At 71.5% G+C, this 115,343-nt stretch carries 88 protein-coding genes, 1 tRNA gene and 7 pseudogenes (1 of these 96 running past the window's edge); 53 read left to right on the forward strand and 43 right to left on the reverse strand.

The genetic code is table 11. From position 1 onward, the window contains the following. The 4 genes from KGS77_RS27720 to KGS77_RS27735 form a co-directional block, all read right to left on the reverse strand. Positions 1 to 244, reverse strand: the beginning of a protein-coding gene (locus KGS77_RS27720; RefSeq protein WP_242585894.1) for a thioredoxin domain-containing protein. 614 nt of this gene lie to the left of the window's left edge; the window shows 244 of its 858 coding nt (coding positions 1-244); its start codon is at positions 242 to 244; the stop codon falls past the left edge of the window. 479 nt (positions 245 to 723) lie between these two features. After that, positions 724 to 1,605 carry a thioredoxin domain-containing protein gene (locus KGS77_RS27725; protein WP_242585895.1) on the reverse strand — a complete coding sequence of 294 codons (882 nt, stop codon included), beginning with the start codon at positions 1,603 to 1,605 and terminating at the stop codon, positions 724 to 726. A gap of 75 nt (positions 1,606 to 1,680) precedes the next feature. Continuing rightward, on the reverse strand, positions 1,681 to 2,337 hold the full coding sequence (locus KGS77_RS27730) for a hypothetical protein (RefSeq protein ID WP_242585896.1): 657 nt from the start codon (positions 2,335 to 2,337) through the stop codon (positions 1,681 to 1,683). Positions 2,338 to 2,439: 102 nt separating this feature from the next. After that, positions 2,440 to 3,789 carry a DUF2252 domain-containing protein gene (locus KGS77_RS27735; protein WP_242585897.1) on the reverse strand — a complete coding sequence of 450 codons (1,350 nt, stop codon included), beginning with the start codon at positions 3,787 to 3,789 and terminating at the stop codon, positions 2,440 to 2,442. Positions 3,790 to 4,013: 224 nt separating this feature from the next. On the opposite strand from KGS77_RS27735, the gene dnaE reads away from it, so the two are divergent. Then, the gene (gene dnaE / locus KGS77_RS27740) at positions 4,014 to 7,556 is read left to right on the forward strand and encodes a DNA polymerase III subunit alpha (protein ID WP_242585898.1); all 3,543 of its coding nucleotides are present in this window, start codon (positions 4,014 to 4,016) and stop codon (positions 7,554 to 7,556) included. Between the two features lie 87 nt (positions 7,557 to 7,643). On the opposite strand, the gene KGS77_RS27745 is transcribed toward dnaE, so the two are convergent. After that, positions 7,644 to 7,820, reverse strand: coding sequence for a hypothetical protein (locus KGS77_RS27745; RefSeq protein WP_242585899.1), 177 nt, complete (start codon positions 7,818 to 7,820; stop codon positions 7,644 to 7,646). Between the two features lie 272 nt (positions 7,821 to 8,092). Here KGS77_RS27745 and KGS77_RS27750 point away from each other — a divergent pair, with 272 nt between their 5' ends. The 4 genes from KGS77_RS27750 to KGS77_RS27765 all read left to right on the forward strand — a co-directional run bounded on the left by KGS77_RS27750 (position 8,093) and on the right by KGS77_RS27765 (position 12,243). After that, positions 8,093 to 9,397: an NYN domain-containing protein gene (locus tag KGS77_RS27750; protein WP_242585900.1), complete on the forward strand. Its 1,305-nt coding sequence runs from the start codon at positions 8,093 to 8,095 to the stop codon at positions 9,395 to 9,397. Positions 9,398 to 9,584: 187 nt separating this feature from the next. Continuing rightward, positions 9,585 to 10,577 carry an ABC transporter ATP-binding protein gene (locus KGS77_RS27755; protein ID WP_242587723.1) on the forward strand — a complete coding sequence of 331 codons (993 nt, stop codon included), beginning with the start codon at positions 9,585 to 9,587 and terminating at the stop codon, positions 10,575 to 10,577. A 113-nt stretch (positions 10,578 to 10,690) separates the two neighbouring features. Continuing rightward, positions 10,691 to 11,437 carry an ABC transporter permease gene (locus KGS77_RS27760; RefSeq protein WP_242587724.1) on the forward strand — a complete coding sequence of 249 codons (747 nt, stop codon included), beginning with the start codon at positions 10,691 to 10,693 and terminating at the stop codon, positions 11,435 to 11,437. Positions 11,438 to 11,505: 68 nt separating this feature from the next. Then, positions 11,506 to 12,243: a DUF2567 domain-containing protein gene (locus KGS77_RS27765; RefSeq protein WP_242585901.1), complete on the forward strand. Its 738-nt coding sequence runs from the start codon at positions 11,506 to 11,508 to the stop codon at positions 12,241 to 12,243. Between the two features lie 1,210 nt (positions 12,244 to 13,453). Here KGS77_RS27765 and ybaK read toward each other — a convergent pair. The 3 genes from ybaK to KGS77_RS27780 all read right to left on the reverse strand — a co-directional run bounded on the left by ybaK (position 13,454) and on the right by KGS77_RS27780 (position 16,681). Beyond that, positions 13,454 to 13,975, reverse strand: coding sequence for a Cys-tRNA(Pro) deacylase (gene ybaK, locus KGS77_RS27770; protein ID WP_242585902.1), 522 nt, complete (start codon positions 13,973 to 13,975; stop codon positions 13,454 to 13,456). A gap of 17 nt (positions 13,976 to 13,992) precedes the next feature. Next, a complete protein-coding gene (locus KGS77_RS27775) occupies positions 13,993 to 14,796 on the reverse strand; it encodes an LON peptidase substrate-binding domain-containing protein (RefSeq protein ID WP_242585903.1) in 804 nt (267 codons plus the stop codon). A gap of 277 nt (positions 14,797 to 15,073) precedes the next feature. Continuing rightward, positions 15,074 to 16,681, reverse strand: a complete 1,608-nt coding sequence (locus KGS77_RS27780; RefSeq protein ID WP_242585904.1) for an oxidoreductase — start codon at positions 16,679 to 16,681, stop codon at positions 15,074 to 15,076. A 326-nt stretch (positions 16,682 to 17,007) separates the two neighbouring features. On the opposite strand from KGS77_RS27780, the gene hisD reads away from it, so the two are divergent. The 9 genes from hisD (at position 17,008) to KGS77_RS27825 (ending at position 24,115) form a co-directional block, all read left to right on the forward strand. Continuing rightward, positions 17,008 to 18,330 carry a histidinol dehydrogenase gene (gene hisD, locus KGS77_RS27785; RefSeq protein ID WP_242585905.1) on the forward strand — a complete coding sequence of 441 codons (1,323 nt, stop codon included), beginning with the start codon at positions 17,008 to 17,010 and terminating at the stop codon, positions 18,328 to 18,330. An 8-nt stretch (positions 18,331 to 18,338) separates the two neighbouring features. Continuing rightward, a complete protein-coding gene (locus tag KGS77_RS27790) occupies positions 18,339 to 19,565 on the forward strand; it encodes a histidinol-phosphate transaminase (protein ID WP_277994274.1) in 1,227 nt (408 codons plus the stop codon). Then, the gene (gene hisB, locus KGS77_RS27795; RefSeq protein WP_242585906.1) at positions 19,562 to 20,155 is read left to right on the forward strand and encodes an imidazoleglycerol-phosphate dehydratase HisB; all 594 of its coding nucleotides are present in this window, start codon (positions 19,562 to 19,564) and stop codon (positions 20,153 to 20,155) included. Before KGS77_RS27790 ends, hisB begins: the two co-directional genes overlap by 4 nt. Further along, positions 20,152 to 20,316 carry a hypothetical protein gene (locus tag KGS77_RS27800; RefSeq protein ID WP_242585907.1) on the forward strand — a complete coding sequence of 55 codons (165 nt, stop codon included), beginning with the start codon at positions 20,152 to 20,154 and terminating at the stop codon, positions 20,314 to 20,316. The genes hisB and KGS77_RS27800 overlap by 4 nt, the downstream gene beginning before the upstream one ends. Beyond that, complete coding sequence (gene hisH / locus KGS77_RS27805; RefSeq protein ID WP_242585908.1) at positions 20,313 to 20,957, forward strand: imidazole glycerol phosphate synthase subunit HisH; 645 nt, start codon at positions 20,313 to 20,315, stop codon at positions 20,955 to 20,957. The genes KGS77_RS27800 and hisH overlap by 4 nt, the downstream gene beginning before the upstream one ends. A 161-nt stretch (positions 20,958 to 21,118) precedes the next feature. After that, positions 21,119 to 21,841, forward strand: a complete 723-nt coding sequence (gene priA / locus KGS77_RS27810; RefSeq protein WP_242585909.1) for a bifunctional 1-(5-phosphoribosyl)-5-((5-phosphoribosylamino)methylideneamino)imidazole-4-carboxamide isomerase/phosphoribosylanthranilate isomerase PriA — start codon at positions 21,119 to 21,121, stop codon at positions 21,839 to 21,841. 75 nt (positions 21,842 to 21,916) lie between these two features. Continuing rightward, positions 21,917 to 22,315, forward strand: a complete 399-nt coding sequence (locus KGS77_RS27815; protein WP_242585910.1) for a RidA family protein — start codon at positions 21,917 to 21,919, stop codon at positions 22,313 to 22,315. A 5-nt stretch (positions 22,316 to 22,320) separates the two neighbouring features. Then, a complete protein-coding gene (gene hisF / locus KGS77_RS27820) occupies positions 22,321 to 23,076 on the forward strand; it encodes an imidazole glycerol phosphate synthase subunit HisF (protein ID WP_242585911.1) in 756 nt (251 codons plus the stop codon). 268 nt (positions 23,077 to 23,344) lie between these two features. Further along, positions 23,345 to 24,115, forward strand: a complete 771-nt coding sequence (locus KGS77_RS27825; RefSeq protein WP_242585912.1) for a LysM peptidoglycan-binding domain-containing M23 family metallopeptidase — start codon at positions 23,345 to 23,347, stop codon at positions 24,113 to 24,115. A gap of 52 nt (positions 24,116 to 24,167) precedes the next feature. Here KGS77_RS27825 and KGS77_RS27830 read toward each other — a convergent pair whose 3' ends face one another. From KGS77_RS27830 to KGS77_RS27840, 3 genes are read right to left on the reverse strand one after another with little or no spacing between them, the layout of a single operon-like run. After that, a complete protein-coding gene (locus KGS77_RS27830; protein ID WP_242585913.1) occupies positions 24,168 to 24,914 on the reverse strand; it encodes a succinate dehydrogenase/fumarate reductase iron-sulfur subunit in 747 nt (248 codons plus the stop codon). Further along, complete coding sequence (locus KGS77_RS27835) at positions 24,911 to 26,914, reverse strand: fumarate reductase/succinate dehydrogenase flavoprotein subunit (protein WP_242585914.1); 2,004 nt, start codon at positions 26,912 to 26,914, stop codon at positions 24,911 to 24,913. Before KGS77_RS27835 ends, KGS77_RS27830 begins: the two co-directional genes overlap by 4 nt. Positions 26,915 to 26,916: 2 nt before the next feature. Continuing rightward, on the reverse strand, positions 26,917 to 27,621 hold the full coding sequence (locus KGS77_RS27840; RefSeq protein ID WP_242585915.1) for a succinate dehydrogenase: 705 nt from the start codon (positions 27,619 to 27,621) through the stop codon (positions 26,917 to 26,919). 96 nt (positions 27,622 to 27,717) lie between these two features. On the opposite strand from KGS77_RS27840, the gene KGS77_RS27845 reads away from it, so the two are divergent. After that, positions 27,718 to 28,602, forward strand: a complete 885-nt coding sequence (locus KGS77_RS27845; protein ID WP_242585916.1) for a LysR substrate-binding domain-containing protein — start codon at positions 27,718 to 27,720, stop codon at positions 28,600 to 28,602. A gap of 333 nt (positions 28,603 to 28,935) precedes the next feature. Here KGS77_RS27845 and KGS77_RS27850 read toward each other — a convergent pair whose 3' ends face one another. Next, on the reverse strand, positions 28,936 to 29,568 hold the full coding sequence (locus KGS77_RS27850) for a TIGR03085 family metal-binding protein (RefSeq protein ID WP_242585917.1): 633 nt from the start codon (positions 29,566 to 29,568) through the stop codon (positions 28,936 to 28,938). Between the two features lie 129 nt (positions 29,569 to 29,697). Next, complete coding sequence (locus KGS77_RS27855; RefSeq protein WP_242585918.1) at positions 29,698 to 29,841, reverse strand: hypothetical protein; 144 nt, start codon at positions 29,839 to 29,841, stop codon at positions 29,698 to 29,700. Positions 29,842 to 30,006: 165 nt separating this feature from the next. On the opposite strand from KGS77_RS27855, the gene hisI reads away from it, so the two are divergent. The 11 genes and pseudogenes from hisI to lgt all read left to right on the forward strand — a co-directional run bounded on the left by hisI (position 30,007) and on the right by lgt (position 40,576). Beyond that, the gene (hisI, locus tag KGS77_RS27860) at positions 30,007 to 30,348 is read left to right on the forward strand and encodes a phosphoribosyl-AMP cyclohydrolase (RefSeq protein ID WP_242587726.1); all 342 of its coding nucleotides are present in this window, start codon (positions 30,007 to 30,009) and stop codon (positions 30,346 to 30,348) included. A gap of 41 nt (positions 30,349 to 30,389) precedes the next feature. Further along, positions 30,390 to 31,912: pseudogene (locus KGS77_RS27865) on the forward strand (anthranilate synthase component I). Between the two features lie 449 nt (positions 31,913 to 32,361). Then, entirely contained in the window at positions 32,362 to 32,985 is a 624-nt protein-coding gene (locus tag KGS77_RS27870; protein ID WP_242587727.1) for a TIGR02234 family membrane protein, read from the forward strand. A 380-nt stretch (positions 32,986 to 33,365) separates the two neighbouring features. After that, positions 33,366 to 33,611 (forward strand): HGxxPAAW family protein, encoded by a 246-nt coding sequence (locus KGS77_RS27875; protein WP_242585919.1) that lies wholly within the window; start codon positions 33,366 to 33,368, stop codon positions 33,609 to 33,611. 283 nt (positions 33,612 to 33,894) lie between these two features. After that, entirely contained in the window at positions 33,895 to 34,344 is a 450-nt protein-coding gene (locus KGS77_RS27880; protein ID WP_242585920.1) for a DUF2752 domain-containing protein, read from the forward strand. 177 nt (positions 34,345 to 34,521) lie between these two features. Beyond that, positions 34,522 to 35,331 carry an indole-3-glycerol phosphate synthase TrpC gene (gene trpC / locus KGS77_RS27885; RefSeq protein ID WP_242585921.1) on the forward strand — a complete coding sequence of 270 codons (810 nt, stop codon included), beginning with the start codon at positions 34,522 to 34,524 and terminating at the stop codon, positions 35,329 to 35,331. An 8-nt stretch (positions 35,332 to 35,339) separates the two neighbouring features. Beyond that, positions 35,340 to 35,573, forward strand: coding sequence for a tryptophan synthase subunit(beta) (locus tag KGS77_RS27890; RefSeq protein WP_242585922.1), 234 nt, complete (start codon positions 35,340 to 35,342; stop codon positions 35,571 to 35,573). Between the two features lie 240 nt (positions 35,574 to 35,813). After that, positions 35,814 to 37,034, forward strand: a pseudogene (trpB, locus tag KGS77_RS27895) (tryptophan synthase subunit beta); the annotation flags it as partial. 80 nt (positions 37,035 to 37,114) lie between these two features. Then, the gene (trpA, locus tag KGS77_RS27900; RefSeq protein ID WP_242585923.1) at positions 37,115 to 37,933 is read left to right on the forward strand and encodes a tryptophan synthase subunit alpha; all 819 of its coding nucleotides are present in this window, start codon (positions 37,115 to 37,117) and stop codon (positions 37,931 to 37,933) included. A 363-nt stretch (positions 37,934 to 38,296) separates the two neighbouring features. Next, positions 38,297 to 39,325, forward strand: a complete 1,029-nt coding sequence (locus KGS77_RS27905) for a thioredoxin domain-containing protein (RefSeq protein ID WP_242585924.1) — start codon at positions 38,297 to 38,299, stop codon at positions 39,323 to 39,325. Between the two features lie 210 nt (positions 39,326 to 39,535). Further along, positions 39,536 to 40,576 carry a prolipoprotein diacylglyceryl transferase gene (gene lgt / locus KGS77_RS27910; protein WP_242585925.1) on the forward strand — a complete coding sequence of 347 codons (1,041 nt, stop codon included), beginning with the start codon at positions 39,536 to 39,538 and terminating at the stop codon, positions 40,574 to 40,576. A gap of 234 nt (positions 40,577 to 40,810) precedes the next feature. On the opposite strand, the gene KGS77_RS27915 is transcribed toward lgt, so the two are convergent. The 7 genes from KGS77_RS27915 to KGS77_RS27945 form a co-directional block, all read right to left on the reverse strand. Beyond that, positions 40,811 to 41,758, reverse strand: coding sequence for a CoA ester lyase (locus KGS77_RS27915; RefSeq protein ID WP_242587728.1), 948 nt, complete (start codon positions 41,756 to 41,758; stop codon positions 40,811 to 40,813). A 113-nt stretch (positions 41,759 to 41,871) separates the two neighbouring features. Next, complete coding sequence (locus KGS77_RS27920) at positions 41,872 to 43,173, reverse strand: CoA transferase (protein ID WP_242585926.1); 1,302 nt, start codon at positions 43,171 to 43,173, stop codon at positions 41,872 to 41,874. Next, on the reverse strand, positions 43,170 to 44,765 hold the full coding sequence (locus KGS77_RS27925; RefSeq protein WP_242585927.1) for an ADP-ribosylglycohydrolase family protein: 1,596 nt from the start codon (positions 44,763 to 44,765) through the stop codon (positions 43,170 to 43,172). Before KGS77_RS27925 ends, KGS77_RS27920 begins: the two co-directional genes overlap by 4 nt. Before the next feature lie 155 nt (positions 44,766 to 44,920). After that, positions 44,921 to 46,027 (reverse strand): ADP-ribosylglycohydrolase family protein, encoded by a 1,107-nt coding sequence (locus tag KGS77_RS27930; RefSeq protein ID WP_242587729.1) that lies wholly within the window; start codon positions 46,025 to 46,027, stop codon positions 44,921 to 44,923. 227 nt (positions 46,028 to 46,254) lie between these two features. Next, complete coding sequence (locus tag KGS77_RS27935) at positions 46,255 to 47,649, reverse strand: ADP-ribosylglycohydrolase family protein (RefSeq protein WP_242587730.1); 1,395 nt, start codon at positions 47,647 to 47,649, stop codon at positions 46,255 to 46,257. 332 nt (positions 47,650 to 47,981) lie between these two features. Next, positions 47,982 to 48,953 carry an ADP-ribosylglycohydrolase family protein gene (locus KGS77_RS27940; protein ID WP_242587731.1) on the reverse strand — a complete coding sequence of 324 codons (972 nt, stop codon included), beginning with the start codon at positions 48,951 to 48,953 and terminating at the stop codon, positions 47,982 to 47,984. A gap of 306 nt (positions 48,954 to 49,259) precedes the next feature. Beyond that, a complete protein-coding gene (locus KGS77_RS27945) occupies positions 49,260 to 50,306 on the reverse strand; it encodes a LacI family DNA-binding transcriptional regulator (RefSeq protein WP_242585928.1) in 1,047 nt (348 codons plus the stop codon). A 415-nt stretch (positions 50,307 to 50,721) separates the two neighbouring features. Between KGS77_RS27945 and KGS77_RS27950 the strand changes: the two are divergent. From KGS77_RS27950 to KGS77_RS27960, 3 genes and pseudogenes are all read left to right on the forward strand, one after another. Next, positions 50,722 to 51,452 (forward strand): annotated as a pseudogene (locus KGS77_RS27950) (VIT1/CCC1 transporter family protein). A 295-nt stretch (positions 51,453 to 51,747) separates the two neighbouring features. After that, on the forward strand, positions 51,748 to 56,517 hold the full coding sequence (gene gltB, locus KGS77_RS27955; RefSeq protein ID WP_242585929.1) for a glutamate synthase large subunit: 4,770 nt from the start codon (positions 51,748 to 51,750) through the stop codon (positions 56,515 to 56,517). Next, the gene (locus KGS77_RS27960) at positions 56,510 to 57,970 is read left to right on the forward strand and encodes a glutamate synthase subunit beta (protein ID WP_242585930.1); all 1,461 of its coding nucleotides are present in this window, start codon (positions 56,510 to 56,512) and stop codon (positions 57,968 to 57,970) included. The genes gltB and KGS77_RS27960 overlap by 8 nt, the downstream gene beginning before the upstream one ends. A gap of 305 nt (positions 57,971 to 58,275) precedes the next feature. Here KGS77_RS27960 and KGS77_RS27965 read toward each other — a convergent pair whose 3' ends face one another. Then, on the reverse strand, positions 58,276 to 58,881 hold the full coding sequence (locus tag KGS77_RS27965) for a hypothetical protein (protein WP_242585931.1): 606 nt from the start codon (positions 58,879 to 58,881) through the stop codon (positions 58,276 to 58,278). Positions 58,882 to 58,947: 66 nt separating this feature from the next. Between KGS77_RS27965 and KGS77_RS27970 the strand changes: the two are divergent. Then, positions 58,948 to 59,673 (forward strand): annotated as a pseudogene (locus tag KGS77_RS27970) (winged helix-turn-helix domain-containing protein); the annotation flags it as partial. A 139-nt stretch (positions 59,674 to 59,812) separates the two neighbouring features. On the opposite strand, the gene KGS77_RS27975 reads toward KGS77_RS27970, so the two are convergent. Further along, a complete protein-coding gene (locus KGS77_RS27975; protein ID WP_242587732.1) occupies positions 59,813 to 60,322 on the reverse strand; it encodes a MarR family transcriptional regulator in 510 nt (169 codons plus the stop codon). Positions 60,323 to 60,477: 155 nt separating this feature from the next. On the opposite strand from KGS77_RS27975, the gene KGS77_RS27980 reads away from it, so the two are divergent. After that, a complete protein-coding gene (locus KGS77_RS27980; RefSeq protein WP_242585932.1) occupies positions 60,478 to 61,197 on the forward strand; it encodes an SDR family oxidoreductase in 720 nt (239 codons plus the stop codon). A 69-nt stretch (positions 61,198 to 61,266) separates the two neighbouring features. Here the strand turns inward: KGS77_RS27980 and KGS77_RS27985 are convergent, their stop codons facing one another. After that, on the reverse strand, positions 61,267 to 62,514 hold the full coding sequence (locus KGS77_RS27985) for an acyl-CoA dehydrogenase family protein (protein WP_242585933.1): 1,248 nt from the start codon (positions 62,512 to 62,514) through the stop codon (positions 61,267 to 61,269). Between the two features lie 20 nt (positions 62,515 to 62,534). Then, positions 62,535 to 63,014 carry a flavin reductase family protein gene (locus KGS77_RS27990; RefSeq protein ID WP_242585934.1) on the reverse strand — a complete coding sequence of 160 codons (480 nt, stop codon included), beginning with the start codon at positions 63,012 to 63,014 and terminating at the stop codon, positions 62,535 to 62,537. Between the two features lie 117 nt (positions 63,015 to 63,131). On the opposite strand from KGS77_RS27990, the gene KGS77_RS27995 reads away from it, so the two are divergent. The 4 genes from KGS77_RS27995 (at position 63,132) to KGS77_RS28010 (ending at position 66,986) form a co-directional block, all read left to right on the forward strand. Continuing rightward, positions 63,132 to 63,905 (forward strand): FCD domain-containing protein, encoded by a 774-nt coding sequence (locus tag KGS77_RS27995; protein WP_242585935.1) that lies wholly within the window; start codon positions 63,132 to 63,134, stop codon positions 63,903 to 63,905. Positions 63,906 to 64,168: 263 nt separating this feature from the next. Continuing rightward, the gene (locus tag KGS77_RS28000) at positions 64,169 to 64,906 is read left to right on the forward strand and encodes an MBL fold metallo-hydrolase (RefSeq protein WP_242585936.1); all 738 of its coding nucleotides are present in this window, start codon (positions 64,169 to 64,171) and stop codon (positions 64,904 to 64,906) included. A 248-nt stretch (positions 64,907 to 65,154) separates the two neighbouring features. Further along, complete coding sequence (locus KGS77_RS28005) at positions 65,155 to 66,243, forward strand: ABC transporter substrate-binding protein (RefSeq protein ID WP_242585937.1); 1,089 nt, start codon at positions 65,155 to 65,157, stop codon at positions 66,241 to 66,243. Between the two features lie 47 nt (positions 66,244 to 66,290). After that, on the forward strand, positions 66,291 to 66,986 hold the full coding sequence (locus tag KGS77_RS28010; RefSeq protein ID WP_242585938.1) for an alpha/beta hydrolase: 696 nt from the start codon (positions 66,291 to 66,293) through the stop codon (positions 66,984 to 66,986). A gap of 91 nt (positions 66,987 to 67,077) precedes the next feature. Here KGS77_RS28010 and KGS77_RS28015 read toward each other — a convergent pair whose 3' ends face one another. After that, positions 67,078 to 67,998, reverse strand: coding sequence for a hypothetical protein (locus KGS77_RS28015; RefSeq protein ID WP_242585939.1), 921 nt, complete (start codon positions 67,996 to 67,998; stop codon positions 67,078 to 67,080). A gap of 267 nt (positions 67,999 to 68,265) precedes the next feature. Here KGS77_RS28015 and KGS77_RS28020 point away from each other — a divergent pair, with 267 nt between their 5' ends. Both KGS77_RS28020 and KGS77_RS28025 read left to right on the forward strand, forming a co-directional pair. Next, on the forward strand, positions 68,266 to 69,081 hold the full coding sequence (locus tag KGS77_RS28020) for a serine protease (RefSeq protein ID WP_242585940.1): 816 nt from the start codon (positions 68,266 to 68,268) through the stop codon (positions 69,079 to 69,081). Between the two features lie 443 nt (positions 69,082 to 69,524). Beyond that, positions 69,525 to 72,599: an endo-alpha-N-acetylgalactosaminidase family protein gene (locus KGS77_RS28025; RefSeq protein ID WP_242587733.1), complete on the forward strand. Its 3,075-nt coding sequence runs from the start codon at positions 69,525 to 69,527 to the stop codon at positions 72,597 to 72,599. Between the two features lie 12 nt (positions 72,600 to 72,611). On the opposite strand, the gene KGS77_RS28030 is transcribed toward KGS77_RS28025, so the two are convergent. Both KGS77_RS28030 and KGS77_RS28035 read right to left on the reverse strand, forming a co-directional pair. Further along, complete coding sequence (locus KGS77_RS28030) at positions 72,612 to 73,016, reverse strand: MerR family transcriptional regulator (RefSeq protein ID WP_242585941.1); 405 nt, start codon at positions 73,014 to 73,016, stop codon at positions 72,612 to 72,614. An 83-nt stretch (positions 73,017 to 73,099) separates the two neighbouring features. After that, a complete protein-coding gene (locus KGS77_RS28035) occupies positions 73,100 to 73,504 on the reverse strand; it encodes a hypothetical protein (RefSeq protein ID WP_242585942.1) in 405 nt (134 codons plus the stop codon). 101 nt (positions 73,505 to 73,605) lie between these two features. On the opposite strand from KGS77_RS28035, the gene pepN reads away from it, so the two are divergent. The 3 genes and pseudogenes from pepN (at position 73,606) to KGS77_RS28050 (ending at position 80,081) form a co-directional block, all read left to right on the forward strand. Next, positions 73,606 to 76,128, forward strand: a complete 2,523-nt coding sequence (pepN, locus tag KGS77_RS28040; protein ID WP_242585943.1) for an aminopeptidase N — start codon at positions 73,606 to 73,608, stop codon at positions 76,126 to 76,128. An 857-nt stretch (positions 76,129 to 76,985) separates the two neighbouring features. Next, positions 76,986 to 78,519 (forward strand): annotated as a pseudogene (locus KGS77_RS28045) (pyridoxal-dependent decarboxylase). Positions 78,520 to 78,629: 110 nt separating this feature from the next. Continuing rightward, complete coding sequence (locus KGS77_RS28050) at positions 78,630 to 80,081, forward strand: SidA/IucD/PvdA family monooxygenase (protein WP_242587734.1); 1,452 nt, start codon at positions 78,630 to 78,632, stop codon at positions 80,079 to 80,081. 116 nt (positions 80,082 to 80,197) lie between these two features. On the opposite strand, the gene KGS77_RS28055 is transcribed toward KGS77_RS28050, so the two are convergent. After that, positions 80,198 to 82,024 carry a 5'-nucleotidase C-terminal domain-containing protein gene (locus KGS77_RS28055; RefSeq protein WP_242585944.1) on the reverse strand — a complete coding sequence of 609 codons (1,827 nt, stop codon included), beginning with the start codon at positions 82,022 to 82,024 and terminating at the stop codon, positions 80,198 to 80,200. A 303-nt stretch (positions 82,025 to 82,327) separates the two neighbouring features. Here KGS77_RS28055 and KGS77_RS28060 point away from each other — a divergent pair. Both KGS77_RS28060 and pyk read left to right on the forward strand, forming a co-directional pair. After that, positions 82,328 to 83,067 (forward strand): annotated as a pseudogene (locus KGS77_RS28060) (SIMPL domain-containing protein). Between the two features lie 231 nt (positions 83,068 to 83,298). Beyond that, positions 83,299 to 84,732 carry a pyruvate kinase gene (gene pyk, locus KGS77_RS28065; protein WP_242585945.1) on the forward strand — a complete coding sequence of 478 codons (1,434 nt, stop codon included), beginning with the start codon at positions 83,299 to 83,301 and terminating at the stop codon, positions 84,730 to 84,732. Between the two features lie 29 nt (positions 84,733 to 84,761). Here the strand turns inward: pyk and KGS77_RS28070 are convergent, their stop codons facing one another. Together KGS77_RS28070 and KGS77_RS28075 are read right to left on the reverse strand one after the other, a co-directional pair. Further along, a complete protein-coding gene (locus KGS77_RS28070; RefSeq protein WP_242585946.1) occupies positions 84,762 to 85,550 on the reverse strand; it encodes a helix-turn-helix domain-containing protein in 789 nt (262 codons plus the stop codon). Between the two features lie 78 nt (positions 85,551 to 85,628). Further along, positions 85,629 to 85,711 (reverse strand) — tRNA-Leu (locus KGS77_RS28075). A gap of 93 nt (positions 85,712 to 85,804) precedes the next feature. On the opposite strand from KGS77_RS28075, the gene KGS77_RS28080 reads away from it, so the two are divergent. Beyond that, positions 85,805 to 86,494: a response regulator gene (locus tag KGS77_RS28080; protein WP_242585947.1), complete on the forward strand. Its 690-nt coding sequence runs from the start codon at positions 85,805 to 85,807 to the stop codon at positions 86,492 to 86,494. A gap of 71 nt (positions 86,495 to 86,565) precedes the next feature. On the opposite strand, the gene KGS77_RS28085 is transcribed toward KGS77_RS28080, so the two are convergent. Further along, positions 86,566 to 86,880, reverse strand: a complete 315-nt coding sequence (locus KGS77_RS28085; protein ID WP_242585948.1) for a DUF1330 domain-containing protein — start codon at positions 86,878 to 86,880, stop codon at positions 86,566 to 86,568. A 97-nt stretch (positions 86,881 to 86,977) separates the two neighbouring features. Here KGS77_RS28085 and KGS77_RS28090 point away from each other — a divergent pair, with 97 nt between their 5' ends. Continuing rightward, positions 86,978 to 87,787 (forward strand): TetR/AcrR family transcriptional regulator, encoded by an 810-nt coding sequence (locus KGS77_RS28090; RefSeq protein WP_347404538.1) that lies wholly within the window; start codon positions 86,978 to 86,980, stop codon positions 87,785 to 87,787. 203 nt (positions 87,788 to 87,990) lie between these two features. Here KGS77_RS28090 and KGS77_RS28095 read toward each other — a convergent pair whose 3' ends face one another. The 7 genes from KGS77_RS28095 to KGS77_RS28125 all read right to left on the reverse strand — a co-directional run bounded on the left by KGS77_RS28095 (position 87,991) and on the right by KGS77_RS28125 (position 97,276). After that, positions 87,991 to 88,710 (reverse strand): ABC transporter ATP-binding protein, encoded by a 720-nt coding sequence (locus tag KGS77_RS28095; RefSeq protein ID WP_242585949.1) that lies wholly within the window; start codon positions 88,708 to 88,710, stop codon positions 87,991 to 87,993. Then, positions 88,707 to 89,606 (reverse strand): ABC transporter ATP-binding protein, encoded by a 900-nt coding sequence (locus KGS77_RS28100; RefSeq protein WP_242585950.1) that lies wholly within the window; start codon positions 89,604 to 89,606, stop codon positions 88,707 to 88,709. Before KGS77_RS28100 ends, KGS77_RS28095 begins: the two co-directional genes overlap by 4 nt. A 79-nt stretch (positions 89,607 to 89,685) precedes the next feature. Further along, positions 89,686 to 91,473: a branched-chain amino acid ABC transporter permease gene (locus tag KGS77_RS28105; RefSeq protein WP_242585951.1), complete on the reverse strand. Its 1,788-nt coding sequence runs from the start codon at positions 91,471 to 91,473 to the stop codon at positions 89,686 to 89,688. 4 nt (positions 91,474 to 91,477) lie between these two features. After that, the gene (locus KGS77_RS28110; RefSeq protein WP_242585952.1) at positions 91,478 to 92,407 is read right to left on the reverse strand and encodes a branched-chain amino acid ABC transporter permease; all 930 of its coding nucleotides are present in this window, start codon (positions 92,405 to 92,407) and stop codon (positions 91,478 to 91,480) included. A 97-nt stretch (positions 92,408 to 92,504) separates the two neighbouring features. Next, the gene (locus tag KGS77_RS28115; protein ID WP_242585953.1) at positions 92,505 to 93,740 is read right to left on the reverse strand and encodes a branched-chain amino acid ABC transporter substrate-binding protein; all 1,236 of its coding nucleotides are present in this window, start codon (positions 93,738 to 93,740) and stop codon (positions 92,505 to 92,507) included. 493 nt (positions 93,741 to 94,233) lie between these two features. Further along, a complete protein-coding gene (locus KGS77_RS28120; protein WP_242585954.1) occupies positions 94,234 to 94,707 on the reverse strand; it encodes a hotdog fold thioesterase in 474 nt (157 codons plus the stop codon). 289 nt (positions 94,708 to 94,996) lie between these two features. After that, on the reverse strand, positions 94,997 to 97,276 hold the full coding sequence (locus KGS77_RS28125; protein WP_242585955.1) for an FdhF/YdeP family oxidoreductase: 2,280 nt from the start codon (positions 97,274 to 97,276) through the stop codon (positions 94,997 to 94,999). A 262-nt stretch (positions 97,277 to 97,538) separates the two neighbouring features. On the opposite strand from KGS77_RS28125, the gene polA reads away from it, so the two are divergent. Next, on the forward strand, positions 97,539 to 100,280 hold the full coding sequence (gene polA, locus KGS77_RS28130; RefSeq protein ID WP_242585956.1) for a DNA polymerase I: 2,742 nt from the start codon (positions 97,539 to 97,541) through the stop codon (positions 100,278 to 100,280). Positions 100,281 to 100,371: 91 nt separating this feature from the next. Here polA and KGS77_RS28135 read toward each other — a convergent pair whose 3' ends face one another. Beyond that, positions 100,372 to 100,824 carry a MarR family transcriptional regulator gene (locus tag KGS77_RS28135; protein WP_242585957.1) on the reverse strand — a complete coding sequence of 151 codons (453 nt, stop codon included), beginning with the start codon at positions 100,822 to 100,824 and terminating at the stop codon, positions 100,372 to 100,374. Between the two features lie 65 nt (positions 100,825 to 100,889). Between KGS77_RS28135 and KGS77_RS28140 the strand changes: the two genes are divergently transcribed. Beyond that, positions 100,890 to 102,086 (forward strand): FAD-dependent monooxygenase, encoded by a 1,197-nt coding sequence (locus tag KGS77_RS28140; protein WP_242585958.1) that lies wholly within the window; start codon positions 100,890 to 100,892, stop codon positions 102,084 to 102,086. 6 nt (positions 102,087 to 102,092) lie between these two features. Here KGS77_RS28140 and KGS77_RS28145 read toward each other — a convergent pair whose 3' ends face one another. Then, positions 102,093 to 103,016: a DUF4184 family protein gene (locus KGS77_RS28145; protein WP_242585959.1), complete on the reverse strand. Its 924-nt coding sequence runs from the start codon at positions 103,014 to 103,016 to the stop codon at positions 102,093 to 102,095. 221 nt (positions 103,017 to 103,237) lie between these two features. On the opposite strand from KGS77_RS28145, the gene KGS77_RS28150 reads away from it, so the two are divergent. The 3 genes and pseudogenes from KGS77_RS28150 (at position 103,238) to KGS77_RS28160 (ending at position 106,541) form a co-directional block, all read left to right on the forward strand. Then, positions 103,238 to 105,136, forward strand: coding sequence for a lytic transglycosylase (locus tag KGS77_RS28150; protein WP_242585960.1), 1,899 nt, complete (start codon positions 103,238 to 103,240; stop codon positions 105,134 to 105,136). A gap of 233 nt (positions 105,137 to 105,369) precedes the next feature. Next, positions 105,370 to 105,503 (forward strand): annotated as a pseudogene (locus tag KGS77_RS28155) (SPW_0924 family protein). 24 nt (positions 105,504 to 105,527) lie between these two features. After that, positions 105,528 to 106,541, forward strand: coding sequence for a DUF3068 domain-containing protein (locus KGS77_RS28160; protein ID WP_242585962.1), 1,014 nt, complete (start codon positions 105,528 to 105,530; stop codon positions 106,539 to 106,541). Positions 106,542 to 106,551: 10 nt separating this feature from the next. Here KGS77_RS28160 and KGS77_RS28165 read toward each other — a convergent pair whose 3' ends face one another. The 3 genes from KGS77_RS28165 to KGS77_RS28175 form a co-directional block, all read right to left on the reverse strand. Next, positions 106,552 to 106,953 carry an ATP-dependent helicase C-terminal domain-containing protein gene (locus tag KGS77_RS28165; protein WP_242585963.1) on the reverse strand — a complete coding sequence of 134 codons (402 nt, stop codon included), beginning with the start codon at positions 106,951 to 106,953 and terminating at the stop codon, positions 106,552 to 106,554. Further along, on the reverse strand, positions 106,932 to 109,421 hold the full coding sequence (locus KGS77_RS28170; RefSeq protein WP_242587736.1) for a helicase-related protein: 2,490 nt from the start codon (positions 109,419 to 109,421) through the stop codon (positions 106,932 to 106,934). Before KGS77_RS28170 ends, KGS77_RS28165 begins: the two co-directional genes overlap by 22 nt. 137 nt (positions 109,422 to 109,558) lie before the next feature. Beyond that, entirely contained in the window at positions 109,559 to 110,452 is an 894-nt protein-coding gene (locus tag KGS77_RS28175) for a class I SAM-dependent methyltransferase (RefSeq protein ID WP_242585964.1), read from the reverse strand. A 380-nt stretch (positions 110,453 to 110,832) separates the two neighbouring features. On the opposite strand from KGS77_RS28175, the gene rpsA reads away from it, so the two are divergent. From rpsA to KGS77_RS28195, 4 genes are all read left to right on the forward strand, one after another. Next, positions 110,833 to 112,347 (forward strand): 30S ribosomal protein S1, encoded by a 1,515-nt coding sequence (gene rpsA, locus KGS77_RS28180; protein WP_242585965.1) that lies wholly within the window; start codon positions 110,833 to 110,835, stop codon positions 112,345 to 112,347. Between the two features lie 429 nt (positions 112,348 to 112,776). Beyond that, positions 112,777 to 113,724, forward strand: a complete 948-nt coding sequence (locus KGS77_RS28185; protein ID WP_242585966.1) for a PAC2 family protein — start codon at positions 112,777 to 112,779, stop codon at positions 113,722 to 113,724. Between the two features lie 56 nt (positions 113,725 to 113,780). Further along, positions 113,781 to 114,371, forward strand: coding sequence for a dephospho-CoA kinase (gene coaE / locus KGS77_RS28190; protein WP_242585967.1), 591 nt, complete (start codon positions 113,781 to 113,783; stop codon positions 114,369 to 114,371). 300 nt (positions 114,372 to 114,671) lie between these two features. Then, positions 114,672 to 115,055, forward strand: a complete 384-nt coding sequence (locus KGS77_RS28195; RefSeq protein WP_242585968.1) for a tetratricopeptide repeat protein — start codon at positions 114,672 to 114,674, stop codon at positions 115,053 to 115,055. Positions 115,056 to 115,343: the final 288 nt, after the last annotated feature.

Below are 115,343 nucleotides of genomic sequence, written 5' to 3' on the forward strand. Positions count from 1 at the left end.
CCTGGGTGTGGGCGGGCCGGACGAGCTTCGCCTCCTTGGCCGCCTCCCAGCCGGTGGGCTCCTTCGGCTTGTTCGCCTTCATGATCCCGAAGGTGACGCCGCCGGCGATGACGAGCACGCCCGCCACGGCCCCCGCCACCAGCAACTGCCGGCGCAGCCGCTCCTTCTTCTTCTGGCGCTCCCGCTCGGCGCGGATGCGCTCGCGGGCCGCCTGCTTGCCGGCCTGGCTGTTGCGGTTGCTCATGAGTGCTCCCCGGTTCATGGCTGGTTCCCGACGGTGGACTGCTGTGGCGCCGTACTTGGGCGGCGGCGAAGGGGGGCCGGGGAGCAGGCGGGCCGCGCCGCCGTAAGGCCAGGGCGAGGACGCCCGCGCGCAGGACCGGCGCCGGTGCCGTCGTGGGCGGCGGGGTGCGCAGGAGCAGGGCGCGGGAGCCGGCGGACAGGGTCACGCACAGCGCGGTGAACAGCGCCGTGTGCAGCGCCGTCGTCGGTGCCCCCCGCCGGGCACCCGTCCCCTCCATGCCGGGGAGTCTCCCATGGGCACGGCGTCACCAGGGGTCAAGATTTGGCATCGGCCGGCCCGCATCCCGCGGGCCGGCCGATGCCGCCGGGCGGCAGCTCAGGGGCCTGGCCCCGGCCCCTGCCCGGCTGTGGTCCGGTTGCCGGGTTGCCGGGTTGCCGGGTTGCCGGGTTGCCGGGTTGTCCGGTCCTCCGGCCGTCCGGTCAGGACTTCATCTGCTCGCCGATCATGGAGGTGAAGGCGTCCGGCGTGGAGGGAGCGGCCTTGCCGCGGTCGGAGTCCGTGCCCACGATCGTGCCGTTCATCTTGACCGTGGGGGTGCTCTGGACCTCCTTGTGCGTGTTGAAGTCCTGGGACATCACCAGCGCCCACTTGTCGTACGTACCGCTCTTGACGGCCTTCTGGAACGCCTGGTTCCCCTTGAGTCCGTCGACCGTGTCCGCGATCTTCAGCAGGTAGCTGTCGTCGGCGAACTTGTCCGGGCCCATCTCGTCGGGGTGGTACTCCTTGGAGTACAGCGCCTCCTTGAACTTCAAGAAAGCGTCGGTGCTCACGTTGAGCGCGGCGCCCATCGCGCTGAGGGCGTTCTTGGAGCCGGTGCCCTTGAGGTTGGCGTCCAGGAAGGTGCCCAGGTGGAAGGACACCTTGTACTTGCCGTCCTTGATGTCCTTCTGGACGGTCCCGCCGACGTTCTGCTCGAAACTGGCACAGCCCGGGCAGCGCGCGTCCTCGAACAGCTCCAGGGTGTTCTTGGCGTCCGCCTTGCCGACGACGATGGTCGTGCCGTTCTCACCGCTGGTGTGGGCGGGCTTGACCAGCTTGGCCTTGGCGGCCTTGACCCAGTTGGCGCTGTCGGCGCCGCCACCCGCCTTGGCGACGGCGGCGGTGTCGGTGTCGGTGCCGTCCGAACCACCGGAGTTGGCGACGACCACACCGATGCCGCCCGCGACGGCGAGGACCGCGACGATCGCACCGCCGACGGTCAGTTGCCGGCGGACCTTGTCCCGCTTGGCCTGCCGCTCGCGCTCGGCGCGCAGCCGCTCGCGGGCTGCCTGCTTGTTGGCCTGGTTGTTGCGGTTGCTCATGACTGTCCTGCTCCTGTGAAGTGAAGTGCCCGGTGTCGAGGAGTCCTGGGTGTGCGGCGAAAGCTGCCGGAACGCTCAGGCAGCGAGCGCCCAGGGCGGTCCACGGCGCACGACACAGTGCACGAGCAGTGGTACGGGCCGCGCGGTGGGCCCGTACCGTACGGGCCGGACGGCCGGCCGCGGGGGAGCCGACGCCGCGGTGACGACCGCCAGGGCGATCATCAGCGGCCGGAAGGCCACGGCGGCCACCGCGCCCAGCAACTGGGCCAGCGCCGCCTCACCCCGCCGCAGCCAGGCCGCGGCGAGCAGCCCGATCAGGACGTGCGCGGCCAGCAGCAGCCAGGTGGTGGCGGGCGTGATGTGCTCGGCGGTCAGCTTCACCAAAGGAGCGCCGACCTCACCGCTGCCGCACAGCAGGTCCACGCCCAAGGAGCGCAGCGGCCCGGCCACCGGCCCGCCCGCCTGCCCGTAACAGGCGTGCTGCCCGAGGCTGAAGACCGTGTCGGCGGCCAGCTCCAGCGGGACGAGCAGGGCGGCGATCCGCCCGAAGCCGCGCTCCCGGCCGGCCAGCGCGTAGGAGATCGCGAAGACGGCGGCCGAGAGGGCGGCGAGGGTGGTCAGCGGCAGCGGCATCCGCGAGAGCAGCACATGGGAGGCGGCGGACAGCGTCACGCACAGCGCCGTGAAAAGCGCCGCGCGCAGTGCCCGCAGATGTGCCGCCGAGATGTCCATTGACGCGAGTGTGCCATGGCGCGGGTCAAGCCGGGCTAAGAAGGGGCCGTAATCTTCCCCACCGCGGCCCGAGGAGGTCCTCGAAGACCGGGAATGCGGCCGTCAAAGACCGGGAATGCGGCCGTTGCGGAAGAGGTCCACGAAGATCTGGTGGTCCGCGCGGGCCCGCGCCCCGTAGGAGTGCGCGAAGTCCACCAGCAGCTCCGCGAAGCCCTCCTCGTCGGCGGCGATGGCCGCGTCGATGGCGCGCTCGGTGGAGAAGGGCACCAGGGAGTGGCCGCTCTCGTCGTCCGCGGCGGAGTGCATCGTGGCCGTCGCCCGGCCCAGGTCCGCGACGACCGCCGCGATCTGCGCCGGGTCGTCCAGGTCCGACCAGTCCAGGTCCACCGCGTACGGCGAGACCTCGGCGACGAGCTGGCCGGCGCCGTCCAGCTCGGTCCAGCCCAGCCACGGGTCGGCGTGGTCCTGGAGAGCGCGCTGGGAGATGACCGTGCGGTGGCCCTCGTGCCGGAAGTACTCACGGATCCGCGCGTCGGTGACGTGCCGCGAGACCGCCGGGACCTGCCCCTGCTTCATGTAGATGACGACATCGTTCTCCAGGGCGTCGCTGTTGCCCTCCAGGAGGATGTTGTACGAGGGCAGGCCCGCCGAGCCGATGCCGATGCCGCGGCGCCCGACCACGTCCTTGACCCGGTAGGAGTCCGGGCGGGCCAGACTGGACTCCGGCAGCGTCTCCAGATAGCCGTCGAAGGCCGCCAGGACCTTGTAGCGGGTCGCGGCGTCCAGCTCGATGGTGCCGCCCCCGGCGGTGAAGCGGCGCTCGAAGTCACGGATCTCGGTCATCGAGTCCAGCAGGCCGAAACGGGTCAGCGAACGGGCGTCGCGCAGCGCGTCCAGGAGGGGCCCGTCGGCGGTGTCCAGCGTGAAGGGCGGCACCTCGTCGTCCTTGGCGCCGGCGGCCAGGACGTGGACGCGCTCCCGGTAGGCGGCGGCGTAGGTCCGTACGAGACCGGTGATCTGCTCGTCACTGAGCGCCTTGGCGTAGCCGATGAGGGCGACCGAGGCGGCGAAGCGCTTGAGGTCCCATGTGAAGGGGCCCACATACGCCTCGTCGAAGTCGTTCACGTTGAAGATCAGCCGGCCGGTCGCGTCCATGTACGTGCCGAAGTTCTCGGCGTGCAGATCGCCGTGGATCCACACCCGGCTGGTCTGCTCGTCCAGGTACGGGCCGCTGGAGTGCTCCCCGCCCGCGGCGCCCTCCTGGAGGTCGCGGTAGAACAGGCAGGCCGTACCGCGGTAGAAGGCGAAGGCGGAGGCGGCCATCTTCCGGAACTTCACGCGGAAGGCCGCCGGGTCGGCGGCGAGCAGCTCTCCGAAAGCGGTGTCGAAGACGGCGAGGATCTCCTCGCCGCGCTGCGCGGCGTCCTGCGCCGGGACGTGCTGGGACGACATCGCGGGGTGCCTCCTGGGGCAGATCAAGGCCGGACCGCCGCCCGGCGGGATCCGGTGGCGGTGAGTGACGTCACTGACAACGGCCGAGGCTACCCATCAGTGCCCGCCCGCCCGGCCACGGGCCCGCGCGAACCGCTCCGCACCGCCTGGCGGTGTCGGTCCCACGCCGTAGACTTCCACACCGTCCCCATAACCGCCGCCCGCCTGTCCGGAGGTCTCCCGCCGTGGCCAAGCCGCCCTTCACGCATCTGCACGTGCACACCCAGTACTCGCTGCTGGACGGTGCCGCGCGGCTGAAGGACATGTTCGACGCGTGCAACGAGATGGGCATGACCCATATCGCCATGACCGACCACGGCAACCTGCACGGGGCGTACGACTTCTTCCACAGCGCGCAGAAGGCCGGGGTCACACCGATCATCGGCATCGAGGCGTACGTCGCGCCCGAGTCGCGGCGCACCAAGCGGAAGATCCAGTGGGGCCAGCCGCACCAGAAGCGGGACGACGTCTCCGGTTCCGGTGGTTACACCCACAAGACGATCTGGGCGGCGAACAAGACGGGCCTGCACAACCTCTTCAAGCTGTCCTCGGACGCGTACAAGGAGGGCTGGCTCCAGAAGTGGCCGCGTATGGACAAGGAGACCATCGCCCAGTGGTCCGAGGGCCTGATCGCCTCCACCGGCTGCCCCTCGGGTGAGCTCCAGACCCGGCTGCGCCTGGGCCAGTACGACGAGGCCCTCAAGGCGGCCTCGGAGTACCAGGACATCTTCGGCAAGGACCGGTACTTCCTGGAGCTGATGGACCACGGCATCGAGATCGAGCGCCGGGTCCGGGACGGCCTGCTGGAGATCGGCAAGAAGCTCGGCATCCCGCCGCTGGTGACCAACGACTCGCACTACACCTACGCACACGAGGCGACCGCCCACGACGCCCTGCTGTGCATCCAGACCGGCAAGAACCTCAGTGACCCCGACCGCTTCAAGTTCGACGGCACCGGCTACTACATCAAGTCCACCGACGAGATGTACGCCATCGACTCCTCGGACGCCTGGCAGGAGGGCTGCCGCAACACCCTCCTGGTCGCCGAGCAGATCGACACCTCCGGCATGTTCGAAAAGCGCGACCTCATGCCGAAGTTCGACATCCCCGAGGGGTACACCGAAGTCACCTGGTTCCAGGAAGAGGTGCGGCGCGGCATGGAGCGCCGCTACCCGGGCGGCGTCCCCGAGGACCGGCAGAAGCAGGCCGAGTACGAAATGGACGTCATCATCCAGATGGGGTTCCCCGGCTACTTCCTCGTGGTCGCCGACTTCATCATGTGGGCCAAGAACAACGGCATCGCGGTCGGCCCCGGCCGTGGCTCCGCGGCCGGTTCGATCGTCGCGTACGCGATGGGCATCACCGACCTCGACCCGATCGAGCACGGGCTGATCTTCGAGCGGTTCCTGAACCCCGAGCGCGTCTCGATGCCCGATGTCGACATCGACTTCGACGAGCGCAGGCGCGTCGAAGTGATCCGGTACGTGACCGAGAAGTACGGCGAGGACAAGGTCGCCATGATCGGCACGTACGGCAAGATCAAGGCGAAGAACGCCATCAAGGACTCCGCGCGCGTCCTGGGCTACCCGTACGCGATGGGTGACCGGATCACCAAGGCCATGCCCGCCGACGTCCTGGGCAAGGGCATCGACCTGGACGGCATCACCAACCCCTCGCACCCCCGCTACAACGAGGCGGGCGAGGTCCGGGCGATGTACGAGAACGAGCCGGACGTGAAGAAGGTCATCGACACCGCCAAGGGTGTCGAGGGCCTGGTGAGGCAGATGGGTGTGCACGCCGCCGGCGTGATCATGTCCAGCGAGCCGATCATCGACCACGCCCCGGTCTGGGTGCGGCACACCGACGGGGTGACCATCACCCAGTGGGACTACCCCCAGTGCGAGTCGCTGGGCCTGCTGAAGATGGACTTCCTGGGCCTGCGCAACCTGACCATCATGGACGACGCCCTGAAGATGGTGAAGGCCAACAAGGGCGTCGACCTGGAGCTGCTGTCCGTACCGCTGGACGACCCCAAGACCTTCGAGCTGCTGTGCCGCGGTGACACCCTGGGCGTCTTCCAGTTCGACGGCGGCCCGATGCGCTCGCTGCTGCGCCAGATGCAGCCCGACAACTTCGAGGACATCTCCGCCGTCTCGGCCCTGTACCGGCCGGGCCCGATGGGCATGAACTCGCACATCAACTACGCGGAGCGCAAGAACGGCCGCCAGGAGATCACCCCGATCCACCCGGAGCTCGAAGAGCCCCTGAAGGAGACCCTCGGCCTGACCTACGGCCTGATCGTCTACCAGGAGCAGGTGCAGAAGGCCGCCCAGATCATCGCCGGGTACTCCCTGGGCGAGGCCGACATCCTGCGCCGCGTCATGGGCAAGAAGAAGCCCGAGGAACTGGCCAAGAACTTCACCATCTTCCAGGCCGGCGCCAAGAAGAACGGCTACTCCGACGAGGCGATCCAGGCCCTGTGGGACGTTCTGGTCCCCTTCGCCGGATACGCCTTCAACAAGGCGCACTCCTCCGCGTACGGACTGGTCACTTATTGGACCGCTTACCTCAAGGCGAACTATCCGGCCGAATACATGTCCGCACTGCTCACCTCTGTGCGGGACGACAAGGACAAGTCGGCGGTCTATCTCAACGAGTGCCGCCGTATGGGCATCAAGGTGCTACCGCCCAACGTCAATGAGTCAGAGGCGAACTTCGCCGCCCAGGGCGACGATGTGATCCTTTTCGGTCTCACCGCGGTCCGTAACGTCGGTCAGAACGTGGTGGATTCGATCATTCGTTGTCGTAAGGCGAAGGGAAAGTACCTCTCCTTCCCCGACTACCTCGACAAGGTCGACGCCGTCGTCTGCAACAAGCGCACCACCGAATCGCTGATCAAGGCGGGCGCGTTCGACGAGATGGGCCACACCCGCAAGGGGCTGATGGCGCACTACGAGTCGATGATCGACAACGTGGTGCAGGTCAAGCGCAAGGAGGCCGAGGGGCAGTTCGACCTCTTCGGCGGCATGGGCGAGGACTCGGCGGACGACGGCCCCGGCTTCGGCCTCGACGTGGAGTTCTCGGACATCGAGTGGGACAAGACCTATCTCCTCGCCCAGGAGCGGGAGATGCTCGGCCTGTACGTCTCCGACCACCCGCTCTTCGGCCTCGAACACGTCCTGTCCGACAAGGCCGACGCCGCGATCTCCCAGCTCACCGGCGGCGACTACTCGGACGGCTCGATCGTCACGATCGGCGGCATCATCTCGGGCCTCCAGCGCAAGATGACCAAGCAGGGCAACGCCTGGGCCATCGCCACCGTCGAGGACCTGGCCGGCTCCATCGACTGCATGTTCTTCCCCGCGACCTACCAGCTCGTCTCGACCCAGCTCGTCGAGGACGCCGTGGTGTTCGTCAAGGGCCGCCTGGACAAGCGCGAGGACGTCCCCCGGCTGGTGGCCATGGAGATGATGGTCCCCGACCTCTCCGAGGCCGGTGCGAACGCCCCCGTGACGATCACCATCCCGGCCCTGAAGGTCACCCCGCCGCTGGTCGAGAAGCTGGGCGAGGTGCTCACCAGCCACCGCGGCTCCACCGAGGTACGGATCAAGCTCCAGGGCACCCGCAAGACCACCGTGCTGCGGCTGGACCGGCACCGGGTCACCCCCGACCCCTCCCTCTTCGGCGACCTGAAGGTGCTGCTGGGCCCGTCCTGCCTGGCGGGCTGAGGCGCAGGCGCACATGCATCGGGGGGCGCACCCGGCACCGGGTGCGCCCCCCAACCGCTGTGCGCCTCGACCGCCGCCCCCGGAACGTCAGTTGTGGCCGAAGCGCCGCTGATGCTTGCGGGCCACGTCCGCCGGGCTGCCCTGGGCCTGCGCCTGGGGCTGGGCCTGCGCCTCCATCGCCGAGCGCTGGGCTTCCTGCTGACCGCGCTCGGCCGCCGCGGTCCGCTGCTGCTGACGACGGTCCGACTTCTTGCTCTTGGCCATGATCGTGCCTCCATAAGGGACCCCTGGTCCGGATCCGCGACCAGAGTTACACGTCGCGCAGATGCTCGCATTTCGGGCAATTACCGTCAGTAATAAGGGCTCTCACGCGCCGCATCCGAAATTCCCGCCGAATCCGCCACGCCGATGATCGAGTTCGGGCAGTTAACCCCCGCGCGGTCGGGCAGACTCGAAGGAAAGCCGAAGGAAACCTCGTGCCACAGGCCGAGCCGGGGGGCGACCGGACTTCAGCACCTCACGAAAGAGGGTGGAACGTGGATCGCTGCGTCGTCCTGGTGGACGCCGGATATTTGCTGGGGGCCGCCGCGAGCCTGCTCGCCGGAGAGCCCACGCGGTCCCGGATCACCGTCGACCACACCGCGCTCATCCAGGGCCTGCGGCAGCGCGCGGAAGCCGACACCGAGCAGCGGCTGCTGCGCATCTACTGGTTCGACGGTGCCCCCGACCGCGTACCGCAGCCCGAACACCGCCGGCTGCGCGTCATGCCCCGGGTCACCGTCCGGCTCGGTGCCCTGACCCGCAGCGACGGCCGCTGGGCGCAGAAGGGCGTGGACGCGGCCATGCACGCGGAGTTGACCGAGCTGGCCCGTAACCGCGCCTGTTCGGACATCGTGCTGGTGACCGGCGACGGCGATCTGCTGCCCGGCCTGATGTCGGCGAAGGAACACGGCGTCGCCGTCCACCTGTGGGCGGTCCAGGCCGCGGACGGCGACTACAACCAGTCCGAGGACCTGGTCGCCGAGGCCGACGAGCGGCGGGTCCTGGACCGGGCGTGGATCACCCGCGCCGTGCGGCTCAAGGAACTGGGCGGCCCCTGCGCGCCGCCGCCCGCACCGCGGCCCGAGATCGCCGCGATCCTCTCCGCCCCCCTGCCGGAGTCCGCGGTCGCCGCTGCCGCAGCCGCCGCCGCTGCCGCCGGACAGGACGGCGGCGAGCGCAACCACAACCGCAACGGCTCCAACGTCGGCGCCCGGCCGGCGGCCTCCTCCGAAGGCACCGCCCGGGACGGCGGCGAACAGGGCCCCACCGCCGGCAAGGGACTCTCGGCGGTCCCCACCCCCAAGGACCTCGCCGGCCTCGGCCGGGGCCCGGGAGGCCCCGCCGCCCCTGCTTCCCCCGCCGCCTCGCCGACCCCCAACGCCACCCTGCGCTGGTCCTCCGACAAAGGCTGGATCGAACGCGGCGCCCCCGTGGGCGAACCCCCCGAAACGGCCTCCCTGCCGACGCTCGCCCAGCTCACCAGCGCCGAGCAGCGGTGGGCCGACCGGGAAGAGGACATCACCGCCGTCAGCGGCGACCCCTTCGAGGTCGGCCAGGTCTTCGCCCGCCGCTGGACCGATCGCCTCTCCGACACCTCCCACCTCCAGCAGATCTCCACGGAGTACCCCCGCATCCCGCACCGCATCGACGGCGAACTGCTCCGCTACGCGGCCCGCTTCGGCCTGCTGGCCCACAAGGACGACCAGATCGACGAACACGACCGCTACGCGATCCGGGCCGGCTTCTGGCGCGAGGTCGACCTGCGCACCGCCGCGGAACACGCCCCGGCGGGCGACTGATCACGGCACCCCGCCGTCGCGGTACGTTGCGTGCCGGTGCCCCGCTCGTGGGCGAGGCGCTGGGGTGCTGGGGTGCGGGTGCCCCGTTGGTGGGTGGTGACCACCCGCGCCCCACCCACGGGCCCGGGGAACGCGTGGGCGGCCGGTGCGCGTACCCTCGTAGCTCGTGAGGACGGGCGCAAAACAGGTGGACCACGGCGAGCAGGTGTGCGTCGTGCGGGACCTGGTCAAGACGTATCCCGCGGTGCGCGGACGCCGGGGAACTGCGGCGGCGCCGGCCGTACGGGCCAGCGACGGGATCAGCCTGGACGTACGGCGCGGAGAGATCTTCGGGCTGCTCGGCCCCAACGGTGCCGGCAAGTCGACCCTGGTGCGCCAGCTCACCGGACTGCTGCGGCCGGATTCCGGCAGCGTGACCGTACTGGGACACGACATCGTGCGTCACCCGGACCGCGCGGCACGGCTGCTCGGCTACCTGGGGCAGGAGTCGACCGCCCTGGACGAGATGACGGTCTCGCTGGCCGTGGAGACCACCGGCCGGCTGCGTGGCCTCACCGCGGCCCAGGCCCGCGCGGAGCGGGACGCCGTCGTGGACGAGCTGGGCCTGGCGGACATCGCGGGACGCCCGCTGAAGAAGCTCTCCGGCGGCCAGCGCCGACTGGCCTGCTTCGCGGGGGTGCTGGTCGGCGAGCGCCCGCTGCTGGTCCTGGACGAGCCGACGACCGGCATGGACCCGGTGGCCCGCCGCGCGGTATGGGCCGCCGTGGACCGGCGCAGGGCCGAGCGCGGCACCACCGTGGTGCTGGTGACGCACAACGTCATCGAGGCGGAGAGCGTGCTGGACCGGGTCGCCGTCGTCGACCGCGGCCGGGTCATCGCCTGCGACACGCCGGGGGGTCTGAAGGCGCTCGTCGGCGAGGAAGTGCGGCTGGAACTGGTGTGGCGGGACCGTGCCCCGCTGGACGTGCCCGAGGTGGCGGCCCTGGGCGAGTCGGCGCGGGCGGCCGGCCGCCGCTGGACGCTGCGGCTGCCGCCGCAGCAGGCACGCGAAGCGGTGGCCGCGGTGACGGCCGGCCCCGCCTTCGCCGCGCTGGACGACTTCACGCTCGCCACGCCCAGCCTGGAAGATGTGTATCTCGCGCTCGGGGGCCGTACGGAGGAAGGCTTGGTGAAGGCGTGAGTGTGGTTCCCGTGGAGGCGGTGACCCAGGCCGGGGCCCAGGCTGCGGCGCAGGCCGGGTCGCAGACCGGCGCCGGTACGCCCCCGGCGCGGCCCGGCGAGGAGGCCGCGCCCCTGGCCCCGAGGGCCCGGCTGCTGCCCGCCCTCGGAGCCGTCTACCGCGCGCAGCTCTCCCGGGCCCGGGTCGCCCGGATCCCGCTGCTGTTCGTCGCGACGTTCCAGTCCATCGGGATCATGGTGCTGATGCGCGGCGTCGTCGACGGCGGCGACGAGGCGCGGGCCGTGGTGTCCGGGTCGAGCGTGCTGGTCGTGGCGTTCGTGGCGCTGAACCTGCTGGCGCAGTACTTCGGGCAGCTCAGAGCGGGCGGTGGACTGGACCACTACGCGACGCTGCCGGTGCCGCCCGCCGCGGTGGTGCTCGGCGCGGCGGGCGCGTACGCGTCCTTCACCGCGCCCGGCACGGTCGTCACGGCCGTCACCGGCTGTGTGCTCTTCCAGCTCCCGATGGCGAACCTGTGGGTGCTGGTGGCCGTCGTGCCGCTGGCGGGCGCCGCGCTGGCCGGGCTCGGTGCCGCGCTGGGACTGCTGGCTCCCCGGCAGGAGCTGGCCACGCTCTGCGGGCAACTGGGCATGTCGGCGGCGCTGCTGCTCGGTGTGCTCCCGGCGGGCCGGCTGCCCGCGCTCATCGGCTACGCCCGTGATCTGCTGCCGTCCACGTACGGGGTGGAGGCGCTGGCCCGCAGCTTCGACGCGCGGCCCGAGTGGATGGCGATCGGGGCGGATCTGGGTGTGTGTGCGGCGGTGGGCGTGCTGTCGCTGGCCGTGGCGACGTGGGCGTACCGGCGGGCGGCGGTCCGGTGACGGGGGCGGACGGCCCGAACCGGCGTCCTGATGCCGGTCGCGCGACGTCAACCTGGCACGATGACGGGGTGACCGCACCACAGACGCCCCGCAATCAGCCGCCCGAACGATCGTACGACCCTTGGTCCGCGCCCGCCGTCGACGAGGAGAACGCGCCCGTGTCCGGTGAGCCGAACGGCGCGCCCGCCGACGCGCGCCCCCGGGACGATCTGGGACACGACCTGCGCGAGGCAGCGGTGATCGCGTTCCTGGTGGCGGCCTCCGGTGTGCTGCTCGGCGTGCTGTGGGCCTGGCTGGCGCCGCACATCCCGCTGTTCCGGCAGGGCAAGGACATCTACCTGAAGAACACCGAGGGGGAGGAGGCCATCGGCGCGGACGGCACGTTCGTCCTGCTGGCCCTCGGCCTCGGTGTGCTGAGCGCGACGGTGGTCTTCCTCGTCCGCAGGCGCGGCGGCATCCCGCTGGTCGTGGCGCTGGCGGCCGGCGGCCTGCTGGCCTCGGTGGTGGCCTGGCGGACGGGGCTGTGGCTGGGGCCGTCCGAAGACGTCGGCGCCCGCGCCCTCAAGGCCGGCGAGGGTGTGCCGTTCGACGGCCCGCTGCGGCTCCAGGCCAAGGGGGCGCTACTCGCCTGGCCCCTCGCGGCGATGCTGACCCAGCTCGCGCTGACGGGCCTGTTCGGACCGCGTGACCCGGACCCGTACCGCGACCCGATGGTCCCGGACTGGTCGGGCGGACACCAGCAGCACCCGACGCCACAGCAGCACCCGGAACACTCGCAGCCGCCGCCGTCGTCATCGACGGACTGACCGAACGGTCGAATGCCGGCCCGCTGCCGGGGTACACCTGGCAGGCCGGGGCGGGCGCCGGTTCGGTCGGCTGGCCGTACGGTGCCGGGAGTGCCCGGCGGATGTCCTGCGGTCAGCGGGGCGGTGCTGGTCCGGTTGCGGGCGATCTCCCGGGACCGGAACCGAGCCGGGCAGGTGGGCCGAACCGGTCCGGGAGTCCGGCCGGAACCGGGTTGGCCGGGCGGACCCCCGCAGCATCCGGCGCCGCGGCAGCATCCGGAATGCTCGCAGCCGCCGCCGTCATCATCGACGGACTGACCGGACGACCGGACTTCGGCCCTCTGCCGCGCTCACCCAGCCGGACGGGACCTGGGCGGTCGGGCGGATCCGCGCAGCATTCGGTGCCATGGCAGCATCCGGAACGCTCGCAGCAGCAGCGGCCGTCGTCGGCGGACTGACCGAACGGTCGAGTGCCGGCCTGCTGCCGGGCGCACCTGGCAGGGCCGGGGCGGGCCGGGTGGTCCCGGCCAGGGCCGTCCGCACTGCCGGATGCCTGGCCGGCGTGGTCGGGGGCCGGTTCGGCCGGCCGTACGTACGGTGCCGGGAGTGCTTGGTGGATGTCCTGCGGTCAGCGGGGCGGTGCCGGTCCGGCTGCGGGCGATCTCCCGGGACCGGACCGGGCCGGGCCGGACCGAGCGGGGCAGGCGGCTCGAACCGGTCTGGGCAGCCGTCCCGAACCGGTCCGGGAGTCCGGCCGGAACCCGGCCGGTCCGGGCGAGTTCCGGCGCTCGGACCGGTCGGGCCGACGCGTTCGTGCACACCTGCCACGGCCCGTCATGCGCCGGGTCGGCGGCCCCCGTTCTCAGGGCCCCGTCAGGGGCCCCTAACGCCGGCGTCAGGCGGGACGGCGGCCGTGGTTGGCCCGGCCCTTCTTGATGCGCCACTTCCGCTTGCGGGTTCTCTTCGACATGGCGTACCTCCCCCAAGGGTCCTAGCGGAGGCGGTGGACGCCGTAAAGGCTTCGCGCGCCACCGGGAGGCAGGCGGGCGGATGCGGACGCCAAGAGGGCAGGCGTCGGCACGAGCGCCGAGGGAGGACCGGCGCGAACGCCGACAGGGCGCCCGCGTGGACGCCCACCAGGCCATGGCAGGGCACAGGCCGGGCGCCCGGCACACCCCGGCGAACCCGGGCGCCGACGTACCGTCGCCGGGCCCCGGCGGCGGCGCGGCGGTCAGTGGCGGGCGATCGGGGCGAGGACGGCGCCGGTGAGGGCCGCCAGGTCCGCCGGGGAGAGTTCGACCTCCAGGCCGCGGCGGCCCGCCGAGACGCAGACCGTCTCCAGGTCGCGGGCCGAGGCGTCCAGGACCGTACGCAGCCGCTTGCGCTGGCCGAGCGGGGAGATTCCGCCGCGTACGTATCCGGTGCTGCGCTCCGCCGCCGCGGGGTCGGCCATCGCGGCGCGTTTGCCGCCCACGGCTGCGGCCAGTGCCTTGAGGTCCAGGCTTCCGGAGACGGGGACGACGGCGACGGTCAGTGTGCCGTCGACGTCCGCGAGCAGGGTCTTGAACACCTGGTCGGGGGAGACGCCGAGCGCCTGCGCGGCTTCCTCGCCGTACGAGGGGGCGGCCGGGTCGTGCTCGTAGGCGTGCACCGTGAAGGGGACGCCCGCGTCGGCCAGCGCCACCGTCGCGGGGGTGCCGCCGGCGCCGGGGGACTGCTGCTTCTTGGACTTCTTCGGCTTGGCCTTGGACACCGGGAGAGCGCCTCGCGTCAGTTGGGGCTGGTCGGCTGCCGGGTCAGGTCCACGGCCGGCAGCGACGGGAGCTTACCGATCACCGCGGCCTCCTGGCGAAGGAGTTTCAGCTCCTCGGTCAGCCGGCTGGCGGTGTCCGGCGCCTGGAGCAGCCGCTGCTTGGCGGGCACGTCCAGGACGGCCGCGGCGGCGACCAGGTAGGACAGGACGGACGGTTCGTCGGGCAGGTCCTGTCCGCCGGACAGGGTCCGCTCGTTGGCCCAGGCCAGGCGCTTCTGGTAGGTGCGGAAGGCGCGCAGGACGCCGGAGGCGAGCGCGCCGGCGCCCTCACCCTGGATCTCCTCCAGCGCCTCCACCTCGCCCACCAGGTACGGGCCGGAGGCATCCACCGACAGCAGCCGGAAGCGGGTGGTGCCGGTGGCCAGGACCTCGTATCCGGGGCCCTGGGCGCCGGGGCCGGCCGCCGTCCCGAAGCCGCCGCCCGTCGCGGGGCCGCTGCCGTCCTTGGTGCTCTTCTCGCGGATCGTCGCCGCGTCCGCCACGCACCCCACGGTGTGGAAGGCGCGCATCGGGTCGGGGCCGAAGCCCGCGGTGGGACCCTCGGCGGGCCGTACGGTTCCGTCCGGCAGGCCCGGCGCGGTGGGGGCCACCTCGCGGCCGTCGCGGATGGCGACCACGCCGAAGCGGCGTTCGTCCTCGGGCAGCGCGAGCAGATCGCGCATCATCGCCCGGTACCGCGCCTCGAAGATGTTCAGCGGGAGTACGAGTCCCGGGAACAGCACCGAGTTCAGGGGGAAGAGCGGTAGGCGCAGGGAGGTCACAGGCCGTAAGCCTAATGGGCGGTGCGCGGGACGGGACTCATGGGCCGGTGCCCGGACGGGGCGGGAGGAAGCGGGTGGCTGCGGAGGGCGCCGGGGGGCGCACCGAACGGCGCGCCGACGGGCGCGCGCCCCGCGCCCTTGTTGGCGTCGTGGCACGCGGCACGTGGCCCCGCCATCCGGCACGCGGCCCCCGCCACCCGGCACGCGCACCTGGCGCATCTGCCCGCGCGCATCAATCAGGACGCGCCCCCGCGGTTCTTCCAAGCACCCTCCGCCCCTACTGGCGCCGCAGCAGCCGGGACGCGCCCGCCGCCACGGTCGTCGCCAGCACCCAGCCCGCCAGGATCATGATCGCCGCGACCCACTGCGCGGCGCCCCCCGGCTTCCAGGAAGTCTCCTGGTGGAGGTCGATCACCGGCAGCAGCAGGTCCAGCACGTACAGGTACGGGTTCCAGGGCTGGGCCTCGCCGGCATTGACGGCCCGGGGCGGCGACTGGGAGAAGTAGACCGTGCCGAGCGCCCATAAGACGGCCATCCACACCGCCGCCCGCCCCGGCCGGTAGCCGTACGCCACCGTCCAGTCCTGGAGGATGCCCCACGCCTTGGCCGCCAGCGGCAGCGTCTCGCGGCGGCGGCGCTGCTTGGCCAGCAGCGCCTCCCGGGCGTCGGAGTCCTCGCCACTGCGGCGCATCGAGGCGGCCAGCATCTCGTACGGCTCGGGCGCGTACTCCGGGGTGGCCGCGGCCACCCATTCCAGACGCCGGGCCAGCGGGAAGTGCCCGCGCGGTATCAGCGTCTCGTAGGAGAAACCCGCCATCCACAGCCCGCCCAGGCCCGGCCAGCTCGCCGCCTTGTCGACCAGGTTGACCACCCGCGCGCCGGAGAGGATCACCCGGCCCTGCTGCGGGCGCTCGCACAGGAAGCGCAGCTCGGGGGTCTGGATGCGGCGCAGCGACAGTTCCTGGTCGCCCTCCATGAGGAAGCGGGCCTGTTCCAGGTCCACGGCGTCCCCGAACCGCCCGTCGTCCAGCCGCATCCCGCCCTCGCACTCGAAGCGCTGCATGCGCGTCCCGCGGGTGGGGGTGTGCCCGATCCCGTACGGGGGCGTGCCGGCGCCGACCGTGGAGAACGGGGAACTGGCCAGGCCCGCGGCCGTCAGGTACAGGGTGCGCTCGACCGTGAGCTGCGGGGCGTTGAGCGCTCTGCGCCCGTAGGGATTGCTCAGCCGGCTGCCGCGCAGGCTCAGCGAGACGCCGACCGTCGCGCCGCGCAGCGACACCTCTCCGTAGGACTCCAGCATCTCGGCCTGGAGGTCCTGGGCTACGGTCAGGCCGTCGGCCATGACCGACCGGCCCTGGCGGTCCTTGTGCACCACCGTCTGGTTGAGCAGCAGGTCCGTGCCTATGTGGGCGTCGGTGAGCCGGATGCCGGACCGTACGACGCAGCGCGGCAGGTGCAGGTCGCCTTCGGTGTGCAGCCGGGCCGCCTCCAGCCGGGGGACGGCGCAGCCGACGATCCGCAGGGTCGTGAAGCGGCTCTCCGGCAGCAGCACCTCCTTCTCGAAGCGGCAGTCGCGCAGCTCCACGAACGGCTTGACCGTGCCGCCCGCCAGGTCCAGGGTGTCGGTGATGTACGCGCCGGTGAGCTTGAGCGCGGAGACCCGTCCGGGCTGTGCGGGCGGGCTCTCCAGGAGCAGTAAGGCCACCACCCGGGCGCGTACGCTGCGCTCCGGGCCCCACGGGTACCGGCCGTGCGGATCGTCCCTGGCCGCGTCGCCGCTGTGCAGCCGGCAGGTGCTGCCGTTGCGGAACGCCTGCCACATGCTCCACTCCGCCGAGGTCAGCCCCAGTGCGGCCGGCGCGTCACCGGCGTCCGGGGTGGTCACCGCCGTCTCCCCCCTCTTCTCACCGTGGCCGTCCTCTTCTCACCTCTGCCGCCCCTCTTCACCACCGCATCCCCTCTTCCTGATGGCGTCCCCCTTGCCCCGCCGCGCTCCCGAGCCCCCGCCGCGTCTCCCTTGCCCCGCCGCGTCCCCCTCTCACCGTGGCACCCCTTCACCCCGCCGTTCCCGTCCCGTACGCCCATTCCGTACGCCTGTACGGTTCTCTATTCCCACTGCGTGACATCTTGAACACGAAACGTGACGTCGGTCGTGTATCACGACCTGATACTGGCGACGGGCCGCCGCGCCGGGTCTGAGACACTGGAGGGGTGATCTCCCGAATCGACCTGCGCGGTGACGCCCTCCCCGAGGGTGCCGCCCTGCGTGACCTGCTGCCCCGTGCCGAGTTCGACGTGGAAGCCGCCCTGGAGAAGGTGCGGCCCATCTGCGAGGACGTACGCCATCGCGGCACCGCGGCGCTGATCGATTACGCGCGGCGGTTCGACGGCGTCGAGATCGAACGGATCCGGGTGCCCGCCGAGGCGCTCACCCGAGCCCTCGAAGAGCTGGACCCCGCGGTGCGGGCCGCCCTGGAGGAGTCGATCCGCCGGGCCCGCATCGTCCACCGCGAGCAGCGCCGCAAGGACACCACCACCAAGGTCGTCCCCGGCGGCACGGTCACCGAGCGCTGGGTCCCCGTCGAGCGCGTCGGCCTGTACGTACCCGGCGGCCTGGCCGTCTACCCGTCCTCCGTGGTCATGAACGTCGTCCCGGCGCAGGAGGCCGGCGTCGAGGCCGTCGCCGTCACCTCCCCGCCGCAGGCGGAGTTCGGCGGCCTGCCGCACCCCACGATCCTGGCCGCCTGCGCCCTGCTGGGCGTGGACGAGGTGTACGCGGCCGGCGGCGCCCAGGCGATCGCCATGTTCGCCTACGGCACGGACGAGTGCCGGCCGGTCAACCTGGTCACCGGCCCCGGCAACATCTTCGTCGCCTCCGCCAAGCGCCTCCTGAAGGGCCGCATCGGCATCGACGCCGAGGCCGGGCCGACCGAGATCGCCGTCCTGGCGGACGCCACCGCCGACCCGGCGCACGTCGCCGCCGACCTGATCAGCCAGGCCGAGCACGACACCCTGGCCGCGGCCGTCCTGGTCACCGACTCCGCCGAGCTGGCCGCCGCCGTCGAGGCCGAGCTGAAGACCCAGGTGCGGGCCACCAAGCACGTCGAGCGGATCACCGCCGCGCTGGCCGGCCGGCAGTCCGCGATCGTGCTGGTCGACGGCATGGACGCGGGCCTGAAGGTCGTCAACGCCTACGGCGCCGAGCACCTGGAGATCCAGACCGCCGACGCCACCGCCGTCGCGGCCCGGGTCCGTAACGCCGGCGCGGTCTTCGTCGGCCCGTACGCGCCGGTCTCCCTCGGCGACTACTGCGCGGGCTCCAACCACGTCCTGCCCACCGGCGGTTGCGCCTGCCACTCCTCGGGCCTGTCCGTCCAGTCCTTCCTGCGCGGCATCCACGTCGTGGACTACAGCCGCGACGCGCTGGCCGAGGTCGCCCACCACGTGGTGACCCTCGCCGAGGCCGAGGACCTCCCCGCCCACGGCGCGGCGCTGAAGGCCAGGTTCGACTGGAAGGTCCCGCAGAGCAAGTGAGCAGGCACGTGACCGGTACCACTTCCGGACCTGGTACCTCTTCCGGACCCAGCACTCCCTCCGGACCCGACACCCCCTCCGGAGCCGGTACCTCCCCCGACCGGGGCACCGCCCCCGGCCCTGCCCCCTGGGACACACTTCCCATACGCGACGAGCTGCGCGGCAAGTCCCCCTACGGCGCGCCCCAGCTCGACGTCCCCGTACAGCTCAACACCAACGAGAACCCCTACCCGCTGCCCGAGCCGCTGGTCCGGCGGATCGCCGAGCGCGTCACCGAGGCCGCCCGCGGACTGAACCGCTACCCGGACCGGGACGCGGTCGAGCTGCGCACCGCGCTCGCCGCCTACCTGACGCGTACGGCGGGCCACGAGGTCGGCCCCGAGCACGTCTGGGCCGCCAACGGCTCCAACGAGGTCATCCAGCAGGTGCTGCAGACCTTCGGCGGGCCGGGCCGCAGCGCCATCGGCTTCGAGCCGTCGTACTCGATGCACGCCCTGATCTCGCGCGGTACCGGCACCGGCTGGATCTCCGGCCCGCGCAAGGACGACTTCACCATCGACGTCGAGGCGGCCGTGGCGGCCATCGCCGAACACCGGCCCGAGGTGGTCTTCGTCTGCTCGCCCAACAACCCCACCGGCACCGCCGTCGAGGCCGGCACCGTCCTCGCGCTCTACGAGGCCGCCCAGGCCGCCAGGGCCGAGCACGGCGGCGCGATGGTCCTCGTGGACGAGGCGTACGGCGAGTTCAGCCACCGCCCCTCGCTGCTGCCGCTGCTGGCCGGCCGCCGCAACCTGATCGTCTCCCGCACCATGTCCAAGGCGTTCGGCGCGGCCGGGCTGCGGCTGGGCTACCTGGCCGCCGACCCCGCCGTGGTCGACGCCGTCCAGCTCGTACGGCTCCCGTACCACCTCTCGTCCGTCACCCAGGCCACCGCGCTGGCCGCCCTGGAACACACCGACACGCTCCTGAAGTACGTCGAGCAGCTCAAGGAGGAACGCGACCGGCTGGTCACCGAGCTGCGCGCCCTGGGCCTGGAGGTCACCGACTCCGACGCCAACTTCGTGCAGTTCGGCAGGTTCAAGGACGCGCACGCCGCCTGGCAGGCGATCCTGGACCACGGCGTGCTGGTCCGTGACAACGGCGTGCCGGGCCGGCTGCGGGTCACCGCGGGCACCCCGGCCGAGAACGACGCGTTCCTCGACGCGGTTCGCGCAGTGATGAAGGAGAATCGATGACCCGCGTTGGGCGCGTGGAGCGCACCACGAAGGAGACGTCGGTGCTGGTCGAGATCGATCTCGACGGCACCGGTCAGGTGGACGTGTCGACCGGTGTCGGCTTCTACGACCACATGCTCGACCAGCTCGGCCGCCACGGCCTGTTCGACCTGAAGGTCAAGACCGACGGCGACCTGCACATCGACACCCACCACACCATCGAGGACACCGCCCTCGCGCTCGGCGCCGCCTTCCGGCAGGCCCTGGGCGACAAGGTCGGCATCTACCGCTTCGGGAACTGCACGGTCCCGCTGGACGAGTCCCTGGCGCAGGTGACCGTGGACCTCTCCGGGCGCCCGTACCTGGTCCACACCGAGCCCGAGAACATGGCGCCGATGATCGGTACGTACGACACGACCATGACCCGGCACATCCTGGAGTCCTTCGTGGCGCAGGCCCAGATCGCACTGCACGTCCACGTCCCCTACGGCCGCAACGCCCACCACATCGTGGAGTGCCAGTTCAAGGCGCTCGCGCGGGCCCTGCGGTACGCGAGCGAGCGCGATCCGCGCGCCGCCGGAATCCTCCCTTCCACGAAGGGCGCACTGTGAACGGTCTGTCCACCGTCTTCATCCTCGTCGGTCTCTTCCTGCTCGGCGGGGTCATCTCCTTCTGGAAGCAGGGCATGCCCAAGAGCGTGATCACCCTGCTGGGCATCGGCTCCGCCATGTGCCTGGTGGCGGGCATCCTGCGGCTGGAGGTCTGGAATTGAGCACGCCCGCCAAGAAGGTCGTGGTCTTCGACTACGGCTTCGGCAACGTACGCTCCGCCGAGCGCGCCCTGGCCCACGTCGGCGCGGACGTGGAGATCACCGGTGACTACGACCGGGCCATGAACGCCGACGGGCTGCTGGTCCCCGGCGTCGGCGCGTTCGCCGCCTGCATGCAGGGGCTGCGCGCGGCCCGCGGCGACTGGGTCGTGGGCCGCCGGCTCTCCGGCGGCCGGCCCGTCATGGGCATCTGCGTGGGCATGCAGATCCTCTTCTCACGCGGCATCGAGCACGGCGAGGAGACCGAGGGCCTGGACGAGTGGCCCGGCACGGTCGGCCCGCTGAAGGCCGACGTCGTCCCGCACATGGGCTGGAACACCGTCGAAGCGGCGCAGGACTCGCGGCTCTTCGCGGGCCTGGACGCCGCCACCCGCTACTACTTCGTGCACTCCTACGCGGTGCACGACTGGGAGCTGGAAATCGGCAACCCCAACATCCGCGCGCCGAAGGTCACCTGGGCCACCCACGGCGAGCGGTTCGTGGCCGCCGTCGAGAACGGTCCGCTGTGGGCCACCCAGTTCCACCCCGAGAAGTCCGGCGACGCCGGTGCCCAGTTGCTGACCAACTGGCTCGACAGCCTCTGAGCCCCACCGGCGGCTTCCACGGAGGTCCCCCGCGGACCTCCGTACAGGATTCCCGTACAGGATTCGCGTACGGGACGCCCGTACAGGACCGTCGTGCAGGACTCCTGTGCAGGACCGCCGGCCCCCTTGGATCGATTCCTCCGAACGGAAGATCTGACCTGATGACCAAGCTCGAACTCCTTCCCGCCGTAGACGTCCGCGACGGCCAGGCCGTCCGTCTGGTGCACGGCGAGTCCGGCTCCGAGACCTCCTACGGCGACCCCCTCCAGGCCGCGCTGGCCTGGCAGCGGGCGGGCGCCGAATGGCTGCATCTGGTCGACCTGGACGCGGCCTTCGGCACCGGCGACAACCGGGCCGTGATCGCCGAGGTCGCCGGCTCCATGGACATCAAGGTCGAACTCTCCGGCGGCATCCGCGACGACGACACCCTGGCCGCCGCGCTCGCCACCGGCTGCCACCGCGTCAACCTGGGCACCGCCGCCCTGGAGACCCCCGAGTGGGTCGCCAAGGTCATCGCCGAGCACGGCGAGAAGATCGCGGTCGGCCTGGACGTACGGGGCACGACCCTGCGCGGTCGTGGCTGGACCCGCGACGGCGGCGACCTCTATGAGACGCTCGCACGGCTGGACTCCGAGGGCTGCGCCCGTTATGTCGTCACCGACATCAACAAGGACGGTACGCTCCAGGGGCCCAACCTCGAACTGCTCAGGAACGTGTGCGCCGTCACCGACAAGCCCGTCGTGGCCTCCGGTGGCGTCTCCTCCCTGGACGACCTGCGGGCCATCGCGAGCCTGGTGCCGGACGGCGTCGAGGGCGCCATCGTCGGCAAGGCCCTGTACGCCAGGGCGTTCACGCTGGAAGAGGCCCTGGCAGTCGTCTCCTGAAGTGACCGATCGCGAACGACCCGTCCGCCACGTCTGAAACGCCCCGTCCGCCCCGTCTGAAGGGACCACCCCGTCATGACCATCGAGCGCGCGCAGTCCACCAGTCCCTGGGAAGAGACCATCGGATTCGCACGCGCCGTGGCGGCCGGCGACCGGGTGCTGGTCGCCGGGACCATGCCGCTGGTCGACGGGGTGCTGTACGGCGAGGGCGACCCGTACGAACAGACCAAGGTCGCCTTCGCGGGCGCCCTGGCGGCACTGGAGCCCTTCGGCCTGGGCGCCGGCTCCGTCGTGCGGACGCGGATGTACCTCACCCACGCCCGCGACGTGGACGAGGTCGCCCGCGCCCACAAGGAACTCTTCGACGCCGTACGCCCCGTCGCCACGCTCGTCGTGGTCTCCGGCTTCGTGGATTCCCGCGTGCTGGTCGAAGTAGAACTAGAAGCCTTCCAAGACCCCTCCCGAGGAGCCTGACGCACATGACCCTGGCGGTCCGAGTCATCCCCTGCCTGGACGTGGACAACGGCCGGGTCGTCAAGGGCGTGAACTTCCAGAACCTCCGCGACGCGGGCGACCCCGTCGAAATGGCCAAGATCTACGGCGAGGAGGGCGCCGACGAGCTGACGTTCCTGGACATCACCGCCTCCTCCGGCGACCGCGAGACGACGTACGACGTCGTGCGGCGCACCGCCGAGCAGGTCTTCATCCCGCTCACGGTCGGCGGCGGCGTACGCACCCCCGAGGACGTCGACAAGCTCCTGCGCGCCGGGGCCGACAAGGTCGGCGTCAACACCGCCGCCATCGCCCGCCCCGACCTGATCCGCGAGATCGCCGAACGCTTCGGCCGGCAGGTCCTGGTCCTCTCGGTGGACGCCCGCCGCACCGCGACCGGCTCCTTCGAGGTCACCACCCACGGAGGACGCCGCGGCACCGGCATCGACGCCGTGGAATGGGCCCACCGCGCCGCCGAACTCGGCGCCGGCGAGATCCTCCTGAACTCCATGGACGCCGACGGCACCAAGGACGGCTACGACACCGAGATGATCGCCGCCGTCCGCCGGCACGTCACCGTCCCGGTCATCGCCAGCGGCGGCGCCGGCCGCCTCGCCGACTTCGCCCCCGCCGTCGCCGCCGGCGCCGACGCCGTCCTGGCCGCCTCCGTCTTCCACTTCGGCGACCTGCGCATCGGCGAGGTCAAGGAGACATTGAGGGAAGCCGGCCACCCGGTGCGATGACCTGGGCGCCGTCGGCACTTCGGCCGAGACGCCGACGTTCACTCGTACGGGGAAAACCGGCTAGCGCGGCCGGTCGGGTGGAGGGGGCGTTGCGGTCGCGTGACGGGAAGGAAACGTGAGCGGGACTGCGAAGGGAACGGCCCCGGGCATGTAAGGGGCCTATAGGGACAGTCGCTGTTCGATTCCCCTGTGGTGCTTGTGTTCATGGTCGGGGTCTCTCTACCGTGCTCGCGTTCGGTTCCCGGACGCCCACGGAAGGAAACCTCACATGGTGTTCTCCCCGACAGGCCGCCACCGAGCTCCCCGCCGCCGTGGTGGCGCGGGCCGATTACTCACCCGCGCCTCGACCGCCGTCGCCACCCTCGCGCTGCCGGTCGTGGGCGCCTCGGCCGCCTCCGCGCTGGGCGGCGGCGGGACGTACACGGTGGCTCCCGGTGACAGCCTCTCCGGTATCGCCGCCAAGCAGGGAGTCAAAGGGGGCTGGGCCGCCCTCTACGAGCGGAACCGGTCCGTGGTCGGCGGCGACCCGGATCTCATCAAGGTCGGCGTCAAACTGAAGCTCGGCGGCAAGGCCGCCGCACCGGGACAGCGCGCGGCGCGTACGGCCGAGCGGCCCTCGGTGCACAGGGCCGACGCCGGATGGACCGCCGTCCGGCCGGTCAGCGGCGGCTCGCTCACCGCCGGGTTCGGGGCGAGCGGAGGCCGCTGGGCCCACGGGCACACCGGGCAGGACTTCGCCGTACCCGTCGGTACACCCGTCCGGGCCGCCCGGGGCGGCACCGTCGTCAAGGCGGGCTGGGGCGGCGCGTTCGGCTACGAGATCGTCATCCGGCACCACCGCGGTTCGTACACGCACTACGCGCATCTGTCGCAGATCAGGGTGGGGGAGGGGCAGGCGGTCGCGACGGGTGAGCGCGTCGGCCGGTCCGGCGCCACCGGCAATGTCACCGGACCGCATCTGCACTTCGAGGTCCGCTCGACCCCGTACTACGGGTCGGCGGTGAACCCGATGGCCTGGCTGCGCAGGCACGGGGCGTAAGGGACCGGGGAACCGGGACCGGGGGACCGGGACCGGGGACCGTTTTCGGACGTCATCGTCTGCCCTTGCGGGCCGCCCGCACGAACTCGCGGTTCATCCTGGTGATGCTGAACAGCGGGATGCCCTTGGGGCAGGCGGTGGCACACTCGCCGGCGAGCGTACAGCCGCCGAAGCCCTCCTCGTCCATCCGCGCCACCATGTCCAGCACCCGGCTCGCCCGCTCCGGCGCGCCCTGCGGCAGTACGTTGAGGTGGTTGACCTTCGCCGAGGTGAACAGCATCGCCGAGCCGTTGGGACAGGCCGCCACGCAGGCGCCGCAGCCGATGCACTCGGCGTGTTCGAAGGCCGCGTCGGCGGCCGGCTTGGGCACGGCGGTGGCGTGGGCCTCGGGCGCGGAGCCGGTGGGGGCGGTGATGTAGCCGCCCGAGCCGATGATCCGGTCGAAGGCGGAGCGGTCCACGACCAGGTCCCGCACGACGGGGAAGGCCGCGGCGCGCCACGGTTCGACGTCGATCGTCTCGCCGTCCCGGAAGGACCTCATGTGCAACTGGCAACTGGTGGTACGTTCCGGGCCGTGCGGCTCGCCGTTGATGACCAGGCTGCACGCGCCGCAGATGCCCTCGCGGCAGTCGTGGTCGAAGGCGATGGGGTCCTCGCCCTTGAGGATCAGCTCCTCGTTGAGGGTGTCCAGCATCTCCAGGAAGGACATGTCGGGGGCGACGCCGTCCACGTCGTACGTGGTCATGGCGCCGTCGGCGCCGGCGTCGCGCTGCCGCCAGACGCGCAGGGTGAGCTTCATGCGTAGCTCCGTCGGGTGGGGTGGACGTACTCGAAAACCAGGTCTTCCCTGTGCAGGACGGGCGGGCGGCCGGGGCCGGTGAACTCCCAGGCCGCGGCGTAGCAGAACTCCTCGTCGCGGCGCGCCGCCTCGCCGTCCGGGGTCTGCGACTCCTCGCGGAAGTGGCCGCCGCAGGACTCCGCCCGGTGCAGCGCGTCCAGGCACATCAGCTCGGCGAGCTCCAGGTAGTCCACGATGCGGTTGGCCTTCTCCAGCGACTGGTTGAGTTCCTCACCGGTCCCGGGGACCTTGACGCGGCGCCAGAACTCGGCGCGCAACTGCGGGATGCGGTCCAGCGCCTTGCGCAGCCCCTCTTCCGTACGGGCCATGCCGCACCACTCCCACATCAGGTCGCCCAGCTCGCGGTGGAAGGAGTCCGGGGTGCGGTCGCCGTCGATGGACAGCAGCCGCGCCAGCCGCTCACGGGTCTCACTCAGGGCGGCGACGGCGGCCGGGTGGCCGGCGTCCACCTCCTCGCCGTGCGGGGTGCGGGCGAGGTAGTCGTTCAAGGTGGGCGGCAGTACGAAGTAGCCGTCGGCCAGGCCCTGCATCAGCGCGGACGCGCCGAGCCGGTTGGCGCCGTGGTCGGAGAAATTGGCCTCACCGATCGCGAACAGGCCAGGAATGGTCGTCTGGAGGTCGTAGTCGACCCATAGGCCGCCCATCGTGTAGTGCACGGCGGGGTAGATCCGCATCGGCACCTCGTACGGGTTCTCCGCGGTGATCCGCTCGTACATCTCGAAGAGGTTGCCGTACTTCTCCTGGACCGTCTTACGGCCCATACGGGCGATGGCGTCGGCGAAGTCCAGGTAGACGCCCTGGCCGCCGGGGCCGACGCCGCGTCCCTCGTCACACACGTTCTTGGCGGCGCGGGAGGCGATGTCGCGCGGGACGAGATTGCCGAAGGAGGGGTAGATCCGCTCCAGGTAGTAGTCGCGCTCCTCCTCGGGGATCTCCTTCGGCGGCCGGGCGTCACCGGGCGCCCTGGGCACCCAGATACGGCCGTCGTTGCGCAGCGACTCGCTCATCAGCGTCAGCTTGGACTGGTGGTCACCGGTGCGCGGGATGCAGGTGGGGTGGATCTGGGTGAAGCAGGGGTTGGCGAAGTACGCGCCGCGCCGGTGGGCGCGCCAGATCGCGGTGGCGTTGGAGTTCATGGCGTTGGTCGACAGGTGGAAGACATTGCCGTAACCGCCGGTCGCCAGCACGACGGCGTCCGCGAAGTACGGGGTGATCTCACCGGTGATCAGGTCCCGGGCCACGATCCCGCGCGCCCGTCCCCCGACGACGATCAGGTCGAGCATCTCCGTACGCGGATGCATCTCCACGGCCCCGGCGGCGATCTGCCGGGAGAGCGCCTGGTAGGCGCCGAGCAGCAGTTGCTGGCCGGTCTGGCCACGGGCGTAGAAGGTACGGGAGACCTGGACGCCGCCGAAGGAGCGGGTGTCCAGCAGGCCGCCGTACTCACGGGCGAACGGCACGCCCTGCGCCACGCACTGGTCGATGATCTCCACCGAGACCTGGGCCAGGCGGTGCACATTGGATTCGCGGGCGCGGAAGTCGCCGCCCTTGACGGTGTCGTAGAAGAGGCGGTGCACCGAGTCGCCGTCGTTGCGGTAGTTCTTGGCGGCGTTGATGCCGCCCTGCGCGGCGATGGAGTGGGCGCGGCGCGGCGAGTCCTGGTAGCAGAACTGGAGGACGCGGTAGCCCTGTTCGGCCAGGGTGGCGCCGGCCGCGCCGCCCGCCAGCCCGGTCCCGACGACGATCACGGTGTGTTTGCGGCGGTTGGCCGGGTTGACCAGCTTGGCATCGAAGCGGCGCCGGTCCCAGCGCTGGGCCACCGGCCCGTCCGGCGCCTTGGTGTCGGCGACCGGGTCTCCGGTGGTGTAGGCGGTGTAGGGAGTAAAGGGGGCGAAGGGGGTGCGGTCGGCGTGGTCGGCGTGGTCGGTGTGATGGGTCATGGTCAGCTCACTGCTCCGGTCATGACGGCCACCGGTACGGCGACGAAGCCCGCCGTCAGTACCAGCGCCAGGAGGTTGGCCAGGGCTTTCAGCGCGCGGTCGCGTGCCGCGCTGCCTGCGCCCAGCGTCTGCGCGGCGCTCCAGAACCCGTGCCGTACGTGCAGGCCCAAGGCGAGCATCGCCACGATGTAGACCACGTCGCCGTACCAGGTGGAGAAGGTCGCGATGAGGTTCTCGTACGGGTGACCGGCCTGGGCGCGGGGATTGACCGTCAGCGTCGTCAGGTCCAGGACGTGCCAGACGATGAACAGGCCGAGGATGATCCCGCCCCAGCGCATGGTGCGGGTGGCGTAGCTGGTGCGCAGGCGCCGGTGCGCGTACGGCCGCGGGCGTGCGGCGATGTCCCGGCGGCTGAGCTGGTAGGCGGCCACGCCGTGGACGAGGACTGCCGAGAGCAGCACCAGCCGGGCGAGCCACAGGAACCACTCATGGCGCAGGAACGGTTCGCCGATGGTGCGCAGCCAGTGGGCGTAGCCGTTGAACTCCTCCGGGCCGAAGAAGATCTTGAGATTGGCGAGCATATGGACGACCAGGTACAGCAGCATCACGACGCCGCTGACGGCCATCGCGGTCTTCTTGCCGACGGTCGAGCGCCACAGGATCCCCGCGAACGAGGGCTGTCGTTCCGTCCTTGTGTCCAGTGCCATGGGTCCCGACGTTAGGGACCGTCGGCGGCATCAGTCCAAGACATCGTGCGGCTCAACTCCATAGGCAACGCCTATCGAGTGTCTATGATCGGGCCCATGCAGCTCCAGCAGCTCCGCTACTTCGCCGCCGTCGCCGACACCCGCCACTTCACCCGGGCGGCCGAGCGCGAACACGTCGCACAGCCCTCCCTGTCCCAGCAGATCCGCGCGCTGGAACGGGAGTTGGGCGCCGAACTCTTCCACCGGGCGCGCGGTCACATCACCCTCACCGACGCCGGGCAGACCCTGCTCCCGCTGGCCCGCCGCATCCTCGCCGACACCGACACCGCCCGCCGTGAGGTCCAGGAGGTCGCCGGTCTGCGGCGCGGACGGCTGCGCCTGGGTGCGCCGCCCAGCCTGTGCGCCAGCCTCGTACCGGACGTTCTAAGTACCTTTCACGCCACCTACCCGGGCGTGGAACTCCTCGTCCACGAAAGCGGTTCGCAGGATCTCGTACGCGTCCTGGCGGATGGCGCGCTGGACCTCGCCCTGGTCATCACCCCGCTGCCGGTGCAGGCGCCGGCCCTGACGACCTCCGAGATCCTGCGCGAGGACCTGGTCGTGGTCTCCGCGCCCGACCGCCCGGCTCCGGTGAAGGCGGGCCGCCGCATCCGCGTGGAGGATCTGCGCGGGTGCCCGCTGGCGATGTTCCGGCGCGGCTACGACCTGCGGGAGTTCACCACGGCGGCCTGCCGCGCGGCCGGCTTCGAGCCGGTCTTCGCCGTCGAGGGCGGCGAGATGGACGCGGTGCTGGGATTCGTCAGGGCCGGGCTGGGCGTCGCCGTCGTCCCCAGCATGGTCGCCGGGCGCTCCGGCCTGCGCGTCACCCGGTTCGCCACCCCCGGCATGCACCGGGTGATCTCCGTGGCGCACCGGGGCGACGTCTCCCCGCCGCGCGCCGCCCGCGAGTTGCAGCGCATCCTGCGAGAACATCTGCGGTAGGCGACGGTGCGGGCGGTATTGCCGGTATTGCCGGTATTGCCGGTATGGGTGGTAGGTAATGGTTCAGGTGATAGGGGGACGAGGGCCGGCGGGCGTCCGGGTGACGGTGAATCAAGGCGCCGTCGAGCCTGTATGATCGTCGGCGTAACTCCGGTTCGCAGCAGCCGGGGTCACGCGTCTGTGGTCCAAGGAAAGACGTCCGCCAACCGGCGGGAGATGCAGGTGCAAGGCCTGCCGGGCGCTCCACTTCGAAGGTCCCCGTACAGCTCGTGTACGGGGACCTTCGCTTTCCGGTACGTCCTACCGGCCCGCACGCCCTTTCCGGCGGCGCGCCTACAGACCGAGCTTGGCCTCCAGCAGCCTGGCGACGGCGTCCTTGTCACCGTCCAGCTCCACATTCGCCGCGGACTGGCGGCCGAACGCGAACAGGAGCAGCTCGCCCGGCTCACCCGTGACCGTCACCACGGGCGTACCACGGCGGGCCACCGCCGTCTGCCCGTCGGGCCGCCGCAGCACCAGCCCCACCGGCGACTTCCGCCCCAGGACCCTGGCCATCCGTTCGAGCCGTGCCCACAGGGCGTCCGAGAAGACGGGGTCCAGCTCGCGCGGGGTCCAGGCCGGCTGCGCCCGGCGTACGTCCTCGGAGTGGACGTAGAACTCCACGGTGTTGGACGCCTCGTCGATCTGCTTGAGGGAGAACGGGGACAGCCGCGGCGGGCCCGTCCTGATCAGGCCGATCAGCTCCTCGTACGGCTTGGCGGCGAACTCGGCCTGTACCCGCTCCAGCCGGGAGGCCAGCGGTTTGACGAGGATGCCGCCGGCCGCGTCCGCGCGCCGCTCGCGCACCACCGTGTGCGCGGCCAGTTCCCGGGTGGTCCAGTTCTCGCACAGGGTGGGCGCATCGGGCCCGGCGCCCTCCAACAGGTCGGCGAGGAGGAGACGTTCGCGCTTGGCATGGGTCGACATGCGCTCCAGCCTACGACCGGGGACCGGCACGTGCCACGGCGCCGCGCGGTGCCCGCACAACGGCCGTAAACGATCGCAAAGGCGCCGTCGGCGGCGCCGCAGACGGCCGCCAGCGGGTGCAGACGGCCGTCAGAGGCGCAGCAGCAGGATGACGACCACCACGAGCGCCACCAGGAACACCACGGCCAGCAGGACCGTCGCGACCTTCGCGGTACGGTCCAGATCGGGCGGTGGCGGGAGCGGCGGCGGGGGCGCGCCCTGCTGGTGGTCCATGGAGGCAGGATGCCGCACGGCACAATGGGGCGCATGAGCACCCGCGAATCCCGGCCGGGCCCGGACCCCGCCGGTCTGAGCCCGGACCCCACCGCTCCGGGACCGGACACCACCGCCCAAGGTCCGGACGTCACCGCCCAAGGTCCGGCCACCACCGCCTCCGGCCTGGACCCCGCCGTCGCCGCCCGCCTCAAGCGCGCCCCCGACGGCCTGATCCCCGCCATCGCCCAGCAGTACGACACCGGCGAGGTCCTGATGCTCGGGTGGATGGACGACGAGGCGCTGCACCGCACCCTCACCACCGGCCGCTGCACCTACTGGAGCCGCAGCCGTCAGGAGTACTGGGTCAAGGGGGACACTTCCGGCCACGTTCAGCATGTGAAATCCGTGGCCCTGGACTGCGACGCCGACACCGTCCTGGTCAAGGTCGACCAGGTGGGCGCCGCCTGCCACACCGGCACCCGTACCTGCTTCGACACCGACGTGCTGCTCACGGACGCGTCGTAGGGGAACCCCTGAGCCCCGGACGGCGGCTAGGATCCGCTGCCATGACCACGGGAACCGCCGGCACGGCCACGCCTGACCTGGAGAACTTCCGTACGCTCGCCAAGGACCGCCGGGTCGTCCCCGTCACCCGGCGCCTCCTGGCCGACGGTGACACCCCGGTAGGGCTCTACCGCAAGCTCGCGGCCGAACGCCCCGGCACCTTCCTCCTGGAATCGGCCGAGAACGGCCGCACCTGGTCCCGGTATTCGTTCATCGGCGTACGCTGCGCCGCCACCTTGACCGCACGCGACGGGCAGGCGCACTGGCTGGGCACCCCGCCCGTGGGAGTGCCCACCGACGGCGACCCCCTCCAGGCGCTGCGCGCCACCGTCGAGATGCTGCACACCCCGCGCGACCTGATCGAGGACGAGGGCCTGCCGCCCTTCACCGGCGGCATGGTCGGCTACCTCGGCTACGACATCGTGCGCAGGCTGGAGAAGATCGGCGACAGCGGCACGGACGACCTCGGGCTGCCCGAGCTGACCATGCTGCTCACCTCCGACCTGGCCGTACTGGACCACTGGAACGGCACGGTCCTGCTGATCGCCAACGCCATCAACCACGACGCCCTGGACTCGGGCGTGGACGAGGCGTACGCGGACGCCGTGGCCCGGCTGGACGCGATGGCCTACGACCTGGCCCGCCCGGCACCCGCCGGCGCCGCCGCGCTGCCCCCTTCCGAACTGCCCGAATACACCGTGAAATGGGGCGGCGCCGCTTACCAGGAGGCCGTGGAGGACATCAAGGAGCGCATCCGCGCGGGCGAGGCGTTCCAGGTGGTGCCCTCCCAGCGCTTCGAAACCCCCTGCACGGCCTCGGCGTTGGACGTCTACCGCGTCCTGCGGGCCACCAACCCCAGCCCGTACATGTACCTCTTCCGCTTCGAGGGCGGGATCGACGTCGTCGGCTCCAGTCCCGAGGCGCTGGTCAAGGTCGAGGGCGGGCGTGCGATGGTGCACCCCATCGCCGGCACCCGCCCGCGCGGCGCCACCGTCCGCGAGGACCGGGCCCTGGCGGACGAACTGCTGGCCGACCCCAAGGAACGCGCCGAGCACCTGATGCTGGTCGACCTGGGCCGCAACGACCTGGGACGGGTCTGTGCGCCCGGCAGCGTCGAGGTCGTGGACTTCATGTCGGTCGAGCGCTACAGCCATGTCATGCACATCGTCTCCACGGTGACCGGCCGGCTCGCCCCGGGCCGTACCGCCTTCGACGTGCTGACCGCCTGCTTCCCGGCCGGCACCCTCTCCGGAGCGCCCAAGCCGCGGGCGATGCAGATCATCGAGGAGCTGGAGCCGTCCCGACGCGGTCTGTACGGCGGCTGCGTGGGCTATCTGGACTTCGCCGGGGACTCCGACACGGCCATCGCGATCCGTACGGCGCTGCTGCGGGACGGCACCGCGTACGTCCAGGCGGGCGCGGGGTCGTCGCGGACTCCGACCCGGTGGCCGAGGACACCGAGTGCCGCAACAAGGCTGCGGCGGTGCTGCGGGCCGTGGCCACGGCCAACAGGCTGGGACGGTAGCGGCGGGTTGGTGTGAAGGCCCCCGGTGCGCTGTGCCGACGCGCTTTCGAGATGGTGGTGGCGACGGTGGCGGCTTCGGGGCGGGACGGCCCGTGGGCGGCGGGGCGCCGGGCCATGCCCGTGGTCCGGGGCTGTCGTCCGGGTCCGTGCGCCGGAGCCCGGCGCGCTCGCGCCCGGTGCGTCGGACGTGCCACACGCCGGCGCCCGGGGCGCCACACGCCGGGGCCCGACGCCTCACGCGCGCCGGGAGACGGTCACCGTACGCCGGGGCCCGCACGCACCGGGCGCCGGAGCCCGAGGACACCCCGCACGCCGGGGTACGGCCGGGCGTGCGCCATAGTGGAGGTGTGAGTGCCCTACCCCAGTCCCGTACCGCCGCCGCGTCCGCGACCGCCGCGTCCGGACCCGCCGCATCGGCATCCCCCGCGTCGGCGTCCGCAGGCGAGAGCGTGAGCCCCGGCCCGAGCCGGGAGAAGGGCGCGCCGCGCAGCGCGCGCCGCAGCCTCGCGCTCGCGCTGCTGTGCGGCGCGGCGGGCGCCGCCGTGGTGCTGCTGGCCTCCGGCCGTACCTGGGCCGAGGCCACCGCGCGGGTCGTGCAGGGCGCGCTGCCGCAGACCGCCTCCGGCCAGGACGTCACGGGCGTGCCCGGTGCGCTGGCCGTCGTCGGGCTCGCCGCCCTGGTCGCCGTCTTCGCCGTACGCCGGGCCGGCCGGATCGCGGTCGCGGCCCTGCTGACCCTCAGCGGCCTGGGCATCGTGATCGCCGCCTTCCTCGGCGCCTCGGACACCGCGGCACTGAAGGAGAAGGCCGCCACCGTGACCGGCCTGACCGGCGCGGACGTGGAGAACGTCAGCCACACCGCGTGGCCGTGGGTGGCGGTGGCCGGCGGCCTCCTGCTGCTGCTCGCCGGGCTGCTGGCGCTGGCGTACGGACGGCACTGGCCGGCCATGTCCGGACGCTACGAGCGCCCCTCCGGCGGCTCCCGCAGCCCGCGCCGAGCCGCGGCGGCCGACCCGGAGCGGCCGGAGGAGATCTGGAAGTCGCTGGACCGGGGCGAGGACCCGACCCGGTAGGACCTGCGGGTTCTCAGGTTTCGTGTCGGACGCTCAGTCTCAGAGCTGATGCCGAACCGCCGTCGGATGCGACACCCATCGCAAGACAGCCCAGGTCAGGGACCGGCGGCCCGAAGCCGCCCGGCGCGGACGGTCGGGCACAGGACGTGGAAGCGGGAATCCAGCGTCCGGCACGTCGTGAGATGGCGGGCGAAGCCGCAGGTCATGAAGGCGGCATCCGATACGGGCGGCGAGGACCTGCCGGACCCCGACAGGCCCCGGCCGGCCCCGGCGGACCCCGGCAGGACCCGGTAGCGGGGTTGCCCCGGGCATCGGGGACAATGGACGTCGAGGTATCACCGCGCCCCGACTCTGGCGCGACAGATCAGCGAGGAGCACTCATGTCGAGCAGTGGCCACGGACACACCCCTGCCGCCTGGACCGGCGTCATCATCTCGTTCATCGGCTTCTGCATCGCCGGTGCCTGCACCGTGCTGGCGAACGTGACCGGCTTCTGGGCCGGCATGGTCGTGATCGGCGTGGGCGCCGTGGCGGGCGGCGTGATGCACCTCATGGGCATGGGCCAGGCGCCCAAGCGGTCGGCCCAGAGCAGCCCCCGGGCGCAGGCCCAGCCGCAGCAGAGCTGAGCCCCGGAGCCGAAGCCGGGACCGGCATCCTGAGTCATGGCCCGGGCAGGCTCCGCGGCCGGGGTTCCGGGCCGCCGGAGGCGTCGGGACCGTCTGATCCGCCGGGTCGGTCAGCTCTGCCGGGACCGTCGGATCAGCCGGTGCGGTCAGGTCCGGCGGGCCGGTCGGCTTCGGCGGGCGGAGACCGGCAGGGGCCAGGGCGCGGCTCGCCGGCCGCCTGTACGCACCCCGTACGGCGGCCGGCAAGCCGCGCCCTCGCGCGTACGGAGGCATGATCGGCACCGTGAGCGAACCCGCGGCCCGGACGAGTGCGGCCGGGGGCACGGCCCGGGCCGGACGGATCCGCCGCCTGGCCGGTCCCCTGACCGCCCTGGTGGCCGGCGTCGCCGCCTTCGCCTGTGTCGGCGCCGTCGACCCGGCCGAGCCCGGCCACTACCCGGTCTGCCCGCTGCTCCACCTCACCGGCCTGTACTGCCCTGCCTGTGGCGGACTGCGCAGCGCCCACGCCGTCGCGCACGGCGACCCGGCCGCGGCCCTGGGCGCCAACGCCCTGGCGGTGGCCGGCTACGCGGCCGGCGCGCTCCTGTGGGCGCTGTGGTGCGTACGGGCGGCGCGGGGAGTGCGGTGGTCCGGGCCGCGACCACGGGCGGTGCACTGGTGGGCCCTGGGAGCGCTGACGGCCGCCTTCACCGTCGTACGGAATCTGCCCTTCGGGTCCGGCCTGGTGCCGTGACGGCCGGATTCCGCCCTCGCCGGCCGCCGGAGGCCCGGTGAATGTCCAGGTCGTGGGACTGACGTCAACCGGATGTGAGACCTTTGCCCCTCGCCGGATACCATCGGAGAGCCTGACGGGACGGACCCCGCCTCTAAGGCACTGTCACCCTCCACCGCCAAGAAGGAGGCCGCTCGCGTGAGTGTGCTCGACGAGATCATCGAGGGAGTCCGCGCCGACCTTGCCGAGCGGCAGGCGCGTGTGAGCCTCGACGAGCTCAAGGAACGGGCCCTCAAGGCGCGCCAGGCCAAGGACGGGGTCGCGGCCCTCAAGGGCGACAGTGTCACGGTGATCTGCGAGGTCAAGCGCTCCAGCCCCTCCAAGGGCGCGCTGGCCGCCATCGCCGATCCGGCCGGTCTCGCCGCCGACTACGAGGCGGGCGGTGCCGCGGTCATCTCCGTCCTCACCGAGCAGCGCAAGTTCGGCGGTTCGCTGGCCGACCTGGAGGCCGTACGGGCCAAGGTCGACATCCCCGTACTGCGCAAGGACTTCATCGTCACCGCCTACCAGCTCTGGGAGGCGCGGGCCCACGGAGCCGACCTGGCGCTGCTGATCGTCGCCGCGCTGGAGCAGGAGGCGCTGGTCTCGCTCATCGAGCGGGCCCACTCCATCGGGCTGACGCCGCTGGTCGAGGTGCACGACGAGGAAGAGGTCGCACGGGCCGTCGACGCCGGAGCCAAGATCATCGGGGTCAACGCCCGGAACCTGAAGACTCTTGAGGTGGACCGCGGGAACTTCGCGCGGATCGCACCCGAGATCCCCGACCACATCGTGAAGGTCGCCGAGTCGGGCGTGCGCGGGCCGCACGACCTGATCGCGTACGCCAACGACGGCGCGGACGCCGTCCTGGTGGGCGAGTCGCTGGTCACGGGCAAGGACCCCAGGACCGCCGTCGCCGACCTGGTCGCCGCCGGCTCCCACCCCGCCATCCGCCACGGACGGGGCTGAGCCACCCGATGACCACCGCCCGCCTCCACCGCCCCGGCCCGGGCCGACGCCCGGGGCCGGTCGGCGTGCTGCGCGCGGCGCAGGCCGCGGGCGATGTGCACGCGGCGCTGGGGCGGGGCTGCCGGCCGCGTGGCTGCCGGGCGCCCGCGCGGCGGGTGCACGGGCGGCGGGTCAGGTATCACATCGGTGCCGAACCGGGACAGATCAACGGCCGTCGATGGCGTGGCCACACCGCGCTGTAGCTGTTCGTTGCCGGGTGGTGCCCCTTTCGCATGCTTTTGCGAGCCTCTGCGTCCTGCGGGGAACGCCACGGACCTCAAGGTCCGTGGGCGTCCGCGCGGGTGCGCCCATCCGTCTCGTGGTGCCCATGAGCACCGGCCGCGGCAGGTGACCGACGCCGCGGCCCCGTGCACGGGCCATGCACACCGTGATGCCCACACACAAATGTGCGGGGCGAGAGCCCCGATATAGGAGTACGTCGGATGTCTTCTGACTTCTTCGTTCCGGACCCGGAAGGCCGAGTCCCCAGCGCCGAGGGCTACTTCGGCGCGTTCGGCGGCAAGTTCATCCCCGAGGCGCTGGTCGCCGCGGTGGACGAGGTCGCCGCCGAGTACGAGAAGGCCAAGGCGGACCCCGCCTTCGCGGCCGAGCTGAACGACCTGATGGTCAACTACACCGGTCGGCCCAGCGCCCTGACCGAGGTGCCCCGGTTCGCCGAACACGCCGGTGGCGCCCGGGTGTTCCTCAAGCGCGAGGACCTCAACCACACCGGCTCGCACAAGATCAACAACGTGCTGGGCCAGGCGCTGCTCACCAAGCGCATGGGCAAGACCCGGGTCATCGCGGAGACCGGCGCCGGCCAGCACGGCGTGGCCACCGCGACCGCCTGCGCCCTCTTCGGCCTGGAATGCACCATCTACATGGGCGAGGTCGACACCGAGCGCCAGGCCCTGAACGTCGCCCGCATGCGGATGCTCGGCGCCGAGGTCATCGCCGTGAAATCCGGCAGCCGCACCCTGAAGGACGCCATCAACGAGGCGTTCCGCGACTGGGTCGCCAACGTGGACCGCACCCACTACCTCTTCGGTACGGTCGCCGGCCCGCACCCCTTCCCGGCCCTGGTCCGCGACTTCCACCGGGTCATCGGCGTCGAGGCACGCCGGCAGATCCTGGAGCGCACCGGCCGGCTGCCGGACGCCGCCGTGGCCTGCGTCGGCGGCGGCTCCAACGCCATCGGCCTCTTCCACGCCTTCATCCCGGACAGCGACGTACGGCTGGTCGGCTGCGAGCCGGGCGGGCACGGGGTGAGCACCGGCGAGCACGCGGCCACCCTCTCCGCGGGCACCCCGGGCATCCTGCACGGCTCCCGCTCCTACGTGCTCCAGGACGAGGACGGCCAGATCACCGAGCCGTACTCGATCTCGGCGGGGCTGGACTACCCGGGCATCGGCCCCGAGCACTCCTACCTCAAGGACGTCGGCCGCGCCGAATACCGGGCGGTCACCGACGACGACGCGATGCGGGCGCTGCGGCTGCTCTCGCAGACCGAGGGCATCATCCCGGCGATCGAGAGCGCACACGCCCTCGCGGGCGCCCTGGAGATCGGCCGCGAGCTGGGGCGGGACGGGCTGCTGCTGGTCAACCTCTCCGGGCGCGGCGACAAGGACATGGACACCGCCGCCCGCTACTTCGGGCTGTACGACAACGCCCACGACACCGACAGCGACGGTGACGGCGCCACCGGCGCCGCCCACGACGACACGACCACCCGGGGGAGAAGTAAATGGCAGGCAAGGTGGAGTTGCTCGGTTCCGTCCTGGCGGCGGCCAAGGCCGAGAACCGGGCCGCACTCGTCGGCTATCTGCCGGCCGGCTTCCCGTCCGTGGACGGCGGCGTACGGGCCCTGACGGCGATGCTGGAGGGCGGCTGCGACATCGTCGAGGTCGGCCTTCCGCACAGCGACCCGGTCCTGGACGGCCCGGTGATCCAGACCGCCGACGACATCGCGCTGCGCGGCGGAGTGAAGATCGTCGACGTGATCGGTACGGTCCGCGAGGTGCACGCCGCGACCGGCGCGCCGGTGCTGTGCATGACGTACTGGAACCCCGTCGACCGCTACGGCGTCGAGCGGTTCGCTGCCGACCTCGCCGAGGCCGGCGGCGCGGGCTGCATCCTGCCCGACCTGCCGGTCGAGGAGTCCGAGGTGTGGTGCAAGGCCGCCGAACAGCACGGCCTGGCCACGGTGTTCGTGGTCGCGCCGAGCAGCCGGGACGAGCGGCTGGCCAAGATCACCGCGGCCGGCAGCGGCTTCGTCTACGCCGCCTCGCTGATGGGCGTCACCGGTACCCGCGAGTCGGTCGGCCGGGAGGCGCAGGACCTGGTACGGCGCACCCGCGCGGTCACCGAACTGCCGGTGTGCGTCGGGCTCGGCGTCTCCACGCCCGGCCAGGCGGCCGAGGTGGCTCAGTTCGCGGACGGGGTCATCGTCGGCTCGGCCTTCGTCAAGCGGCTGCTCGCCGCGCCGGACGACCTTCAGGCGGGGCTCGCGGGCGTCCGCGAACTCGCGGGAGAGCTGGCCGAGGGCGTACGCAAGCGCGCATGACAGGACGACGGACCTGACGGGTGCGACGGGTCTCATGGGCCTGATGGGCGCGCCGGGCTTGACGGGTGCGCCGGGCATGACGGGCGTACCGGGCCTGATCAGCGCTTCGGGTCTGACGGACCCGATGGGTCCGGTGGATCTGCTGGGCCTGATGGATGTGCTGGGCCGGGCGGGGTTGCCGGGCCGGACGGGTGTGACACCGTGCGGTCGGGCTCGGTCCGGGGCGTTCCGGGTACGGACCGTCCCGGACCGGCCCCGGGCCGCTCCGTGAGGCCGATGCCCGTACGGGACCGCGTCATCCGTTAGGGCGAACCGTGGGGCGGAGGGGTGCGAACGCGCCCCTCCGCTTCGTTGTCCAGGGGCGTGAGCGAGAACAATCCACAGGCCCGGAACAATCCAGGGGCGGACGGCCCGGGGGCCAAGAGCCCAGGCCCGACCAGCAGTGCCCGCGAGCGGCTGCAGGCCCAGCGAGAAAAGGAGAAGGCGCGCGCACGGCGCGGACGGCAGATGAAGGTCGCCGCCGCCGTGGCCGCGGTGCTGGTGGTGGCCGGCGGCGTCGCCGTGTGGGCGACGCAAGGGGGCGAGGACTCCGGCAGCGGAGAAGTGGTGGCCGCGCCGAAGGGCACCGAGGGCGGCGACAAGCCCATCGTCCCGGTCGGCGCACAGGACGCCCCCTCCACCCTCACCGTGTGGGAGGACTTCCGCTGTCCCGCCTGCGGCCAGTTCGAGAACGGTTTCCGCGCCACCATCCGCGAGCTGGAGGACGCCGGCCAGCTCAAGAGCGACTACCACCTCGCGACGATCATCGACGGCAACATGGGCGGCAGGGGCTCGCTCACCGCCGGCAACGCGGCACTGTGCGCGCAGGACGCGGGCAGGTTCCGCGACTACCACGACGTGCTGTACAAGAACCAGCCGCCGGAGCAGAGCGACGGCTTCGCCGACAAGAAGCACCTGATCGAACTCGCCGGAAAGGTCGACGGACTCGTCGGCGAGAAGTTCACCCGGTGCGTCAACGACGGTACCTACAACGACTTCGTACGGAAGTCCAACGACGCGTTCGCCGCCTCCGGCCACCGCGGCACCCCGACCGTCCTCCTCAACGGCAAGAACCTCGCGGACGAGGGCGACCAGTTCACCCCGGACGCATTCAAGAAGATGGTCCAGGACACCGCCAAGGGCAAAAAGGCGGCCAAGCAGACGGGAGAAGGGCCGGAGAAGGAGCCGGGCAAGACACCGGGCAAAGAACCCGGCAAGGACAAGGAAGTCGAGAAGGCTTCCGGCGAGGACGACGGCAAGGGGACCGGCGGCCGGACCGGGAAGGCGCCGGGCGAGGAGGTCGACAGGGCAGTCGGCGGCGCGAAGACCGGACAGGCCGGTCAGGCCGGGTAGCTCCGGCAGACCGGGCACGCCGCGTACGCCGGACAGACCGGGGAAGAGGCCGGCCGGCGGATGGCGGCGCACCCGGGGGCACAAGCCGGGCGGACCGGTCCGCCGCCGCGGTGACCGGGGGAAACGTGGCGCGGATGTGAGGGTCGTTACGGAGCCGTTGCCGGGTGGGTTGTCGTCGCGCCCGCCCGGCGCGGTAGCGTCGTCCCTGCCATGGACCTCGCATTCATTCCCAGCCCCTCGACCGGTGTCGTGCACCTCGGCCCGATCCCGCTGCGCGGCTACGCTTTCTGCATCATCATCGGCGTCTTCGTCGGCGTCTGGCTCGGCAACAAGCGCTGGATCCAGCGCGGCGGCCGGTCCGGGACCGTCGCCGACATCGCCGTGTGGGCCGTGCCCTTCGGGCTCGTCGGCGGTCGCCTCTACCACGTCATCACGTCCTACGAACCGTACTTCGGTGAGGGCGGCCACCCCATCAACGCCCTGAAGGTGTGGGAAGGCGGCCTCGGTATCTGGGGCGCGGTCGCGCTCGGTGCCGTCGGTGCCTGGATCGGCTGCCGTCGGCGCGGCATCCCGCTCCCGGCGTACGCGGACGCGCTGGCACCCGGCCTCGCGCTGGGCCAGGCGATCGGCCGTTGGGGCAACTGGTTCAACCAGGAGCTGTACGGGCGCGCGACCGACCTGCCCTGGGCGCTGAAGATCAGCGACGACCCGGCCATCGGGCGCGTCGGCGGCACCTACCACCCGACCTTCCTGTACGAGTCGCTGTGGTGCATCGGCGTCGCGGTCCTGGTCATCTGGGCGGACAAGCGCTTCAAGCTCGGCCATGGACGGGCCTTCGCGCTGTACGTGGCCTCGTACTGCGCGGGCCGCGCCTGGATCGAGTACATGCGGGTGGACGAGGCCCACCACATCCTGGGGCTGCGCCTCAACGTGTGGACCGCGATCATCGTCTTCATCCTGGCCGTCGTCTACATGGTCGTCTCCGCGGCGAAGGTCCCGGGCCGCGAGGAGATCGTCGAGCCGGGCGCCCAGGAACAGGACGCCGACGAGAACACCACCGAGGACACCCCTGCTGACGCGCCGGTCGGCACCAAGGGCAACCCGAAGCCGGCGGGCAGCGGTAGCACCGGGAAGGCCGCGAAACCCGCGGGCGGCAGCACCAAGGGCGCCCCGAAGTCCGTCGGCAGCGGCGAGGACACGGCCAAGGACAAGGCGAAGCCGGCCGGTAGCGGCGGCACCCAGAAGCCCTGACGTGTCCGCCGCACCGTAGGAACCGGCGACGGACCTGTTCGCGCGACACCGCCACCGAGGCCGCGGTCCCGAAGGGGACCGCGGCCTTCGTGCTGTGCGGTCCTTCGCGCTGGGTGATTCCTTGTGTTGCGCGTCTTTCATGCGATGCGGTCCTTGAACTCAGGGATTTTTGTGCCGTGCGGCCTCGGGCGAAGCGGAGCGGGACAGACCGGGGAGCGGCGGAGTCAGGGGCCGTCATGGGCAGCGGTCCCGGTGGCGGTGGGCCAGGGCCAGTACGCGACGGGCGCCCGCGACCACGGCCGCGTCGACGAAGCGTCCGTCGGGCAGGGACAGCGCACCCGCGTCCGCACCCGCCGCCCGTACCGTCTCCTCGGCTGCCGCTATCTCTTCCGGCGTGGGCAGATAAGCCCGTTCGATGACCGGCAGTTGACGGGGATGTATCGCCGCCCGGCCCAGGAACCCCAGGGCGCGGCCTCGCGCGCAGGAAAGCGCCAGGCCCGCGGTGTCGCGCACGTGGGGATAGACCGACTGCGCTGGAGGCGCCAGGCCCGCGGCGCACGCGGCGACGACGGCCCGGCCCCGCGCCCAGCACAGACCGGCGTCGTCGCGTACCCCCAACTCGGCACGGAGATCGGCCTCGCCCAGGGCGATGCCGCACACAGCGGGATGCGCGAGGGCGATGGCGAAGGCGTTCTCCACCCCTAGCGCGGATTCCAGCAGGGCGTACAAGCAGGGCACCCGGCGAGGACCACCACCCTCGCCCGTGGCCTCACTCCCCGGCCCGCCGCCGGCCGGCTGTGGACGTACGGGGCGAGCCGTATCGGCGGCCCAGGCCGCGACCCGTACGACATCGGCCGGCCCCTTCACCTTGGGGAGCCGCAGTCCCGCCAGGCCGGGGAGCGGAGCCAGGGTACGTACCTCGGTCTCGGCGAGCGGACCGTCCAGGGCGTTGATGCGTACGTGGACAGGGACCGGGCCGACGGCGGCATCGCTGAGGAGCTCGGCCGTGGCACGCAGGGCGTAGCGCTTACGGCCCGGCGCGACCGCGTCCTCCAGATCGATCAGCACCACATCGGCGCCGGAACCGAGCGCCTTGGTGACCGTCTTTGGACGGTCACCGGGCACATACAGCCAGGTGAGAGGCGCCGCCGTGACAGCAGTCGGGACCGAGGACGCGACCACGGCGGCGTTCACGGAAGCGGAGGCGGGGGCGGCCGGGAAGGCAGGGGCCGGCGCCGGCGGGGTGCCGGCGGGCGGCGCGGGAGCGGTGACGGACGGCGGTGGAACAGCGGTGTTCACAGGGCACCTTCTTCGCGCAGGGCGGCGATCTCCGTTGCGGTGAGTCCGATGGCGGCCAGGACCTCGTCCGTGTCGGCACCGTGCGGCCGGCCGGCCCACCTGATGGCACCGGGGGTTCCGGAGAGACGAAAGAGCACGTTCTGCATACGGACCGTCCCCAGCTCCTCGTCGGGAATCCCGGTGATGGTTCCCAGGGCCCGGTACTGCTCGTCCTCCATCACATCGCGGATGTCCTGGACGGGCGCGACCGCTGCCTCGGCTTTCTCGAACGCGGCCATCACCTCGGCCCGCCCGTGCCGGGCTATCCAGCCGCCGACCGCGGCATCCAGCTCATCGGCGTGCCGGGCGCGCCCCGCGCCGGTGGCGAACCAAGGCTGTTCGAGGAACTCCGGCCGGCCCACCAGCCGCATGACGCGTTCGGCCACGGACTGCGCGGAGGCCGAGACGGCCAGCCACGAGCCGTCGGCGGTGCGGTAGAGGTTGCGCGGCGCGTTGCCGGGGGTCCGGTTGCCCGTACGAGGCTGGACGTACCCGAGCTGGTCGTACCAAATGGGCTGCGCGCCGAGTACCGTCAGCATCGGCTCGATGATCGCCAGGTCCACCACCTGGCCGACGCCGGTGGTATCACGCCCGCGCAGGGCCGCCATGACCGCGTAGGAGGTGGTCAGCGCGGCGATGGAATCGGCGAGGCCGAAGGGCGGCAGGACCGGCGGGCCGTCCGGTTCGCCGGTGATCGCAGCGAAGCCGCTCATCGCCTCGGCGAGGGTGCCGAAGCCGGGGCGGCGTGCGTACGGGCCGGACTGACCGAACGCGGTGACGCGGGCCAGCACCAGCCGGGGATTGACGGCGCGCAGCTCCGTCCAGCCCAGGCCCCACTTCTCCAAGGTGCCGGGCCGGAAGTTCTCGATCACCACGTCCGAACGCGCGGCGAGGCGCAGCAGCACGTCACGGCCGCCCGGTGTGGACAGGTTCAGGGCGATGGTCTTCTTGTTCCGCCCGAGCAGCTTCCACCACAGGCCGACGCCGTCCTTGGCGGGGCCGTGTCCACGAGCGGGATCGGGCCGGTCCGGATGCTCGACCTTGATCACTTCGGCGCCGAAGTCACCGAGCATGGTGGCGGCCAGCGGCCCCGCGAAGAGCGTGGCGAGATCGAGAACGCGTAACCCCTGGAGCGGACCGGGCCCGGCTTCAGGCCCGGCTTCGGGCCCGGCACCGGGACGGGAGCCGGGGCCGGCGGCAGAGCCGGGAACGGGCTCGGGTCCGGTCTCCGGTTCGGGAGAAAGAGGGGGAACTGTCATGGCCGGTGTACCTCCTGCCGGTCGGTGTCGGTACGGGTGTGGGTGTGGGTGTCGGTACGGGGGCGGGTGCGGGCATCAGGGGGCGCCGGCTGGGCGACGAGGGCGGCCGTGCGCTCCGCGAGGACGTCGAAACCGATGCCGTCCAGGCCGCCGACGGAAGTGGCCAGACGATTGCGCAGCGGCGTGGTCCAGCGGCCGGGCAGGGCGGACGGGGCGCCGGCCAGGAGACCGGTGAGTGATCCGGCCGTCGCGCCGTTGGAATCGGTGTCCCAGCCGCCGGAGACGACACGGCAGATGGCACCGGCGAAGTCGCCGTCGGCGTGGGTGAGGGCGGCGGCGAGCAGCGCGGCGTTCGGCACGACGTGCACCCAGTGGTGGTGCCCGTAGACGGTGTGCAGGCGGTCCACCACACGCGCGAAGCCGGTGGGGGAGCCGGTCGGTTCCTCCTGCGCCGTCCGGATGCCGAACCGGACGGCGTGGGCGAGCCGGGCCCGTGGCGGAACGACGGCGAGCCCTGCCCGCAGACAGCCGTGGACGTCCGAACTCCCGCCGCCTGCCTCCGCGATGGCGGCAGCGGCGAACATCGCCCCGTACACACCGTTGGCGGTGTGGGTGAGCACGGCGTCCCGCCACGCCTCCTCCGCCGCGGCGCCCGGGTCACCCGGGTTGGTCCAGCCGAAGACGTCCGCGCGGATCAGCGCACCGATCCACTCCCGGTAGGGGTTGCGGTGCCGTGCGGTGAGCGGGGGCTCGAACCCGTCCAGCAGATTGCGGTACGCGACGCGCTCGGCGGTGAACGTACGGCCCGCCGGGAGCTGTGCCAGCCACAACCGGGCGACATCGGCGGTGCCGAAGCCATGACCGTGCCGCTGGAGGAGAAGCAGCCCCAGCAGCGGATAGTTGAGGTCGTCGTCCTCGGGCATCCCGTCGATGTTCTCGGCGAGCGAGGTGAGACGGCTGCGCCGGTTCCAGGGGTACCGGGCGGCGACGGCGGGGTCCAGCCCGGCCCCGGTGAACCAGGTGCGCAACGGCCAGTTGCCGGTGGCGCGTGCGAGGGCACGGATTCCCGCGAGCGGCAGCTTCTCCACCGGCTTGCCGAGCAGGCACCCGGCGGCCCGCCCCAGCCAGGCCGCTTCCAGCCGCTCCCGGGTCGCAGCACCGGCCAAGGGAACGGAGGTTGACGGGTCGGCGGTCGACAGCGCGGCGGTCGTCGGTGCAGTGGCTGGAGATGGAGTGACTGGGGGTGGGCTGACTGGAGACGGGGTGGTGGGAGGTGGGGCGGTCGTAGGCGCGGCGTTCAGGGGCCCGGCGGGTGGGTGTGTGGGCGAGGGCCAGGCCGGGCAGGCGGCCTTGATCGCGTCCAGGCCGGTCGGCTCGGCCGCCGCCAACGGTGAGGGAATGGCAGCCAGTTCGTCCAGCAGCCGTTCGGCCAGGGCGCGCAGGGGCAAATCCGCGGGACCGGGGGAGGCACCGGCCCGGGCGGGAGCCGGTCCACCGCCCGCCGCCAGCCAGCGGCGCTCGATCACCGTGGCGTCCCGCCCGTCCTCGGCGGCCTGCCGCAGCTCGTGCCCGAGCAGGTCCTCGGGCTGCACCCAGGTGAGCCGTAGGGGTGTGGACGTGCGGTCCCGGGCTTCCACGTCGGGGGGCGGCCCGGCAGCGGCCGACGGCCGGGGACCGGAACCGGGTGGAGGGACGGGCGTGAAACCGGGCGGAGGGACGGGCGTGAAACCGGGCGGAGGAGGACGCATCAGGCACCCGCAATCATCGTGAAGGCACGCTCATGGGCGTCACGGCGCTGCCGGTCCCGGGCGAAGACCTCTCGGCTGACCGCGGCGAGGGCCACGGCCGGGGCCCTCAGGTCCAGTCTGCTGGCGCGGGAGACCTCCTCGCTCCACTCCGCGGGGACCGCCCGCGCGCCCTGAAGAGCACCGACGAGCGCACCGCACATCGTGGCGATGGAGTCGCAGTCGCGCCCGTAGTTGACCGCTCCCAGGACCGTACGGCGGAAGTCGCCGCCACCGACGAGCAGCATGCCCAGAGCGATCGGCAACTCCTCGATGGAGTGGAGCCGCGAGGGCCGCCGGGCGCCCAGGGAGGGCTGACGATAAGCGGGTCCGACCGTGTCGAAGGGCGCCACGGCCTCGCGCAGCGGCCCGAGCGCGGCCTCGAAGTCCGCATACCGGGCCGCGGTGTCGCAGACCGCCTCAATGGCGGCGCGGGTGCCGTCCTTGGCGAGTAAGAGCGCGGCCTCGACCACGGAGGCGGGGCAGGCGCCCGGCTCGCAGGCCGCGGCGACCGCCGCCGCGAAGACACCGGCGGCCTCCCGCCCGTACGAGGACTGGTGCGCGCCCGCGACGTCCAGCGCCTCCGCGTAAGCCCCGGCCGGGTGACCGGCGTTGACCAGGCCGACCGGTGCCATGTACATGGCGGCACCGCAGTTGACGACATTGCCGACGCCCGCCTCGCGCGGATCGGCATGTCCGTAGTGCAGCCGGGTCACGATCCACTTCTCGGCGAGGAAGACACGCTGGAGCAGCAGCGCTTCGGCCTCCAGCTCCGGGATCCAGCGCGGGGTGCCGATGAGGTCGGGCACGAGGTGCTCGGCGACGGCGTACGCGTCGAGGTGGTCGCGGACCTTCTCGTAGACCCGCACCAGCGCATGGGTCATGAGGGTGTCGTCCGTGACGTGTCCGTCGCCCTTGTGGTACGGCGCGATGGGCCGGGCCGTGCGCCAGTCCTCGTGATACGGACCGACGATGCCCTGGACGCGGTGACCGTACCGTTCCACGATCTGTTCCGGGCTCCAGCCCTCGACCGGGCCGCCGAGCGCGTCCCCGACCGCGGCTCCCACCAGGCAGCCGGCCGCGCGGTCTTCAAGAGTCGGCGGTACGGACGACCGGACCCGGGCCGGTCGTCGGGTCCCGGCCGTCGGCGTGGCGGCGGCACCGGCCACCGAAGGCTGCGCACCGGCCACCGCAGGCGGCGCACCGCCGTCATCCACCGGACAGGGAGGGGGAGCCGGGTGCCCTGGTGGTGCCGAGTGGGTCCGAGGTGCCGGTTGGGTGGAGCGGTGCGGGTGTGTCATGGGGAGGTCAACTCCTCCGTCGAAGGGCTCCGGTCCCCTCGTGGCGACGCGGAGCGAAGCGGCGAGCGGACCGGAGAGGCGTGCGGGGCGGACGGTTCCGTACGGGCGAGCAGGGCGGCCAGCTCCACGAGATCGGTGCCGGCCAGCCGGGGCAGTGCGCAGCCGGACAGCGTGCGGCAGGCGGCACGCCAGGTGCCGGGAATGCCGGCGGTTCCGCCGATCGCGCCGGTCAGCGCACCGGCCAGGGCGGGCGCGGAGTCCGCGACGCGGGAGAGACACGCGGCGGCCGGCACCGCCTCGGCCACCTGTCCACCACCCGCGACCGCCAGGGCGAGCGCCACGGGAACGGTCTCGGCCGCGGCGATGCCATAGCTGTAGACGTGGTCCACGATCCCGTGCTCCAACGCCGGTACCAGGGCGAAGGCATTGCCGGGACGACCGGGCCGGTCGGCGGCCACCTCACGGGCGAGACGTACGGCGTGCAGCGTATTGCGACGGATCTCCGTCCCCTCCGGTAGCTGGTTCAGGGCCACCGACGCACACTCCTCGGCGTCCGCGCCATCAAGGGCCGCGGCGACCGCCGCCGCCATCGCACGGGCTCCGTGCACACCGTCGCCGTCCTGGGTGTACCGGGCGTCGAACTCCGCCAACTCCGCGGCGGCAAGCGGCTGTCCGAGGTGGACGACGGCCAGGACACAGGCGCGTACGCAGGCCGCGTCGTCGAAGAAGTGCGGGTTGTCATGGCCGGTGGCGGGCGGGCGCAACCCGGCGGCGAGGTTGCCCAGCCCGGCCCGTACGGAAATCCGGGCCCGCAGCGGCAGCACCGCGGATTCCACCTCGGGCGCCCGCTCGGCCGCCGCGGCCACCTCGCTCGCCAGCGCGTTCCACGCCAGGTCGATCGCCGCGCGCATCCCGCGGTCCCGGCCGGGACCGCCCGACGGCGCGCCCGCCGCCGTCAGGACGGCCTCGGCGGCGAAGGCGGCCCACTCGGCGTCGTCCGAGGGCCCCAGACGCAGCGGTTCCGGCGGCTGGTTGAGGGCGATGGGCACGGGTAGCGTCGTCGTCGCGTTCTGCTCGGCGAAGGTGTCCAGCTCGCGAGTCAGCCGACGGGTCCACTCCGGCATCCGCGCCGCCCGATGACGTGCCGCGGGCCACCCCGCCGCGTCCCCCGCGGCCAGCCCGAGCAGCAGCCCCTCGATACGCCGCCGCTTCCCTTCCCTGCCCGCCTCTGCTTTCGCTTCCGCCTTCGCCTCACCGACCGTCCCCGCCTCCGCCTCACCGACCGTCCTCGTACCTCCTGCTACCGAAGCGGTCGTGTCCCCCGCTCCACTCACCCGGCACGCAGCTCCCGCACCCCCTTCCACCCCCGCTTCCTCGCCCTCATCCACCACATCTGCCGCACCCGCCGCGTCGCCCCGGTCCACCGGAATCCCTGCGTCTGCCGGAGTCCCCGCATCCGTCGATGTCCCCGCATGCGTCGCGGCCTCTGAACCCGTCGGGGTCTCTGAACCTGTCGGCGTTCCCGCAACTGCCAGAGTCCGTGCTCCCGTTGGAGGCCCGGCGCCGGTCGCGCTCACCGCACCTCGTCGCTTCGCCTGGGCTCGTACCGGCTCGGCTGCAGCGGTACCCAAAGCGTTCGCGGGCCCGCCGACCGCGCCGTCACCCGACCGAGAGATCCGCGCGACGGCCGGACGCGGTGTTGCAGTGGGGGAGTGGTCGCAGGTCATGTGGCGGTCGCCTCCTCCAGGCATGGAGTGAGGAGGTCCGCGATGTCCAGAACGTGGTGACCCGCCATCGCCGGCAGGCAGCTCCCGCGGACGGGACCGATGAGGCGGGACCAGTCCTCCGGGACGCAACGGGCGCCGCCGAGCGCGCCCGCGAGGGCCCCGGCGACCGCCGCCGTGGTGTCGGCGTCGCGGCCCATGTTGACCGCCGTCAGTACCGAGGCGGCGAAGTCGCCGGAGGCCGCGGCGAACGCGCCGAAGGCCAGACCGACCGCTTCGGGGGCCAGATCGGTCCACGGATAGCCGCCGACGACGACGGCGGAGCGCACGGCCCGCTCGGTGCCGAGCTGGGTGATACCGGGGTCCAGACGGGAACGCTGGGCCGCGGCGACCGCGCGGCGCAGGGAACGGGCGGTCCAGGAGTCCTCGGGGACCACGGAGAGGGCCGCGGCGATCACGGCGTCGGTCGAGCCGGCGACCATGGCGGTGGCCACTCCGGCCGCCACCGCCCGGCCGCCGTAGATCCCCTCGCCTTCATGGCTGACCGTACCGTCGATGGAGACCAGCCTGGCGGCCTCGGCGGGCCGGCCGGCGGCGTAGACACCGAAGGGAGCGGCGCGCATGGCCAGGCCGTCGCTCCATGCGTGCCGGTGCTGGGCGGAGATGGGTGCGGCCAGTCCACGGCGCAGGTTCTCCAGCGTGCCGCGCTCGCTGAACCCCGCGCCGCGAAAGGGACCTTCGTCCAGATCGGCGATCCATTGGTGCCAGGCCGCCTCGACGTGCGCGACGGTGAGCGCCGAGCCGTGTTCGGCCAGGACGAGGCCGGAGAAGATGGCGTACTCGGTGTCATCCGTGCCGACCGGGTCCTCGTCCACGAACCCTTCGATACGGCCCCAGCGCCGGCGGATCTGGGACGGCTTCATGTTCTCGGCGGGGGCGCCCAGCGCGTCCCCGACGGCGAGCCCGAGCATCGCCCCGCGCGACCGCTCCCGCAGGCCGCAGGTGTCTTGGGGCAGGGACGGCACGGTACGCAGCCGGGTGCGGGGCGGAGGCGGAGGGACAGGGAAGGGCTGGGGCGGTGGTGGGGCGTGCAGTGCGCTGCTCATGGCGTGCCGTTCTGTCGTGCGGGTGCGGGTGCGGGTGTTACGAGTGGAGGTGCGGACGTAAGCGTGGGAATGAGCGCGACGGTGGTTGCGGCTGCGGCTGCGGCTGCGGTTCGGGTGTGGATGCGGATGCGGAAGGGAGCCGTAGGACGGAGGGAGGGGAGGGGGCCGCGCTCACGGAGCGGCGCCGGCCGGGGCGGAAGAGGCCCGTATCACCAGGCGCGGAGCCACCGTCTCGCGGCGGGCGGGTGCCCTGGGCCCCTCGGCGGGTTCCCGAAGGCGGTCCAGGAGCATGCGCGCCGCGATCCGCCCGCGTTCGGCCGAGCCGAGGTCCACACTTGTCAGAGGCGGCCAGCCGGCCCGCGCCAGGACGGTGTCGTCCATCCCGACGACCGCCACATCGTCCGGTATGGACAGGCCCCGGGTGTGCAGCGCCTGACAAGCACCGAGCGCCAGTTGGTCGTTGGCGCAGAAGACGGCGTCGAGGCCGGTACGGCGGTCCAGCAGGTGGTGCACGGCCGCCGAACCCGCCTCGATGGTGAACTGCGTGGTCTCCACCAGAGCAGGGTCGAGCCCGAGGCCGCAGGAGGCCAGACCGGTGCGGTAGCCCAGGGCGCGGTTGCGGCCGGGCACCGTGTCCGCGGGACCGTTGACGAAGGCGATGCGCCGCCGCCCGCTCTCCACCAGATGACGTACGGCCGCCTCGGCGCCCCTGGCGGAGTCGGCGCGGACGCTGTCCACCGGCCCGCGGCCCGCGGGGTCGTCCGGCAGCGAGCCGATGACCACGACGGGCCGGGCCGCGGTGGCCAGCGCGTCCAGATGCCGGGGCGTGATGCGGATCGGGCACAGGATCAGCCCGTCGCTCGTACGGTCCGCCAGGCTGCGCAGCACGGCCAGTTCGTCCGCCACGACCGCGTCGGTGGAGTGCAGGAGGAGCCGGTACCCCTCGGCTCTGGTGGCGGCCTGTATCTCACGGACCATCGAGACGTAGACCGGGTTGCCGATGTCCTGCATGGCGAAGGTGAGCTGCATCGAGCGGCCTCCCTTGAGCGAGCGGGCCACCGCGTTGGCGACATAGCCCAGTTCGGCCGCCGCCTTCTCCACCCGGCTGACCGTATCGGGCCTGGCCGCCCGGCCGTTGAGTACCCGGGAGACCGAGGCGATGGAGACCCCGGCCCGCTCGGCGATCGTCTCCACGGTGGGAGATTCGTTCGTCGTCATGCTTCTCACCCCTCTACGCGCACACGGACCCACACCGCCCGTGCCGCGTCATTCCGCGCTGCGCCATTCCGTGCTGTGTCATCCGTGCCGTGCCGCGCCGGTCCTGACGCCCAGCGTCCGGTCCGTCCGCAGCCGCTGCCGAAGCTCCTGCTGAAAACGTTTACAGGATGCGGGAGTTGAACCCCTGACCACACTGCGGTTTCCCGCACTTTTGCTTACGGTTTTCCGCAGTGCGCGAGGGTGTGATCGGGATCTCAGCCCGCCCGTCGCGATAAAACCGCAGGTCAGCGTGGTAAGTACGGCCTTCCTTGCTAGCGGCGGAGGGTAATTCGCGCATAGATTCGCGTCGTTGGAGGGGGAAGCGCCGCCATCGGCCCACACCTCGTTGAAGGGAGAAGGTCCCTATATGTCCGTCATGGAAGTCATGGACGCCTCGGCGCCGACACATGTCGCCCACCGCGACAACCACACCCACCGCGACGTGAACGGTGGCTGGCTGCGCCCCGCGGTCTTCGGCGCCATGGACGGACTGGTCTCGAACCTCGCCCTGATGACGGGCGTCGCCGGCGGCTCCGTATCGCAGCAGACGATCATCATCACCGGCCTCGCGGGCCTGGCCGCCGGCGCCTTCTCCATGGCCGCCGGCGAGTACACCTCCGTCGCCTCCCAGCGCGAGCTGGTCCTCGCCGAGCTGGACGTCGAGCGGGCCGAGCTGCGCAAGCACCCCAAGGACGAGCTGGAGGAGCTGGCGGCGCTGTACGAGTCCCGCGGGTGGAGCCCGCGCTCGCCCGCGAGGTGGCCAAGCAGCTCTCCAAGGACCCCGAGCAGGCCCTGGAGATCCACGCCCGCGAGGAGCTGGGCATCGACCCGTCCGATCTGCCCTCGCCCACGGTCGCCGCCGTCTCCTCCTTCGGCTCCTTCGCGCTGGGTGCCCTGCTGCCCGTACTGCCGTACCTCCTGGGTGCCTCGGCCCTGTGGCCCGCGGTGCTGCTGGCCCTGCTCGGACTTTTCGCGTGCGGGGCGGTCGTGGCCCGCGTAACGGCACGCTCGTGGTGGTTCAGCGGACTGCGTCAGCTCGTACTGGGCGGAGCAGCGGCCGGTGTGACGTACGCCCTGGGGGCCTTGTTCGGAACCGCCGTAGGGTGAGACCCTGCGCATCCATGCATGTGACCGCATAGTTAACGCCTAATTCACGGTTTCGCCCCGCCAGGAGTTGGGCATAAGGCCGAGGCGTTGCGGGCAATGTCGCCCCTGAAGCGCAGCGCTTTCGGAGCGATCCCTCCGTCCGCGTCCTTGATCCACTGCTATCGCGGTGTCCGCATGCTGGAAGGCGCTATCCGCTTTCCGAGAAGCAGGTCATCCTGTAACCTGCACGAAATTTCGCAGAGGGCCAACGTCGTCCCTCGGCACAGCACATGCCACGACGACGTTGGGAGAGCCGATGCGTTTCGCGTCCACGCACTCCGCGACCACCGGCAGCGCCAGCGCCGCATGGTCGCCCATGGACGGGCGCCCCGCCGAGCAGGGGATGTACGACCCGCGCAACGAGCACGACGCCTGCGGTGTCGGCTTTGTGGCAACCCTTACGGGCGAGGCCGACCATGCGCTGGTCGAGCAGGCCCTCACCGTCCTGCGGAATCTTGAGCACCGCGGCGCGACCGGCTCCGAACCGGACTCCGGAGACGGCGCCGGCATCCTTCTCCAGGTCCCCGACGCCTTCCTGCGGGAGAGCGTCACCTTCGGCCTGCCCGAGGCCGGCGCGTACGCCGTCGGTATCGCCTTCCTCCCCGCCGACGCCCACGAAGCCGCCGCCGCCGTCTCGCGAATCGAGACGATCGCGTCCGAAGAAGGACTGGACGTGCTGGGGTGGCGCGTCGTCCCGGTCGCCCCCGAGCTCCTGGGCAGCGGCGCCCGCGCCACCATGCCGGCCTTCTCCCAGCTCTTCGTCGCCGACAAGGGCGCTGCGGAAGCAGGCGGTACGGAAGCAGGCGCTGCGGAAGCAGGCGGTACGGAAACCAGCAGTGCAGGCGCGGACACCGCCCGCCCGCCCAAGGCCACCGGCCTGGCCCTGGACCGCAAGGCGTTCGTACTGCGCAAGCGCGCCGAGCGCGAGGCCGGGGTCTACTTCCCCTCGCTGTCCGCCCGCACGATCGTCTACAAGGGCATGCTGACCACCGGCCAGCTCGAACCCTTCTTCCCCGACCTCTCCGACCGCCGCTTCGCCACCGCCATCGCGCTGGTCCACTCCCGGTTCTCCACCAACACCTTCCCGAGCTGGCCGCTCGCCCACCCGTACCGCTTCGTCGCCCACAACGGTGAGATCAACACGGTCAAGGGCAACCGCAACTGGATGCGCGCCCGCGAGTCGCAGCTCGCCTCCCCGCTTTTCGCCGGTACCGCCACCGGAAGCACCGGCACCCGAACCGGTGCCGCAACCGACGCCCCGACCGACGCCCCGACCGACCACAGCGGCTTGGAGCGCCTCTTCCCGGTCTGCACCCCCGACGCCTCCGACTCCGCCTCCTTCGACGAGGTCCTGGAACTGCTCCACCTCGGAGGCCGCTCCCTGCCGCACGCCGTCTTGATGATGGTCCCGGAGGCGTGGGAGAACTCCACCTCCATGGACCCGGCCCGCCGCGCCTTCTACCAGTACCACTCCACGATGATGGAGCCCTGGGACGGCCCGGCCTGTGTCACCTTCACCGACGGCACCCAGGTCGGCGCGGTCCTGGACCGCAACGGCCTGCGCCCGGGCCGCTACTGGGTCACCGACGACGGCCTGGTCGTGCTCTCCTCCGAGGTCGGTGTCCTGGACATCGACCCCGCCAAGGTCGTCCGCAAGGGCCGCCTCCAGCCCGGCCGGATGTTCCTCGTGGACACCGCCGAGCACCGCATCATCGAGGACGACGAGATCAAGGCGCGGCTCGCCGCCGAGCACCCGTACGAGGAGTGGCTGGAAGCCGGCCTGATCGACCTCGCGGACCTGCCCGAGCGCGAGCACATCGTGCACACCCACGCCTCGGTCACCCGCCGCCAGCAGACCTTCGGCTACACCGAGGAAGAGCTGCGCGTCATCCTCGCCCCGATGGCCAAGACCGGCGCCGAGCCCATCGGCTCCATGGGTACGGACTCCCCGATCGCGGCCCTCTCCGAGCGCCCCCGGCTGCTGTTCGACTACTTCACTCAGCTCTTCGCGCAGGTCACCAACCCGCCGCTGGACGCGATCCGGGAGGAACTGGTCACCTCCCTGATCTCCTCCCTCGGCCCGCAGGGCAACCTGCTGGAGCCCACCGCGGCCTCCTGCCGCAGTGTCACCCTGCCCTTCCCGGTGATCGACAACGACGAGCTGGCCAAGCTCATCCACATCAACGCCGACGGTGACATGCCGGGCATGAAGGCCGTGACCCTCTCCGGCCTCTACCGGGTCTCCGGGGGCGGCGGCGCGCTGGCCGCCCGTATCGCCGAGATCTGCGCCGAGGCCGACGCCGCCATAGAAGACGGCGCCCGCCTGATCGTGCTGTCCGACCGCCACTCCGACGCCGAGCACGCGCCGATCCCCTCCCTGCTGCTGACCGCCGCCGTCCACCACCACCTCATCCGTACGAAGCAGCGCACGCAGGTCGGCCTGCTCGTGGAGGCCGGTGACGTACGCGAGGTGCACCACGTCGCGCTGCTCATCGGGTACGGCGCCGCGGCCGTCAACCCCTACCTGGCGATGGAGTCGGTGGAGGACCTGGTCCGGGCCGGCACCTTCCTCCCGGCCGGCACCGAGCCCGAGGCCGCCATCAAGAACCTGATCAAGGCGCTCGGCAAGGGCGTGCTGAAGGTCATGTCCAAGATGGGCATCTCCACCGTCGCCTCCTACCGGGGCGCACAGGTCTTCGAGGCCGTCGGCCTGGACCCCGAGTTCGTGGACGCGTACTTCCACGGCACCGCCACCAAGATCGGCGGGGTCGGTCTCGACGTCATCGCCGAGGAGGTCGCGGCCCGGCACGCCAAGGCGTACCCGGCCACCGGCATCGCCGCCACCCACCGCGCCCTGGACATCGGCGGTGAGTACCAGTGGCGCCGCGAGGGCGAACCCCACCTGTTCGACCCGGACACCGTCTTCCGTCTTCAGCACTCCACCCGCTCGCGCCGCTACGACATCTTCAAGCAGTACACCGAACGGGTGAATGAGCAGTCGGAGCGTCTGATGACGCTGCGCGGCCTGTTCAGCTTCAAATCCGACCGGCCCGCGGTCCCCCTGGAGGAGGTCGAGCCGGCGAGCGAGATCGTCAAGCGCTTCTCCACCGGCGCGATGTCCTACGGGTCCATCTCCCGCGAGGCCCATGAGACCCTCGCCATCGCCATGAACCAGTTGGGCGGCAAGTCCAACACCGGTGAGGGCGGCGAGGACCCGGACCGCCTGTACGACCCGGCGCGCCGTTCCGCCATCAAGCAGGTCGCCTCCGGCCGTTTCGGCGTCACCAGCGAATACCTGGTCAACGCGGACGACATCCAGATCAAGATGGCGCAGGGCGCCAAGCCCGGCGAGGGCGGCCAGCTCCCCGGCCACAAGGTCTACCCCTGGGTCGCCAGGACCCGGCACTCCACTCCGGGCGTCGGCCTGATCTCCCCGCCGCCGCACCACGACATCTACTCCATCGAGGACCTCGCCCAGCTCATCCACGACCTGAAGAACGCCAACCCCCGGGCGCGCATCCACGTCAAGCTGGTCTCCGAGGTCGGTGTCGGCACCGTCGCCGCCGGCGTCTCCAAGGCCCACGCGGACGTCGTCCTGATCTCCGGCCACGACGGCGGCACCGGCGCCTCCCCGCTGACCTCTTTGAAGCACGCCGGCGGCCCCTGGGAGCTGGGCCTGGCCGAGACCCAGCAGACGCTGCTGCTCAACGGCCTGCGCGACCGCATCGTCGTACAGACCGACGGGCAGCTCAAGACCGGCCGTGACGTGATCATCGCCGCTCTCCTGGGCGCCGAGGAGTACGGCTTCGCCACCGCCCCGCTCGTCGTCTCCGGCTGCGTCATGATGCGCGTCTGCCACCTGGACACCTGCCCGGTCGGCATCGCCACCCAGAACCCGACGCTGCGCGAACGTTTCAGCGGCAAGGCCGAGTACATCGTCAACTTCTTCGAGTTCATCGCCCAAGAGGTCCGCGAACTCCTGGCCCAGCTCGGTTTCCGTACGCTGGACGAGGCCATCGGCCACGCCGAGCTGCTGAACACCGAGAAGGCCGTCAGCCACTGGAAGGCGCAGGGACTGGACCTCGCCCCGCTGCTGCACGTCCCCGAGCTGCCCGAAGGCGCCGTACGCCACCAGGTCACCGTCCAGGACCACGGCCTGGAGAAGGCGCTGGACAACGAGCTGATCAAGCTCGCCGCCGACGCGCTGTCCGCCGAGAGCGCCGAGGCCGCGCAGCCCGTACGCGCCCAGGTCGCCATCCGGAACATCAACCGGACCGTCGGCACGATGCTCGGCCACGAGGTGACCAAGAAGTTCGGCGGCGCCGGACTGCCCGAGGACACCATCGACATCACCTTCACCGGCTCGGCCGGCCAGTCCTTCGGCGCGTTCCTGCCGCGCGGCATCACCCTGCGCCTGGAGGGCGACGCCAACGACTACGTCGCCAAGGGCCTCTCGGGCGGCCGGGTGATCGTCCGCCCGGACCGCGCCGCCGACCACCTGGCCGAGTACTCCACCATCGCCGGCAACACCCTGGCCTACGGAGCCACCGGCGGTGAACTGTTCCTGCGCGGCCGGGTCGGCGAGCGGTTCTGCGTACGCAACTCCGGCGCGACCGTCGTCTCCGAAGGCGTCGGTGACCACGGCTGCGAGTACATGACCGGCGGCCACGCCGTGGTCCTGGGTGAGACGGGCCGTAACTTCGCTGCCGGCATGTCCGGCGGCGTCGCGTACGTCATCGACCTGGACAAGGACAACGTCAACCCGGAGCTGACCGGCGCGGTCGGCCCCCTGGAGGACACCGACAAGCGGTGGCTGCACGACGTGGTGCGCCGCCACCAGGAGGAGACCGGCTCCACCGTCGCCGCCAGGCTCCTCGACGACTGGGACGCCTCCGCCGCCCGCTTCAGCAAGGTGCTTCCAGCCACCTACAAGGCCGTGCTCGCCGCCAAGGACGCCGCCGAGCGAGCCGGGCTCTCCGAGTCCGAGACCCACGAGAAGATGATGGAGGCGGCGACCCATGGCTGACCCGAAGGGCTTTTTGACCACCGACCGCGAGGTCGCCCGGATGCGCCCCGTCAGCGAGCGGGTCCGGGACTGGAACGAGGTGTACGTCCCCGGCTCCCTGCTGCCGGTCATCAGCAAGCAGGCCGGCCGCTGCATGGACTGCGGCATCCCCTTCTGCCACAACGGCTGTCCGCTGGGCAACCTCATCCCCGAGTGGAACGACTACGCCTACCGGGAGGACTGGCGGGCCGCCAGTGAGCGGCTGCACGCCACCAACAACTTCCCCGAATTCACCGGCCGGCTGTGCCCCGCGCCCTGCGAGTCCGCGTGTGTGCTGGGCATCAACCAGCCGCCGGTGACCATCAAGAACGTCGAGGTCACCATCGTCGACAAGGCGTGGGACAGCGGTGACATCACCCCGCAGCCGCCCGAGCGGCTCAGCGGCAAGACCGTCGCCGTCATCGGGTCCGGCCCGGCGGGCCTGGCCGCCGCCCAGCAGCTCACCCGCGCCGGCCACACCGTTGCCGTCTACGAGCGCGCCGACCGCATCGGCGGGCTGCTGCGCTACGGCATCCCCGAGTTCAAGATGGAGAAGCGGCACATCAACCGCCGTATCGAGCAGATGCGTGCGGAGGGCACCAAGTTCCGTACGGAGGTGGAGATCGGCCTCGACATCGACGCCGCCAAGCTGCGCAAGCGCTATGACGCGGTGGTCATCGCGGCCGGCGCCACCACCTCCCGCGACCTGAAGGTCCCCGGGCGCGAGCTGAACGGCATCCACTTCGCGATGGAGTACCTGCCGCTGGCCAACAAGGTGCAGGAGGGCGACCTGACGGTCTCCCCGATCACCGCCGAGGGCAAGCACGTCGTGGTCATCGGCGGCGGTGACACCGGCGCGGACTGTGTCGGCACCGCCCACCGCCAGGGCGCGGCCTCCGTCACCCAACTGGAGATCATGCCCCGGCCCGGCGAGGAGCGCTCGCCCGCCCAGCCCTGGCCGACCTTCCCGATGCTCTACAAGGTCACCTCGGCCCACGAGGAGGGCGGTGAGCGCGTCTACTCCGTCTCCACCACCCACTTCGAGGGCGACGAGGACGGCAACGTCCAGTGGCTGCACCTGGTCGAGGTGGAGTTCACCGACGGCAAGCTGACGCCCAAGCCCGGCACGGAACGCCGTATCCCCGCCCAACTGGTCACGTTGGCCATGGGTTTCACCGGCACCGACCAGGAGAACGGGCTGGTCGCCCAGTTCGGGCTGGAGCTGGACGCACGCGGCAACATCGCCCGGGACGCGGACTTCGCCACCAACGTCCCCGGCGTGTACGTGGCCGGTGACGCCGGACGCGGGCAGTCCCTGATCGTGTGGGCCATCGCCGAGGGCCGCTCCGCCGCCCGTGGCGTGGACCGCTATCTGACGGGAGCCAGCGCCCTGCCCGCGCCGATCAAGCCGACGGACCGCGCACTGACGGTGTAACCAGCCGTACGCCCCGGTCCTGCGCCCTGCTGTGCGCCCCGCCGCGTGACCGGCGGCGCACTCTCCACGGCGCGCGCGGTCCGCGTACGGCCCCCGTACGGCGCGCGCCCCCCCCAGATGTCCCGTACAGCGTCGTGCGGAACAACCGCGGCGCCTGTCCCCTCCCCCGACCGGAGGGCAGGCGCCGCACTCGTTCCCCCTCATTCCGGCCGTGTCGTCGGCACGGCGGAACTCCTTCGGACGGCCGAGGTCATGGGCGCGCTTCCTGAGGCCATGAACACGTCCCAAGCCTCCTTCAAGCCCCCTCAAGCGTTCTCAAGCGGACTCAAGCCCCCTCCGGCCCCCGACTGCTGTACGGGAAACCGGCGCCCCAGCTTCCGCGCCAGCTCCCGCGCGGTGGCCGGTACGGCCAGGGGCACCGGCGCGGAACTGGACCGGAAGTCGTGGACCGGCGGGCACCACGTGGAGACGCCGAGCCGGCGGTCCCCCAGCGGCAGCACCCACCGCGGGTCGGCGTGCACCCGCAGCACCTGCGCCTCGATCTCGGTCCACGCGCCGTCCGGTGTCGTCCGCGCGCCGCCCCCGCGCGCCTCCAACTGCACCGGGCAGTCCACCACCCGCGGCGGTCGCACCAGTTCGGACGGCTCGGTCCACGGCGCCTCCGCGCACCGGTGGCGCGCACCGTACGCACTGTCCTCACCCGCCGCCTCGGCTGCCGGCAGGCTGATCACCACATCCGGCCGCACCGCGAGATTGCGCGCGGTGCGCCCGCGCGCGGGCATCGTCGCGTGGATGACCGGCCCCTGTTCCCAGCGGACGCGCAGGACGGCGACCTCATACGTCCCGTCCTCATTCTCCGTGGACAGCAGGGCCTTCACGGCCCATCTGCCCTTCCCCGGCACGGATTCCATGCTTAGAGGATAGAAGCCAGATACTTCGGCGCTCACCGAAGGGTTATGAGACGTTACTCTCTGTGCATGAACCGACGGGACGCTTATCTAGAAAGCATCGCGGACACCCCGGACCTCGCCGCCCTGGCGGGCCTGCTCGCCGACCGCACGCGCGCGGCCATCTGCATGGCCCTGCTGGACGGAGGCGCCTGGACGGCAGGCGAACTCGCCGAATACGCCGCGGTCGCGCCCTCCACCACCACCGAACACCTCAACCTCCTGGTCTCCTCCGGACTGCTCACCGAGGAGCGCCAGGGGCGGCGGCGCTATGTTCGCCTGGCCGGGCCGGACACCGCGGAGGCCCTGGAAAACCTCGCGGGCCTGGCCCCCTACCGCCCGGTTCCCATCCGCTCTTTGGCCGAGGCCAACCACCGCCGGGCGCTGCACCACGCCCGCACCTGCTACGACCACATCGCCGGAGCGCTGGGCGTCGGCATCGCCCGGGCCATGACCGAACGGGCCCTGCTGGCCGACGAGTACGGCCTGGTCCTGACCCACGCCGGCGCGGCCTGGCTCGCCGACCTCGGCATCCAGGACGCGGGCCCGTCCGACGCCTACCGTGCGCACGTACGCACCTGCCTGGACTGGACGGCACGCCGCCAGCACCTCTCGGGAGCGGTGGGCGCCGCGCTGTACCGGCACGCCCTGGGGGAGGGCTGGATCGTCAAGGCCGGCGCCACCCGCATCCTGACCGTCACGGCGGCGGGGCGGGTCGCCTTCAGGCGCCACCTGGGCCTGGGTGACGCGGCCCTGGAGCCCTCCAGCGGCCCGCTCATCGCCCCGCCACCCACTCCGGCCCCGGCTGCCCTTCCCGTCACCGGCCGTCTCATGACTTCACCCACCGAACTGGCGGACCGAACAGCGGGCCCGGCCCCGGCCGTCACCGTCCCGGTCAGTCAAGTTCCCCCACATGTGTGATCCGGTCGTCACCGAGCCGCTCCTGTACGTCCAGCAGCAGCACCCGCAGCAGCCCGGCGAGCTGACGCTGCTCCTCACCCGTCAGGCCGCCGATCAGCTCCGCCTCCCGGTGCAGCACCTGGTCGACCGTCGTCTCGACCAGTTCGTGCCCCGCGGCGGTCAGTGCGACCAGGACCGTACGGGAGCGGCCCGCTGCGGGCCGGCGCGTGACCAGACCTGCTCGTTCGGCGCGCGCCACCCGCTGTGAGACCGCACCGGCCGTCACCAGCGAGCGCCGCCCGAGCTCGCGAGTGCTCAGGGTGTAAGGCTCCCCGGCCCGGCGCAGCACGCTCAGCAGGTCCAAGGTGGCGGTGTCGACCCCGGCACGGGCCAGCACCCGGCGGCGGTCGTCCCCCAAGAGCTTGGCCAACTGCCAGATCGGCGTCACGATGCCGACGGAGGAGACGGGCGTGCCAGGGCGCTCGCGCTCCCATGCGTCGGCGATCTCCTGGACGGGGTAGCGGCGCGAGCCGTCCGTACTGCCGGCGCCGGCCCCGTCTTCAGCGTCCTGTTCGATGTCGCCCCTTGCCACGAGCCCTCCCGGCAGTGTTATGTTCAGGTCTAAATTTAGACCTGAACGACGAGTTCGGAGCCCACCTTATGGCACGCAACATCCTGGTCACCGGCGGCGCCACCGGTATCGGCCGCGCCGTCGCACAGCACTTCGCCGAGCAGGGAGAGGACGTCACCATCACAGGACGCCGCCGCGCCCCCCTGGAGCGGACGGCCCAGGAAACCGGCGTCCGCGCCGTGGTCTGCGACCACACCGACCCAGCAGCCCTGACCTGCCTGCTGGCGGAACTGCCCGCGCGGATCGATGTCCTTGTCAACAACGCCGGCGGCAACACCGACTTCGACGCCGACGACGGTACGGATCTGGCTTCCTACGCGCGGCGCTTCAAAGCCAACCTCGACGCGAACCTGCTCACCGCCGCGCTCACCACCACAGCCGTGGAGGACCGGCTCGCGGCCGGCGGCGCGGTCGTCCACATCGGCTCGATCGCCGCGGACCAGGGATCCGGCGCCTACGGTGCGGCCAAGGCCGGACTCGCCGCATGGAACGCCGGCCTGGCGGACGCACTCGGACCACGCGACATCACCGCCAACGTCGTCTCGCCCGGCTACATCGCGGACACCGAGTTCTTCCGGGACAAGCTCCGTGCCGAGCGGCGCGAATGGCTTGTGGCGGCTACCGCCGTGGGGCGGGCGGGCCGGCCGCGGGACGTCGCGGGCGCGGTGGCGTTCTTGGCCTCACCGGCGGCCCGGCACGTCACGGGGCAGGTGCTGAACGTCAACGGAGGGGCGTACAAGAGCCGTTGACGTCGACATCGATGTGACGGGGGAGAGCGCCCGGCCAAGGGGCCGCCGTCCGGCGGCCCCGGGCGCGGGTCACACGTACGGGGTGATCCGCTCCTCGACCCCGAGCAGCACCTTCCCGTAGATCTCCATGCCCACCGCGGGCCTGGACGCCGCGTGCCGGCCCGCCACGCTCGCATCCCGCCAGATCCGCTGGAGCGTGTTGGCGTCCGCGAAGGTTCCGGCGCCGTGCACATCGGCCAGGGTGCTGAGGGCCGACAGGAGGTTCTCGATGGCGTGCCCGGTGTCGGCGCGCACTCGTGCCCTGGTCAGCAGATCGAGGTCCACGCCCCGCGCCGCGGCCGTGTCGAGGTCGGTGGCGGCCCGGTGCACGTGCAAATGGGCGGTGTCGATCTTCATGGCGGCCTCGGCGACCTGTATCTGCACGCCGACCGAGTCCGCCTGGGTCTCGTAGTACGTGTACGACATCGGTTTGGTCGCCGCCTTCTCGGTGACGAGCTTCAGCGCGGCGCGCCCGAGCCCGAGCTGAGGACCTGCGAGCCCCACGGCCAGCAACGGGGCGAACGCGGTGCGGAACAGTCCGCTCGGACCGTGGTCGGCGGGAACGTCACCCTCGATGGCGCCCGGCACGGACATCACCCGGTGCTCGGGTACGAAGACGTCCTCGGCGATCAGGCAGTTGCTGGCGGTGCCGCGCATGCCGGCGACGAACCAGGTGTCCTCCAGCGACAGTTCGGAGCATGGCGCCAGGACCATCGCCTGATCGGCCACCTCGCCGTTCTCATCGGTGATCGGCATGCCGAGGACGGCCCACGAGGAATGCGAGGAGCCCGAGTTGTAGTACCAGCGGCCGGTCATCCGCCAGCCGCCCTCGACCCTGCGGCTGGTGGCGGTCGGACTGAACACTCCGGTGACCCGCGCCTCGGGGTCGTCGCCGAAGACCTCTTCCTGCGCCTGCTCGGGGAAGAGGGCGGCCAGCCAGTTGCACGTGTTGATGACGGCGGCCACCCAGCCCGTCGAGCCGTCGCCCTCGGCCAGTGCGGCCGTCACGTCGATCAGGGTGCGTACGTCGCTCTCGTAACCGCCGAAGCGCCGCGGCACGGTCAGCTTGAACAGCCCGGCCCGCGTCAGCGCGTCGATCACTTCGTCGGTCACCCGCCGGTCCGCCTCGATCCGGGCGGCGTGCTCGCGCAGCAGCGGCTGCAGCGCCTGCGCCCGGGCCACGAGTTCCTCCCGGGCCGGGGCGGGGCTGGAAGCCGAAGCCGAGAAGGGGGCAGCCGGCCCGGCGGACGGCGCGGGACGGGAAGGCGTGGTGGTCATACGGGTCTCCTGACTGAAGCTCAGCGGGCGAACGTGGAGTGGGTGCCGAAGGTGCGGTGGCTGTAGACGAGGGGAGCGGCCCGGACCGTACGGACGTGTACGACCTCGCCGAGGAGCAGCAGGTGGTCGCCGCCCTCGACCGCCGAGCGGAGCCGGCACACCAGCCAGCCCGGCGCGCCGGTCAGCCGCGGCAGCCCGTGGTCGTAGCGCCAGGGCACCTTGGACGCGGCGAAGCGGTCGGGCACCCGGCGGGCGAAGGTCCTGGCCAGCTCGTCCTGGCCGTGGGCCAGCATGTTCACCCCGAACCGCCCGGTCGTAAGGATGCGCCCGAGGACGCCGGAGGAACGGTCCAGCGCCACCGACACCATCGCGGGGCGCAGTGACAGAGAGGCGAAGGCGCTCACCGTGACCCCGTAAGGGATCTCGTCCTCGGCCGCCGTCACGATCGTCACCGGGGCGCAGACCCCGGCCATCGCCTCACGGAAGTCCTGCTCCGTCATCAAGCCCCCTTAAATCACTATGATGATTATGGTGATCATGCATGCGGTTTACGAAAGCCGTCAAGAGGTGCGAGGGTATTCGGCATAATCAATTCAGCCGGGCGCCGAGGAGACACCGTGGGAACCGCAGACCACCGCACGGGCGGGCACGACGCACATCACGTACGCGACGGAGCAGAACCCCCCGCCCTGCGCCGCGACGACTGGGAACGCCCCACCTCCCCCTCACGCGCCGAAACCGCCGCCGACCGCATCGCCGACCGCATCGCCCGCACCCGGCCGGGCGCCCGCCTGGGCACCAAGGAGGAACTGCGCGCCGAGTGCGGCGTATCCGTCGGCACGTTCAACGAGGCGCTGCGCCTCCTCCAGACCCGCGGCCTGGTCACCGTGCGGCCCGGCCCCGGCGGGGGACTCTTCGCGGCCCAGCCGCCCCCCGCCGCACGCCTGGACGCCTGGGCCCGGTCCCTGGACGAGCGGCACCCCGAGGAGGCCCTGCGCATCCGCGACGCCCTGGATCCCCTGCTGGTCGAGGACGCCCTGTGGCACGCGTCCCCGGCCGACATCGCCGAGTTGCGACGTCACGTGGCAGCCCTGGACCAGGCGGCCGGCGCCGCCGACCCGGTCGCCTTCGCCCGCGCCGACCGGCTGCTGCGCACCCACCTCGCCGCCCTCAGCCCCAGCACACTGCTGCGTTCGCTGTACGAGGGCCTGCTGGCGGCCGTCGAACGCGCCGAATCCGCAAGCACCCCCGAAACCCACGTCCTCCGTGCCCGGTACGACCGCCTCGCCGCCCTCGTCGACGCCCTCGACGCCCGTGACCGCGACCGGGCCCTGCGCCTGGCCGCCGCTCCCGCCGGCACATCGGGAAGGGGAGCGGCTCCGGCTTCTTGATATGCGGGTCAGCGCACCCGAAGTCGTCCCGGAGAGCGGTGGCTTGTGCGGAGGACGCCGACCGGCGCGACCCGATGTCCCGGCGACCGGTGACCGGCGACCGGTGCCTGACGACCGGTGACCGGTGACCGGCGGCTCCTGAGCCGTACCGTCGTGGGCCCTTCGTGCCTTTCAATCCGTCGGCCCCACTTTCGCCGTCCGCTCAATTCGCCCGCAGCGCACAGGTGGTGGCCGACGAGTGATCGGCGGCTAGCGTCCGGGACATGAACGGACCCGCACAGATCACCGACTCCATCTGGCACCTCCCCTTCCCCGTCGGCCACGTCTACCTCGCCCGCCTCGCCGACGGCGGCTTCGCCGTGGTCGACGCCGGTGTCCCCGGATCGGCCCAGGCGATCCTCGATGCGCTCAAGCGCCTGGGCGGACAGCCGGGCGAGCTGCGGCAGATCGTGCTGACCCACTCCCACATCGACCACATGGGGTCGGCCGCCGACCTCGTGGCGGCCACCGGCGCACAGGTCCTGGCGGGCGCGCCGGACGCCCCGTACATCCAGGGGACGGCCCCCGAACCGCCGCCGGTGCACACTGCGGCGGAAGGCCCCCTGCACGCCCGCATCCTGGCGGGCCTGGCGGGCGCCGGCATGCCGCCGCTGCGGCACACGGCCGTGGACACGGCGCTGCGCGACGGTGACACGCTCGACGGCTGGACCGAGCCCGTCCACGTCCTGCACGTCCCGGGCCACACACCGGGAGGCATCGCCCTCCATCTGCCGGCCGGCAAGGTCCTCTTCCCCGGCGACCTCATCGCCAGGGCCGGGGACCGTGTCGTCCTAGGACCCTTCAACGTCGACCGGACGCAAGCCATCGCCTCCTTCCGCCGCCTGGCCCGCCTGGTCGCCGAGGCGGGGGTGGAGACGGTCTGCGTCCCGCACGGCGAACCGATCCTGCGGGGCGCCCGCGAGCTGCTGGCGGCGGCCACGCCGGAGACCGACTGGCTGTGAGGCGTCAGGGGCGGACAGCGGAAGTGGCGCACCTGACGTGTCAGGGGACGGACAGGGGAAGTGGCGCTCCTTACCCGTCCGGCGCGTCGTACGGATCACAGTGCCGACCGCCCCCCAACCCGCCTCAACTTAGGTTAGCCTCACCTTGCCTGATGTGCGGGAAGGGGCGAGCGCAGCGCGATGTCCCGCCGCCGGGCGCGGCCGATCAGATCTGTCCCGAAGGATCTGTCCTAAGAGAGCGAGGCACCATGACCGCAACCGTGACCGTTCCCCGCCGCGCGGCGGACAGCGGGACCTTACGGCAGCGCGACGGGGCCGCCGGCAGTGGCCCGGCCCGCCGGAGCGTGCTGGCCGCAGGCGGCGCACTGGGAGCGGGAGCGCTGCTGACGGCGTGCGGAAACGGTGGCGGCCCAGGTACGGACGGCTCCTCCGGAGCGGCGGCCGGAAGCTGGAGTTTCCGGGACGACCGCGGCAAGAAGGTCACGGCCGGCGTACGCCCCAGACGCATCGTCGGTTACATCGCCTCCGTGGCCGCGCTGCACGACTTCGGCGTCGGATGCACCGGCTACTTCGGGCCCGCCACCTACCCCAACGGCAGGCCGACGCCGCAGGCCGGCACCCTCGACCTCGGCGGGCTGACGGCCGTCGGCAGCAACCACAGCGACTTCAGCATCGAGAAGTACGCCGCACTGCGCCCCGAGTTGCTGGTCAGCAACATGAACCAGCCGCCCCTTTTGTGGATGGTGCCGCAGGAAGGCGCGGAGAAGATCCTGGGGCTGGCGCCCAGCGTCGGCATCACCACCGCCCGCACCTCACTGCTGACGGCCATCGAGCGCTACGCGGCGCTCGCCGCGTCCTTGGGGGCCGACCTCAAGGACGAACGGGTCACCGGCGCCAAGGCCCGCTTCGAACGGGCGGCGCGGCGGCTGCGCGCGGCGGCCGGGGCCAAGAAGGGACTGAAGGTCCTGGCGGTCGCGGCACAGCCGGACACGATCTCCGCCGGCGTGCCCACCTCCTTCGCCGACGTCCGTTACTACAGCGAGCTGGGGGTGGAGTTCGTCGTGCCGCGCAAGCCCGGCCGTGACGGGTTCTGGGAGAACCGGAGCTGGGAGAACGCCGACCTCTACGACGCCGATGTGATCTTCCTCGACCAGCGCCCCAACAACGTGCCGATGGACGAACTGGCCAGGAGCAAACCCACCTGGAGCCGACTCCCGGCGGTCAAAGCCGGACAGGTCGTCGCCTGGAACAACGAGGCCCAGTACAGCTACGCGGGCTACGCCCCACTCCTCGAACGCCTGGCCGACGCGGTGGAGCGAGCGCATAAAGTGACCTGAGGCGACCTGGGACCGATGTCGCGGAAGGGCCACAGAAAGGCACCACCTTGCAGTTGCACACCCACGAATGGGGGACCGGCGACCGGATCGCGGTGCTGATCCACGGCATCATGTCGGACCACCGCACCTGGTGGCGGGTCGGCCCGGCACTCGCCGAGCGGGGCTATCGCGTGATAGCCGTCGACCTACGGGGCCACGGCCGCAGCCCGCGGGGGGAGTACGGCGACCAGATCTTCGCCGACGACCTCATAGACACCCTGCCCCAAGGTGTGGAGGTGGCGATAGGGCACTCACTGGGCGGCATGGCGCTGTCCTTGGCGGTGGAGCGGCTGCGGCCCGCGCGGGCGGTGTACTACGACCCGGCGTGGACGCTGGGCAATCGCCAACGGCCCGTGGACCCCGCGATGTTCGCCCAGCTCAAGCGGGTGACCCGGCAGGTGATCAAGACGTTCAACCCGCGCTGGGACGACGTCGACGTGGACCTCGAACTGGAGACCGTCGACCTGTGGGATGTAGAGACCGCGTACGCGCTGTCCGGTGACCAACTCAAGGACCGTACCCCCGCGAAGCCGGTCGTACCCTCCCTCGTGCAGGTGGCGGGCGAGGGATTCCTCTTCGATGCGGAAGCCGTGAAGGCGCTGGCCGACCGGGGCTTCGAGGTCCGTACGGTCCAGGGAGCCGGACACACCATCCACCGTGACGACTTCGAGGCGTTCATGGAGTCGCTGCACGGATGGATCTGAGCACGCCCCGACGCGTACGCGCTTCACCCTCGCCTCCGCCGCACACCTCGATGCGTTAGATGCGCACCGGAACGCCTCTCGCGCGGCGCCGTCAGGTGTCACAGTCCAATACGGTGCGGCACAGGCCGCAGCGGGCCCGCAGCCGGCCGCGTACCGGCACGCGGATGCGCTGGTGGCAGGTCGGGCATGGGAAGGACACCCGCAGCGGCGCGCGGCCCTCGAAGGCGTAGCCGTCGTCCGGCGTGGCGGGGGCGGCGAGCGGATCGCGGCGGGGGCTGAGCGCCGCCCGCCGGTCCCTGGCGTAGCGGCGGCGGCCGGCCCAGCCCGCGGCGGCCAGCGGCGGCTGCTGCTCGTCCCGGCGGGCCCGGGCCAGGCCCGCCCGGTAGGCATCGTACGCCTGCGGGCTGGTGAACCACGGCGCGGGGTCCTCGCCGAAGAACAGCGCCCGCTTGGCCAGGACGTAGCCGAACTCCTCCGGTGTGAGGTAGCCGAGCTTCTGGGAGAACGGGCCGTTCTCCCGGTAGGCGTCAAGGAGCAGCCAGCCCGCACCCAGATAGGTGGTGGCGGTGTCGGTGAGGATCTCGTTGTCGCGGGTGCCGGGGAAGGACAGCTCCAGGCGGTGCAGGTAGACGTGCATGACCTCATGGGCGAGGGCGGCGCCGATGTCCTTGCGGTGGTTCTTGAAGCGCGCGTTGAGCTCGATGAAGTACTCGGGTCCGGCGGCGAGTTCGACGTTGGCCGCGTGCCGCATGTCGCGGAAGGCGACGATCATACGGGCGTCCGGCAGCCGCAGGTGCCGGACCATCGCGCGGGCCACCCGCTGCACGCCCAGATGCAGGTCCTCCTCGTCGCCGAAGGCGACCTCGGCGGGCAGCACGCTGGCGGGGAAGGTGGCCACCGTGTCGTAGGACAGCCGCTTGAACAGGGCGGTGACGGCCGAGCGCACGGTCTCCAGGTGAGGGAATCCGTGCACGATCTCACTGCCGGGTCCGCCCGGCCCGCCCGCTGTCACCCGACCACTGTACGGGCGGGCGGGATCATCCGGTACGGGGCGCACCGAGCCGTGGAATTACGGAAGTTGGCCGTACGTACACCCTTGTCACGCTGATCCGCCCCTCACATAATCCAAGGGCGCTTTGCGGGCTCCTACCCAGTGGGTCCGGACGCCTCGCGGCGTGCTGCCGTCTGCCGACGGCCTTCCACCGAGGGGTGCCTCCGGGATACGCGCTTGGCATGAGCCCGTCATCTCCAAGCGAAACCCCCCGCGAAAGGAAGCCCGTTGAAGAGCTACCTCAAGCACCTGAAGAGAGCCACGGCGGTCGGCGCCGTCACTCTGGCGGCCCTGAGCCTCCAGCCCCTGTCAGCCGGCGCGGCACCGGCCGCCGAACCAGGAACCAGCAGCAGCCCCGGCCCCTCGGTCGTCGGCGGCACCCGGGCCGCCCAGGGCGAATTCCCCTTCATGGTCCGCCTGTCCATGGGCTGCGGCGGAGCTCTCTACAGCAGCACCATCGTGCTGACCGCCGCCCACTGCGTCGACGGCAGCGGCCCCAACACCTCCATAACCGCCACCGCCGGAGTCGTGGACCTCCAGAACCCCAAGGCGGTCAAGGTCAGGTCGACCGAGGTCCTCCAGGCCCCCGGCTACAACGGCAAGGGCAAGGACTGGGCGCTGATCAAGCTCGCCAAGCCCGTCAAACTGCCGACGCTGAAGATCGCCCAGAGCGCCCAGTACAACAACGGCACCTTCGACATCGCGGGCTGGGGCGCCGCCAGGGAAGGCGGCAGCCAGCAGCGCTACCTGCTCAAGGCCAAGGTGCCCTTCGTCGACGACGCCACCTGCCTGCGGGCGTACGGCGACGATCTGACCCCCGGCGAGGAGATCTGCGCCGGCAAGATGAGCACCGGCGGCGTCGACACCTGCCAGGGCGACTCCGGCGGCCCGATGTTCCGCAAGGACGACGGCGGTCAGTGGATCCAGGTCGGCATCGTGAGCTGGGGCGAGGGCTGCGCCCGCCCCGGGAAGCCCGGCGTCTACACCGAGGTGAGCACGTTCGCGGCGGACATCAAGGCCGCTGCCTCCCGCCTCGGGGGCTGAGGGACTCGAGGGGCTGAGGGGCCAAGTGGCCGGGCCGGGCGGCGCACGCCGCGTACGGCCCGGCCCGTACCCCCAGCAGAAACATCACTGAAGCAGCCATACGCACCACGCACACTATGCGCACCAACCGCACCACCAGCACGGCCCGGCGCCGGGCCCCGACCCCGGCACCGGGCCGCTGCCCTCCCGCGACCGCGGCGGGCCCGATGCCCCGAGGCCGTGATCCCCGCGAAGCTCACTGAACAGCGCCTGCCCCCGTCGCCCGGGGACCGGGCGCGAAGGAGACGGCGCGCGTGAACGAACCGACGGACACCCGGCGCGGCCCCAGCCGCCGCACGCTGCTCGCCGCCACCGCGCTCGCCGGCCCGGCCCAGGCACTCGCGTACGGCGCCGGAGCCACCACCGCCCGGGCCGCGACGGCCCGAACCGCGACCACCCGGGCCATGGCGCACGGCGGGCACGACGGCACTCCCCACGGCGGCACGGTCACCCTGACCTCGGCCGAACTGGCGGTCCGCGTCGAGGCCGCCTTCCCGAGCGTCATCTCCTACACCGGCCGGGGCAGCGGCGCGCTCCTCCACGGCTGCCACCAGACGGTCACCGAGGTCCTCATCGACGGGACCGCCCACACCCCGAAGGTCACCTCCCAGACCGACCCGCGAGCGGCCCGGATCTCCTACACCCTCGCCTTCGACGGCGGTACCGAGATCGGCGTGGAGATCGCGGTCACCGGATGGCGCGTGGACTGGCGGGTCACCCGGATCACCGACACCCCCGCGCTGCGCGTGGGCACCCTGCAGATTCCCGGGCTCGCCCTGCTGGGCGTACGCAGCGACCAGCCCGCCGCCACCCTGCTGGCCGCCCGGATCGACCTCGACAAGTCCAGGAACGGTGACACCCTGATCGAGGTCACCGCGGACACCCCTGTGGACGCCGCGCCCATCGGGTGCGCGTACGCCGTGGTCGCCACCGGCGAACTGGCGGGCGCCATCGAGACCAACACCGTCCAGGACCGGCCCGCACCCGGCACGGCCTGGGAGAACGGGCGGCTGTGGCGGCGTACGCTCGGACACGGGAGCCACGTCGTCGCGCAACTGGCCCCCGGGCAGTGGACGCACCGCGCGGCCACCGCGCCGGTGGACGCCACCGAGCCGCTGCCGTACGCGACGGTGATCATCACCGGGGACCGCAACGGTGACGGGACGGCCGACTGGCAGGACGCGGCGATCGCGCTGCGCGACATCATGGTCGATCCGCCGGGCGCCGACGAGCAGCACCTGCGGGTCGTCGCCCACATCCCGTTCAATTTCGCCAGCCAGGCCACCAATCCGTTCCTCGCCACACTGGACGATGTCAAGCGGATCGCGCTGGCGACGGACGGGCTGCGGCAGTTCACCCTGCTGAAGGGGTATCAATCCGAGGGGCACGATTCCGCGCATCCCGATTACGGCGGCCATTACAACGAGCGGGCCGGCGGACTGGCCGACCTGAACACCCTGCTGCGCGCCGGAAAGAAATGGAACAGCGACTTCGCCGTACACGTCAACACCACCGAGTCCTATCCCGTCGCCCACGCCTTCTCCGAGACGCTGGTCGACAAGAACGACGAGCAGTGGGACTGGCTGGACCAGTCCTACCGCATCGACCCCCGCCGTGACCTGGTCTCCGGCGACATCGTCCGGCGCTTTTGGCAACTGCGCGAGGAGACCGATCCCGCGCTGAACATGCTCTACATCGACGTCTTCCGCGAATCCGGCTGGAATTCCGACCGCCTCCAGCGCCATCTGCGTGACATGGGCTGGCAGATCACCACCGAATGGGGCCACGGACTGGAGCGCTCCGCCCTGTGGGCGCACTGGGCGAACGAGACGGACTACGGCGGGGACGGGTCGCGCGGCATCAATTCCCGGCTGATCCGCTTCGTACGCAACCATCAAAAGGACGTCTTCGCGAACAAATGGCCCACGCTGCTGGGCGCGGCCCGGATGGGAAACTTCGAGGGCTGGGTCGGCAAAACCGACTGGAACGCGTTCTATGCGATCGTCTGGAACGACGCGCTGCCCGCCAAATACCTCCAGGCGTACCCGATCCGGACCTGGAACGAGCACGAGATCACCTTCGAGGGGCCGACGCGGACCGTCGTCTCGGACGCGGACGGCACCCGCCGCATCACCACCGACGGACGCCTGGTCTACGACGACGGAACGTACCTGCTGCCCTGGGAGCCGCGCCGCGCCACCGACCCGGACAAGCTCTACCACTACAACCCCGGCGGCGGCACCACCACATGGACCCTGCCCCGCGGCTGGGCCGGGACCAGAGCCGTGTACGCCTACCGGCTCACCGACCAGGGACGGGCCGGGGAGCGACGGCTGCCGGTCCGCGGCGGCAAGATCACCGTCACGGCCGAGGCGGGCCGGCCGTACGTGCTCCACCGGCACCCGGCTCCCGCCCAGGGCGATCCGGGCTGGGGCGAGGGCACACCCCTGGCCGACCCCGGCTTCCACTCCGGGACCCTGGCCGCCTGGCAGGTCGGCGCCACGGGAACCGCTGCGGACACGGATGACCACCCCTTCGCCCCCGCACGACCGGAAACGGCCGCCCAGGTCGAACGCAACGCGCTGGGTGACTACGAACTGGTGATCGGCGCGGGCGGCGCGACCGCCGTCACCCAGCGCCTGACCCGCCTGGCCCCCGGCCCGTACGCGGCCTCGGTCCAGGTGGAGGTCGGCAGGAGCGCGGAGGAGCGGCGCCGGGCATCGCTGGAGGTCCGTACGCACGACGGCATCACCGCCGCCAACTGGACCGATACCTCCACCGCGGTCAACCACGTCGCCGCCGACCGCAAACACGGCACCCGTTTCCAGCGGATGTTCACCCACTTCACCGTCCCGGAAGGCGGCGGCCCCATCACCCTCACCCTCAAAGCCGCCGCGGGCCGGGCCCGGGTCCGCTTCGACAACGTACGGGTCGTCGCGGCCCCCCGTACCGACCCCGGCGACGCGCTCGTCCTGGAGGACTTCGAACACGTCCCCCAGGGATGGGGCGTCTTCGTCAAGGGCGACGCGGGCGGCGTCACCGATCCGAGGACCCACATCGCCCAGAAACACGCCCCCTTCACCCAGCGCGGCTGGAACGGCAAGGCCGTCGACGACGTGATCGACGAGCCGCGCGGGCCCGGCGGCGGCCAGTCACTGAAGTCACGCGGCGAGAACCGGGGCCTGGTTTACCGGACCGTGCCGCACACCGTCCGCTTCACCGCCGGACACCGCTACCGGGTCACCTTCCGGTACGAGAACGAGAAGGCCGGCCAGTACGCCTGGATCACGGCCGTCGACGAGCCGCTGCCGCGCGAACTGACCCGTACGCCGCTGCCCGTCGCCACCACGCCGACCACCCACACGTACGTCTTCACGGCCCCGGCGACCGGCGAGGCATGGGTGGGCCTGCGCAAGACCGGCGACGACGGCAAGGCGGAATGCGTCCTGGACTCCTTCGAGGTACGCCGCATCCCGTGAACCAGCCGTGCGTCAGGCGGCCTCCGAGGCCACCGGCGCACCCGCGGAATCCCGCCGCCCACCGTCACGCACCGCGTCCAAGTAGGCGGCGATCGCGTCCCTGTCGCGGATCAGGCTCTCGACGCGCGCGGCGATACGGTCGTGCTCCCGCTCCAGCGTGGCCAGCATCTCCGGTGTCGCGTCGGGGAAATGGATCGACCGCGGCTCATCGAGACACGGCAGGATCTGCTTGATGATCCTGGTCGGCAGCCCGGCGTCGAGCAGGCCCCTGATCTGCAGGACCCGGTCCACCAGGGACTCGTCGTACACGCGGTAGCCGTTCGCGCAGCGGCCCACGACGATCAGCCCCTGCTCCTCGTAATACCGCAGCAGCCGCCGCGACGTTCCCGTCCGCTCCGACAATTCCCCGATCCGCATGTGCCCGCCCTCGCGTCCCGTTCCTGGGCCCTCACCTCAACGTGATGGCCGCAGCATACGTACGCCCGCACAGCTCACCGGCATCACGGGTTCACGTGATTGATCAGCAGAACGAACCCCACCAGGACCGCCGCCAGAACAGCCAGGCCCACCAGCACACAGCCGCAGCCCCGGAACGTCTCCCGTATCGCCTTGCGCGCCTCGGCCCGCCGCTCGGCGTGCAGCGGGGTACGGACCGGACGCAGGGCACGCCACAGGGCGCGCGTGGCCCAGTACGGGCTGCCGACCACGTAAAACAGGCACAACACCAGGTAATAGAGCAGTTCGAGGACCTGCGCCGCGGTGCCCACCACGGCCAGAACCGGCAGCAACAGCAGGACCACGCCCACCGACTTCCCGGCGGTCCAGGCATCCCAGCTCGGCTTCTTGACGGGCGACCCGGGCAGCTTGCGACGGGTGGCCGCGGGGGAGGTGTCTGTCCTGCTCACGCCAGGGACGCTAACAGGCCGACCGGCCACGGCCGGCACCGGGACCAGGACCGCGCCATTCTCGCGTGCGCACTGTCAGTGCCATACGGCAGCATGAACCCATGCCCGCACTGCAGCGCGACGAGGCGCAGACCCGAGCCCGACTCATCGACGTCCAGCGTTACGAGATCCACCTCGATCTCACCCACGGCGACGAGCAGTTCGCCTCCAGCACCGTCATCCACTTCCGGGCCCGCGCCGCAGGCGACACCTTCGTCGAGATCCGGCCCGCCGCACTCCACTCCGCCACCCTCGACGGCCGGCCCCTGGATCCCGCCTCCCTCGACGAGAACCACCTCCCCCTCACCGGCCTCACCGAAGGCACCCACGAACTGCGCATCGAAGCCACCATGCGCTACTCCCGCACCGGCGAAGGCATGCACCGCTTCACCGACCCCGCCGACGGCGAGACCTACACCTACACCCAGCTCTTCATGGAAGACGTCCAGCGCGTCTTCGCCGCCTTCGACCAGCCCGACCTCAAAGCCGTCTTCGAGCTGACCGTCACCGCCCCGCCCCAATGGACCGTCCTCGGCAACGGCATCGCCACCCGCACCGGCGAAGGCCACTGGCAGCTCGCCGCCACCCCCCGCATCAGCACCTACCTCGTCGCCGTCGCCGCCGGCCCCTGGCACTCCGTACGCACCGAACACGCCGGCCTGCCCTTCGGCATCCACTGCCGCCGCTCCCTGGCCCCCCACCTGGACGCCGACGCCGAAGAAATCCTCGACATCACCCGGCGCTGCTACGACCGCTACCACGAGATCTTCGACGAGCCCTACCCCTTCGACTCCTACGACCAGGCATTCGTCCCCGAATTCAACGCCGGCGCCATGGAAAACCCCGGCCTGGTCACCTTCCGCGACGAATTCGTCTACCGCTCCGCCGTCACCGACACCGAACGCCAGAACCGCGGCATGGTCATCGCCCACGAGATGGCCCACATGTGGTTCGGCGACCTCGTCACCCTCCAGTGGTGGGACGACATCTGGCTCAACGAATCCTTCGCCGAATACATGGGCTACCAGGTCCTGGCCGAATCCACCCGCTTCACCGACACCTGGACCGAATTCGCCGTCGCCACCAAGGGCTGGGGCTACGACGCCGACCAGCGCCCCTCCACCCACCCCGTCGCCCCCGCCCCCCAAGACGTCCCCGACACCGCCTCCGCGATGCTCAACTTCGACGGCATCTCCTACGCCAAGGGCGCCTCCGCACTACGCCAACTCGTCGCCTGGATGGGCGAAAAGGACTTCCTGGCCGGCATCAACAACCACTTCGCCCGCCACCGCTTCGGCAACGCCACCCTCGCCGACTTCATCGACTCCCTCGCCCGCGCCACCGACCGCGACGTCCACGCCTGGGCCCAGACCTGGCTGCGCACCACCGGAGTCGACACCCTCACCCCCACCGTCACCACCACCCACGACGGCGCCTGGACCCTGCACATCGACCAGGACGGCACCCGCCCCCACCACCTCACCGTCGGCCTCTACGACCACGACCCCACCACCCCCGGCCGTCTCGTCCCCCGCGACAGCCTCCCCTGGGACCTCCCCGGCCACAACGACCCCACCACCCCCGGCCGCCGCCCCGACCTCGTCCTCCTCAACGACGGCGACCTCACCTACGCCAAGGTCCGCCTGGACCCCACATCCTGGGAAACCGTCCAGAACTCCCTCTCCGGCCTCCCCACCCCCCTCAACCGCGCCGTCGTATGGAACGCCGCCCGCGACATGGTCCGCGACGGCGAACTCCCCGGCACCGCCTACCTGGACGCCGCCCGCACCCACCTCCCCCACGAGACCGACACCGCCATCGTCTCCGGCGTACTGACCTTCGCCCGCACCCAGATCGCCGACCGCTACCTCCCCACCACCGACCGCCCCGCCGCCCTGGCCACCATCACCGCCATCTGCCGCGACATCCTGCGCCGCACCGAAGGCTCCGAAAACGGCGACGGCCACGGCCTGCGCCTGACCGCCGTACGCAGCTTCATCGACAGCGCCACCACCCCCGAAGGCATCCAGGACTGGCTCGACGGCGGCAGCGTCCCCGGCGGCCCCCTCCTGGACCCCGAACTCCGCTGGCGCATCCTCGGCCGCCTGGCCGTCCTGGGCGCCACCACCCCCCAAGCGATCGACGCGGAACTCGCCCGCGACCCCAGCGCCACCGGCCAGGAAGGCGCCGCCCGCTGCCGCGCGGCCCTGCCCGACCCCGCCGCGAAGGCCGCCGCCTGGGACGCCATGTTCACCACCGACGACCGCGCCGCCCTGTCCAACTACCTCTTCACCGCCACCGCCACCGGCTTCTGGGCCCCCGAACAACTCGACCTCCTGCGCCCCTACGTCGCCCGCTACTTCCCCGCCGCGGTCGCCCTCGCCGCCCGCCGCGGCCCCGCCCTCGCCGAAGCGGTGGGTCGTTACGCCTTTCCGGCCCCCTTCGTGGAGCCGTCGACCATCCACCTCGCCGAGGCGTGCCTTCGCGAGGCGCAACCGATTCCCGCCCTCCGCCGCAAGCTGATGGATCAACTCGCGGACCTTCGCCGAGCGGTTGGTCCCTTGCGGGCAGCCGATTCGGGGTGACCGTTCGCCGTGGGGTTACCCCGGCGGCGGTCTTCCCCCCTTCCCCCGGTGCGGGGTGCGGGTTTCGCCTTCGGCGGGAGGGTTTGGTGGGGTGGGCGCTTTGCGCTTGCTGGGTGGTGGGTGGCGGGGTCGGGCCTGCGGGGGTGCATGCCAAAACTGCTTCGCTTTACGCTCCGCTGCGCTCCGCCTTTGCTCTTACATAAGCCTTTGGAAGCAAAGCTTTGGCATACACCCCCTCCGGCCCGCCCCCTCCCGTCCGTAGCGCGCCCACCCCTTGGGGGAGGGTTGGTAGGTGACCCGCCGTGCGGGTCGGTACCCGGGGCGGCTCCTGGTGGCAAAAAGCACAGGGCGGGCGTACGGGGAGGTCGTGCCCCGGAGGGGGCACGCAACAGCGGCCGTATGGGCCGGGTCTTGGGGCCGGTTGGAAAGGACTGGCCGGCGGCTCGGGGACGGCCGGGCGTGGGCGTATCGGGGACTCCCCGCAGGGCCGTGTGCAAGACGCACGCTTCCTTTCACGGCGTACCCGACACGCACACGGCCCGAGGAGTGGCCCCGGTGCGACCGCGCCCCACCCCACCCACCGACCGCACCGGGCCCAAGACCAAACAACCCGCACATGACCGACAAGGAAGCGCCGCAGGCATCGCGCCACACACAGCAACCACCCACAACGAACCGCCGCCCACAAGCGCCACCACCGCCACAGGCGAAAACCGCCGCACCGTCACGGACGGAAACGAGCGGAAAACGTACCACGTACGGGTGGTCTATCCGTCACCCATTGGATATCGCGCGCTCACCGCCAGTAGCTTCAGGGCGGCCCATCGTCCCGACGTCCGTACAAGAAGGGCACACCCATGCCTGCGCCCCCCACCGACCCCAGCGGCGAGGGCGCCCCCGCCCTCGCCGGCGGCGTGCAGGGGGCGCGTGCGCTGCGGCCACTGGTTGACACCGTGCTGGACGCGCTCACCGCCGGCGCCGCGCACCGGGGCGGACGGCCTCTGCCGGCCGGCGGCCCCGGCGCCGTGACCGAAGCGGTACGGGCGGCCTGCGCGCCCGTACTGCAAGAGACCGGCACCGGACCACACGCGGCACTGCGTACGCTGGTCACCGCCCTCGCCGCCGGCGCCGCCGACCCCGCGGACCCCCACTGCGCCGCCCACCTGCACTGCCCGCCCCTGGCCCTGGCCACCGCCGCGGACCTGGCGGCCGGTGCCCTCAATCCCTCGATGGACTCCTGGGACCAGGCCCCTGCCGCCTCGGCGCTCGAAGCCCTCACCACCCGTGAACTCGCCGCGCAGATCTACCCGCAACGGCCCGACGCCGACGCGCTGGTCACCACCGGCGGCACCGAGTCCAACCAGCTCGCCCTCCTCCTGGCCCGCGAGCACGCCCGCGTCCACCACCCCCGGGAGCGCCGCGACAGCACCGCGCACCGCGACAGCACCGCGCACCGCGACAGCACCGCCGCGTCACGACGCCGCCCCCCTCCAGATCGTCTGCGGCGCCAACGCCCACCACAGCATCCACCGCGCCGCCTGGCTCCTCGGCCTGCCGGAGCCGGTCACCCTGCCCACCCCGGACGGCGTCCTGGACCCCCGTGCCCTCCACGCCGCCCTCGCCGGCCGCGCCGGCGACAGTGGGCCCCCTCGGCTCCGTCTGGTCGTGGCCACCGCCGGCACCACCGACCGCGGCGTCATCGACCCGCTGCAGGCCCTCGCCGACGTCGCCGAGGAACACGGCGCCCGCTTCCACGTCGACGCCGCCTACGGGGGGCCATTGCTTTTCAGCGACCGGCACAGAGGCAAACTACGCGGGCTGGAGCGGGCCCACACCGTCGGCCTGGACCTGCACAAACTCGGCTGGCAGCCGGTCGCCGCAGGACTGCTGGCGGTTCCCGACGGCAGACCCGACGGCGCCGCACTGGCGGCGCTGAGCCACCGCGCGGATTACCTCAACGCCGACGACGACACCGAGGCCGGCCTCCCCGACCTGCTGGGCCGCTCACTGCGTACGAGCCGGCGCCCCGACATCCTCAAGGTCGCCGTCACCCTCAAGGCCCTCGGCCGCCGCGGTCTCGCCGACCTCATGGACCGCACCATAGCCGCCGCCCACACCCTCGCCGACCTCATCGAGGCGCATCCCTCCTACGAACTGCACTCCCGCCCCACGATCAGCACCGTCCTCTTCCGCCCCAACCGATCAAACGGCGTCGGCGACTCCACCGTCGCCGCCGTCCGCCGGCGTCTCCTGTACGGCGGCCATGCCGTCCTGGGGCGCGCCGCCACCCCCACCGGCCTGTGGCTCAAAGCCACCCTCCTCAACCCGTACACCCAGCCCGGTGACCTCCGATCGCTTCTGAAACTCGTGGAAGGCAACCTCCCTCGATGAGCAGCGCCACCCCCCAGCCCCACGGCACTCCCCAGCCCCACGGCACTCCCCAGCCCCACGGCATCCCCCAGCCCAAGAACACCACCCGCTCCGACGCGGTCAAACTCCACATGCCCGCCCCCCGGACCGCTCCGGCCGCGGCGCCCGCCTCCGCCCCCGCCCCCGACGAGCCGCTGGACCTGGCGGGCATCGGCATCGGCCCCTTCAACCTCTCCCTGGCCGCCCTCGCCCAGCCCCTCACCCAACTGCGGACCGCCTTCTACGAGCAGCGCGCCGCCTTCCACTGGCACCCCGGTCTCCTCATCGAGGGCACCACCCTCCAAGTGCCCTTCCTCGCCGACCTGGTGACCCTCGCCGACCCCGCCAGCCCCTGGACCTTCCTGAACTACCTCAAGCACCGCGAGCGGCTCTTCCCCTTCTACTTCGCCGAACGCTTCCACATCCACCGCGCCGAGTACGACGCGTACTGCCGCTGGGTCAGCGAGAACCTCGCCGGCCTGCACTTCGGCCACCAGGTCGACTCCGTACGCTGGAACCCCGAGCGCACGGTCTTCGAGGTCGACTTCACCCAGCTCGACCGCGACGGCGAAGCCGAAGCCCTGGGGCGCGCCTACGCCCGCAACCTGGTCCTGGGCGTGGGCACCACCCCTTACGTCCCCGAGCCGCTACGGCCCCTGGCCGCCGCGCCCGCCGTCCCGGTCATCCACTCCGCCGACTACCTCCAGCACCGCGAACGCCTGCTGGCCGCCGAGCACGTCACCGTCGTCGGCTCCGGGCAGTCCGGCGCGGAGGTCTTCCTCGACCTGCTGCGCTCCCGCCCGGCCGGCCGGGAGCGGATCCACTGGCTCACCCGTACCAAGGCGATCGCGCCCATGGAGTACTCAAAGCTCGGCCTGGAGCACTTCACCCCCGACTACACCCACTACTTCCACAGCCTCCCCGAATCCGTACGCAACGAGCTCCTCCCCGGGCAGTGGCAGCTCTACAAAGGCGTCGACCAGGGGACCATCGCCGCCATCCACGACGAGCTCTACCGCCGCACCCTGGACGGCGGCTGGCCCGACGCCGTACTGACCCCCGGCGTCATCGTCCGCACCGCGGGCCGGGTCGGCACCACCAAGGTCGAACTGCACATCGAGCACCCCCACCAGGCCGCCCGCAGCCGGATGATCACCGACGCCGTCGTCCTGGCCACCGGCTACCGGGAACGCAGCCTGGACACCCTGACCGCAGCCCTGGACCCCTACATGCGCCGCGACTCCTGCGAACGCCCCCGCGTCGAGGAGGACCACCGCCTGGTGCTGGACCCCAGCGTCACCGGCTCCGTCTACGTCCAGAACGCCGAACGCCACACCCACGGCGTCGGCTCGCCCGACCTGGGACTCGCCGCCTGGCGCAGCGCCGTCATCCTCAACTCCCTCCTCGGCACCACCGCCTACTCCCTGCCCACCCGCACCGCCTTCACCACCTTCGGACTGCGCCCGATCCCGGCCGGTCCGAGCGGCCGGCCCGCCGCACAGCACCCCGCCGGCACCACCCACATCACCCGCATCCAGGCATGACCGCGGCCCGCCCCCGGCCCGGCCGCACAGGTGAGAGCGGCCGGACCACGGCGGGCGGGCCGCATCCACAGTCCTCTTTGCACAAACCCCTTCGGGTGGGCGGGCCCTTGAGCGGGTCAGAACACCGGGGTGCCCTCCCGGGTCAGCTTCCAGGTCGTCTCCGCGAAACGCGCCCCGTCGATCTCACCCGTCTCCTTCACCCAGCCGATGATGAGATTGCGGATCTCCTCGGACGTCGACCACACCTGGCGCGCCGCCGGGACATGCGGGAAATTGCCGCCGCCGCTCGCCCGGTAGTTGTTCACCGCCAGGACGAAACGCGCGTCGTCCGCCACCGGCTTGCCGCCGAACGTCAGCCGGGAAATGCGCTGCCCCACCGGCCGGGCGATATCGATCTCGTACGACACCCCGCTCACCGCGTCGTAGTTGTAATCCGGTACGCCCTCCGCATTCGTCAGCTTCGCCGGATCGACCGGCTGCCCGGGCGCCGTACGCGCGTAATACCGCGCCGAGTACTCCAGATAGTCCTTGAGCTGAGCGCCGGTGATGATCCGGGCCTCCAGCGTGTTGTCGAACGGATACAGCGCGGCCATCGAGCGAATGGTCACCGCGCCGGCCGGCACCGCCGCCGTACGCGAGAAACACGACGCCTGCGACAGCACCGGCAGCGCCGCGTGCTCCGTGCCGGCCAGTGCCTTGCGCACCACCTCCGCCTGCACATACGCGATGAAATCCAGGATGGGCGTGTCCTTGTACGGCGCCTCGGCCGCCGTCATCGCCGACTTCGAGGTACCGATGACCTGATTGACGTAGGCCACGACCTTCTTGTGCTCATCACGCAGCAGCCCGGTGATCTTCGGGTCCTCCGCGGCCGAAGCGGAATTCAGCACCCGGGAGGAGACCGACTCCACCTGCCACCGGCCCTTGCCCCACACCAGCGCGAAGTCGAACAGCGTCAGCCGCTGCCCCCACTTCAGCGGCTCCGACAGGACGACCTCCCGGCCCGTCTGCGCATTCTTCACCCGGCGCTCGGGAATCTCCACATGCGCGTGCCCGACCAGAATCGCGTCGATTCCCGCAACCCGCTCCGCCACCAGAGCCGCCGCGTTCTCCACGTACGGCAACTGGTCCCCGTACGACGAGGTGCCGCTCGCCCCCGAATGCGCGGCGACGACCACCACATCCGCGCCCATCGACCGCAGCCGGGGCACCCACTTCGCGGCCTGCTCCTCCAGCCCCGGGAAAGCGAGCTTGCCCTGCACATGGGCCTTGTCCCAGATCGCGATACCCGGATTCGTCAGTCCCAGTACCGCCACCTTCACCTCCCGCCCGTGCGGCGTACACAGCCGCTTGATGACGTACGGGGCGAAGGCCGGCCGCAGGGTCCTGGCGTCCACCGCGTTCGCGCCCAGCAGCGGGAAACGGCACTGCCGCTCGAACTTCCGCAGAACCGGAATTCCGTAGTTGAACTCGTGGTTCCCCAGCGCCGCCGCGTCATAGCCGATCGCGTTCATCGCCTGCGCCATCGGATGGACCGGGCCGCCCGCTTTCGTGATCGGGTCCACCTTGGCGTAGTAGTACGCCAACTGAGTGCCCTGGATCGTGTCGCCCGCGTCGATCAGCAGGGTGTTCCGCCGGCCCTTTTCCTCACGGATCCGGGAAACCAGGGTCGATATCTTCGCCAGCCCGACGTCGTTGTGGTCCTTGTCGTCGAATTCCGCGTCGGTCGCGTAGTCCCAGTTGAAGACATTGCCGTGCAGGTCCGTGGTGCCCATCACGGTGAAGGTGTAGCGCCTGCCCCGGTGGTGGTGACCGTGTCCGTGGCCCCCCGGGCGTCCGCCCCCGTCGTGCGCCTCGGCGGCGCCCGCCCCCGCGCCGACGAGCGCCATACCGGCACCCGTGGCCATGGAGCCTCCCAGGAACTTCCTACGGTCGAGCGGCATTACATCTCCCTCACAAGGACAGCACAACACGCGTCACAACGCGCGTAGATTCTGGCGCAGCCGTCCCCCGCGCGACAGCCCCGGCAGGTTGCGATCAGATGACCTCTTGCTGTCGAAGCGGGGAAAACCGCCTGGCCAACGTGCTGGAGCCGCTACCGATACCGCCACCGGTACGTTCCCGGGCCCCGCGCCGAAACCACCCCCGGACAGCCGGCGCACCCGCTGACAAGCCCGCGCCCCGCGTGCCAGGCTGCCTCCGCGTACGGTCACCGCCCGCGCCCCGAACCGTCCAGGAGCCGCCCGATGCCCGAGAACCAGCTCCCCGGTACCGCTTCCTCCCCTGCCACCGCCACCGGCGCCGTCCCTTACGGCACGCCCGACACCCCCGCCTCGCCGTCCGCGGCGAGGCGCGCATCGAAGCCGACCCCGAACTGGCCCGGATCGGCATCACCGTCAGCGCCCGCGGCACGGACCGCAAAGCCGCCCTGCACGACCTCACCCGCCGCAACGACCAGATCCTCACCCTGGTCAAGGCCCACGGCGAAGCCCTGGAGAAGCTGGAGACCGGCGCCTTCACCCTCACCCCAGAACTCACCGAACGAGGCCGCCACGAGCGCGTACGCGCCTACCACGGACGCATCCACCTCACCGTCACCTTCACCGACTTCGCAGCTCTGGGCGAACTCACCACCCGCCTCGCCGACCTCGACCTCACCCGCGTCGACGGCCCCTGGTGGTCGCTGCGCCCCGACTCGCCCGTCCACCGGGCCGCCCGTCAGCAGGCCGTACGGGAAGCGGTGCAGCGCGCCCGCGAATACGCCGAAGCCCTCGGCGCACGCCTGGACTCCCTGGTCGAACTCTCCGACCTCGGAGCCGAGGGCGCCATGTACAAGGCCGAGTTCGGCGCGGGGCGCTCCCGGGCCGGGTACGCCTTCCAGGATGCCGCCGAGACCGGCCCCGTCCTCCTGGACCTCGAACCCGAACGCCAGGAAGTCGTCGCACAGGTCGTCGCGCGCTTCACCATGACGCCTCCCGCGCTGTGAACCCGTACGCCACGGTGAATCCCTCCCATGCCGTGAATCCGCGGCGCGGGAGGAAGGAAGAGAAGGGGGAAGGGAGAAGGGAGAGGAGGCGGAAGCGTGAAGAAATATTTCTGCTCATAGGAGCGGCCGTCCGCGCATTCAATTGGTTGTCAAGAGCCTTTCACGCAACGGCCGTTGGGCAGTCACTTCCCCACAGTTCCCTACCAGTGGGTAAGTCATAGGCTCGAAGACATGCGCCGAGCAAAGATCGTCTGCACTCTGGGCCCCGCCACCGACTCGTACGAGCAGATCAAGGCACTCCTCGAAGCCGGAATGGACATCGCCCGCTTCAACCTCAGCCACGGCACCTACGCCGACCACGAGGCGCGGTACCAGCGGGTCCGCAAGGCATCGGAGGAAACCGGCCGCAGCGTCGGCGTCCTCGCCGACCTTCAAGGCCCGAAGATCCGACTCGGCCGGTTCCGCGAAGGCCCCGTACTCCTCGAACGCGACGACACCTTCACCATCACCGTCGAACCCGGCGCGGAAGGCGACCGCCACCTGTGCGGCACCACCTATGAGGGGCTCGCCGACGACGTCACCACCGGCGAGCGCATCCTGGTGGACGACGGCAAGGTCACCCTCGAAGTCACCGCCGTCGACGGCCCCAGGGTGCACACCAAGGTCGTCGAGGGCGGCATGGTCTCCGACCACAAGGGCCTCAACCTCCCCGGCGTCGCCGTCTCCGTACCGGCACTGTCCGAAAAGGACCGGGACGACCTGCGCTGGGCGCTGCGCACCGGCGCCGACATCATCGCGCTGTCCTTCGTCCGCAGCGGCCGGGACGCGGCCGACGTCCACCGGATCATGCGCGAGGAGGGCTGTACGCTGCCCGTCATCGCCAAGGTCGAGAAGCCGCAGGCCGTCGACAACATCGACGACATCGTGGCCGCGTTCGACGGCATCATGGTCGCGCGCGGCGACCTCGGCGTCGAAATGCCCCTGGAAACGGTCCCGATGGTGCAGAAGCGCGCGATCAAACTCGCCAAGCGCAATGCCAAACCGGTCATCGTCGCCACACAAATGCTCGACTCGATGATCGAAAGCTCCCGGCCCACCCGCGCCGAAGCCTCCGACGTCGCCAACGCCGTCATCGACGGCACCGACGCGGTCATGCTCTCCGGCGAGACCAGCGTCGGCAAATACCCCGCCGAGACGGTCCGCACGATGAGCCGCATCGTCGAGGCCGCCGAAGAAGACATCCTCGCCAAAGGACTCTCCCCGCTCACCGAAGTCAACAAGCCCCGCACCCAGGCCGGCGCGGTGGCCCGCGCCGCCGCCGAGATGGGCGACTTCCTCGGCGCCAAGTTCCTGGTCGCCTTCACCCGGTCCGGCGACACCGTCCGCCGCCTCTCCCGCTACCGCTCGCCCATCCCCCTGCTCGCCTTCACCCCCGACCCGGCCACCCGCTCCCAGCTCAACCTGACCTGGGGCGTGGAGACCTTCCTCGGGCCGATGGTCGACTCCACGGACGAGATGGTGGCCCAGGTCGACGAGGAACTGCTGCGCATCGGCCGCTGCCGCGAGGGCGACCTCGTCATCATCACCGCCGGCTCCCCGCCCGGCGTCGCCGGCTCCACCAACCTCGTCCGCGTCCACCACATCGGCGACGCCCGGCGCGGCTGATCCGCAGGACCGGCGCTACATCACGGTGGTCAGTACTTCGGCCCGATGTGTACGTCCATGAGCGCCACAGAAGCCCTCCTGGCCACCGAGATCGACTTCGCGTCCCGGGACTGCCGGGTGTTCTTCCACTCGACGCCCAGCTTGTCGAGGGTGTCCGTGTAGAGCTTGAGGATGTCGGTGGAGGTGTTGGTGAAGATGTAGCGCGGGTACTCGTACCGCTTCCGGACACCGCCCACCGTACGGACGGTCCAGTTCGTGATCCGGCAGCCGTCGGAGTGGATGAGCCCGCGGACGAATTCCCACGGATACGCCTCCACGATCTTCTGCTGCCAGGGTTCCAGGGCGATGAGCCGCTCATGCTTCTTGCCGGGGCCGTGCTGGGGGAACATGCACCACAGGTGCTTGGAGTAGATCTTCACGTTGCGGCAGCCCGTCCTGCGGAGCCGGCACACGGAGTTGTCCGGGAAGACCGCCCGCATCGCGGCTTCGCAGGCGTCCATGAGCCCTGGCCAGGTCTCGGTGCAGGTGATCATGAGGCTGGGGACGCGGTGCCGGGAGTACTGGATGATGTGGCCGTCGCCGAGGTAGAGGGCCAAGAGGTAGGAGTACGCGGCTTGGTCGAGCTCACCGCCGTGGCAGCGAGGGCAGTTCGGGCTGCCCCGGCCGGGACACGCCCCGCGTTTCGCCCGGTCCATGTGCAGCCAGTAGCCGATGGTTCCCGGTGGGACGTCCAGAGCGCGAGCGACGTCCGTGTTTCTGGAGCCGGACCGGAGGAGGATGAGAGCCTTCTGTCGCACTTCGGTGCCATGCATTCGCATGCGGTAACTCTGCGTGATGAGTCGGCCCCGTAGAGCGAGAAAAGCGGAAGTTCACAAGAACGTGAGCTTCCGCTTCGGTGCCGGGTGCGGGATTCGAACCCGCAAGCCCTTTCGGGCAGATGTGTTTGAGACATCCGTGTATGCCATTCCACCAACCCGGCCGGGGTGGGCTGCCAGCAGCATACCGTGTGCGTGTTGAACGCTGCCGCTAGGTAGGCTGCAAGGGCACCACCTGCCTGTAACGAGGGAGTCCCGTGAGCGCCGCCGAGCCCGAGCAGCACGTCGCCGAAGACGATCAGTCGCACGTCCCGCCGCTGACCACGCGCGTCGTGATCGCCGAGGACGAGGCCCTCATCCGTCTCGATCTCAAAGAGATGCTGGAGGAGGAGGGCTACACCGTCGTCGGTGAGGCCGGAGACGGTCAGAAGGCGGTCGAGCTGGCGCGTGAGCACCGTCCGGATCTGGTGATCCTGGACGTCAAGATGCCGGTCCTGGACGGGATCTCGGCCGCCGAGCAGATCGCCCAGGAGAGCATCGCGCCCGTTCTGATGCTCACCGCCTTCTCGCAGCGCGAGCTGGTGGAGCGGGCGCGGGACGCGGGCGCCATGGCGTACCTCGTCAAGCCGTTCTCCAAGAGCGACGTGGTGCCGGCCATCGAGATGGCGGTGAGCCGGTTCACGGAGCTGAAGACGCTGGAGAAGGAGGTCGCCGACCTCACCCAGCGCCTGGAGACCCGCAAGCTGGTGGACCGGGCCAAGAGCATCCTGCAGACCCAGTACGGGCTGACCGAGCCGGCTGCCTTCCGCTGGATCCAGAAGACCTCCATGGACCGCCGGCTGTCCATGCAGCAGGTCGCCGAGGCGGTCATCGAGGACGCCGAGGAGAAGAAGCAGCAGAAGGAGAAGCAGGACAGGCAGGATAAGCAGGGCAAGTCGGGTGGTTAGCTCACGCGGTGAGTGATGGCAGGCCGCCGCGTCGAAGGGGGTAACCTCGGTCGGCGGCCCGCCTGTTCTGGTTATGCGGGTATTTCTTCTGCTTCTTCTGTTCCCTCGGCGAAGAGCAGCCGCAGGTTCATCGCCCCCTGGCGGGCTGCCTTCGCCTTCCCGTACTCGGCGCTGGAGTACCACTGCCGCAGTCGGTCCATGTCCGGGAATTCCACGACGGTCGCGACCCGGGACGGCGGCCATTCCCCCTCCGCCGCCTCCGGCACGGAGCCCTGGATGAGGTAGCGACCGCCGTAGAGGCGGATCGACGGTTCCGCGAGCGCCCGGTAGGCGTGGGCCGCCTTCTCGTCCAGGACCTCGGCTTCGACGATCACATAAGCAGGCATGGGAGCTTCTCCTCGGATGGCGAGCGGTGTGTAGTCAGGACACGGCGTGTAGTTTTTGCGTCGGTGGATACTAGCGCAGCACTGTAGAGTGCCAAGCGTGGCAGTGACGACGCAGCAGGGGATGAGCCGGCGGGAGCGGCTGCGCGCCGAGGCGACGCGGGAGATCACCGCGATCGCGCTGGAGCAGATGGCGGCGGACGGTCCCGGGGCGATCTCGCTGCGGGGGATCGCCCGTGAGATGGGTATGACCCCACGGGCCATCTACGGCTACTTCGCCACCCGCGACGAGTTGATCACCGCCCTGGCCGACGACATCGCTTCGTCGCTCGCCGACACTCTGGAGGCTGCCCGGGACGCCGCTGCGGTGACCGACCCGCGGCGCCGACTGCTGGCCTGGGGGCTGGCCCTGCGGGAGTGGGCCCTGGCCAACCCCGAAGGCTTCCGGCTCGTCTACGGTGATCCGGTCCCCGGCTATCAGCCGCCCGCCGGTGACGGCCCGGCGGAACGGGCCGCGCGCCGGATCTGTGGTGGGCTCAACCGGCTGGTGGCCGAGGTCGCGTCCACGGCCGGCCCCGGCGCGTACGCCCCGGCAGCAGGTGCGGAGGCGGACAGCGTAAAGGCGGGCGAGGCGGAGGCGGAGGCGGACGGAGCGGAGGCGGACGAGGCGGAGGCGGACGGTTTCGGCTGGTCGGACTTTCCCGAGGAGTACCTGGCCAAGGTACGGGCCGAGGTGCCGGATCTGTCGCCTGCCGTGGTCGCGCTCGCGCTGCGGGCCTGGGGGCGGATGCACGGCCTGGTGACGCTTGAAATCCACGGGCATTTGGGAGCTGTGACCCGCGACCCGGCCGCTCTCTACCGGGCCGAGATGCTCGATCTCATCAGGTCTGTGGGCGGCTCGTCCTGCTGACCGCCGTGCCCCGGCCACGGCTGATCGTGTACCGGCGGGCGCTGTAGAGGCACCGTACGGCGCGAGCCCAACGCCCGTACGCTGCAATCCGCTCGCCCGTACACCGCAGTCGCCCGCCCGCCCGCCCGCCCGCCCGCCCGGACGGCGCCGCCAGGAGCGTCCGGACGGGGGATCGGGCGTTGCGTGCGGGTGTCCGTGCGGTGTCAGTCCTCGCCGAGGTAGGCCTTGCGCACGGACTCGTCGTGCAGCAGTTGCTCGCCCGTGCCGGACAGGGCGATCCGGCCGATTTCCATGACGTGGCCGTGGTCGGCCAGTGACAGTGCGGCCTGGGCGTTCTGTTCGACGAGCAGGATGGTGGTGCCCTGGGTCCGGAGTTCGCGGATCGTGTCCATGATCTTCTGCATCATGATGGGTGACAGGCCCATGGAGGGTTCGTCGAGCATGAGCAGTTTCGGGCGGGACATCAGCGCGCGGCCCATGGCGAGCATCTGCTGTTCGCCGCCGGAGAGGGTGCCGGCTGACTGTTTGCTGCGTTCGCCCAGGATGGGGAAGAGTTCGTAGACGCGCCGTATGTCCTCTTCGATGCCTGCGCTGTCCTTGCGGAGGAACGCGCCGAGCTGGAGGTTCTCGGCGATGGTCAGCCGGGGGAAGATGCGGCGGCCTTCGGGGGAGTGGGCCAGGCCGCGTTCGACGATCTTGTGGGCGGGGACGCCGTTGAGCGGCTCGCCGTCGAAGAGGATCTTTCCGGCGAGGGGTTTGAGGAGGCCGGAGAGGGTCCTCAAGGTGGTGGTCTTGCCGGCTCCGTTCGTCCCGATGAGGGTGACGACCTGACCGGGTTCCACGGAGAACGAGATGCCCTTGACGGCTTCGATCTTGCCGTAGGCGACGCGCAGGTCCTCGATCTCCAGCAGGGCGGTGGTCATCGGGAGTCCTCCTCCTGGTCCGGCCGGCGGGGCGGTTGCGGCCGGTGCGGCTGTTCCCGGTGTTCTTCCGTCTGCTCCTGCGCGGCCTGCGCTGCCCGGGTCTGCGCGGCCAGGGCCTGTGCCTCCGCCGCGCGGACCTCGGCCGCTTCGTCCATGCCGGGCGCGTCCTCGAAGGGCGTACCGAGGTAGGCGGCGATGACCCGTTCGTCGGCCTGTACGACTTCGGAGGTGCCTTCCACCAGCTTCTGGCCCTGGACGAGGACGGCGACGCGGTCGCAGAGGTTGAAGATGAAGCGCATGTCGTGCTCGATGACCAGGACGGCGGTGCCTTTCTCGCGGATGGCCAGGACCAGGGTCTGGGTGGCGCGGGTCTCCTGCGGGTTCATGCCGGCGGTGGGTTCGTCCAGCAGGAGCAGGCCGGGTTCGCTGGCCAGGGCGCGGGCGATCTCCAGTTTGCGCTGTTCGCCGTAGGGGAGGTTGCGGGCGAGGTGGTCGCTCTTGTCGGCGAGTCCGGTGAATTCCAGGAGTTCCATGGCGCGGGCGGCACTGGCGCGTTCGGCTCTGCGGAAGCCGGGGCCGCGCAGCAGTGCGGACCACAGGCCCTCTTTGGTGCGGGTGTGGCGGCCGACGAGGACGTTTTCCAGGACGGTCATGTTGGCGAAGAGGCGGATGTTCTGGAAGGTGCGGGCGACGCCGGCCTTGGTGACGAGGTGGGGCCGGCGGGAGAGGCGGACGCCTTTGTAGCGGACGGTCCCTTCGGTGGGGACGTACAGGCCGGTGAGGCAGTTGAAGAAGGTGGTCTTTCCGGCGCCGTTGGGGCCGATGAGGCCGACGATCTCCCCGCTGTTGACGGTCAGGTCGACTCCGCGTACGGCGGTGAGCCCGCCGAAGCGCATGGTGACGCCGCTGGCGTCGAGGACGGGGGCCGGGTCGTCGGCGCCGGTGGTGGTGGGGTGCTGGCAGGTGTCATGGTGCTCACGCCTCCGCCTTGGTGGCGCCGGTGGTTCCTTCGGTGAGTCCTTGCCGGGGCACGTCGAGCTGGCCGGTTTCGTGGAATTCGAGCTGGCGGCGCCGGTTGGCGATGATGCCTTCGGGGCGGAAGCGCATCAGCAGGATGAGGGTGACGCCGAAGGCGAAGAGTTCGTATTCCTTGAGGAAGCCGAGTTTTTCGGGGATGAGGTAGAGGAGGGTGGCGCCGAGGAGGGGGCCGGCGACGGTTCCCATGCCGCCGAGGACGACGGCGGCCAGCAGGAACGCGGAGTTCGGTGGTGCGGCGCCGGCGAATTGGTAGGGATTGGGGACGACGTTGTAGGTGACGTGGGCGCTGACGGTGCCGGCCAGGCCGGCGAGGGAGGCGCCGAGGGCGAAGGCGATGAGTTTGACGCGGAAGCCGTTGATGCCCATGGCGGTGGCGGCGGTCTCGTCCTCGCGGATGGCGATCCAGGAGCGGCCGATGCGGGAGTTGGCGGCGCGGGTGAAGACCAGGATGACCAGCGCCGTGAACAGCAGCATCAGGAAGAAGTAGTTGGCGAACCGGCCCAGGGTCAGGGAGCCGATCTGGTGGGAATCGCCGAGGTTGAAACCGAAGATCTCCAGGTCGGGGATGCTGGGGATGCCGTTGGGGCCGTTGGTGAGGTTGGGTCCGGAGGAGCCGTCCATGTTGTTGACGGCGATACGGAAGATCTCGCCGAAGCCCAGGGTGACGATGGCGAGGTAGTCGCCGCGCAGCCGCAGGGTGGGGGCGCCGATGAGCACGCCGAACAGGAGTGAGGCGGCCATGCCGGTCAGTACGGCCGCCCAGAAGGGGAACTGTACGCCGGAGAAGCGGGAGAACTCGGAGCCGGAGATCAGGGCGGCGGCGTAGGCGCCGACGCCGAGGAAGGCGACGTATCCCAGGTCCAGGAGGCCGGTGAGGCCGACGACGATGTTCAGGCCGAGGGCGACGGTGCCGAAGATGAGGATGTTGACACCGAGGTTGGCGTTGTGGTCGTTGCTCTGGGTGAAGGGGAAGGCCACCGCGGCGAGGAAGGCCATGGTGGTGGCGAACGCTTTGTGGTGGGCGGTGAGTTCGGCGAACCGGTCCAGGAGGCCGGCGGTGTACAGGGACCAGGATCCGAAGAGGGCCAGGATCAGGAAGCCGACGAACAGTTCGCTGTCGTCGTTGTCGATGCCGATGCCGTAGGTGAAGACGACCAGGCCGAAGGCGGTGGCCAGGGTGATGGCCAGCCGCTGCGCCCAGGGCGGCAGGGGGTGGGCCGGCGGGGGCTGTTCGGGTTTGGCGAGGTAGCCGCGTACGGCGTGTCCTCGTACGGCGTCGGCGGGGCGGGGCAGGGCCAGGGCGCCCACGAGCGGCAGGGCCGAGGCGAGCGCCGCCAGGTAGCCGCCGGGTTCGAGGTTGGCCAGGCCGCCGAGTTCGACGCTGATGGCGATGACGGTGTACCAGGGGACGGCGAAGCCGGCGAGGGCGGCCAGGAGTACGGGTGCGGTGGCGCCGGCGGGGTTGAGCCGGTGCAGTCCGCGGACGTTCCACAGGCCCAGGGCGAACAGGAGGGTCAGGAGGCCGGCGGCGAGCGTCAGGGTCTGGAGGCCGGCGGGGTATCCGTAGACGGTGAGGTCGCCGGAGAAGGCCGGGGTCCAGGTCCAGGCCAGGAAGGTGGAGGCGATGGTGGCCAGGGCGCCGGCGGTGATCAGGGCGCGGGCGGTGGCAGCGGGGAGCGGTATGGGGCCGGGAGTGGGGCCGGTGGGGTTGTTGTCGGTGGTCATGGTGTCACGCCCTGTCCGAGACGCGTTCGCCGAGCAGGCCCTGTGGCCGCAGCAGCAGGACGAGGATGAGCAGGACGAAGGCCCAGACGGTGGACCAGGCCTGGCCGCCGAACTGCTGCATGCCGGGGATGTCGGCGATGTAGGCGGTGGCGAGGGCTTCGGCGAGGCCCAGGACGACTCCTCCGATCATGGCTCCGTAGATGTTGCCGATGCCGCCCAGGACGGCGGCGGTGAAGGCTTTGAGGCCGGCCTGGAAGCCCATGTCGTATTTGACGGTGCCGATCTTGAGTCCCCAGGCGACGCCGGCCACGGCCGCGAAGAGCCCGCCGATGGCGAACGCGATCATGATGATGCGATTGGTGTCGATGCCCATCAGCTTGGCGGTGTCCGGGTCCTGCGCGGTGGCCTGCATGGCGCGGCCGGTGCGGGAGAGGCGGACGAAGAAGGCCAGTGCGGCCATGCTCAGGGGCGCGGCGATGATCAGGAAGATGTCGCCGGTCTGGATGGTGATGGAGCCCAGGTGGTACGGCCCGCCCGGTATCTGGGGGAAGACCCGGTCGTTCTTGGCGTCGGGGTACCAGTTGAAGACGGCCTGCTGGAGGGCCAGGGAGAGGCCGATGGCGGTGATGAGGGGGGCCAGACGTGGTGCGCCGCGCAGCGGCCGGTAGGCGAAGCGTTCGGCTCCTACGGCGATGAGGATGGCGACCAGGGCGCCGCCCAGGAGCATGAGGGGCAGGGCTATCCCCATGGATATGCCGTCGGGCAGGGCGAGGTAGACCGTGAGCGCGCCGAAGCCGCCGGTCATGAAGATCTCGCCGTGGGCGAAGTTGATGAGCTGGACGATGCCGTACACCATTGTGTAGCCGATGGCGATCAGACCGTACAACGAACCGAGGAAGAGCCCGTTGGCCAGTTGTTGCGGCAGGGTGTGCACCGCACGGCCTCCATGTGGGTGGGTGCGAGTAGGGGACGCCGGGCCGCGCGGCGGCGTGGGTGGTGGCCGCGCGGCCCTGGAGCGGTGACGCGCGGGGTCAGCCGGCGTTGTAGGTGCCGGTCTTGATGGCGACCCACTTGCCGTTCTTGACCTGGTAGGCGGTCAGTTTCTTGTTGGTGGTGTCCCCGTACCGGTCGAACGAGACATGGCCGGCGATGCCTTCGAAGTCGCTCTTCTGTACGGCGGCGACCAGCTTGGCGCGGGCGTCGTCGGGGAGTTTGCCGTTGTTGGCGTCCATGACGGCCTTGACGGCCTTGATGATGGCGGTGGCCGCGTCGTAGGAGTAGCCGCCGTAGGTGGCGTAGTCGCCGGGGTACTTGGCGGACTTGTACTTCTCGATGAAGTCCTTGGCGGCGGGGAGGGTGTCGACGGGGACGCCGACGGAGGTGGCGAGGTCCCCTTCGGCGGCCTTGCCGGCGGTCTTGATGTAGGTCGGGGTGAACATGCCGTCGCCGCCGAACAGCGGGATGTTCGCGCCGGTTCCCTTGAGCTGCTTGGTGATGATCTGCGACTCGTCGTACTGGCCGCCGTAGTAGAGGAGGTCGGCCCCGGAGTTCTTGACCTTGGTGACGAGGGTGGAGAAGTCCTTGTCACCGGTGTTGACGTGGTCCTCGCCGACTATCTTGCCGCCGTTCTTGACGAAGTTCTGCTTGAAGATGGTGGCCAGCCCCGCGCCGTAGGCCTGCTTGTCGTCGACGACGAAGAGCTTCTTCTTCTTGAGTGTCCTGGTGGCGTACTCGGCCGCGAATCCGCCCTGGACGGCGTCGGTGGTGGCGGTGCGGAAGTACGTCTTGTACGCGCGCACCTTCTTGCCGGTGGTCCACTCCTTGCCCTGGGTCAGGGCGGGGTTGGTGTTGGAGGGGGAGATCTCCACCAGGTTGGCGGTGGCGAAGACCTGCTGCATCGACTGGGCCACGCCGGAGTTCAGGGGGCCGACGACGCCGAGGACCTTGTCGTCGCCGACCAGGGCGGTGGCGTTCTGCTGGCCGGTGGCGGGCAGCGCCTTGTCGTCCAGCGCCTTGACCTTGAAGGTGACGCCGGGGACGGTGTTGTTCTTGTTGGCGTCGTCCACGGCGATTTGGACGCCGTACTGGAGCCCCAGGCCGGTGGCGGAGTTCTGGCCGGTGAGCGGGGCGTCGACGCCGATGACGACGGTCTTCTTCTCGCCGCCGCCGTCGTTCTTCCCGTTGTTGTCGCGGGAGCCGCACGCGGAGAGTGTGAGGGCGCCTGCGGTGACCGCGGTGGTGAGTATGAGCAAGGAACGGTGACGCACGATCAGTCCTTTCCCTGGCGCGGCCACTGCTGGCGCAGGGCCGTTACGCGCGCCGGGCTGTACATGTGGTACAGGAGCCGTGCCCGCAGCGCGCCCGGCGGCGCGGTGACTGGCGGTGACTCTAGAGGTGTGCCGCACCCACCGGCAGAGTCGCTGGCCAGGATGTGACGCTCTTGTTATGACCCGCGATGAGCGTTTCGCCCTTTCGGTCATTACCGCCGGGCCCGAACGCGAGGCGGAGGGTGAACTCGCACTTCTGGCACGGGTTTTGGGGCGACGGAGCCGGAGGGTGTCCGCATATCGGAGGGGGTGGGCGGGGTGCTCCGGTGACGGGCGGTGGGTGAGGGGCTCAAGAGGCGCGGCGACCGGCGCGTTCATCACGCAGCGTCATGACGGTACGCGGACGGCCCCGGGCCGGAGCGGAGTCCGGACGGGGCCGTCGGGGTGTCGTTCAGATGCGGGGGCGGTGGGCCGGCGCACCCCGCAGGAACGTTCAGGCGCTGGGGGCGGGCGTCTCGCCGTCACGGATCATGCACGTCAGACGGGCGCTGCACACCCGCCGGTCCTGCTCGTCGGTGATGACGATCTCGTACGTGGCCGTGGAGCGCCCGCGGTGGACGGGGGTGGCGACGCCGGTGACCAGGCCGGAGCGCACCCCGCGGTGGTGGGTGCAGTTCAGGTCCACGCCGACGGCCAGCCTGCCGGGACCGCCGTGCAGCATCGCGCCGACCGAGCCGAGGGTCTCGGCGAGCACCGCGGAGGCGCCGCCGTGCAGCAGCCCGTACGGCTGGGTGTTGCCCTCCACCGGCATCGTCCCCACCACGCGGTCGGGCGAGGCTTCCACGACCTGCACGCTCATGCGCGTACCGAGATGCCCGGCGGAAAACAGCGAGGGCAGGTCCAGGCCGAGCCCGGCCCACTGGTCGATGATCTCCTGCGGAAACGTGGTCGCGCTCTGTTCACCCATGTCCTGCGGCTCCGTTCGCTGGCCGTGGACCGTCACCGGTACTGGCGGTGCGGCCGTGATGGTTCGGTCGTGGTGGTGCGGTCGTGGTGGTGCGGTCCTGATGGTTCGGTCCTGATGGTGGAGATGGTGGTGTTCCTATCAGGCGCCTGAGCAAGCGCTCGGTCCGGGGCGGATATTCCGGCCCGCCCGGCGGTTTCGATAGGCGGCGCAGGCACCGGGCGCGGGCACGCCGGGGCGCGCGCCGGTGCGGGGCGTCCCGCCGGTCCGTGGGGCCCCGCCGGCCCGCCGCCTACGGCTGCCGTTCCACCCTGATCACCACGGACTTCGACGCCGGGGTGTTGCTGGTGTCGGCGGTGTGGTCCAGCGGCACCAGGACGTTGGTCTCCGGGTAGTACGCCGCCGCGCAGCCGCGCGCCGTCGGGTAGTGGACGACCCGGAACCCGGGGGCGCGCCGCTCGGCGCCGTCCCGCCACTCGCCGACCAGGTCGGCGTAGCAGCCGTCGGGCAGGTCCAGGGCGCGGGCGTCCTCGGGGTGGACCAGCACCACCCGGCGGCCGTTCTTGATGCCGCGGTAGCGGTCGTCGAGCCCGTAGATCGTGGTGTTGTACTGGTCGTGGGAGCGCAGCGTCTGGAGCAGCAGCCGCCCCTCGGGCACCTGCGGGTACTCCACGGGGGCGGCGGTGAAGTTGGCCTTCCCGGTGGCGGTGGGGAAGCGCCGGTCATCGCGCGGGGCGTGCGGGAGCGCGAATCCGCCGGGGCGGGCGACCTTGGCGTTGAAGTCCTCGAACCCCGGGATCACGTTGGCGATCCGGTCCCGGATGGTGGCGTAGTCGCGGGCGAACTCCTCCCAGGGCGTAGAGCTGCCGGCGCCCAGGACCCGGCGGGCCAGCTTGGCGACGATGGCCGGCTCGGACAGCAGATGGGGGCTCGCGGGCGCCAGCCGTCCGCGCGAGGCGTGCACCATGCCCATGGAGTCCTCGACGGTCACGAACTGCTCGCCGCTTTCCTGGACGTCACGCTCGGTGCGGCCCAGGGTCGGCAGGATCAGGGCGCGGGCGCCGGTGACCACGTGCGAGCGGTTGAGCTTGGTGGAGACGTGGACGGTCAGGCGGGCGCGGCGTATCGCGGCCTCGGTGACGTCGGTGTCGGGGGTGGCGGAGACGAAGTTGCCGCCCATCGCGAAGAAGACCTTGGCCTGTCCGTCACGCAGCGCCCGGATGGCCCGTACGACGTCCAGGCCGTGTTCGCGCGGCGCCGTGATGCCGAACTCCTTCTCCAGGGCGTCCAGGAAGGCGGGGGCGGGGCGCTCGAAGATGCCCATGGTGCGGTCGCCCTGCACGTTGCTGTGGCCGCGTACGGGGCACACGCCGGCGCCGGGGCGGCCGATGTTGCCGCGCAGCAGCAGGAAGTTGACGACTTCCTGGATGGTGGGGACGGAGTGCTTGTGCTGGGTCAGGCCCATCGCCCAGCACACGATCGTACGGCGGGAGGCCAGGACCATCTCGAAGGCGCGCTCGATCTCCTGGCGGGTCAGGCCCGTGGCGCGCAGGGTCTCCTCCCAGTCGCCGCCGGCGCGGGCGGTGTCGGCGAACTCCTGGAAGCCGTGGGTGTGCTCGCGGATGAACTCCTCATCCAGGGCGCCTTCGGTGTCCAGCAGGAGCTTGTTCAGGGCGCGGAAGAGGGCCTGGTCGCCGCCGATGCGTACCTGGAGGAAGAGGTCGGTCAGGGGGGTGCCGCCGCCGGCCAGGCCGCGCGGGGTCTGCGGGTTCTTGAACCGCTCCAGGCCGGCCTCGGGCAGCGGATTGACGGAGATGATCTTCGCGCCGCCCGCCTTGGCCTTCTCCAGGGCCGTCAGCATACGGGGGTGGTTCGTGCCGGGGTTCTGGCCGGCCACGATGATCAGATCGGCCTTGTAGAGGTCCTCCAGCAGGACGCTGCCCTTGCCGACGCCCAGGGTGCTGGTGAGCGCGGACCCCGAGGACTCGTGGCACATGTTCGAGCAGTCGGGCAGGTTGTTCGTACCGAATTCGCGGGCGAAGAGCTGGTAGAGGAAGGCCGCCTCGTTGCTCGTACGGCCCGAGGTGTAGAAGACCGCCTCGTCGGGGGAGGCCAGCGCCGTCAGCTCCTCGGCGACGATGTCCAGGGCCCGCTCCCAGGACACCGGGGCGTAGTGGTCGGCGCCCTCGGCCAGATACATGGGCTCGGTCAGCCGGCCCTGCTGGCCGAGCCAGTAACCGCTGCGGCCGGCCAGCGCCGTCACGGAGTGCGCGGCGAAGAACTCGGGGGTGACGCGGCGCAGCGTCGCCTCCTCGGCCACGGCCTTGGCGCCGTTCTCGCAGAACTCGGCGGTGTGCCGGTGCTCGGGTTCGGGCCAGGCGCAGCCGGGACAGTCGAAGCCGTCCTTCTGGTTGACCCGCAGCAGGGTCAGCGCGGTACGGCGCACGCCCATCTGCTGCTGCGAGACGCGCAGCGCGTGGGTGATGGCGGGCAGGCCGACGGCACTGTGCTGGGGTCCGCTGACCTCGGGCGCGTCCTGGACCGGGTCCGAGGCGGGCGGCTTGGCTGCCATGGCGCTCTCCCTTGAGCCGTGAGCTGTGCCGTCTCCGCCGCCGCGCGGCGGAGCGGTGCCGTACATCCCCGATCCTGTCACGGACCACCGACAGCGGCGCCGGGCGGTGGACGAACGCACGCCGGGCGGTGGGCGGCCGTGTGCCCGGCGGTGGCCGACCGCCTGCCCGGCGGTGGGCGACGGCCCCCCCGTGGCGGGTGACGGAGGTGGCGCGCGGCCGTCGCGGCGGGGATTGTCAGTGGGGCGTGGCAGGATCGGGGGCGTGGCAGCAAAGGCAGCGAAGAAGAGCGAAGCGACCGGCACGGAAGCGGCGGCGGGCGGACGTCCCCGGCTGCTCCTGATGGACGGGCACTCCATGGCGTACCGGGCGTTCTTCGCCCTGCCCGCGGAGAATTTCACCACCGCCGGCGGACAACCGACCAACGCGATCTACGGCTTCGCGTCGATGCTCGCGAACACCCTGCGTGACGAGGCGCCCACCCACTTCGCGGTGGCCTTCGACGTGTCCCGCAAGACCTGGCGCTCCGAGGAGTTCCCGGACTACAAGGCGACGCGTTCCAAGACCCCGGACGAGTTCAAGGGCCAGGTCGAGCTGATCGGCGAGATGCTGGACGCGATGCACGTCAAGCGCTTCGCCGTCGAGGGCTACGAGGCCGACGACGTGATCGCCACGCTCACCACCCAGGCCACCGCGCAGGGCTTCGAGGTGTCGATCGTCACCGGCGACCGTGACTCCTTCCAGCTCGTCACCGACGACGTCACGGTCCTGTACCCGACCAAGGGCGTCTCGGAGCTGACCCGCTTCACCCCGGAGAAGGTGCAGGAGAAGTACGGCCTGACGCCCGCCCAGTACCCGGACTTCGCCGCGCTGCGCGGTGACCCGTCGGACAACCTCCCGGGCATCCCCGGCGTCGGGGAGAAGACGGCCGCGAAGTGGATCAACCAGTTCGGGTCGTTCGCGGAGCTGGTGGAGCGGGCCGAGGAGGTCAAGGGCAAGGCGGGCCAGAACTTCCGCGACCACCTGGAGGCGGTCAAGCTCAACCGCCGGCTCACGGAGATGGTGCGGGACGTCGAGCTGCCGTGCGGACCTCAGGAGCTGACGCGCGCCGCGTACGACCGTGGGGCGCTGACCGTCTTCCTGGAGGCGCTGGAGATCCGCAACCAGGGGCTGCGGGACCGGCTGCTGGCCGTGGACCCGGGCGCTGGGGAGGCCGACGGGCAGCCGGCGGCACCGGCCGCGGGCGTCGAGGTGGACGGCGCGGTGCTCGCCACCGGCGAGCTGGCCCCGTGGCTGACCGAGCACGGCTCCCGGCCGCTGGGCGTGGCCACCGTCGACTCCTGGACGCTGGGCAGCGGCAGCGTCGCCGAGGTGGCGCTCGCCACGGCCCAGGGGCCGGCGGTCTGGTTCGACCCCTCCGAGCTGGACGAACAGGACGAGAAGGCGTTCGCGGCGTGGAGCGCGGACCCGGCCCGGCCCAAGGTCATGCACAACGCCAAGGGATTGATGCGGGTCTTCGCCGAGCACGGCTGGGAGATCGACGGCGTCACCATGGACACCGCGCTGGCCGCCTACCTGGTCAAGCCGGGCCGCCGCTCCTTCGCCCTGGACGCCCTGTCGGTGGAGTACCTGGGGCGGGAGCTGGCGCCGGCCGCCGCGGGCAGCGGGCAGTTGGCCTTCGGCGCGGACGAGCAGGCCGAGGCGGACGCCCTGATGGCGCAGGCCCGTACGGTCCTGGACCTGGGCGGAGCCTTCGAGGCGAAGCTGGCCGAGGTCGGCGCGGCCGAGCTGCTGCGCGATGTGGAGCTGCCGACCAGCGCGCTGCTGGCCCGTATGGAGCGGGCCGGGATCGCCGCGGACCGCGGCTGGCTGGAGCGCATCGAGGCGCAGTTCGCGAGCGCGGTACAGCAGGCCGTCCAGGAGGCACACGCCGCGGCGGGCCACGAGTTCAACCTCGGCTCGCCCAAGCAGCTCCAGGAGGTGCTCTTCGGCGAACTGGGCCTGCCGAAGACCAAGAAGACCAAGACCGGTTACACCACGGACGCGGACGCCCTGGCATGGCTGGCGGCGCAGACCGAGAACGAACTCCCGGTGATCATGCTGCGGCACCGTGAGCAGTCCAAGCTGCGCACGACGGTCGAGGGCCTGATCAAGACGATCGCCGCGGACGGCCGTATCCACACCACCTTCAACCAGACGGTGGCCGCCACCGGCCGGCTCTCCTCCACCGACCCCAACCTGCAGAACATCCCGGTGCGCACGGACGAGGGCCGGGCGATCCGCCGCGGCTTCGTCGTCGGCGAGGGCTTCGAGACGCTGCTGACCGCCGACTACAGCCAGATCGAGCTGCGGGTGATGGCCCACCTCTCCGAGGACGAGGGGCTGATCGAGGCGTTCACCTCGGGCGAGGACCTGCACACCACCGTCGCCTCCCAGGTCTTCTCGGTCCCCAAGGACCAGGTCGACCCGGAGATGCGCCGCAAGATCAAGGCGATGTCCTACGGCCTGGCGTACGGCCTGTCGGCCTTCGGCCTCTCCCAGCAGCTCGGCATCCAGCCGGATGAGGCCCGCAGGCTGATGGACAACTTCTTCGAGCGCTTCGGCGGGGTGCGGGACTACCTCCAGCGCGTGGTGGACCAGGCGCGCGCCACCGGCTACACGGAGACGATCCTGGGCCGCCGCCGCTATCTGCCGGACCTCAACAGCGACAACCGCCAGCGTCGCGAGATGGCCGAGCGGATGGCGCTGAACGCCCCGATCCAGGGCACCGCCGCCGACATCGTCAAGATCGCGATGCTGCGGGTGGACGAGGCGCTGCGGGCGGCGAAGCTCAGCTCCCGGATGCTGCTCCAGGTGCACGACGAAATCGTGGTGGAGATCTGGCCCGGTGAGCGGGCGCAGGTCGAGGAGCTGGTGCGGTGCGAGATGGCGGGCGCGGTGGAGCTGCGTGCCCCGCTGGATGTGTCGGTGGGCTCCGGAAAGGACTGGGAGTCGGCGGCCCACTGAGGTGCCGGAGTCATGAGCCGGGCCGTATGTTCCCGGCGCAGGGGCGCGCCCGCTGGTCAGCGGGCGCGCCCCTCGTTTTTTGAGCTGGTGCTCAGCCGAGCCGCCTGGTCGACTCCTCCTGCCGCTGTGCCGCGTCCGTCATGAACCGCGCCACCGTGGCCAGTTGCCCGTCGTCGTAGTCCGCGCACAGTTCGCGCAGCGACCGTACGAAGTCTTCGAAGAGCGGCGCCACCCGTGCCGCCCATTCCCGGTTGAACTCGATCAGCACCTTCCGCCCGTCTTCGGGGTGCGCAACGCGCCGCGCCGCCTCCTTGCGCTCCAGGCGGCCGATCAGCGCGGTGACCGAGGCCGGGGTCAGCCCCGTGTGCCGGGCGAGGTCGCCGGCGGTCATCGGGCCTCGGCGGTCCAGGAGGTCCAGGGCCTTCTCCTCGGTGGCGCTCAGCCCCATACGCGCGGCCAGCGCGGTGTGGAAGAGCACGGCGGCGGTGGAGAGCTTGCGGCCGGCGAACAGGACCCCCTCCACCAGTTCCTCGCGGTTTGTCATGGCGGCAGCCTAGCGCTACTGTTTAGTTAGATAGATCTAAATAACTCTGTGTGATTGGTGGTTCCATGAAAGCCCTGATCATCGGTGGCGGTATCGCCGGCCCGGCCGCCGCCATGGCGCTCCAGCAGGCAGGCATCGACGCGACGGTCTATGAGGCCCGCCCCGGCGGCGCCGACGGCGTCGGCGTCTTCCTCACTCTCGGTTCCAACGGCATCGACGCCCTGCGCACCATCGGCGCCGACGCCTCCGCCACGGCCGCGGGCTTCCCGACCCCGGGGATCAACATGTTCAGCGCCACCGGCAAGCCCCTCGGGCAGGCCCGCACCAGTAGTCCGGACGACGGCGATCTCGTCAGCCACACCCTCAGGCGCGCCGACCTCTACCGCGCCGTACGCGACGAGGCGCTGGGCCGTGGCATCCGCATCGAACAGGGCAAGCGCCTGACCGGCGCCCAGGACACCGGTGACGGCGTCCGCGCCGTCTTCGCCGACGGCGGCGAGGCGTACGGCGATCTGCTCATCGGCTGCGACGGCCTGCGCTCCACCGTCCGTACGCTCATCGATCCCGCCGCCCCCGCCCCCTCCTACGCCGGTCTCATCGGCCTCGGCGGCTACACCCGCGGTGTGCCCGTCGACGTCGAACGCGGCAGCTACACCATGGTGTTCGGCAAGCATGCCTTTTTCGGCTACGCCCTGGCGCCCAGCGGCGAGGTGTGGTGGTTCGCCAACGTCCCACGCCGCGACGAGCCCGCCCGCGGCGAGGTCGAGGCGGCCGGCGCGGAGGAATGGCGCAGCCGGCTCCTGCGGCTCTTCGGCGACGACGCGGGGCCGGCGGTGGACCTCATAGGGACCAGCCATCAGATCATGCCGGCCGGCCCGATCCACGCCATGGCACACGTCCCCACCTGGCACTCCGGCCGGATGATCATCATCGGTGACGCCGCCCACGCCCCGTCCCCGACCTCGGGCCAGGGCGCCTCGCTCTCGATCGAGGACGGCGTGGAGCTCGCCAGGTGCCTGCGGGACCACTCCGCCATCGGCACGGCCTTCGCCGCGTACGAGGCGCTGCGGCGCCCGCGCGTCGAACGCATCGTCAAGCAGGCGGCCCGGCTCAACAGCAACAAGGCCGCCGGGCCCCTCGCCCGTGCCTTCCGGGACCTGCTGCTGCCCACGATCCTCAAGAAGACCGCGGGCAGCAAGCAGATGGGGGAAACGTACGGCCACCACATCGACTGGAACGCCCCGGTTCCGGCGGCCGGGTAGGTCCCGTCAGTTCGCCGGTCCGGTATGGCCCGGTGCCGTGGACTCCGTACGGTCCGGTGGCGTGGACTTTGTACGGTCCGCTGGCGCCGCCCCCGTACGGTCCGGTGCCGCGGACTCCGGTACGGGCCGGGACGGACGGGCGAGGAACCGTATCGTCACCGCGTACAGCAGGAGCCCCGGCGCCAGGCCCGCTCCCGCGCCGAACAGCACGGTCGGGATGTAGTCGAACCAGGTCGCCGCGGCACCGTACACGGCATGCGCCCGCAGCGTGCGGTGGACGGTGCCGGCCAGCACGCACAGCGCGAGCAGCGCCACGCCGAACAGCCGCCGGCCACCGGCCAGGCCCGGCAGTCCGGGGGGAACCGGGACGGGCGGCAGCCGCCGCAGCCCGGTCACCAGGAACCAGCCGATCGCCCCCAGAGCGAGCGCCGAACTGCCGTACTGGAGGAAGGTGTAGAGCGGAAAGCCCGCGACCACCCGGTCCAGGACGGGCAGCAGCCGCGTTCCCCAGCGGTCCGCATGGGTGAAGGCGTCCCACACGATGTGGGTCAGCGCTCCCAGGGCGGCCGAGACCGCGAACCAGGCGATGAGCGCGGCGGGCCGCCGGCCGCGCCAGGACCGGCCGCGCAGCAGCGCGTACCCCCTGCCCTGCCAGGACCGGGGCAGCAGCGCCAGTACGGGCTCGCGCAGCAGCAGCCAGCCGCCGACCAGGGCCGCGGTGATCAGCACGTCCCCGGAGAGCGCGCCGAGCGGGGAGTGGGTGACGTCCCCGAACAGCATGGCGCCCGGGATCAGGCTGTCCGCGAAGTACGTCGCGTCCGGCGCGAAGGAGCCCGCGACCAGCGCCGAGGCGATCAGTGGCCCGCGTGCTGCTCCCGTCCGGCGCACGGCGGGCAGAACGGCGGCAGCGTGGCTGAGTGTGAACGGCATGACCAACTTTCTGATCGATTCGGATCAGTATGTGGGTACAGGGAGCAGTGGATGCGCGCCGTGAGTTGTCGTAGTGTCACCTGAGTTGGAGCGCCGGGGAGCGCGGCACCGTCACGCCGGACGACGACGGGCGAGGGCGTGGACGGCCAACGACGTAGGCAGACGGACGACGACCACGACGACGACGGACGCGGTGGGTCGACGCGGAGGGGACGGCACGCATGGCAGCCACATTCAGGCGGCGGTTCCGCAGGGGAACGGCCTCGACAGCGGTGGCGGCACTCGCCCTCGCCGCGCTGACGGCCTCCCAGTCGCCGGGCGCCGCCAGCCCGGCGGGCTCGGGGGAGGAACCGTCGCCGCCTTCGGGCACGCCCATCGACGGCGGCTCGTCCTACTACACCGATCTGCCGCCCCGCAACGGTTCCGGGGCCCCGGGAGGCACCCACCGCCCCGGTGGCACCGCACATCCCGGCGGCACGCCCACCGCCACCGGCCCCGCGGAAGCGGGCATCCCCGCCACCGTCCTGGACGCCTACAAGAAGGCCCAGGCGCGGCTGGACGCCTCCGACCCGGGCTGCCGGCTTCCCTGGCAACTGCTCGCCGCGATCGGCAAGGTCGAGTCCGGGCAGGCCAACGGGGGCGCGGTGGACGCCCGGGGCACCACCCTGACCCCCATCCGCGGCCCACAGCTCAACGGCAACGGCTTCGCGCTGATCCCCGACACCGACCAGGGACGCCTCGACGGGGACACCACCCACGACCGTGCCGTGGGCCCGATGCAGTTCATCCCGTCCACCTGGAGCCAGGGCGGCCCGGACGGCAGCGGCTGGGGCGCCGACGGCAACGGCGACGGGAAGAAGGACCCCGACAACGTCTACGACGCGGCGCTGGCGGCCGGCCGCTACCTGTGCAACGGCGGCCGTGACCTGTCGACCGGGGCCGACCGGGACCGCGCGATCCTCGGCTACAACCACTCCCAGGACTACTTGAACCGGGTCCTGTCCTGGTTCACGTTCTACCGCAACGGCACCCACGAGGTGCCGGACGGAAAGGGCGTGCTGCCGGTCCACCGCGGCGGCGGGGGCAGGGGCCATGCCGCCGGACCGGGCGGCGGGCGCCACCTGGACCGTACGCGGAACTCCGGCGGCGGCCACTCCGCGCCCGGCGGCCAGACGCCTGGCGGGCACGGCAGGCCCACGCCCGCGCCGGGTACGAAGCCGCCGCACACCCCGGCGCCCCAGACTCCGTCCACGCCTCCCTCCAAGCCCCCGACGAAGCCTCCGACGACGCCGCCGACGAAGCCTCCGACGAAGCCTGCTCCCGCCCCGCTCACCGCCCTGGAGCGCCTGAGCGCCCCGGAGATGACGGCCACGGCGGGCACGGACTTCGCCGACCCCGTACGCGTACGGGCGAAGAACGCGGCAGGCAAGCCGGTCGCGGGCGTCCGGGTGCGGTACGAGATCGCGGGGCGGACCGAGGCGCGGTTCCCCAAGGGGGCGACCCACGTCACCGTCACCACCGGCGCCGACGGCACCGCCGCCGCCCCCACGATCAGCGCGGGCGGGCGGGCCGGTGACTTCACCGTCCGCGCCACGGCCGAGGGCCGCCAGGTGCCCGCCGCCGAGGTCCGCGCCACCGTCCGGGCCAAGCCCGTGCCCGTACCCACGCCCAAGGCCGACGCGCTCACCCGTACGTCCTCCGATGTGCTCACGGCCGAGGCCGGCGGCACCTTCGCGGCCGGCGCCGTCGAGATCAAGGCGACATACCACGGCAAGGCGGCAGCCGGGGTCGCGGTCACCGCGACCATGGTCACCGACGACCCGAAGAAGCCGACGGAGAACGACAAGGGCCCGTACTTCAAGGCAGCGGCCGAGGCCGGCGGCAAGGAGGGCGGCAAGGAGGACGGCAAGGACGGCGAAGCCGGTCACACCGCTCAGGCCGGTGCGGACCAGGCCGTACCGGTCCGCACCCTCACCCTGAAGACCGACGCCCACGGCCTGCTGAAGCTCCCGAAGATCTACACCGACCGCCACACGGGTACGTTCCTGCTCCGCCTGACCACCGCCGACGGTGCGGTGCTGACCGTCAAGCTCAACGTCACCGCACCGGCGTCCGCCTGATCCCTGCGTCCCGTACGGAATGGGGAGCACCGCCGCCCCGTACGCGATGCCGCCGCCCCGTACGGCATGCCGCCGCCCCGCTCGCAGCACGTCGCGAGCGGGGCGGCGGTGCGTGTGCGAGAAGCCCGGGCGTGCGCCGGACCAGGAAAGCGGCCGGGCCTGTTCTCTTCTCCGCCTCCCGTTGCTACGGTGCCTGCGCCCTGACGCCGTATCAGCTCACCGGGAGGCCGGGCATGCGCGCGCTCATAGCAGCCGCGGCCGGACTGGCCGCGGCCCTCGTCCTCGTCCTGGTCGTGACGGCGATCGGCGCGCCCGGCGGCCAGACGTCCCCCGGCCGCTGAGGACCACCGTCCCCGCGCACCCCTGAGAGGGAGGGAGGAGGGAGGTAGCCGTGCGCCGGAAAGCCAGCCTGGTGCTGCTCGCCCTCGCCGTCTTCTGCACCGCGCTCTCCCCGCTGCTGCGGTGGTACGCCTTCCCGCGGCTGGTCAAGATCCCGCCGAACCGGTACCAGGACATGGTCCTGGAGGCCAGGCCCGCCACCCTGATCGACTACCGCACGATGAAGGCCCGGCAGGTCCCGCGCGTCAGCGTCGTACAGACGCTGAAGGGCAACGTCGAGGAGTCGGAGCGGATCGAGAAGAGCGCCGGCCGCGACGTCGTCGTCTGGGACGCGCTGACCTATGTGGCCGGCCCCGACGGCAAGATGGTCTCCGAGATCCCCGAGCGCTACGTCTTTGACGCACACTCACAGGAGCCGGTGCACGCGACCGGCGAGACGGTCGACGGCGACCCCGTACGGCGTGAGGGCATCGAGTACAAGTGGCCCTTCCTGACCAAAAAGCGCGATTACGCCTATTTCGACGCCCAGACCCGTACGTCCGCGCCCATCCACTACAAGGGCACCCGTACGTTCCGGGGGCTGGAGGTCTACTACTTCGAGCAGACCATTCCCTGGACCAAGGTCCCGATTCCCAAGAAACTGCCGGTCAAAGGCATCACCCGGCAGTCCGTGGAGAAGGCGGGCACCTCACGCTGGTACACCACCAAGCGGATGTTCTGGGTGGAACCGGTCACCGGGGCGCCGGTCAACGGGCAGGAGATCCACAAGGAGGAACTGCGCGGCGGCGCCCTGCTTCCGGGAGGCGGCAAGGTCACCGCGTTCTCGGGCCATGTGAAGATGCGCGCCGACTACATCGACTCCACCGTCGAAATGGTCACCTCCCAGCGCCGGTTGGTGCTGCTGATCACCAGCTATCTGCCCTGGGGCCTGCTGGGCGCGGGGCTGACCCTGCTCGCCCTGAGCCTGCTGCTCGAAGCACGCGGCCGGCGTGCCGGTCCGCGCGGCGCGGCTGCCGCGCCCCCTCCGCGGAAGGCTTCCGGCCCCCGCCCGCTCAGTTCCTCATAGGGCGCGCCGCTCAGCCCCTCTTCAGACGCGCCGTCGTGTACCGGGTCGCCTCGGCCGTACTCGGGTCCTCGGGCCAGGGGTGCTTCGGGTACCGGCCGCGCAGCTCGGCCCGTACGGCCCGGTAACCGTCCCTCCAGAAGGAGGCGAGATCGGCCGTGACGGCGGCCGGGCGGCCCGCGGGGGACAGCAGATGGACCAGTACGGGCACCCGCCCGCCGGCCACCCGTGGAGACTCCCGCAGCCCGAACAGCTCCTGGAGCTTGACCGCCAGCACCGGCTGCTCGCCCTTGTAGTCGACCCGCACCCGCGATCCACTGGGCACCTCGATCCGCTCCGGCGCCAGCTCCTCCAGGCGCGACGCCTCGCCGGTCGCCCACGGCAGCAGCCGGGTCAGTGCCTGGCCCGCGTCCACCCGCTCCAGGTCGGCGCGCCGCCGGGCCCGCGACAGTTCGGTCTCCAGCCACTCGCCGGTCCGCGCGAGCAGGGCCGCGTCCGAGACGTCGGGCCACGGCTCGCCCAGTACCCGGTGCAGGAACGCCGTGCGCTGCCGCAGCGACCGCCCGGCGTCCGTCCACCGCAGCAGGCCCAGGCCCTCCCGGCGCAGCCCCTCCAGCAGCGCGTTCCGTACGAGGGCGGGGGCGGGGAGGACAGCGGCCGGGCCGTCAGCTCGATGGCGCCCAGTCTGCGTACGCTGCGGGCGACCACGTCCCCGTCCGCCCAGTGGACCTCCTCGCCCTCGGAATACAGCGCGCCGGCCGCCCTCCGCGCCGTCTCCTCGTCGATCACGGCCGCGAGCCGGATGCGCGCGGACGCCGCCGTGACGGGCCGGTCCGCGACCGCCACCGCCAGCCAGGGCGCGCCGCGCAGCCGTGAGCCGTCCCCGGATCCGGGCCGCGGGCTGGAGCTGCTGTGGCTGTTGTGGCTGTTGTGGCCGCGCTGGGGGCCGCTGCCGCCGCCGGCGCTGCCGTCCGCCGACTCGGCGCGGGTGCCGGAAGCCATCAGGTACGTTCCGGCGCCGCGCGCCCGGGCCACCCGCTCCGGGAACGCCAGCGCCGCCACCAGACCGGCCGCCGCGTCGTCACCGGCCGAGTTCCCTTCCCTCAAGAAGGTCTTTTCCCCCGAGGACATTTCCTCCGAGGTGCTTTCCTCCAAGGTCTTTTCCTCCGGGGACCTTTCCTCCGAGACCTCTTCCGCGGCCTCGCGCCCCGAAGGCTCCTCCCTCGCGGCCCGCCCCGCCGTCTCGACCGCCGACGTCAGCCGGCGGGCTTCCTGGCGCCAGCGCGCGGCGTACGCGTCCCCGCCCCGCCGGGCCGTCCGCCACGCCGCCGCCAGGTCGTCCCCGTACGCCCGCGGCGGCTCCTCGCTCAGCAGCGCCACCACCTCGGCCGCGCGCCGCGCACCGACCTCGGCCGCGCCGTCCAGCAGCGCACGCGCCAGCCGGGGGTGCAGTCCGAGCCGCGCCATCCGTACGCCACGGTCCGTCGCCCGGCCGTCCGCGTCCACCGCGCCGATCGCCGTCAGCACCTCGCGCGCCGCGGCCATCGCACCGCCCGGCGGGGCGTCCAGCAGCGCCAGCCCGCCCGCGTCCGGATCGCCCCAGCACGACGCCTGGAGCGCGAAGGCCGTCAGATCCGCGACCTTGATCTCGGGGGAGGGAAAGCGCGGCAGCCGCCCGTCCTCGGCCTGCGACCAGCAGCGGTAGACGGTGCCCGGCGCCTCGCGCCCGGCCCGTCCCGCCCGCTGCCGGGCCGCCGCCTTCGACGCCCGCACAGTCGTCAGCGCGCTCAGACCCCGGGCGTGATCCGTACGGGGCTCGCGCGCCAGCCCGCAGTCCACGACGATCCGCACCCCCGGCACCGTCAGGCTCGATTCGGCGACCGAGGTGGCCAGCACCACCCGCCGCCGGCCGTCCCCGCCCGCCAGCACCGCGTCCTGTACGGCGGCGGGCGCCCGCCCGTGCACCTGCAACACCTCGGCACCGGCCACGTCACCCAGGTGCCCGGCCACCCGCGCGATCTCGCCGACGCCGGGCAGGAAGCAGAGCACGTCCCCCTCCCGCTCCCGCAGGGCGCGGCGTACCACCGAAGCGACGTGGGAGAGCAGCGCGGGATCGACCCGCATGCCGTGTGCGGGGCGCACCGGGCGCTCCGGCGGCGCCCACACGACCTCCACGGGATGCGACACCCCGTGCGCCTCGACCACCGGGGCCGCCATGCCACCTGCGCCGCCCGGTCCGCTGATGCCGTCTGGCCCGTTTGTGCCGCCCGGTCCGCTCATGTCACCCGACCCGGGTGCATCGTCCGACCCGCCCGTTGCGTTCGCACCGCCTCGACCGCCGAGCAGCGCGGCCCAGCCCTCGGCGTCGGTCGTCGCCGAGGCCGCCAGCAGTTGCAGCTCCGGCCGCAGCGTCTCCCGTACGTCCAGCAGGAAGGCCGCGGCCGTGTCGGCGTCCAGGTGCCGCTCATGGCACTCGTCGAGAACCACGGCATCGACCCCGGGCAGCTCCGGGTCGCGTTGCAGCCGTTGCAGCAGCACACCGGTGGTGACGACCTCCACGGCGGTACGCGGACCCACCACGCGCTCGCCGCGCACGGTGAAACCGACCCGCTCGCCGACGTTCTCGCCCAGCAGCCAGGCCATCCGGCGGGCGGCGGCGCGGGCGGCGATCCGCCGGGGTTCGGCGACGATCACACGGCGTACGGCCACCGGGCCCGCCGCCGTACCTCCCGTGGCACCCGTGTCCGCCGCCGCACCCGTCAAACCAGCCAGGGCCAGCGGCACCAGCGTGGTCTTCCCGGTGCCCGGCGGGGCGCACAGGACCGCGGTCCCGCGCTCCTGAAGCGCCCGTGCCAGCGCGGGCAGGGCGGTCCGTACGGGCAGTCGGCCGAGAACGTCGTGGCGGATCACGCCCCCAGTCTCCTGGACACCGGCATCCGCCCGCCCGCCGCCCCATAGGGCGACCGGGATGCCCGAGGCAGCGTCTCAGATGCCCGAGGCAGCGTCTCAGGCGCTCAGTCTCAGACCGCCTCGCAAACAAAGATCGCCGTGCCCGGGATCAGATTCCCCCGCAGCGGCGACCAGCCGCCCCACTCCTGGCTGTTCCACTCCGGCCACTCCGGCTCGACGAGGTCGATCAGCCGGAAGCCTCCCTCGACCACGTCCCGGACCCGGTCGCCCAGCGTCCGGTGGTGCTCGACATACACCGCCCGTCCCGATGCGTCCTGTTCCACGTACGGCGTACGGTCGAAGTAGGAGGCCGCCACCGACAGCCCCTCGGGGCCCGGCTCGTCGGGAAACGCCCAGCGGATGGGGTGGGTGACCGAGAAGACCCAGCGACCGCCGGGCCGCAGCACCCGCCGCACCTCGCGCATCACCCGTACCGGATCGGCGACGAACGGGATCGCACCGTACGCCGAGCAGGCCAGGTCGAAAGAGGCGTCCCGGAACGGCAGCACGCCCGCGTCCGCCTCCACCAGCTCGACGTCCGGTGGCGGCGCGCCGTCCGGGGTGTCCGAGGCGTACGCGGCGCCCGTGAGCCCCGAGACACCTGAGAGGTCCGAGCCGTCGGCGAGGTTCGCGCCGATACGCAGCGCGTGCTGCAACTGGCGGTGGGAGAGGTCCAGCGCCACGGGGCGCGCGCCCTGCGCCGCGAGCCAGCGCGAGCACTGTGCCGCGCCGGCGCCGATCTCCAGGACGCGCCGGCCCTTCAGCTCGGCCGCCGGGCCGAGCAGCCCGGCCTCCGCCTCGTCCAGGCCCTCCGGCCCCCAGATGAAACGGTCGTCCCCGAGAAACGCCCCGTGCTCGTTCTGGTACTCGTCCGCGTTACGGTCCCACCAGCCGCGACTGGCCCGGCTGCTTTCCGTGTCCGAGGCGCCACGCCGGGTCGCCTGCGGCTCGTGGTCTTGGATCATCGTCCTCGTCGTCGTACTCTTCGCTGGAGCTTGTGGCTGACAGGACAGTGTGACAGCGCAGCCGTTCTGGCCTCGCGGAACCTCGCATGTGCCGGTTATGAGGCGATCCGCCCCGGGTGTGGCCTTCGCGCATTGACCGTGTCCGGCTGCCCCCGTATGCTACAAGTTGCGCTGCGGGCCTGCGCGCCTCAGACGGAGCAGGTCGCGCTCGCATCTGTATGTATGTCCCCTCGGTTTTTGAGGCGACTCCGGGATCCTTCGGTACGCGGAAGGATCCGGGAAGCACGCCTCTGACGCTGTCCGGCTTATGCAGAGGCGATACCGGCTCTCGGCGTAGCAGTACCTACGACTTCAATGTCCGCACCGGAGCCCTTTCCCACATGACGAGCAGCACCGAGACCACCGCCACCACCCCGCAGGTTGCGGTCAACGACATCGGTAACGAGGAAGCTTTCCTCGCCGCGATCGACGAGACGATCAAGTACTTCAACGACGGCGACATCGTCGACGGCGTCATCGTGAAGGTCGACCGGGACGAGGTCCTGCTCGACATCGGTTACAAGACCGAAGGCGTGATCCCCAGCCGCGAGCTGTCGATCAAGCACGACGTCGACCCCAACGAGGTCGTCGCCGTCGGTGACGAGATCGAGGCCCTGGTTCTCCAGAAGGAGGACAAGGAAGGCCGCCTCATCCTGTCCAAGAAGCGCGCTCAGTACGAGCGTGCCTGGGGCACGATCGAGAAGATCAAGGAAGAGGACGGGATCGTCACCGGTACCGTCATCGAGGTCGTCAAGGGTGGTCTCATCCTCGACATCGGCCTCCGTGGCTTCCTCCCGGCCTCCCTGGTCGAGATGCGCCGCGTCCGCGACCTCCAGCCCTACGTGGGCAAGGAGCTCGAGGCCAAGATCATCGAGCTGGACAAGAACCGCAACAACGTGGTCCTGTCCCGCCGTGCCTGGCTGGAGCAGACCCAGAGCGAGGTCCGCCAGACCTTCCTCACCACCCTCCAGAAGGGCCAGGTGCGCTCCGGCGTCGTCTCCTCCATCGTCAACTTCGGTGCCTTCGTGGACCTGGGTGGCGTGGACGGCCTGGTGCACGTCTCCGAGCTGTCCTGGAAGCACATCGACCACCCCTCCGAGGTTGTCGAGGTCGGTCAGGAGGTCACGGTCGAGGTCCTGGACGTCGACATGGACCGCGAGCGCGTCTCCCTGTCGCTCAAGGCGACCCAGGAAGACCCGTGGCAGCAGTTCGCCCGGACCCACCAGATCGGTCAGGTCGTCCCGGGTAAGGTCACCAAGCTCGTTCCGTTCGGTGCGTTCGTGCGCGTCGACGAGGGCATCGAGGGCCTGGTCCACATCTCCGAGCTGGCCGAGCGCCACGTGGAGATCCCGGAGCAGGTCGTCCAGGTCAACGACGAGATCTTCGTCAAGGTCATCGACATCGACCTGGAGCGTCGCCGGATCTCGCTGTCCCTGAAGCAGGCCAACGAGTCCTTCGGTGCCGACCCGACGGCGGTCGAGTTCGACCCGACCCTGTACGGCATGGCCGCGTCCTACGACGACCAGGGCAACTACATCTACCCCGAGGGCTTCGACCCGGAGACCAACGACTGGCTGCCGGGCTACGAGGCCCAGCGCGAGGCGTGGGAGACCCAGTACGCCGAGGCGCAGCAGCGCTTCGAGCAGCACCAGGCCCAGGTCATCAAGTCCCGCGAGGCGGACGAGCAGGCTGCGGCCGAGGGCGCGGCGGCTCCGGCCGCGGGCGGCTCCGGCAACGCCGGCGGCAACGTCTCCGGTGGCTCGTACTCCTCGGAGTCGGCGGACAACTCCGGCGCCCTGGCGTCGGACGAGGCCCTGGCCGCGCTCCGCGAGAAGCTGGCCGGCGGCCAGAGCTGAATCTCCTCAGCTCGTGCCGGGAGTGATTCCGGCCGCTAGGCGGTAGCCGATACGACGATGGCCCGTCCCCCGAGTGGGGGCGGGCCATCGTCGTATTTTCCACAGCGCGGTCGGTGGGCCCGGACGACCGCAGGTACTCACGGGTACTCACGGGTTCTGGTTCTGGCCCTGGCAGTGTTCCTGGCCCTGGTCCTGGCCCTGACCCCGGTCAAGACAAGCCGCTTCGGGGGACGTTCAGCAGACGGCGCCCCGAGCGGCGTACGCTCCCCGGCTCCTACCGCTGCCTCCGCCCCGTCCCACTGCCTCCGGCTCGTACCACTGCCTCCGGCTCATACCCCCGCTCCTCCCTCGTGGATCAATGGTTGACGACGGGAATGACCGGCGGACGCGCGGCGTTCTTGGGGACGGATACGAGGAGGAGCGGTCACTGTGTTGGATCCCCAGGGTTTGTACGAATGGGAGCCGAGCGGGCTCGCGGAGGCCGAGGCGATCACCGCCGGCGACTCCGCGGGGCTGGTGCTGCTGTATCACTTCGACGGCTACATCGACGCGGGCGAGACCGGCGACCAGATCGTCGAACGCCTGCTGGACGGTCTCACACACCGGGTCGTCGCCCGTTTCGACCACGACCGGCTCGTGGACTACCGCGCGCGCCGGCCGCTGCTGACTTTCAAGAACCACCGCTGGACCGCGTACGAGACCCCGGGCATCGAACTGCGCCTGGTCCAGGACACCACCGGCGCGCCGTTCCTGCTGCTGTCCGGCCCCGAGCCGGACGTGGAGTGGGAGCGCTTCGCCGTCGCCGTACGGCAGATGGTCGAGCGGTTGGGCGTACGGCTGTCGGTGAACTTCCACGGGATTCCGATGGGCGTCCCGCACACCCGTCCCGTAGGGATCACCCCGCACGGCAACCGCACCGACCTGATGCCCGGTCACGGCAGCTTCTTCGACGAGGCGCAGGTCCCGGGGAGCGCGGAGGCGCTGATCGAGTACCGGCTCGCGGAGGCGGGACACGATGTACTGGGGGTGGCCGCGCATGTGCCGCACTACGTCGCCCGGTCCCCGTACCCGGACGCGGCGCTGACGGTGCTGGAGGCGGTGACGGCGGCCACCGGGCTCGTTCTGCCGGCCGCCGCGCACTCCCTGCGTACGGAAGCGCTGCGTACGCAGGAGGAGATCGAGCGGCAGATCTCCGAGGGGGACGAGGAACTGGTCGCGCTGGTCAGCGGGCTGGAGCATCAGTACGACGCGGTGGCGGGCGCGGAGAGCCGCGGAAACCTCGTCGCCGAGCCGGTGGAACTGCCGTCGGCGGACGAGATCGGCCGGGAATTCGAACGCTTCCTGGCGGAGCGCGAGGGCGAGAGCGGCAGCTCTTGATCCACTGCCCGACTGCCGAACCTCCTCTTGGGTGGAGGACCGTATAGCGTGGACCCATGGTGAAGGTGGGGCTTACGGGCGGAATCGGCGCGGGCAAGAGCGAGGTGTCCCGGCTGCTGTCGTCGTACGGTGCGGTGATCGTCGACGCCGACAAGATCGCGCGTGAGGTGGTGGAGCCGGGAACACCGGGACTGGCGGCCGTCGTCGCCGAGTTCGGTACGGACGTCCTGACGGCGGACGGTTCCCTGGACCGGCCGAAGCTGGGCGCCATCGTCTTCGGGGACCCGCGCAGACTCCAGGCGCTCAACGCGATCGTGCATCCGCTGGTCGGCGCCCGCTCGGCGGAGCTGGAGGCGGCGGCCGGGCCGGACGCGGTGGTGGTGCACGACGTACCGCTGCTGACGGAGAACGGCCTGGCCCGGCTGTACGACCTGGTGGTGGTCGTCGATGCCGCACCGCAGACGCAACTGGACCGTTTGGTACGGCTGCGCGGGATGACGGAGGACGAGGCCAGGGCCCGTATGAAGGCCCAGGCGACCCGCGAACAGCGCCGCGCGATCGCCGACCTGGTGATCGACAACGACGGCCCGCTGGAATCCCTGGAGCCCCAAGTGCGCGCCGTGTGGGAGCAGTTGCGCAACCGCTGACGTACGCCGAATTTCCTGTGAACCGGCCGACGTACGAGCCGTTGGCGGGGGAGCGGGACAGGCGGGCGCCGTTGGCCGGGTATCGCGGAAATCCGGAACGGTAGTCTCCCGCCGTGCACCCGCATCACCGCGTACCCACACGGCCTCACAACCCTCACCGAACCGGCACGTGATGCACCGCCTCCCGCCACGGGTGCGGGGAATGCGAACGAAGAGACAGTTGTTGTCTTCCACATAACGCCCGAAGAACGGGCGCAGCCAGGCGTGCCCGTAAAGCGTGTGCCTGGAGAGGAGGAGACCGTGTCCGAGCGCAGCCCCGAGACACACGTCATCGACTTCCGTGCGGCGGAACAGTTGCTGGCCGCCCGTGACCCGCGCGGCGCCGTACGCCTTCTGGACAAGGTCATCGCCGCACACCCCGAGAACACCGCGGCCCGCCTCCTGCGCGCCCGGGCCTTCTTCCTCGCCGCCCAACTACGCGCGGCGGAACTGGAGTTCCAGATCGTCCTGGAGCGCGAGCCGGACAACGCCTTCGCCTACTTCGCCCTCGGGCGCACCCTGGAACGCGCCGGCCGCCCCGAAGAAGCCCGACGCAACTTCCGGCTCGCCGCAGCACTCGACCCGCGCCCCGAATTCATCCAGGCCGCCTGCTTCACCCCCACCGAACCCCCCACCCTCGAATAACCTCATCCCATCCGGCCCCGCCCGGCCCCGGCCCCCGCACCCCCAGCGTTCTCAGCCCACCCCCGCTCGAACGCCCGCCCCCGCCACTTCCCAGCCCCCGAGAACAAGCAACCCTCGCCCCACACCACCCTCCCCAACGCGGCTTGGCCGGCTCTCTCGCCCACCGACAGGCACACAACACCCACCGCCCTCAGCCCAAAGCCCTCCGCGCGTCAACCGGCCCCTCCCGCCCCACCCCAAACCCACCCCAACGAACCCACCTCAGCCCCAACGCCCCACTAAAACCCC

The organism is Streptomyces sp. MST-110588, from assembly GCF_022695595.1.
Lineage (GTDB): Bacteria > Actinomycetota > Actinomycetes > Streptomycetales > Streptomycetaceae > Streptomyces.

Coding starts and splice junctions, on each gene's coding strand:
- pepN (WP_242585943.1), top strand. CDS start 73,606: ATGCCCGCACTGCAGCGCGACGAGGCGCAGACCCGAGCCCGACTCATC.
- KGS77_RS28095 (WP_242585949.1), bottom strand. CDS start 88,710: ATGACCACCGCCCTGCTGGAGATCGAGGACCTGCGCGTCGCCTACGGC.
- KGS77_RS28140 (WP_242585958.1), top strand. CDS start 100,890: ATGAAAGCCCTGATCATCGGTGGCGGTATCGCCGGCCCGGCCGCCGCC.
- lgt (WP_242585925.1), top strand. CDS start 39,536: ATGGACCTCGCATTCATTCCCAGCCCCTCGACCGGTGTCGTGCACCTC.
- KGS77_RS28025 (WP_242587733.1), top strand. CDS start 69,525: ATGGCGCACGGCGGGCACGACGGCACTCCCCACGGCGGCACGGTCACC.
- KGS77_RS28085 (WP_242585948.1), bottom strand. CDS start 86,880: ATGCCTGCTTATGTGATCGTCGAAGCCGAGGTCCTGGACGAGAAGGCG.
- trpA (WP_242585923.1), top strand. CDS start 37,115: ATGGCAGGCAAGGTGGAGTTGCTCGGTTCCGTCCTGGCGGCGGCCAAG.
- KGS77_RS27825 (WP_242585912.1), top strand. CDS start 23,345: ATGGTGTTCTCCCCGACAGGCCGCCACCGAGCTCCCCGCCGCCGTGGT.
- pyk (WP_242585945.1), top strand. CDS start 83,299: ATGCGCCGAGCAAAGATCGTCTGCACTCTGGGCCCCGCCACCGACTCG.
- KGS77_RS28125 (WP_242585955.1), bottom strand. CDS start 97,276: ATGGCAGCCAAGCCGCCCGCCTCGGACCCGGTCCAGGACGCGCCCGAG.
- KGS77_RS27850 (WP_242585917.1), bottom strand. CDS start 29,568: ATGTCGACCCATGCCAAGCGCGAACGTCTCCTCCTCGCCGACCTGTTG.
- KGS77_RS28120 (WP_242585954.1), bottom strand. CDS start 94,707: ATGGGTGAACAGAGCGCGACCACGTTTCCGCAGGAGATCATCGACCAG.
- KGS77_RS27920 (WP_242585926.1), bottom strand. CDS start 43,173: ATGACAGTTCCCCCTCTTTCTCCCGAACCGGAGACCGGACCCGAGCCC.
- gltB (WP_242585929.1), top strand. CDS start 51,748: ATGCGTTTCGCGTCCACGCACTCCGCGACCACCGGCAGCGCCAGCGCC.
- KGS77_RS27985 (WP_242585933.1), bottom strand. CDS start 62,514: ATGACCACCACGCCTTCCCGTCCCGCGCCGTCCGCCGGGCCGGCTGCC.
- coaE (WP_242585967.1), top strand. CDS start 113,781: ATGGTGAAGGTGGGGCTTACGGGCGGAATCGGCGCGGGCAAGAGCGAG.
- KGS77_RS28070 (WP_242585946.1), bottom strand. CDS start 85,550: ATGCGAATGCATGGCACCGAAGTGCGACAGAAGGCTCTCATCCTCCTC.
- KGS77_RS27855 (WP_242585918.1), bottom strand. CDS start 29,841: ATGGACCACCAGCAGGGCGCGCCCCCGCCGCCGCTCCCGCCACCGCCC.
- KGS77_RS28105 (WP_242585951.1), bottom strand. CDS start 91,473: ATGACCACCGACAACAACCCCACCGGCCCCACTCCCGGCCCCATACCG.
- KGS77_RS28055 (WP_242585944.1), bottom strand. CDS start 82,024: ATGCCGCTCGACCGTAGGAAGTTCCTGGGAGGCTCCATGGCCACGGGT.
- KGS77_RS28000 (WP_242585936.1), top strand. CDS start 64,169: ATGAACGGACCCGCACAGATCACCGACTCCATCTGGCACCTCCCCTTC.
- KGS77_RS27945 (WP_242585928.1), bottom strand. CDS start 50,306: ATGACGACGAACGAATCTCCCACCGTGGAGACGATCGCCGAGCGGGCC.
- KGS77_RS27835 (WP_242585914.1), bottom strand. CDS start 26,914: ATGACCCATCACACCGACCACGCCGACCACGCCGACCGCACCCCCTTC.
- KGS77_RS27735 (WP_242585897.1), bottom strand. CDS start 3,789: ATGTCGTCCCAGCACGTCCCGGCGCAGGACGCCGCGCAGCGCGGCGAG.
- KGS77_RS28050 (WP_242587734.1), top strand. CDS start 78,630: ATGCCCGCCCCCCGGACCGCTCCGGCCGCGGCGCCCGCCTCCGCCCCC.
- KGS77_RS27730 (WP_242585896.1), bottom strand. CDS start 2,337: ATGGACATCTCGGCGGCACATCTGCGGGCACTGCGCGCGGCGCTTTTC.
- KGS77_RS27960 (WP_242585930.1), top strand. CDS start 56,510: ATGGCTGACCCGAAGGGCTTTTTGACCACCGACCGCGAGGTCGCCCGG.
- rpsA (WP_242585965.1), top strand. CDS start 110,833: ATGACGAGCAGCACCGAGACCACCGCCACCACCCCGCAGGTTGCGGTC.
- KGS77_RS27840 (WP_242585915.1), bottom strand. CDS start 27,621: ATGGCACTGGACACAAGGACGGAACGACAGCCCTCGTTCGCGGGGATC.
- KGS77_RS27830 (WP_242585913.1), bottom strand. CDS start 24,914: ATGAAGCTCACCCTGCGCGTCTGGCGGCAGCGCGACGCCGGCGCCGAC.
- KGS77_RS27965 (WP_242585931.1), bottom strand. CDS start 58,881: ATGGAATCCGTGCCGGGGAAGGGCAGATGGGCCGTGAAGGCCCTGCTG.
- hisB (WP_242585906.1), top strand. CDS start 19,562: ATGACCCGCGTTGGGCGCGTGGAGCGCACCACGAAGGAGACGTCGGTG.
- KGS77_RS28005 (WP_242585937.1), top strand. CDS start 65,155: ATGACCGCAACCGTGACCGTTCCCCGCCGCGCGGCGGACAGCGGGACC.
- priA (WP_242585909.1), top strand. CDS start 21,119: ATGACCAAGCTCGAACTCCTTCCCGCCGTAGACGTCCGCGACGGCCAG.
- KGS77_RS27875 (WP_242585919.1), top strand. CDS start 33,366: ATGTCGAGCAGTGGCCACGGACACACCCCTGCCGCCTGGACCGGCGTC.
- KGS77_RS28100 (WP_242585950.1), bottom strand. CDS start 89,606: ATGCGCTTCGGCGGGCTCACCGCCGTACGCGGAGTCGACCTGACCGTC.
- KGS77_RS28150 (WP_242585960.1), top strand. CDS start 103,238: ATGGCAGCCACATTCAGGCGGCGGTTCCGCAGGGGAACGGCCTCGACA.
- hisF (WP_242585911.1), top strand. CDS start 22,321: ATGACCCTGGCGGTCCGAGTCATCCCCTGCCTGGACGTGGACAACGGC.
- KGS77_RS28175 (WP_242585964.1), bottom strand. CDS start 110,452: ATGATCCAAGACCACGAGCCGCAGGCGACCCGGCGTGGCGCCTCGGAC.
- KGS77_RS27745 (WP_242585899.1), bottom strand. CDS start 7,820: ATGGCCAAGAGCAAGAAGTCGGACCGTCGTCAGCAGCAGCGGACCGCG.
- KGS77_RS27725 (WP_242585895.1), bottom strand. CDS start 1,605: ATGAGCAACCGCAACAACCAGGCCAACAAGCAGGCAGCCCGCGAGCGG.
- KGS77_RS27940 (WP_242587731.1), bottom strand. CDS start 48,953: ATGCTCGGGCTCGCCGTCGGGGACGCGCTGGGCGCCCCCGCCGAGAAC.
- KGS77_RS27980 (WP_242585932.1), top strand. CDS start 60,478: ATGGCACGCAACATCCTGGTCACCGGCGGCGCCACCGGTATCGGCCGC.
- KGS77_RS27990 (WP_242585934.1), bottom strand. CDS start 63,014: ATGACGGAGCAGGACTTCCGTGAGGCGATGGCCGGGGTCTGCGCCCCG.
- KGS77_RS28030 (WP_242585941.1), bottom strand. CDS start 73,016: ATGCGGATCGGGGAATTGTCGGAGCGGACGGGAACGTCGCGGCGGCTG.
- KGS77_RS28135 (WP_242585957.1), bottom strand. CDS start 100,824: ATGACAAACCGCGAGGAACTGGTGGAGGGGGTCCTGTTCGCCGGCCGC.
- KGS77_RS27845 (WP_242585916.1), top strand. CDS start 27,718: ATGCAGCTCCAGCAGCTCCGCTACTTCGCCGCCGTCGCCGACACCCGC.
- KGS77_RS28145 (WP_242585959.1), bottom strand. CDS start 103,016: ATGCCGTTCACACTCAGCCACGCTGCCGCCGTTCTGCCCGCCGTGCGC.
- KGS77_RS27815 (WP_242585910.1), top strand. CDS start 21,917: ATGACCATCGAGCGCGCGCAGTCCACCAGTCCCTGGGAAGAGACCATC.
- KGS77_RS27890 (WP_242585922.1), top strand. CDS start 35,340: ATGACCACCGCCCGCCTCCACCGCCCCGGCCCGGGCCGACGCCCGGGG.